Below are 112,677 nucleotides of genomic sequence, written 5' to 3'. Positions count from 1 at the left end.
GACGAACACCGAGGAGAAGGCCATAGCAGCGCCGGCGATCATCGGGTTGAGCAGGCCGGCGGCGGCGAGCGGCAGGGCTGCGACGTTGTAGCCGAAGGCCCAGAAGAGGTTGCCCTTGATGGTGGCGAGGGTCCTTCGGGACAGGCGGATCGCGTCCGCGGCCACCCGCAGGTCGCCGCGTACCAGGGTGAGGTCGCCCGCCTCGATCGCCGCGTCGGTGCCGGAGCCCATGGCCAGTCCGAGGTCGGCGGTGGCGAGGGCAGCCGCGTCGTTGACGCCGTCCCCGACCATCGCGACCGTACGGCCTTCGCTCTGCAGCCGTTTGACGACGGCCACCTTGTCCTCGGGGAGGACCTCTGCGATCACCTGGTCGATGCCGACGGCCCTGGCCACGGACTCGGCGACGAGCTGGTTGTCGCCGGTCAGCAGGACCGGCCTGAGCCCGAGCCGGCGCAGTTCGGCCACTGCTTCGGCGCTGGTCTCCTTGATCGCGTCGGCGACGGTGAGGACACCGCGCGCCTCGCCGTCCCAGGCGACGGTGACCGCCGTACGTCCCTCTGCCTCCGCCGCGGCCTTGGCCTCGGCCAGCGTCGGGGGCAGTTCGATGACCCATTGGGCGAGGAGCGTGTCCCGGCCGACGAGTACGGCGTGGCCGTCGATGACGCCCTGGACGCCGAGGCCGGCGATGTTCTCGAAGCTCTCCGGCACGGGCAGGCTGCCGGTCTGCTGGGCGGCGCCGGTGGCGATGGCCTGGGCTATGGGGTGTTCCGAGGCGTGCTCCAACGCGCCTGCCAGTCGCAGCAGTTCGGTCTTGTCGACGCCGGGTGCGGTGAAGACGTCCTGGAGTTGCATGCGGCCCGTGGTCACGGTGCCGGTCTTGTCGAGGACGACGGTGTCGACGCGGCGGGTGGACTCCAGGACCTCGGGTCCCTTGATGAGGATGCCGAGCTGGGCGCCGCGGCCGGTGCCGACCATGAGGGCGGTGGGGGTGGCCAGGCCGAGGGCGCAGGGGCAGGCGATGATCAGCACGGCCACGGCGGCGGTGAAGGCGGCGGCCGCATCACCCGTGACGTCGAACCAGGTGACGAGCGTGGCCAGGGCGATCAGCAGGACGATGGGGACGAAGATCCCGGAGATGCGGTCGGCGAGCCGCTGCACTTCGGCCTTGCCGTTCTGCGCGTCCTCCACCAGCCTCGCCATCCGCGCGAGCTGCGTGTCCGCGCCCACGCGGGTTGCCTCCACGACCAGCCGGCCGCCGGCGTTCACGGTCGCCCCGGTCACGGTATCGCCGGCAGTGACGTCCACCGGCACCGACTCGCCGGTCAGCATCGAGGCGTCCACCGCCGATGCGCCCTCGACGACGATCCCGTCGGTCGCGATCTTCTCCCCGGGCCGTACGACGAAGTGGTCGCCGACGGCCAACTGTCCGACGGGTATGCGTACTTCCTTGCCGTCCCGCAGCACCGAGACGTCCTTGGCGCCCAGTTCCATCAGCGCGCGCAGCGCCGCTCCCGCCTTGCGCTTGGACTTCGCCTCCAGGTAGCGCCCAGCGAGGATGAACGTGGTCACGCCGGCCGCGGCCTCCAGGTAGATGGAGGAGGAGCCGTCGGTGCGGGAGACGGTGAGCTCGAACGCGTGCCGCATGCCCGGCATGCCGGCGTGCCCGAAGAACAGCGCCCACACCGACCAGCCCAGGGCGGCGAGCGTGCCGATGGACACCAGCGTGTCCATGGTCGCGGCGGCGTGCCGCGCGTTCGTCCAGGCGGCCTTGTGGAAGGGGAAGGCGCCCCATGCGACGACCGGCGCGGCCAGAGTGAGCGACAGCCACTGCCAGTTGTCGAACTGCAGGACCGGGACCATCGCCATCAGGACCACCGGGACCGACAGCGCGAGCGAGACGAACAAGCGCTCTCGCAGGGCGGTCAGCTCGCCGTCCGCGGCAGGGGGAGCCGCGTGCGCCTGGGCCGGGTCGCCGGCCGTGGGAGTGGGGGGAGGCGGCTCCTGGGCGGTGTAGCCGGTCTTCTCGACGGTGGCGATGAGGTCGGCGACGTCGATTCCGTCCGGGTAGGAGATCTTCGCCTTTTCCGTGGCGTAGTTGACGGTCGCCGTGACCCCGTCCATGCGGTTGAGCTTCTTCTCGATCCGGGCCGCGCACGAGGCACAGGTCATGCCGCCGATCGAGAGCTCGACCTCGGGGGCGGGTTCGGGTGCGGGTGCCTTGCCGGGGTGTGTGTTCGCGGGAGCCGTGCTGGTCATGGAGATTCTCCTGGGGAAGACCGGGACGTACGGCGTCCGTATCAGCGGAGCGACACGTCCCGGCGGGAGGACGTTTTGTGGCCCGCAGGCGCCGGTCCGTCCCGACCTGCTGATCCTCGACGACTTCGCCATGCGTCAGATGACTGCCCCGCAGGCCGACGACCTCTATGAACTCATCTCCGAGCGGCAGGGACGGTCCTTGATCATCACCAGCAACCGGGCGCCCAGCGACTGGTATCCGCTCTTCCCCAACCCCGTCGTCGCCGAGTCCCTCTTGGACCGGCTGATCAATGCGAGTCACCAGGTGATCATGAACGGACCCAGCTACCGGCCCAACAAGCGCCCCAAGAACCCCAGCGACAACCCCTGCCGGTCCTGATCCATCGTGCGCAGGAGCGTCGATACGGCTTGCCAGCAGCTTGCTGGCGCTCCTGCCTCGTTGTCCTCGCTGCGTGAGAGGCTGCCCGGCGACACCAGGACATGGATGGAGAGCTGGCGGGATGGGTTTCGAGGGCGAAGTCTGGCGACTGATGCGGCAGGAGTATCTGCTCGGCGAGATCGTGATCGACGAGGCCGACTTTCCATGGCTGAACGGTCGCTTCGTTCCCACGCCGACGTTCGAAGAGGTGAAGCCGTGGTTCGACGAGTCGCTGGCTCTGCTGGAGGCGGAGGAGTACGAGCGGTTCGACGACTCCTACGACCGGATCGCGGACACCTTGTCACTGGTGGCCCCGTCAGGTCCGGTGGCTGAGTTCCTTCTGCACATCAGTGACGCTCGTGCTTGGTTCAGATGGAGTGACGAACCATTCGATGAGGTCTGACCCCGCGGGGCCTTGGGGAATTACGTGACCACAGCCCCTGGGGAATTACGCCGTCGTGGACAAGCCGTAACGGCGTATCCATCCTCGATGCGGCCTCGGGCTGCCTGGACTGCTCTGCTGTGCGAAAGATGTGGCCCTCGGGTCATGCTGGGAAGCTGGGGCAATGTGGGCAGAGGGTTCTGTTGCAGCCAAGTAGGGGTGAGGCAGCGGCCGTCGTGGGCTTCGGCGGGCAATACTGGTTGGCCGCTCGCGTGGTGCTTGCCAAATTCCCGACGCTGGAATGGATCCGAGTGGCGGATCCAGAGGCCGGTGTGGCTGATGATTTCCAATTCAAATCGGGGCTGCGACGCCACACATTGCAGGTGAAGTGGTCGCAGCCTGCCGGGTCGTTCACATGGGCTGACCTGACGAGCGGGGAAGGCGAAAAGCCGGGCTTGCTGACACAACTCGCGGCCGCATGGGAGCGGTTGCGGACGGCCGCACCGGAGCCCCTGACGGTCCATCTTCTGGATCGATGTGCCGACCGCGACCGGGGTCGTCGTGCTCGTGCTGCGGCGGGTGCCGAAGGCTGGGGGGAGGCGGATCGACGCCATGGTTGACCTTGGCTGCGGGCAATTGGGCAAGTCGATGAGCGCGCCGGCCCCGGACGGCACGATGACGTCGACTGCCAGCTCGTCGCTCATGGACAGCGGCCAGTTGACCGGGGCAGTGCTGTACGGGGGTGCTCGCCTGCCGCACCCTGCCTCCGGGGCGTGGGCCAACCGGAGGCCGCCGGTATCCAGGGTCCGTGCCTACATCATGCCGAGTACGGGGTGGGTGACGTACGGCTCTTCCAGCTCTTGGATCTCTTCGTCGGTGAGTTCGACGTCCAGGGCCGCGACCGCGTCCTCAACATGCTGGACGGCTGTCGTGCCGACGATGGGGGCGGTGATGTAGGGCTTGCTCAACATCCAGGCCAGTGACATCTGCGCCATCGGGATGCCGCGCTTCTTCGCGAGCTGTTCGAGGTTGTCGACCACGACCTTGTCCAGGTCGTTGGTGCTGTCCCATACCCACTTCGACACTTCGTCGATCTTGACGCGCGGCGTCACCGTACCCCACGGGTGTGCCAGGCGGCCACCGGCCAGCGGGCTCCACGGAGTGAGCGCCACCTTGCGATCCTCGCACAGAGGAAGCATTTCGCGCTCTTCCTCACGGTAGATCAGGTTGTAGTGGTTCTGCATCGAGACGAACTTGGTCCACCCGTTCTTCTCGGCGATGCTCTGGAGCCTCTCGAATTGCCAGGCGTACATCGTCGAAGCTCCGATATACCTGACCTTTCCGCTCTTCACTACGTCATGGAGTGCTTCCATCATCTCCTCCATCGGCGTCAGCGGGTCGAGCCGGTGGATCGTGTATAGATCGACGTAGTCGAGGCCCAGGCGTGTCAGGCTCTTGTCGATCTCGCTGAGGATCTCCTTCCGTGAAAGTCCGCCGCCGTTGGGCTTTCCGGCGCGCATTTCCATTCGCACTTTGGTGGCGACGACGATGTCGTCGCGATCGAGACCGAAGTCCCGGATCAGGTGACCGGTGACCTCTTCGCTCGTGCCGAGCTGATAGACGTTCGCAGTGTCGAAGTAGTTGATCCCCAGTTCGACGGCCTTGCCGAAGATCGACTTGGCGTCATCGAAGTCGCGGGCCCACGGGAAGAGCCCGTTCTCGGTTCCCGGCTTGCCGAAACTCATCATGCCCAGGCATATGCGGGATACGTCCATGCCGGTGTTGCCGAATTTTGTGTACTTCATCGTGTTCTCCTGATGCAAGGGGTGGGCGGCATTGTATGGCACATTCTTCGCCCAGGATCGGGTTCTTTCTTGATGCCCGAGCCTGGGCTAGTCACTTCAGTCCAACGACCGTTCAGTGAACAGAAGGCTCTTTCCCTCCCTTTATAGCGCGGGTCAACAGAGCCGGGCGCGCTCAATGGGGGGCCCTGTCATACCCCCGAATATCGCTCCCCCTCGGGGCGCCGACGCGTTCCGTCCACCTCGCCCGTACCGGACATGCGGAACGGGGCACCGACCTCTCAGGTCTGAGGGCCGGGTGGCACGGGATGGTTCGTGGCCCGCGCGTCGGCGGCACTCGACGCGGTCACGTTCAGCAGGAGGAGGAGAGGATCGTTGTAGGGCGTGCCGGGCTGGGCGACATACGCCCAACACGCCCTCAACCCCTTCAGGGTTCGTGGTGTCGGCCGCGCGAAGCTCTCAACCGGTGCTCTCCGGCGGGCGGTGCAGCTGGGAGCTGGCGGGCGCGGGTGGCGCGGTGATGGGACAGCCTCGGCGGCCAGCAGCAGGCGCGCCGGCCTCACGTTCCGTACTGAGACCGCGCTCACCAGGTCGAGGCCACGGTGCGCAGCACCGCCCAGGTGTCGCCCTCACGCCGGTAGTCGCTGGCCAGGTCAAGGCGCCAATTGGCGCGGCCTCCGTAGATCCCGGCGTCAGTCAGGGTGCGGAGCACCAGGTGCGCCGTGTCACCGCTGATGTCGAGCGTCGAGGTTTTGGTGTCGATCGAGTGGTACACGAACTGGCCCGCCCGCATCTCCGAGAGCCATTCGGCCTTGGGTTGTACGTAGCCGGTCATGTGGGTCAGGGTGAAGTCGTCGTCGAGGAGCTGGCCGAGTGTCTCGGTGTCGCCCTCCACCATCGCGTCCAGAAAGACCTGTTGAACCTCCAGGATCTCCTCGCGGTCGACGCCGGACTCGTCCGTTGACTGCGGCACGATCCGTCTCCTCTCAGCGTTCGAGCATCCGCTTGCCGGCCTCGGTGTGCGTGTCCCCGGCGGCAGGCGGGAGGCTGCTGAGGCGCTCGATCTGTGCCGCGGTCAGTTCGACGTCGTCGGCGGCGCAGTTCTCCTCGATGCGGCTGACCCGCTTGGTGCCGGGGATGGGCGCGATGTCCTCGCCCTGGGCGAGCAGCCAGGCGATGGCGACCTGGGCCGGGGTGGCGCCGACTTCGCCGGCCACCGCCTCGACCTCGTCGACGATGCGCAGGTTGCGCTGGAAGTTCTCGCCGGTGAAGCGCGGGTTGCCGTGCCGGAAGTCGGACTCGGAGAAGTTGTCGGCCGAGCGGACCTTGCCGGTGAGGAAGCCGTGCCCGAGCGGCGCGAACGGCACCAGGCCGATGCCGAGTTCACGGATCGTGGGCAGGATCTGCTCTTCGATGCTGCGCGTCCACAGCGAGTACTCGGACTGCACGGCCGTGACGGGGTGTACTGCGTGCGCCCGCCGGATTGTGTCCACTCCGGCCTCGGAGAGCCCGATGTGGCGGACCTTGCCCTCGGTGACCAGTTCGGCGAGCGCGCCTACCGTGTCCTCGATCGGCACGTTCGGGTCGACCCGGTGCTGGTAGTACAGGTCGACGTGATCGGTGCCGAGCCGCTGGAGCGAACCCTCCAGCGCGGTACGGATGTTGGCCGGGCTGCTGTCCAGGTTCCACGGGCCGTCGCCCGCGTGGGACACCATCCCGAACTTCGTCGCCACCACCTGATCGCGACGGCCCTTGAGCGCGCGGGCGACCAGCTCCTCATTGACGTACGGGCCGTAGATCTCCGCGGTGTCGATGAGTGTGACGCCGAGTTCCAGGGCCCGGTGGATGGTGCGGATCGACTCCGTCTCGTCCGTGCCGGAGTCGGTGTAGCCGTGCGACATGCCCATCGCACCCAGACCGATGCGGGCTACGTCTAGGTCCCCGAGGTGGACGTGCTTCATGCTGTGGCGCTCCGATTCGTGATGGTGTGGTGGGCGGCGGTCGTGCTACGCATGGTGCGCGGGCGTCATTCGCAAGGCAGGAAGTCGGTGGAAGCCGCCAGGTCGTTCTGGGCGCGGAAGGCGTCCAGGCGCTTCTCCAGGGGGTCGATGATGCTGCCCAGTGCCTGTGAGCCGAGCACCGTCCGCAGGGGAGCTGGGGCCCAGTCGACGCTGGCATCGAGACGTACCGGGAAACAGACGTCGTGTGTCGCGCGACCTGGTCGTTCGGGTGTCGCGAAGCCATAGGGATGCACCGTCACCGCCCTTGAGGCGCGGCGGTCGGGAATCAGACCGTACGGATCTTGCGGACCGCGTCCAGGTCACCGGCCACCCGGGAGGGTTCCTTGTCCAGCGGCATGTTCGCCAGGTCTCCGACGCCGTCCAGTGAACCGCCGGCGTCGGGCTCCAGGGCCTCGAACATCGGGCGCAGGTCGTCGGGAAAGACGCCGGACTCGGCTACGAGCTCCAGGGTGCGGCCCTGAGATTCCTCGCACTCGACGGCGGCGACCAGGACCTTGGCGATGTCCTCGCGGGCGATCACCCCGTCGGAAGGGCTGCCCGAGCGGCGCTTGTCGCCCTGCAGGAAGACCGGCCGGTGCTGATCGGCGTCGTTCAAGCCGAACCAGCCCGGGCGCACGATCGTGTACGGCAGATCGCTGGCACGGACCAGGCGCTCGGAGCGGCGCTTCCAGTCCTGCAGGTCGGCATACCCGGGAAGACGGCCGGTGAGGCCGATGGCGGTCATCAGCGCGATGTGCGGGCTCCGGCCGTCCAGGGCTTTGAGGATGTTGAGGACTCCGGCGTAATCGACGGCCTCTGTGTGGGAGCCGCCGGAAGAGCCCAGGGTCCAGACGATGGCGTCGACGCCGTCCAGGGCCTGGGGAAGCGTGTCCGGGCGCGTCACATCGCCCACGACGATCTCGGCTGCGTCCGGCAGCATGGAGGCCCGGGAAGCGGAGCGGACCAGTGCCCGTACCCGGTGGCCGTTCGCCAGGGCCTCCGCGACGGCATGGCGCCCGATGCTTCCCGTCGCGCCGACCACGAGGACAGTCTTCCGCGCTCCAGCCATGATTCCTCACATTCGCCGCACGAGGGCGGCACACTTACGGCTCCCGGCTCGGCAGGAACAATCTGCGCGTCGGCTTTCCAAACGCGCTTCCTTCAAAACCGTATAGCGGGTTTTCCGGTTCTGCCGCCGCGAAGGGAGGGTGCATCAGGGCCCCCCATTCCGGGATGTGCGGTAGCGGCACACACGTAGAATCCAAGGTCGCAGCGGGTGGGTGGAGAAGCTTTCGTCCCCCCGGTTGCGCCGGGGGCCGTCACCGCCGAGCGCCTGGTGCTCCTGGCCGGCTGGTGCACCGTCGCCAAGCCCGCCGAAGGACCACACCGGTTCGGACGTTCGAGCCGCGAGAGGCACCGCCACGAGTATCCGGGCTCCCGAACCCGGGACGGTCAGGCCGACAGGCCGGACTCGCGAAGCCAGTCGGTGAGGTCTCCTCGCGCTTCGGCCGCCTCCTCGCCACGGACTGCGAGACCTTCGGCGACCGTGGACCTCGGGCACGCCGTCGTGTACTCCTCGACCGTGGCACCCAGTCCGCTGACCGCGTAGGTGGCCAACGGCAGGATCGTCTTGCCGGCCAGGTCCACTCCGTCCAGGAAGGTCCGCATGATCATCGGCGGACGCACGTTCCAGATCGGACCGGCCAGGATCAGTGTGTTGTAGCCGCTCGTCTGGGGAAGTGGGGTCGCGATGTCTGGCCGGGCGTCTCGTTGTTGCTCGCGGACGTTCCGCGCCACGGTGGCGTCGTAGGAGTCCGGGTATGGGTCCGCCGCCTCGATGCGGTACACGTCGACAGGGAGCGCGTCGGCGATCATCCGCGCGACGACCTCGGTGTTGCCGATCTCCAGGTCCTTGCGATCCCCGTAGAAGTAGTTCTCCCCCGGCCGGGAGGAGTAGACCAACAGGACCCGCGCATCAACGGTCGCGCTCGGCGCCGGAGACGGCGTGGCACCGGTGCAGGTTGCTGCCGATGGTCGACTGGCGCGCCCCGTGCAGGCGCTCAACCCGGGCACGACCAGTCCCCCCGCTCCGGCTGCCGCCGCAAACAGGACAGTGCGCCGGTCGGCAGCACGCGGAGCGTGCGCCCGTGCTCCGTGACCGGGCACGTCAGCATCGCTTCCCGCGGTCGTGCGCTTGATCGCGCCGGGGCCGAGCGGGCTGGCCTGTACCCGGTGCGGCCACGGGGACGGCACTTCATGGTGATCGTTTTCCTCCGACGGTGGTTGAGAAACCCCAGGTCCGTGCTGGTGCGGCGGTACGCAGGGACGCGTCGGGCAGGCGGTGCGGCGGCCGACCGCAAGCACCGGCGGGTGCGGAGGCCATGTGCTCCACCCGGAACGGCTCACCCTGCCTGAAGTCAGGGTGCGGGGGCAGCGTGCAGCCGGCGCCCGCCGGTTGTTCCGTCGCTCAGGGCGTGGTGAGCTCGCCGGTGCGTAGGGCGGAGGTGACACCGCCGTCCATGAGGAGGTCGGCGCCGGTGATGAAGCCGGCGCTGCGGCCGAGGAGAAAGGCTGCCGCGTCGGCGACCTCGTCGGGGCCGGCGAACCGGCCGGCCGCCGACACCTTGCGTACGTGCTCGAACCACTCGCCGCGCGGCCCGGACAGTTCGTCCAGGGCGAGCGGCGTGATGATGACGCCGGGGCTGATCGTGTTGACGCGGGCGCCGCGCTTGCCCCATGCGCTGGCGGCCGCCAGGACGCGCAGCGAGTTGGCGCGCTTGGACAGTGCGTAGGCGTGCACGGTGGAACCGATCTGCTCGTCCGTCAGGAACGGCAGCGCGAGCAGCTTTGACGTCTCGGTGGTGGTGAGAGCCTGCTCGATCTCCGGTTCGTACGGGCTTTCGCGGTGCCCGGCCATGCTGGCGATGACCAGGCCGGCGCCGCCGGGGGCGATGACGCGGCCGAAGGCGTCGAGAATCATTGCGGTGCCGAGCAGGTCGACGTGGAGGATGCGCTGGATGGGCGCCTGGGTGGGCGAGACGCCTGCGGCGTGGACGACCTGGGTGACGGAGCCGAGAGCGGCGGCCTCGTCGGCGAGGGCCTCGACCGCGTCGTGGTCGGCGATGTCGCACACGCGGGTGGCGACGTCGTGGCCGTCGCCGCGCAGCTGCTCGGCGGCTGCCTCGACGGCCTGCTCGCTGTGGGCGGCGAGCAGCAGGGTCCGGCCCGCGCCGATGCGGCGGGCGATGGCGAGGCCGATGCTGCCGGGGCCGATGATGACGGCGACTTCCTTGGTCTGCTGGCCCTGCGTGCTCATCTTGCGTACGTCCTTTGCTGGTGGGGTGGTTGTGTGCCGGGTCAGTCGGCGATGAGGACCTTGAGGGCCAGGCGGTCGTCCATGGCCTGGTAGCCGGAGGCGACGTCTTCCAGGGCGATGGTGCGGTCGAAGACGCGGCCGGGGCGGATCGTCCCGTCGAGGATGTGCGGCATTAGTTCCTCGATGTAGGCGCGTGCGGGTGCGACGCCGCCGGTGAGGGTGATGTTGCGCATGAACTCGGGGAACGCGAAGGGGATCGCTGGGTACTGCGGCGCGCCCACGCGGCTGATGGTGCCGCCGTCGCGGACCACACCGGCACTCTGGGTGAGCGCGGCCTCCAGGCCGACGCATTCCAGGACAGTGCGTGTGCCTTCGCCGCCGGTCAGCTCGCGTACCCGGGCCACGCCGTCCTCGCCGCGCTCGGCGACCACGTCGGTGGCACCGAACTCGACACCCAGATCGGTGCGTCGGCGGTGCCGGCCCATCAGGATGATGCGTTCCGCACCGAGCAGCTTGGCGCTGAGTACCGCGGACAGGCCGACGGCGCCGTCCCCGATGACGGTGACCGTGTCGCCCTTCCGTACGCCTGCGGTGTGTGCGGCGTGGTAGCCGGTGCACAGCACGTCGGAGAGGGTGAGCAGGTCGGGCAGGAACTCGGAGTGCTCGTCGACGGGCAGCTTGACCATGGTGCCCTGGGCCTGCGGGACGCGGGCGTACTGCCCTTGCCCGCCGTCCACGCCGTTCACGCCCCATGTTCCGCCGTGTGTGCAGGAGGTCTGCAGGCCGTCGCGGCAGTACGTACAGGTGTTGTCGGAGTAGACGAACGGGACCACGACGACGTCGCCGACTGTGAACTCCCGTACATCGGAGCCCAGTTCCTCGATGACGCCGAGGAACTCGTGGCCCATGTGACGCGGAGTGTCGGTGTAGGTCTGGCTCTTGTACGGCCAGAGGTCGCTGCCGCAGATGCACGAACGGACGATGCGCAGGACGGCGTCGGTCGGGTGCTGGATCTGCGGGTCCGGGACGTCCTCGACGCGGACGTCGCCGGCCTCGTACAGGAGGGTGGCGCGCATGGGGTGGGTGCTCCTTGTCGGTTCGGTTGGTGGCCGTCGTCAGCGGGCGTTGGTGCGGGGGGCGTTGTACTCGCCGTTTTCCACGGCCTCGGCCCACTCGGTCTGCGGCACGGTGTCGCCGTCGCCGTCCATCAGGACGAGATGGGCCATGGACCGGTGGGGGGAGGCGCCGTGCCAGTGGTCCTCACCGGGGCCGATGTGCACCGTGGTGCCTGGGTGCGCTTCGATGACGGTGCCGTCGCGCGTTCCGATGCGGGCGATCCCCTCGACGATGCGCAGGGTCTGGCCGAGCCGGTGCGCGTGCCAGTGGGTCCGTGCGCCGGGCGCGAACCGCACCAGGTGGAGGCTCGCGCCCGCGGGGTCGGCAGTGGCGTAGAGCTGGTCGACCCAGACATCACCGGTGAAGGTCAGCGCGGGGCCCTTGGCTGTGGCGGGCTGCTTGAAGATTTCCACGGGGGTTCCTGGAGGTGGACGGGGACAGCGTCAGCTCGGTTCGAGCGAATGCCCGCGAGCGGCGGGCTATGCCCGGTCCTCGGGTTCCGTGCATGGCCGGGTGGAACGCGCAGACGGGGCTTCGCTCGCGCAGCCCGAGGACAAAGGGAAGAACTGCTCCTCAAGCTATGGGGAGCCTGCCGTCCCCACGCGCCGAGTGGGAGACCGGGTTCTGCGGGGGAACAACGTTCAGGGGTACAACAGGGCCCCTCACCGCGCCTTCTCGCATGTCGAGGGGAGGAGGAGAGGAAGAATCTGTGAACACGCACGGTGAGGGGTGGCGCAGTTGTGGGCGCGGTTTCCATATCCGCGTCAGGAAGCACGGACCGTGCGCCACCGAGGTGCAGGAGACTTATCCCGGCCCGAACGACACAATGGGCACATGGCACGTGGACCACACAACAAAGGCAGCGGGGCGAGCGGTGATGTTGACAGTGGCCTCGGGGCCTATCTGCGGGCCCGGCGGGCCCAGGTCACTCCCGAACAGGTGGGACTGAGCGCCACGGGCCTGCGCCGTACGCCCGGCCTGCGCCGGGAGGAACTGGCCGCCCTCGCCGGCGTCAGCATCGACTACTACACGCGGCTGGAACGGGGCCGGGAGTGCCGCCCCAGCCCCGCGGTGCTCGACGCGCTCGCCCGGGCCCTTCAACTGGACACGTACGGCCGTCAGCATCTGCACGACCTTGCCGTACGGGCCGCGCGGGCCGTACGCGCCGCTCCGCAGGCTCAGGGCGCTCCGGCGGCGCGGGAGATCCGGCGAAGTGTGCTGCTGCTCGTCGAGGAACTGAGGCCGAACCCTGTCTTCGTCCTCGGCCGCACCCTCGACGTCCTCGCCTGTAACCCGAGCGCCCTGGGCCTGTTCGCCGGACTCGACGCGCAGCCCGCTTCCGACCGCAATATCGCCCGCTACGTCTTCCTGCACCCCGATGCCCCCGACGTCCTGGACGACTGGGACGAGCAGGCCCGCGCCTGCGTCGCCCGACTCCGGGTCCTGGCAGGAACCGACCCCGACGCCCGCGACCTGACCGCTCTGGTCGACGCACTCCTGGCGAAAAGCCCGGACTTCGCGGACCTGTGGAGCCGCTACGACGTGAAGCCGCATGTGCAGGGCATCAAGACCTTCCACCACCCCGACGTGGGCGACCTGAGCCTGTGCATCGAGTCGATGCCGCTGGACGAGACCCTGGCCCACCGGTTCGTCGCCTTCTGCGCCGAACCGGGTACCGCCGATCACGACAAGATGGTCCGGCTCGACATCGGCACCGCTGAATCCGCCGCATGCGATCGCGCCGACCACATCACGGCCTGACAGCAGCCCCGCCCGCGTCGCCGCCCCCAGCCTAACAACCTCGCTGACCTGCGCCAATGTGGCGTGAGGGGTCCCAGCATACCCACCTGACGCTGCTCCCCGGCACAGCTCGCCCTGCCACCCGCGACGCTCACACAGCAGGCTGGACAGCGGCTGAAGCATCCGTCCGCTGTCAGGAGTCCGCTCCCCATGACCAGTACTCTCACACCCGTCTCCAGCTCCGCCACCACCGGGAGCGGGAGCCGGGCCACCGGCCCCGGCCGGGCGCTGGGCGCCGCCCTCCTCGGGTTCTTCGTGATCACGCTGGACGCTCTCATCGTCAGCGTCGCGCTGCCCACGATCGGCGACGACCTCGGCGGCGGGATGACCGGACTGCAGTGGGTCGTCGACGGATACACGCTGGTCCTCGCCGCCCTGCTCCTCTCCGCAGGCTCGATATCCGACCGGATCGGGGCGCGTCAGGCGTTCGGCGCCGGACTCGCCCTCTTCCTCGTCGCCTCCGCGGCCTGCGGCTTCGCGCCCACGCTCCCCGTGCTGGGCGTAGCCCGTCTCGTCCAGGGGGCGGGCGCGGCGGTGATGATGCCGGCCACGCTCGCCCTGATCGGGGAGGCGTACCCGGACGCGGCCCGGCGCACCCGCGCCATCGCGATCTGGGCCGTGGGCGGCTCGGTCGGCTCCGCCGCCGGACCGCTTCTCGGCGGCGCGCTCAGCGCGATCAGCTGGCGGTGGATCTTCTTCATCAACCTGCCCGTCGGCGCCATCGCCCTCCTGATGCTGACCAGGGTCGCCCGGTCCCCGCGACGCCCCCTCCCCTTCGACTGGACCGGGCAGATCAGCGCGGTCCTGGCCATGGGCGGACTGACCTACGCCGTGATCGAAGGTGGCGAACACGGCTTCATCGAGCCACTGGTACTGACAGCGCTGGTCGTCGCCGTGCTGTCTTTCATGGTGTTCGTGGCGGCGCAGGCGCGCGGCAGTCACCCGATGCTCCCGCTCACCTTTTTCACCACCCGCTCGGTGAGCCTGTCCTTGCTGGCCGGGTTCGCCCTCAACATCGGCTTCTACGGTCTGACGTTCCTGCTGAGCCTGTACTTCCAGCAGCTACGGGGCCTGTCCGCGCTCGACACCGGCATCGCGTTCCTGCCGATGACCCTGCAGACGGCCGTCGTGGCGTTCCTGTCCGCGCGAGTCGTCCAGCGGTTCGGCGCGAAGGCCGTGATGACGGCCGGGCAGTGGATCATGGCCGCGGGCCTGCTCATCCTCTTCGCGCTGCCCGCCACCGCCGCCACCTGGCTGGTCGCCGTCCTGATGATGCCGGTGGCCTTCGGCGGCGCCCTCGCGGTGCCCGCGATGACCGGCCTGATGCTGGACAGCGTGCCGCAACAGCAGGCGGGCCTCGCCGGCGGCGCGCTGAACACCTTCCGGCAGTTCGGCGGGGCCCTGGCCGTCGCCGTGTTCGGCGCGCTCCTTGCCAACCAGGCCGGCTTCCTGCACGGTCTGCACCTCAGCCTCCTGATCGGCGTGGTCCTCCTCACCGTGACCGCCACGGCGACGGGACTGCTGCTCAAGCCGGCCACCGCCCGGACCTGACCCCGGCTCGTACCTCCCGGCAGGCATGCCTGCCCCACTGCGGACAGAGTGAAGATCATCAAGAAGTACCCGGACCCAGGAGACCGTCATGACGGCATGGACCGACGCACAGCTCGACCGCATCGGCGCGGGCCAGGAGATCACCCTCGAATCCGAGCGCGCCGACGGATCGCTGCGTGACCCCGTCACCATGTGGATGGTGCGCGACGGCGACGTCATCTACGTACGCTCCGTCAAGGGCCGTGAGGGGCCGTGGTTCCGCGGCGCCCAAGGCCACCACCAGGGCCCGCGTCCGCGCAACCGGGGTGAGCAAGGAGAGGGCCTTCGAGGACGCTGATCCCGCCCGTGCACGAGCGCGTCGACGCTGCCTACCGTTCTGCGTACGGCCGCTTCACCGGCATCGTCGAACACGTCCTGTCCCCGCAGTTTCGCGCCGTCACGCTCCAACTCGTCCGCGCTGAGCACCACAGACCACGACAGACAGGAGGTGACCGGTGCACGGCCTTGAATTCGTCGTGATCCTCGGGATCGCGCTCGTGGTGTGCGGCGTCCTCGCCACTCGGCTGCGGATCGCCGCACCGGTCCTGCAGCTCGCCGCGGGCGCGCTGCTCGGCTTCGTACCTTGGCTGCGTGAGACGCAGCTGCCACCGGACGTCCTGCTCCTCGTCTTCCTGCCCGTACTCCTGTACTGGGAGAGCATCACCACGTCGCTACGGGCCATCCGGCGCGACCTGCGCGGCATCGTGCTGAACGGCACGCTCCTGGTCGCCGTCACCGCGTGGGCGGTGGCGGCCCTCGCGCACACGCTCGGCCTGCCCTGGGGACCGGCCTGGGTGCTCGGCGCAGCCGTCGCCCCCACCGACGCCACCGCCGTGGGCGTCGTCTCGCGGCTCCTGCCACGCCGCAACGTCACACTGCTGCGCGCCGAGAGCCTCATCAACGACGGCACCGCGCTCGTCATCTACAGCCTGGCCGTCGGCGCCACCGTCGGCGCCGAACACCTCAGCGTCCCGCACATCGGCGGCCTGCTGCTCCTGTCCTACGGAGGAGGCATCGCGGCCGGGCTCCTGGTGGCGTGGCTCGGCATCCTGGCCCGGCGCCGGATCCGCACCCTGGACGACACACTGATCGGCAACCTCACGATCATCCTGATCCCCTTCACGGCCTACCTGCTGGCCGAGTTGGCCGAGGCGTCCGGGGTGCTCGCCGTCGTGGTCTGCGGTCTCGTGATGAGCCAGGCCGGCCCCAGACTCGGCCAGGCCGACGCCCGCCGCCAGACGGAGGCGTTCTGGTCGCTGGCGATGTACCTGCTCAACGGCTTCCTCTTCGTCATGGTCGGCCTGGAGGCGCAGGCAGCAGTGCGCGGCCTGTCCGGCAACGCCCTCACCGACGCGCTCGTCATGGTCGCCGCGGTCTCCGTGGCACTGGTCGTCGTCCGCTTCACGTTCCTGTTCGTCGCGGCGTACACGATCCGGCTCGTGGACCGGCGCCCACAGCAACGCGAACGCCGCATGGGGCACCGCGCCCGCGTCGTCAGCGCACTCGCGGGCTTCCGCGGCGCGGTCTCGCTGGCCCTGGCGCTCTCCGTGCCCTACACCGTCGACTCCGGCGCACCCTTCCCCGACCGCGACACGATCGTCTTCGTCGCGGCGGGGGTCGTGGTCGTCACCCTGGTGGTCCAGGGGCTCGTCCTGCCGGGGGTGGCGCGCTGGGCCCGGCTGCCCCAGGACACCGACCACGAACGCGAACTCCACCTGGCGCAGACCGCCGCATCGAAGGCGGCCCTGCAGGCTCTGCCCGACGTGGCCGCCGAACTCGGCACCGATCCGGACGTCGCTGACCGACTACTGGCCGAGCACGAGACGCACTTGAGGACCCTGCACGCCATCGACGCAGCCGAAGACACAGAGGACTCCGGCTCCCTGCTGCGCCGCCACCACCAGGAGACCGACCTGCGCCTCGCCCTTCTGGTGCACAAACGCGCCGCGGTCATCGCCCTGCGTGACGAGCGCCGAATCGACGACAGCGTGCTGCTGCGCATGCAGGCTCGACTGGACACCGAAGAGGTACGGCTCGCGCAGCGAGAGGCCGCCGAATGACCGACGAACAGATCCCCACCGGCGAGGCCCGCACGCCCGAAGCGCGAGGCACTGTTCAGGGCGGCCCCGGCTTCATGAGCCGGGTAACGCCCTTCGAGCTGTTCTTCGACCTCGTCTACGTCTTCACACTCACCCAGATCACCTGGTACATGGCACACGAGCACACCGGCACCGGCGTGCTCCACGGCCTGCTGCTGCTCGCCCTCGTGTGGTTCTCCTGGTCCGCCTACGCCTGGCTCGGCAACCAGGCACGCTCCACCGACCGAGGCGTGTTGCGCGCGGGCCTCGCCGTGGCGATGGCCGGGGTCTTCGCGGTGGCCCTCACCGTCCCCGAGGCATGGCACGACGGCCCCGGCGGACTGAACGGCCCCGTCGTCCTCGCCTGCGCCTACCTGTTCGTCCGCTGCGTCCACCTCATCGTCTATGCCGCACTGGCCGGCGACGACCACGGCCTACGGCGGCAGGTGGTGATCTCCGTGGCTCCCGTCCTGGGGGCGGGCGGCTTGCTCATCGCGGGAGCAGGGATCGGCACCACGCAGACCGTGCTGTTCGCGGTGGCGATCGTCGTGGACTGGGGCGGCATCTACACCACGTCACGCCGCGGCAACTGGCGTATCCACAGTGCGAGTTACTTCAGCGAACGCCACGAACTCTTCATCATCATCGCCCTGGGCGAGTCCCTGCTCGCCATGGGAGCGGCCGCCTCCCGACGCCCGATCGACCTGGCGCTCCTGACGGCGGCCGTCCTCGGCGTCGCCGCCACCGCGGGACTGTGGTGGCTGTACTTCGACATCGTGACCCGCATCGTGGAGCACCGCCTTGAGGAGACCCGCGGCGCACAGCGGCTGAGCCTCGCCGTCCACGCCTACGGCTACGCCCATTTCCCCGTCGTCGCGGGCATCGTACTGACCGCCCTCGGCATGGAAGGCGTCGTCGCGGACGCGGGCGGTCGAGAGGGCCTCGGCACGTTCTCCGCCTCAGCTCTGTGCGGCGGCGCGGCCCTCTATCTGGGCGGGCTCACGCTGTTCGGCCGCATCACCGTGGGCGTCTGGGGACCGTTCCGCCTCGGCGCCATGCTCGTACTCCTCGCCTGGTGCCCCGCAGCCAACGCACTCTCGCCGCTCGGTGCCCTCACGGGCGTCGTGGTCATTCTCGCCGCCGTCGCCGGCGTCGAGACCTGGTGGTACAGCGAACTACGGCGCACGGCACGCCGCTGAGGCACCTACGACACAGAAGCCGTCGGCGCTGACAGCAGCGGTACGCGTCCCGCGCGATTCACCGCTCTCGGGCGCTCGCCACTGACCTTTGCGAGTGCGGGGTGCCGGCAGACCCCGGCGCAGTCATGTCCAGCAAAGGACGGCGTCGTGGTCGGGGCTGCCGGGTTCCGCGACGTACGTGCCCAGGCGCTGTCCCGGGGTCCCTTCGAGGGCCATGGAATGGGCGGCGAGGGTGAGCTTGCCGACCTCGGGGTGGTGGAACGTCTTCGTCGTGTGCTTGCGGCCGGTGACGTCGTAGCGCTCCCAGAGCTTGGCGAAATCTGAGCTCTTGAGCAGGAGTTCACCGACGAGATGGGTCAGGTCCGGTGCGTCGGGGCTGGTGCCGGCCAGCGCCCGCAGCCGGGCGACGCATCCGCGGACCTGATTGTCCCAGTCGGGGAACAGGTCGCGGGCCGCAGGGTGCAGGAACAGAGAGCGGGCGAGGTTGCGCTGCTTGACTGGCCAGTTGGCCAGGCCCGCGTACAGTGCGAGCCCGCCGGGGTTCCACGCGAGCAGATCCATGCTGCGGCTGATGACGTAGGCGGGAGCCGGACGCATCGTCTCCAACAGCAGCTTCACGTGCAGGCGTACGGTGCGGCTCGGCGGCGGAGGCGGCTCGGGGGCGTACCGCGCGGCACGGGCGGCCAACTCCCGCAGATGCTGGTGTTCGTCGCATCAAGGAGGAGGGAACGGGCCAGCGCGTTGAGGACCGCCGGGCTGGGCCGGGTTTCCTTGCCGCACTCCAGGCGTACGTAGTAGTCGATGCTGATCCCGGCGAGCGTGGCGAGTTCCTCTACCCGGTGGTCGTGACGGTTGCCTCGGCCGAGGTCCCGCACCGTTCCGACATCGGCGGTGTCGTCCTCGACGTCAGGGACGAGGCCGCCCTGCGCCGCGCGGTCGACGGCATCAGGGACCGGGTGGGTGCGGCCCGACCCGACGCCGTCATCGAGGGCTTCGAAGTGCAGCAGCAGGTCCGACAGCACGGAGGCCATGATTGGGTTCATGTCCGACCCGGGTTTCGGCGCCGTCACCACCGTCGGCACCGGCGGGACGCTCGTGGAACTGTACAAGGACGCGGCATACGCACTGGACCCCGTGGACCCCGTCGAGGCCGGACAGGTGATCGGCCGCAGCCGGCTGGGCGCCGTGCTGGACGGCTACCGCAACCTCCAGCCCAAGACCGACACGGGGCCGTTCGCCGACGCCGTGCACCGGCTCTCCCTGCTGGCAGCCGACTTCGCGGACCTGCTTGCCGAGGGAGACCTCAACCCCGTCTTCGTGCAACACGGTACCGGCCGCGTCCTGATCGTCGACTCCCTCCTGGTGGCCCGCCATGCCTGATGTCAACGCCGCCACCTCCGTCCCCGCACAGGACAGCCGGCTCGCCGACAGCGTGGTGGTCACGTTCGCGGAGATCCCGTCCCTGGCCGGCCGCTCGTTCACCGGAGACTGGTTCGCCGTGGACGCCGACAGGCTCCCGCTGTTCGACCGGGCGAGCTACGTCGATGACAACCCCGACGGATACGACCTCACGGTCTACTCCGAGCAGTTGGTCGACGGTTTCCACCTGCTCAGCCTCCTGGACCACCTCATGACCACGACCCTGCGCCCGGACCCCGGCGAGATCGCCGGCTGGAACTACGTCATGGACCGGGTGCGCTTCGTCTCCCCGGTACGGGCGGGTGAGCGCATGCGGTTGACGTTCGAGGTCCTTGAGGCCGAACCGCGCGGCGACGGCTACCTGCTCCTGTTCGACTGCGTGATCGAGGTCGAGAACAGAACCCGGCCCGGGTTCACCGCCCGGTGGCGAGTCCTGTGGCTTCCGGCCGAGGAGATTGACGACGAGGAGCGTGGCGATGACTGACGACCAGCTGTGCGAGATGTCGGCCATCGAGCTGGCCCGGGCCATCCGGGAACGCGAGGTGTCACCGGTGGAGGCTGTCGAGGCTGTCCTGGCCCGGATCGAGCGGGTCAACCCCCTCGTAAGGCCTCGCGACTGCTCGCATCCAATGGCTGAGGGCGGCTGCCAGTAGCCCCGGCTTGACCTTGACGCGTGCGTCAACTCCTAACGTCGGTGAGTGCCGCACATGGTGTGCGCAGCGGTATCAGTGATCGGTCAGGAGCTCACGCATGTCCCATTCATCCATCCCCGCCACTCATCGCGAGGTGCGTCTTGCCTCCCGTCCCAAAGGCGCTCTCAGCGCGGACAACTTCACCGTCGTCGAAGTCCCCGTACCCGATCCGGGTCCTGGGCAGGTGCTGGTCCGCAATCGGATGATGAGCGTCTCCGCCGCCCTGCGCGCCCTGCTGGAAGAACAGTCCGGGCTGCCCATGCCGTCGTTCCAGCTGGGCCAGGCACTGTCGGGTCCGGCCATCGGCGAGGTGGTGGCGGCTCCCGACGGCGGTGCGCTGCGCCCCGGCGACCTGGTGTCGCACTTTCTGGGTTTCCGTGAGTACGCGGTCGTCGACGGAAGCACCGCGACGCCGGTCGACCTGAAGGCGCTGCCGGACATGGTGGCGCATCTCTCGTTCGGGATGATCGCGTGGCTCGGTGTCGTGCGGGGAGCCGAGGTGCGTGACGGTGACACGGTGTTCGTCTCCGGCGCGGCCGGCGGCCTCGGCAGCCTTGCCGGGCAGTTCGCCCGTCTGCGTGGGGCCGCACGGGTCATCGGAAGCACCAGCTCACAGCGCAAGGCCGACTATCTGGTCAAGGAACTGGGGTACGACGCAGTCGTCCTGCGGGGCGCCGACCCGATCGGGGAGCAGCTGCGCGAGGCGGCCCCCGAGGGTATCGACGCGATCGTCGACACCGTCGGCGGGGAACAGCTTGAGGCCGCCTTGGCCCTCGCCCGCCCGGGAGCGCGGGTGGGGCTGGTCGGAGCGCTCTCCGCGCAGGTGAACGGCGATATCAAGGCGTCCGTCGAGATCGACACCATTGGGCTCATCGCGCGAGGGATCCGCCTCATCGGTATCAACGCCGCCGAGCACATGGACGCCGCGGCGGAATACCCGCAGGTGTTCGCCCGTTACCTCCGCGACGGCACGATCACCCTTGCGCACACGCGCCTGTCCGGAGTGGATCAGGCGCCTCGCGCCCTGATGGAGCTGCTCGAGGGACAGCACATCGGCACCGTGGTGGTGGAGTTGTAATCATCTGGATCTGACTCCTGGAGGACGGATGCGTATCGGTGACGCGGCGGCCGCCGTGGGCGTGACCACCCGCACCCTGCGCTACTACGAGCAGCGCGGCCTGGTCACAGCACGGCGTACCTCGTCGGGACAGCGTGAGTACGCGGAGGAGGACGTACGCCGGCTGCGCGCCGTCCGCGAGCTGTTGGAATCCGGCCTCACCATCGGTGATGTGCGTCTACTCGTCGACACCCTGGATGAGCTGCCGGACCTCCCCGGGGTGTCCCCCCATCGCACGGACACCGGGCCCACCACCTGCGTGTTTCCCCAGGGGGTGGGTCCCGTCTCCCAGCCTCGCGTAGACACCCCGACCACCTGTGTGGTCCCCCAGGTGGCCTACCGGCGGCTGGCCGAGCTCGACGACCGCATCCGCCGGCTGACGGAGCTGCGGGCCCGTCTCGCCGCTCAGCTCGACGCGCCGTTCGCCGCCCTCGTCGGCGAACTCGTCCCCGACTCCACAGATCACAGTGCTCCAGAAGACCGTGACCGCCGTGGTGGTACTGCTGGGGTCTGCCGGCAGGCCGACATCTCCGAGAATCGACGCTCAGGGATGACTGCCGACCGCGCGCTCTCCCGGTAGCCGGGGTACTTCACACGTCACGGTGATGGCAGGCGTCGTACCGTCTGTCGGCGACGACTGAAAGCGGACCAGTCACGGAGGAGTCATATTTCCCGACGCCTCCGACAAGGCGGCCCGCTTCCTCTGGACCTGCAACGCCTACAACATCCCGCTGCTCTTCCTCGTCGACATCGCCGGCTACATGATCGGCTCCGAGGTGGAGCGGCAGGGCATCATCCGGCACGGCGCCAAGATGATCTTCGCCGTCGCCGAGAGCCGGGTGCCGCGGATCGCCGTACTGGTGCGCAAGGCGTACGGCGGCGGCTACCTGGCCGTGTCCGGCGCCGAGCGGCTGCTGCCGGTGATGGCCGGTCCCGCAAGCAGGTCAACCGGCGAGATGGACTGGTTTTTGGCAACGGAGACCGACGTCGGCGTCATCCCTTGACGGCACCGGTGAGGACACCGGTCCTGAAGTGTTTCTGCATGAACGGGTACACCATCAGCAGCGGTATCAGGGTCAGCACGACGACGGCCATCTGCAGCGACAGCGGCGCGGTCTCGGCGTGAGCGTTGCCGAAGCCGCCGTTGACGGATCCGGGCAGGCCGTTGCCGCGGTTGACGTACGTCAGGAGTACGTACTGCAGGGGCCACTTCTGGCTCTCGGTGGGCATGTAGAGCATGACGTTGAAGAACGCGTTCCAGTAGCCGACTGCGTAGAAGAGGGTGATCACCGCGGTGACGGCACGGGAAGTGGGCAGCACCACCGACCACAGGATCCGCCAGTCGCCGGCTCCGTCGATCCGGGCCGCGTCGATCAGTTCCGCCGAGGTGCTGGAGTAGAAGGCCCGTAGGACAAGGATGTTGAAGACCGATACGGCGCTGGGGAGGATCAGTGTCCAGTAGCGTCCGTAGCCGCCCAGGCCGGTGACCACCAGGAAGGCGGGGATCAGGCCACCGCCGACGAACATGGTCACGATCAGCAGCGTCAGGATCAGCCGGTGGGCGAACGAGCGGGAGCGGTCACGACGACGATCCACAGCGGTACCAGCACCGCCGCGACCATCAGGGTGAGAACGGCGCCCCGGCCGGCGTGCCAAGCCGCCGACGGCTGTTCGTCCCAGACCGGGCGGTTGTTGCTGGGGCGCCGCCGCAGGGGGAAAGCGATGCTCATGTGCGGTACAACCCGGCCTCTCCGAAGGCGTGCGCGAGCTTGTTCGCGCCCCAGATCAACAGCAGCGAGATGACGCTCTTGAAGAGGCCCGCCGCCGCTCTGCCGCACTTCTTTTCGTGGGTGCTGACGATCACCGTCTTCCAGCAGATGCTCGGCGGTGCCGGCGTACTCAACCAGTTCCTGCGCCGGCACGACATCGGCACCTGGGACATCATGACCAATTCGGACGCCTTCGCGCTCCTGGTCACGGCCCAGTCGGTGTGGAAGGAAGCGGGCTGGGGGATCATCGTCTTCCTGGCCGCGCTCGCCGCCATCGACGCCCACCTGTACGAAGCCGCCACGGTCGACGGCGCCGGCCGCTGGCGCCGGATGTGGCACATCACCCTGCCCGGGATGCGCGGTGTGATTGTACTGATGCTGGTGCTGCGCCTGGGCAGCACCCTGACGGTGGGCTTCGAGCAGTTCCTACTTCAGCGGCTGGCCGTTGGGCACAGCGGAGGCCTGTTGGGCGATGAGCCAATGCCCTTCCTGATCGCGGATGACCGCCTTGTGGAAGCCTACTCGGGGGAGTGCCTGCAAGCGTGGGCCCAGGTCCGGCTGCCACAGCCGCAGGCCTTCGTCGCGAGTATCGAGAATCAGACGCCAACGCTGATCTCCGTCTGCCAGGACCTGCAGATTCATTACGGGGTGCGCATCCTCGGTGCTGGCAACCTGGAGACCGGACAGCGGATCATAGACTGCCGCGCCACGCACGCCTGCGACGGCGAGGAACACTCGTCCGCTGCGGCCGCGGATCGGGCACATCCCCAACGCCAGCCCGGTGTCGAGGTCGACGAGGTGATGACCTGACGCAACATCCCAGATGTGCACGCTGTGCTTGGTTCCTGCCGCCAGTAGCGTTCTGCCGTCGGCGAGTTCGAGTGGTGCCAGCGTCTTGATGGCTGCTGGCGGCAAGGCCAGCACGTTAGTCGCTGCCTTCCACGAGACGCTTCGGGGCACAGCTGAAGGTCTGGGATTTGGGTCCAGGCGGCGGGCCCGCCCGCGGGCCGACACGTGAAAAGTTGATGCTGCTCGCGCGTGAGCGAGGGTCGACCGAGGGAGTGATGTAGGGCTCGATCAACGCGGCTGCGGCTGCGTACGACTGCGGAGGAACCAAGACCGCGCCCTCTCTCGGCAGCCCCGCCGACGTGGGCCGCGTCGATGTGGTTCTGCTCTCGCACGACGAACACGCCGACAATCTCGACACCTCCGGCCGGGCCCTGCTCGCCGACGTCCCGCTCACCCTCACCACCCCCGGCGGCGGGCAGCGCCTGGGTGCGAAGGCCAAGGGGCTGGCGGACTGGGAATCCACCGAACTGGCCCGTCCCGACGGCGGCACGGTGACCGTGACGGGTGTGCCGGCTCGCGCGGGAAGAGAACTGCCCTGGCCGGCTCGACGCTCTGGTCTTCACCGACCCGACCGGCGACCACGCCGCCCAAGACGACACGGCCGAGGGGGGCGGGGTCAACACCGAGGCCGTGGACGACGACACCACCGAGGACGACGAAGACAACGACGTGGAGTCGGTCCTGGCGGACATCAAGTCCCATCCGGGCAACGTCAGTCTCAACTCGCTGCTGGAGGAGATATCCAAGCTCAAGCGGGTCCGCGCCGTCGGCATCCCGGAGAAGGTGTTCGTCGGCATCGGCGTGCAGGTCGTGGGCGCCTGGCGGGCCAGGGCCTCGGCGTCCTCACCCAGCCACCTGCGGCCCTTCGATACTCCCGTACGGCACGTGCTGCTTGCTGCGCTGCTTTTCCAGCGCCAGCGGGAGATCACCGAGACCCTGGTGGAGCTGCTGAACTCCACCGTGCACCGCATCAACGCGCGGGCGGAGAAAAAGGTGACCGAGGCGTTCGTCGCCGAGTTCACCAAGGTCCGCGGCAAGCCGGGGCTGCTGGGGAAGATCGCCGCCGCCTCGCTCGGCGCCCCGGACGGCTCGGTCCGCTCGGTGGTCTTCCCGGCGGCCGGCGGGGAGAAGACGCTGAAGGATCTGGTCGCCGAGATGAAGGCGACGAACGCGGAGTTCGCCCACAACAAGCGGGAGGTGTTCAAGTCCTCCTACTCCAACCACAACCGCAGCGGGCTGATGAAGCTGCTCGGCGTGCTCGACTTCTGCTCCTCCAGCGACCAGCACAAGCCCGTCATGGAGGCGCTGAAGCTGATCGAGCGGCACAAGGACTCTCCACCACCTACCTGCCGCTCGGCGAGACCATCCCGCTGGACGGCGTCGTCCGCAAGGACTGGATGGAGTTCGTGATCTTCACCCCCGACAAGGGGCCCAAGCGCATCATGCGCACCGTGTACGAGGCGTGCGTCTTCCAGGCCCTGCGCGAGAGGCTGCGCTGCAAGGAGATCTGGGTGACCGGCGCCGACAATTGGCGCAACCCCGACGACGACCTGCCCGACGACTTCGAGGTCAGGCGCGCGGAGTACTACGAGAAGCTCAATAAGCCGCGCGAGGCGCAGGTCTTCACCGCCCAGCTGAAGGCCGAGATGCGCGCCGAGCTCGGCGCGCTGGACACCAAGCTTCCGAAGCTGCACTGGGTCACCATCAGCGGCAAGCACCGCAAGGGGGCAATCAAGTTCACCGACCCCGAGCCGCAGAAAGAGCCCAAGAACCTGCGCAAGCTCAAGAAAGCGATCCGCAAGAAATGGGGCACCGTCGCCCTGATCGACATCCTGAAAGAGGCCGCCCTGCGCACCGGGATGCTCAAGGCGATGGCCCCGGTCGGCACGAGGGAGGCCATCGACGAGGCGAAACTCCTGGAACGCCTGCTCCTGATCGCCTACGCGTACGGCACCAACTCCGGGATCAGCTCCGTCGCCTCCGGCGCACACGGGCACAGCGAGGAGGAGCTGCGCTACATCGCGCGGCGCTATCTGACCGCCGTCGGTCTCAAGGCCGCCGGCGTCGAGATCGCCAACGCCACCTTCGCCGCCCGCTCCGAGACCGTCTGGGGGCAGGGCACCACCACCGTGGCCAGCGATTCCACGCACTTCAAAGCCTGGGACCGCAACATCTTCACCGAGTGGCACTCCCGGTACGGGGGCCGCGGCGTGCTCGTGTACTGGCACATCGAGAAAGGTTCGATGGCCATTCACAGCCAGCTTCTGAACTGCACCGCCTCGGAGGTCGCCGCGGCGATCGAGGGCATGATGCGGCACGCGACCACGATGCAGGCAGAGGGCAACTACGTCGATTCGCACGGCCAGTCGGAAATCGGGTTCGGACTGACCAGGCTCCTGGGCTACGACCTGCTGTCCCGCATCAAACAGATCAACAAGGTCAAGCTCTACCGGCCCGGCCGCGAGGACGAGGACAGCCTGCGGCGCTTCACCCGCACCGCTTCCCACCCCGTCTACCAGGCCATGCTGGAGGTCGGCAAAGCACAGAAGACCATCTTCGTCGCCCGCTACCTGCGCGACCGCGACCTCCAACGCGAGATCCAAGAGGGCGTGAACGTCGTCGAGGGCTGGAACGGCGCCAACGACATCATCTTCTTCGGCAAGAGCGGCGAACTGAGCAGCAACCGCCGTGACCAGCAGGAACTATCCGTCGTTGCCCTCCATCTCCTTCAAACCGCGCTCGTCTTCGTCAATACGCTGATGATCCAAGAGATGCTCGCTGATCCGGAGTGGGCGAACCTCCTGACCGAGGAGGACAAGCGGGCCCTGACTCCTCTGTTCTGGATGCACATTCAGCCCTTCGGCGAGGTGCGGCTGAATATGGGCAGCCGCCTCCAACTCGCCCAGCCCGTTCCCCAGGCGCCGGAGCCCACCCGGCCGCAGCCTGACGCCCGCGACACCACTCGGCCCCTCGCCACGTCCCGGCAAGGGGCCGAAGTCTACTGGCGGGTTACTTGGCACTTGGTTCGCCGCTCGTTAACGGCACGTCCATACCGCAGAGCGCCCCGCCGCCTTGCCTGCACAAGATCCTCAGGCTCGGCGGCGCTGACCACGACCGCCCCCGACCACCACTGCCCGACCTGGGCGCCAAAGGATAGTGCCCGTGTGTGGTCGCCGGGAGCGTATCGGCTCCGCGTTCCTCGCCGGGACTATGACCTCCGCGTGCTTCAGGATGTCCAGCAGGTCGATGGAGCCTTCTCTGAACTACCGCCGAGTTGGTTCTGCGGACCTATTCGGCGTCGTCAGAGTCGGGGTTCAGGCGATCCCAGATCTTGCCAGCGAGCCAGCCCGCACCGGTTGCGTATACCAATGAGTCGCCGCTTGTGGTCTCGGTCAGCAGATCTGTGACCTCGTGATAGGTGAGGGACAGATGCACCGAGAGCAGGAAGACGAGCACGCTGACGTAGACGACGACCAGCGCCAGTGCTTTTCGCCGGTCCATGCCCTTGAGCACGGCCTGGATGATCTGGATCGTCTCTTCCATCTGGGCTTCAGTCTCTGCAGCCAACTCGTCAGGGTCAAGGATGTGTGGGCTAAAGCCGCGGGTCGCGCTTTCAGCGCCGGTGCAACTGCCCCGTCACACTCACTGGCGTCGATATCTTGTAGTCCAGGGTGCCCTGACCCAAAGGTGTCAACGTGATGTCTACCTCCGGGATGCAGTGGGAATTCTTGGTGATCTCTTCGCGTACGACAATTGCGCGGGCTGAAGCCTTGGTAAGGAGCCATTGGCCGCTGCATCCGAGGGTGGGGTAGTTGACGGTGGCTATCTCCTCTCCCTGCTGCCCGCCGGTGTAATGGACATCGATGGTGTAGACCTCCTTTTTGTCTTGCAGCAGTGTTCCGTGCCAGTCACCCGCGTATGGGGAGTCGGAGGGCGCAGGCTGGACAGGGGGTGAGGTTTCCGATGGTGCGATTGAGCTGCGTATCTTGTGTGCCAGCCAGTCGGCAGCACTGGTGGTATAGCCGGTCTTCTTGTAGGCAAGGTGATAGGCGGTTTGGGTGGCGAGGAGCTTTGTGCACAAGGGAGAGGGCGTCGTGCATGCGATTGCTGTGGCGGGGGCCAGATCGCAAACTAGGTCTTTGGGTAGGCACCAGGAGCGCACCTTGTCAGCAAAGGCCTCGGGAAAGACCGGTCTGACGCCACCGTGGTCGGACGGCAGGACGGCAAGAATCGGTATTCCGTGCTTGTGGGCTACGGCTGCTGCAGCTACGTCCTTGGAGTTGTAGCGGGGGTCACCCAAGAGTGCCACAGCATCAATCTGGACGGCGAGATGCCGATCCACAGCCGAGCTGGATTTCCAGAGACTGTTGAGGGTCCCAGCAACCACGTCGGCACCCTGTGAATAGCCTGCAATTCCATAGGTGTTGTTGGCGCATTGATGGTTCTTCAAGTACAGCGCGTTTTCCAGCTGCTCCACTCCCTGATCGTAGCTAGCGTCGTACTTTCCCCAGAGTCTGGGGTCTATCACGTCCACGGCGACGTAGTCGATTGCTTCGAAGCCAGTGAATCCGGAGGCGGTCTGCTGAAGTCGATCTTTTACTGCCCCGATGGTGTCACCGAACCCTGCATGCTCGCCTGACCCGCGGACGCCGATGAAGATGTGTTTCCCAGTGCAGTTGGACTTCGGCTGACTCGCGGGTGCGCTGGTCAAGCAGCCAGCCGTAAGCCCCGCGAGGAGCAGGAATAGCGCGGCGTAATGGGATCTGGCGCTCACAGGCTTCGCCTCTCATTGGCCGGAGGAGGCTGGGCTCGGGGGCGTGGCGGGGGTTGGGCAGGGGATCGCGGCGATGCCGCCCTGCTGGGGACCTGAGGCGGTGACGCGGAAGCCGGTTAGGCCCGGCCAGGCCGGCATTGGGACGCCTCGGCGCTGGCGGTCGGCGCTGGCTGCAGCGGCGATAGCGTTGGCTGCTTGGCGTGGGTCGGTCGCGGAACCGTGCAGGGTCAGGCGCAGGGCAGCTGGGCCGTCGCCGTCCGTCCATGCGAGCGTCAGGCCCGGCTGGGACCAGCCGGGCTGCTGCCAGCCGTGGTAGCTGACCTCGCGCAGCCACTCGTGGCGCAATTGCCCGGTGAGTATCTTGCCGCGTCGGCGGACTGCCGCGGCGAGCATGCTGCCAGCGTTGAACAGCAGCATGGCACCGGGAGTGCCGATCCATCCGCCTCCCTTGTCGAAGTTGCGGCAAGCCAGAACCGTTCGGGCAGTAGTGACGGCGATGTGGATATCCACTCCTTTCAGCGTGGCATTCTGCTCCCACCGGCCTTGTGCCAGGCGGAGCACCTCGACCGTGGTGGCCCTGGTGGAGTACACGAGGCGTTCGTCTTCCCAAAGGACGAACGCACATGGGCCGGTGCCGAGTAGCGGCTGCGGGTAGACGGCTTGGTCCACTGTCTCGGCGTAGGCGACTATTGCCAGAATCGGGTGTCCCATGACGTCACCAGAACCAGATGACGATGCTGCCGCCCCGGTACAGGTACCAGGCATAGCCACCGAACAGCACGGTGCCGAGAAGCATCACGGCACCCGCGCCGGGCAGGGCAACAAGAGTGAGGACAGCCAGTACGGCGTAGAAGACCCAGGCCTTCGAGCGTGGCTTAACCTGTCGCGATTGGTGGTCTTCCAGGGATTCCACCACCGGACTCACCTTCCCTTCCCGAAGCCCGGGCGGCGCGGCCGGAGATTCCGGACGACCGCTGCCCTCGGCTAATCCACCCTCTCGCGGCATCCTGTCGAGGTCAGGAATGGAATCCACTGTTGCGCTCGACGTTCGGCAAAATCGTGCAGCAGCTCGCACCTGTCGGCAAGATCTTGCGGGTCCGGCGCACCCAGCACACTCTGAGACCGTGAACCGACAACAGCTGCGCATCCTGGTGGCCGCGGCGCTGGGCCGGATTGTTGAGCCGATCCTCAACGACGGCATCGAGGGTGCCGAGGTCGTGCTCGCCAACTCCCCGGACGCCCTGCGCCGGGCGGTGGAAGACAGACTGCGCTTCGATGTCGTGCTCGCGGATCTACTCTGGAACGATCGCCGGCTCGAACGAAACTTCGATGGCCTGGATGTCCTCGACACGCTGCGCGAGCTGCAACGCAGTGCACCTGCGATCATGGCCGCCCAGGGCAGCACCATGGAACGCGACCTTCTCGACGAAGCGAGCGTCCGTCCCGACGTCGTGGGCGTCATCCACAAGTCCCGCGGACCCGCGGACCTAGTGGAGGCCATCTGCCTCGCCTCCACCGGACGCAGACTGCCGCCACTGCGGTTTCCCACCGGCGTCGATGGGACAAAGCCCACCCTGCACGACTACTTCGGTTCAGGCCGCCGCGGAGCCACCTGCGCCCGGATGGCCGGCGCCATCGCCGCTGGACAGGCCACCGACTACCGCTCCCTGCACCAGGCTGCGCACGTGCCGCTCAACACGGCGAACAAACTCGTCAGCTACCTCGGCCCGCTCATCCTGGCCCGCGGCGAACACCCTTCCCACCTGCCCATGAACTGCCAGGCCGTTTTCCGCTGGTGTGGCCAGCACGAGCACTACATCCTCAGCTGGTGCAGACGCTACGGCCACCCCGACGTCACCGAGCCAACGAGAGCGACTGGCGAAAGTTGACGACGGTTCACACGCAGGGATCTCGAACTCGGCCATTCAAGGCTTTGATCGACCCGGACCCTTCTGCTTACCGGTACCTCCACGAAGGACCAGACTGACCGTGCGCCGCCGGAGCCCCTGACCTCGCGACCGCGCTGGAGCGTGGGAACGCGGCCGGGCTGACGCATCTGAACTTGGGCGGCACCGTCATCCGCGCCGACCGCGCCCTTGACTTCTCCCGCCCTGCCAGTGAGACATCGAGTGTCCTGCAGCCCATAGGAAGCCGCCAGGCCGGAAAGGAAGGCAGCACGCCTGGACTTGACACAGAATGGGGCTGGGAGAGGCCGACCGTGTACGAGGCATGGATCAGCTTGAACGCCAACCGGTCGCGGTACCAGATCATCGTGCTGGAGCTTAAGGATCCGGTTGTCACCCCGGAGCGGCTGATGGGCGAGGAGCGGCCATGGAAGCCGCCATCTCCCGCGGCAGCGGATCCCGCACCCCCTCAGCAACCTCGCGGCTCAGCCGCTCCTCCCAGATCCGCGGTGTGGCCGTCAGGTACAGCCGCCGGTACGCCGGGATGACGCTCTGGTCGTGGATGTCCGCCCACGCCTTACCCATCGACCCGGAAGTCCTGTGCGCCTCATCCACCACCGTGAGGTCTACCGGATCAAGCTTCTGACCGTAGGCACCCTCGAACCTGTTCGTGCCCCAAGAGTGGGCGGACGATCCGGTCCGCCGACGCAAGACGGGGATCCCTGAGGAGATCGGGCACCGGGAGAAGTGGCGCCTGGCCCTGGACGTCCTCGACGAACTGGCCGGATGGGGTCTCATTCCGCCCGTGCTGGTGGCCGACGCCGCCTACGAGCAAAACGCCGACTTCCGTGACGGGCTGGAGCGTCGGAGCATCGGCTACGTGGTGGCGATCCGCTCGGATGTGACCGTCCACCCGCATGATGCGGTGCCCACGGCCCCCACCTGGTCCGGCGACGGCCGCAAGCCGCAGCCTCGCTACCGCGACAAGCCGTCCCCGGTGGCCGCGCTGGCGGCCGGCCAGGGGCGGCAGGCCTTCACCGAAGTGACCTGGAGGGAAGGCTCCCGCGGGCCGATGCGCTCGCACTTCCTGTCCCTGCGGGTACGGCCGGCCGGGATCAAATCCCGACGCCTGGCCCAGGCCACCGCCACCACCCGGGAAGGCCACCGGAACGGTGTCCTGCCCGACGTCACACTGCTGGTCGAATGGCCCGCGGGCGCCGAGACACCCACCGACCACTGGCTGACCAACCTGCCCGACACCCTCTCCCTCGCCGAACTGGTCCGCCTCGCCAAGATCCGCTGGCGCATCGAGCACGACTACCGGGAACTCAAACACGGCCTCGGCCTGGACCACTTCGAGGGACGCTCCTGGACGGGCTGGCACCACCACGTCACCCTGGTCACCGCCGCCCACGCGTTCCTCACCGAGCAGCGTCTGGCCGCAAAAGCCGATTCAGCGGACTCACCCTCTACCAGATCCTCGACACCATCCAAGACCTGCTGAACTGCTGGACCGGCACCCTGCACCACCTGCCACCGCCCCTTGCCCAGAACAACAACCACCAGCCAGAACCCAAGAGCCAGAGCAACCTAACGGAGTCCTACGAGTGACTTGGATGTCAGTGGGCCCGTGAGCGGAGGGCGACACGCGAAGTCATCGCGTGCGGCCTGCGCCGTCCTCGAGGAGGTGGCCCGCACCGCTGATCATCTGCTGACCGGCCTGGTCGGCGAAGGCTGGGGGTGGCGCCGCCCACGCGTCAGGTCCGTCTGGGGAAGAACCCCAACCGGCCCAGGATCCTTGTCGCCGGCGACGGCGCCTGCCGACTGTGAGAACACCTCCACCAGCGGCGACGGGGAACGTGGATGGGTGTGAGCTTTCGGGGTTGAGGGCGGATAGCAAACGGCAAACGCCATTCGGTTTTCATGGAAAGCCCCAGGCGCGGTACGGTCCGACCGTGACCACCGCACGCAGGCCGAGAGGGCCGTACCGCAAGGGACTTGAGCGTCGGGCGCAGATCATGCGCGCCGCACTGGAGGTGTTCGCCGAGCATGGGGACCGGGGGTCGTCGCTGCGGGAGATCGCCGACCGGGTCGGCATGTCGCAGGCCGGGGTGCTGCACTACTTCGACTCCCGCGAGGAGTTGCTGACGGCGGTCCTCGCCGAGCGCGACACCGCGGACGCGGCGGAGCACACGAGCACGGCGATCAGCCCGGGTGATGCGATGGCCCGAACTGCGGAGCACAACACCCGTTCGCCGGGCCTGGTCAGCCTGTTCGTGAACCTGTCGGCCGATGCAGCCGATCCAGAGCATCCTGCGCACGGCTTCTTCGTCGAGCGTTACACCCGCCTGCGCGAGACCATCGAGGACGGGCTGCGCCAGGGCCAGGCCGACGGGACGGTGCGTACCGACATCCCGGCAGACCAGCTGGCGCAGCTTCTGGTGTCCGTCTCCGACGGTCTGCAACAGCAGTGGCTGCTGGACGAGGGCATCGACATGGTGGCCGCGATCGACGCCTTCAACCGCCTCTGCCGGCCGCCAGGTGCGTGATGTCCGGCGCCGGACATCACGCACCCGTTCGCGCTCAAGCCGTCTCCACGTCCGCTTCGGGCTTGAGACTCGGGATCAGCAGGCCCGCCAGCGTGCCGACGAACACAACACCTGCGGCGAAGTAGAAGGCGTTCTTGTAGCCCTGGTCCAGGTAGAACTGGGTGCCCTGGAGCACCTTGCCGTCCTGGGCCAGGATCACGTACGTGAGTGTGGTGACCAGCGTGGTGACGACGCCGATCGACATCCACTGAATGCCGCTGGCGATGGCCTGCTCCTCCGGTGAGACCGCCCGCATGATCAGGATCGGGATCACCGCGACGATCATGCCGAAGCCGATCGCGAAGAGGTTGCCCCACCAGATGAGCTCGGCGTTGGTGTAGTGGTAGGCCGCCTGAGCCAGGTAGCCGACGGTGGAGATCAGGCCGCCGAGGATCAGCGGTAGGCGCGCGTCGACCTTCCGCAGCAGCGTGCCCGTGCCGAAGCCGAGCGCGAGGATCAGGAAGCTCGCCGGCAGGCCGATCACCGCCGCGTGGGTGGCGGTCATGCCGAGGCCGTCCGAGATGGTGGGAATCTTCGGGTAGAGCACCAGCAGCGAGGCGATGATGCCGGTGCCGAAGAGTGCGCCGCCGGTGAGAGCGGAGGCCAGTATGACGGTCCATACCTTGCGACGGCCCAGCATGGCCAGGTGGACAAGGGGCTGGGCGATGTACCTCTGGGAGACCGCGAACAGGGCGACGGCCACCAGGCCGCCGATGACGCAGCCGAGCGTGCCGGCGGAGGTCCAGCCCCAGTCCGTCCCCTGGCCGATGCCGTAGGTGAGCGCGGTCAGTCCGCCGCCGAGCAGCAGGCCGCCGATCCAGTCCATCCGGGCGGAGGGGTCCCGGTAGTGGGTCTTCGGCACACCGAACAGGATCAGCAGCAGGCCGATGGCGGTGGCCGCGACGATGGACCACAGGACCCCGCGGAAACCGTAGTCGTCCAGGACCCAGCCGGTCAGGAACGGGCCGCCGATGGCGACGAAGGCGACACCACTGCCGACGATGCTGCTGGCCGTGGCGGCTTGCTTCGGCGGGAGGACCTCGCGGACGGTGGCGTAGGTGAGGGCGCCGATCGGCCCGTAGAAGCCGGCGATGCTGCGGCCGATCAGCATCGTGGAGTAGTTGCCCGCGGAGGCGGCGATGATGTCGCCGACCAGACCGGTCAGGGTGATGGCGATCATCACCTGGCGCTTGCCGTAGAGGTCGGCGGCCTTGATCACGAACGGTGTCAGCAGGGTGGAGACCAGCGCCGTGGACAGGATGAACCAGGCGATGTGAGTGGTCTGGAAGTGGACGGCCACGGACGCCTGCGCGTTGCCCGTCAGCATGCCGACGAGGGTGAGCAGTTGGGTGGGCCACAGCAGTGCGAGCGCGATGAGCGCGAACCGCGCGCCCCGGACGGGGTTGGTGGCTTCGGCCTCGGCCGCAGGCGCGGTGGGGGTGAGTGAGGATGTCACGGCGGTGTGCCCTCTCGATGGATGGGCTCCGGTCGACGGAGCAACAGTAGGGCGTTGAACCCATTCAGTCGGCCGACGCCCCACCCCGGAATCCCGGAGGGGGCGGGATCTAGGACGGTCATGGCGCGTTGCGCTGGGTTAACGGAGCAGAAACCTAGCTCTGTTTGGGATTCGGCGCTAGGGTCGCCACCGAGGAATCTCATCCGGGGCATGCCGGTCGCCGCTGGGAATTGAATCGTTCCATTCCTCTGTCGTCGTCGTGATCGCCGCGACAGGCGTATGACGACGTCCGTGCACAGCCCCGACAGCGAGGAACAGACGCCGTGCCTGAAGCCCTTCTCCCCATCCCTGCGGTCGCGCGCCTGCGGTTCGAGCACCACCGCGAGCCGCTCGGCATCGGCGAAGCCCGCCCCCGCCTGTCGTGGACCACCCGGACCGAGCTTCCCGGATGGCGGCAGGCGGCCTATGAGATCCAGCGACTGGCCGCGGAGGGCGACGTGGTCGCCACGGCCGAGGCCGAAGGCGACGAGTCGGTCCTGGTCGCTTGGCCTTTCGACGCCCTCGGTTCGCGGGAGCGCGTGGGCGTGCGGGTGCGTGTGCGGGGCACGGACGGAGTGTGGTCGCGCTGGAGCGAACCGGCCTTCGCCGAGACCGGGCTGCTGCGCCCCGACGACTGGCAGGCCCGTTTCGTGAGTGCCGACTGGGACGAGGACGCGCAGCAGGACCAGCCGGCCACCCACCTGCGCTGCGGCTTCACGATCCGCCCCGGCGTCGCGGCCGCCCGCCTCTACGCGACCGCGCACGGCGTCTACGAGTCGGAGCTCAACGGCTCGCCCCTCGGCGACCACGTCCTCGCCCCCGGCTGGACCACGTACGGCAAGCGCCTGCGCTACCAGACCTACGACGTGACAGCCCTCCTGCGGGTCGGCGAGAACAACCTGACCGCTCTCCTCGCGGACGGCTGGTACCGCGGCCGCCTCGGCTTCACCGGCGACAAGCGCGCCGTCTACGGCGACCGGCTGGCCTGGCTGGCTCAGCTGGAGATCCGCTACACCGACGGCAGCACCGACACCGTGACCACCGACACGGACGGCCGCTGGCAGGCAGCCCAGGGCCCGATCCGCCGCAGCAGCCTCTACGACGGCGAGACCCACGACGCCCGCGTCGAGCCCGCCGACTGGCGGGGCGTGCGCGCCGAGGAACGCGACCCCGCGACGCTCGTCGCCCCCGTGGGCCCGCCCGTGCGCCGGATCGAGGAGCTGGCACCGACCGCCGTCACGATCTCGCCTTCCGGCAAAACGATCGTCGACTTCGGCCAGAACCTCGTGGGCCGTCTGCGTCTGACGGTGACCGGTGAGGCCGGGCAGGAGGTCGTGCTGCGCCACGCCGAGGTGCTGGAGGACGGCGAACTCGCCACCGCACCACTGCGCAGTGCGCAGGCCACCGACCGCTACATCCTGCGCGGCGGCGGTCCGGAGACCTTCGAACCGCGGTTCACCTTCCACGGCTTCCGCTACGCCGAGGTCACCGGCTGGCCCGGCGAACTGAACCCCGATGACCTGCGTGCCGTAGTGATCCACTCCGATCTGGAGCGCACCGGCACCTTCGAAAGCTCCGACGAGCTGCTCAACCGGCTGCACCAGAACGTGGTCTGGGGCATGCGCGGCAACTTCCTCGACGTCCCGACGGACTGCCCGCAGCGCGACGAGCGCCTGGGCTGGACCGGCGACATCCAGGTCTTCGCCCCCACCGCCGCCTACCTGTACGACAGCGCCGGCTTCCTCACCTCCTGGCTCGCCGACCTCGCCGCCGACCAGGGGAAGAACGGCGGGGTCCCCTTCGTCGTACCCAAGTGCGTCGACGGCGCCGACACCCCGACCGCCGCGTGGGGCGACGCCGCCACGATCGTGCCCTGGGTGCTCCACCACGCCTACGGCGACCTCGGCGTGCTCGCGGCCCAGTTCGAGAGCATGCGCGGCTGGGTCGACCACGTCGCCTCGCTGGCCGGGGAGTCACGCCTGTGGGACAGCGGCTTCCAGTTCGGCGACTGGCTGGACCCGAACGCCCCGGCAGGGCGCCCGGATCAGGCGCGTACCCCCGGCGAGATCGTCGCCACCGCCTACTTCGCCCGCTCTGCCGAGATCGTCGCCCAGGCGGCGCAGCTGCTCGGCCGTGAGGCAGACGCCGTCCGCTATGGCGCTCTCGCCGCCGAGGTCCGCCGGGCTTTCGCCTCCGAGTACGTCACCGGCGCGGGCCGGATGATGGCGGACGCCCCGACCGCCTATGCGCTGGCGCTCCAGTTCGCACTGCTGCCCGGCCAGGCGCAGCGGGCGCACGCCGGCAAGCGGCTGGCCGACCTGGTCCGCGGCGGCGGCTACAAGATCAGCACCGGCTTCGTCGGCACGCCGCTGATCTGCGACGCCCTCGCCGAGACCGGCCACCTCGACGCGGCCTACCGACTGCTGCTGCAGACCGAGCAGCCGTCCTGGCTCCACCCCGTCACCCAGGGCGCGACCACCATCTGGGAGCGGTGGGACAGCCTACTGCCCGACGGCAAGGTCAACCCCAGCGGCATGACCTCGTTCAACCACTACGCGCTCGGCGCCGTCGCCGACTGGCTGCACCGCACCGTCGCCGGCCTGGCCCCCGCCGAACCCGGCTACCGGAAACTGCGCCTGGCCCCGCGCCCCGGCGGCGGGCTGGACCGCGCGCAGGCGGCACTGCTCACCCCGTACGGCCGCGCGGAGATCGCCTGGCGTCTGGACGGCGAGGAGCTGCACATCACCGCGCTCGTCCCGCCCAACGCCACCGCGGTGGTCGACCTGCCGGGCCCGGCAGGCGCGCCGTTCGACGTCACCGCCGGTCATCACACCTGGACCGTCCACCTGCCGGCACCGGATCAGCCCAGCGGCCCGGTCACTCTGGACACCACGCTCGGTGAGCTGATGGACCGTCCGGGGGCCATGAAGATCTTCACGGACACCCTGGTCCGCTACTTCCCCGAGGCCGCGGCGTACATCGATCAGTCCGACACCGAGTCCGGCGAGACGACGATCCGCGACGCGGCCGCCATGGTGCCTGGCGGCCCCAAGTTCCTCCTCGACCTCGAGGAGCAGTACGCCGCCTTCAACGCCGCCGGAACGGACGCAAACTGACGGACCGTGGGGCGGATGCCCTTCCCGCCCCATTGGTCTCCTCTCTCTCCGATGACTTGGGGGACCCATGCCCAGCAAGACCCACGAGTGGCTTTCCGGACTGGTCACAGCCGGTCGGGCCGCCACGCACCCCACGCTCGCCCAGGAGCGCGAGAACGCCGTCCGCTTTGCGGCGGCGATCCCGGTACCGGACGGCGTGGTCGAGGACGCGTTCCCCGGCCTGACGGGCGCGCTGCTTTTCAGCCTGCCGGAGCCGCGCGAGGACCTGGTCATCCTTCACATCCACGGCGGCGGCTTCCGCACGGGCACCGCGGCCCAGGCGCGGGCCGCGGCCGGCCTCCTGGCGTTGCGTCTGAACACCCGAATCGTGGCGCCCGAGTACCGACTCGCACCTGAACACCCGTTCCCAGCCGGGCTCGACGACTGCGAGCACGCCTACGAAGCCGTTCGGGCCACCTATCCGGCGGCCCGGATCGTCGTGGCCGGCGAGTCGGCAGGAGCTGGTCTTGCCGCCTCGCTCCTGCTGCGCCGCCGTGACGCAGGCGACGGCGCACCCGTGGCCGGAGTGCTCTGGTCCGGCGTGTTCGACCTGCGCGCGGAAGACCTGGCATCGGGCAGCTGGGCCGCGAACGCCGCCACCGATGCCATGATCACCCCCTGGCTCGGCACGCAGATGGCCGCCGACTACCTCGCCGGACAGAGCCCCGAGGATCCGCAAGCCTGCCCCGCACTCGCCGACCTCACCGGTCTGCCCCCGCTGATGATCCTGGCCTCAGGCTCCGAGGTGCTGCGTGACGACTCGGTCGCCCTGGCCGCACGTGCCGCCGGCTGCGGCGTGGAGACAGTGCTGGAACTCTGGCCGCACATGCACCACGCCTGGCCCGTATTCGGCTCCCTGCTGCCCGAGGCGCTCGAAGCTCTCGACCGCACCGCTGAGTTCATCCGCCGCGTGGACGCAGGCCGCTTCGTGGACGGTTCAGCCCTGACGGACGACCCGGCGATCCTCGCCCTGATGGGGACCTCCCAGGAACAGGGCGGAGGTGTGATACATGAGTGAATCCGCTCGGTTCCCGACGGTCCGCACGAACCACGGGTCAGTGCGAGGAACCCGCTGGGGCGATGCAGGCGGAATTTTCGCCGGTATCCCCTTCGCCGCTCCGCCCATCGGGCGACTGAGACTGCGTCCGCCCGTGCCCGTCGCGGCCTGGACCGGTGTCCGCGACAGTGTCGCCTTCCCCGCGGCCCCGGCACAGCGAAATCCCATGATGGATCCCTCCACTCAAGGAAGCCTCGCCGCCCTGGAGCCGCGTGCACTCGCCATCGCCATGGCGCTCGGCGCGCAAACAGGCCCATCAGCCGAGGACTGCCTCTACCTGAACCTGTGGACCCCCGAGCTGACCGGCCGACGCCCCGTACTCGTCTGGATCTACGGCGGCGGCTTCGAGACCGGCTCCGCGTCACCCCCGGCCTTCGACGGCGCTGCGCTGTCCCGGCTGACCGGCGCCGTGGTCGTGGCCGTCAACTACCGCGTAGGGGCGCTGGGATGGCTGTTTCCTACAGGGCCGGGCAGCGAGGGGTTCGCCGACAGTGCCAACCTCGGGCTCCAGGACCAAGCGGCCGGACTCCGCTGGGTCCGGGACAATGTCGCCGCCTTCGGCGGTGATCCCGACAACCTCACGGTTGCCGGGAACTCGGCCGGGGCATTCAGCATCGGCGCCCTGCTCAGCCTTCCTGCCGCCGCAGGCACCTTCCACAAGGCGATCCTGCACAGCGGCAGCACCGGTCGCGTCTACCGCCGCGAGGCCGCATCCGCAGTGACCCAGGATCTACTTGCCGCCGTCGGCGTCAGGGACTTCGAAAGCCTGGCCCACGTCCCACTCGATCAGATCCTCGACGCGCAGCGCGCCGTCATCCCCTCGGACATCGGCCTGCGCCACCTCCCGGACGGACACGGCTGGGGCATCGTCCACGACGGTCAGGTACTTCCGGACCACCCTCACCAGGCGGTCCTGGCAGGGGTGGCGAAGAACATTCCGCTGCTCATCGGCGCCAACGACGACGAGGTGCGCATGCACGCCTGCTTCGGCGCCGACTCGTTCCGCCCCACCGACGAGGCCGCCCTCATAGGCGAAATGCGCCGGGCAGAACTCGACGACCCCTACGGACTGCTGGACGCCTACCGTGCGCGCGGTCTACCGGCCGCGAACCAGCTCGGTGGGCCCACGGACGATCTCCTGGAGCTGCGCACCCGCTTCCTCAGCGACGCGATCTACCGCGTGCCGTCGGCCCGTCTGGCACGGGCCCAGACCGCGGCGGGCGGTCGCGTCCACACGTACCTGATCTCCGGCGAGCCGTTCGGTCCGGGCAGCAGCGCCTTCCACGGTGTGGAGCTGATCTACCTGGGAGACAAACTGACAGCACTGGACATCGACACCCCGGGCAATCAAACGATCCGCGAGGAACTCGCCACCGCCTGGAGCCGGTTCCTGGCGACGGACGAGCTCGGCTGGCCCGCCTTCGACTCCACCCGGCCTGAGAGCACCCGGCTCATCGGCGGCGCCGTCACCTTCGTGACCGAACCCGCCGACGACATCGCCGGCTACTGGATCCATGACTCCTGAAGTTCCCCCACGCCGACACCCGGTACGTCGACCTGTGGCCGGTCCTCGCCGACCACCGCGGTGGCCTGCGCCGCCCAGTACCTACCCCCACGACGATCTTCACCTGAACGGATTCGGCTACCGCGCCCGGGTCCAGAGCCGGCGGCCGCTCCTGGCGGCCGTCGCGCGTAGAGCAACGAAGGAGAGCTCCCGATGACAACCGCCCCCGACACGATCCCGAACGACGCCGGCCCCCGGAAGACGGAGAGTGAGGCGTGCTACCGCGACGCCGGCTTGCCGGTCGAGGACCGGGTGAGCGATCTGCTGGCCCGCATGACCCTGGAGGAGAAGGCCGGTCAGCTCACCCAGTTCTTCTACATGGGCAGCGGTGAGCCGATCCCGGACGACTTCGACATCGAGTCCCTGCCGCCCGAGCATCGCGCCTTCGTGCAGCAGCCCGACGACGTCGAAGCCGCGGTCTCGTGCGGCGGCGCCGGGTCGCTGTTGTTCGTCAAGGACCCCGCCCTGGGCAACCGACTGCAGCGCCGCGCCGTCGAGGACACCCGGCTGGGCATCCCGCTGCTGTTCGGCAACGACGTGATCCACGGGTTGCGCACGATCTTTCCCGTGCCGATCGCGATGGCCGCGAGCTGGAACCCGGACGCCGCCGAGGCCGCGCAGGTCGTCGCGGCCCGCGAGGCCCGCGCAGCGGGGATCCGCTGGACGTTCGCACCCATGATCGACATCGCCCGCGACCCTCGCTGGGGCCGCATCATCGAGGGGGCCGGGGAGGACCCGGTGCTCGCCGCGGCCATGGCCGCGGCGCAGGTCCGCGGGTTCCAGGGCGACCTCGGGGCCGAGACCGTCCTTGCCGGCGCGAAGCACTTCCTGGGGTACGGCGCCGCTCGCGGCGGACGCGACTACGACGACGCCGACATCTCCGACGCCGAGTTGCGCAACGTCTACCTGCCGCCCTTCCGAGCCGCGATCGAAGCGGGCGCCGCCAACGTCATGAGCGCCTACATGGACCTCAACGGCGTGCCGGCCTCCGCGAACCGGTGGCTGCTGCGCGACCTGCTGCGCGACGAACTGCACTTCGACGGCTGGGTCGTCTCGGACGCCAACGCCGTCCAGTCGCTGGAGACACAGCACTTCGCGAAGGACCAGCAGGACGCCGCCGTACGGGCGCTGAACGCGGGCCTCGACATGGAGATGTGCACCTTCACCCCGGCGTTCGACCACCTCCCGCAGGCGGTACGCGACGGGCTGGTCACCCAGGAAACGCTCGACACCGCCGTGTCACGGGTGCTCGCGGCGAAGTTCCGGCTCGGCCTGTTCGAGAACCCCTACACCGACGAGGACGCGGCACCCGCGGTCCTGAACGCCGCGGCGCACCGTGCTGCCGCCCGGGACGCGGCCGAACGCACCCTCGTCCTCCTCAAGAACGACGCGGCCACGCTGCCACTACGGCCCGAGCAGCTCACCAGCGTCGCCGTCATCGGCCGGCTCGCCGACTCCCGGCGCGACACGCTCGGACCATGGGTGCTCGACCACGACACCTCCGAGACGGTCACGATCCTCGACGGGCTGCGCGCCAGGCTCGGGGACGGCATCCGGGTCGAGTACACGGCCGGGACCGGTGCCCCCGAGCGGCTGCACCCGTCGCCGTTCGACGTATTGGACCCGACCGTCGTCCCGACCCCGGCCGACCTGGACGAGGACGCCAAAATCGAGCGAGCCGTCGCCGCCGCCCGGGACGCCGACGTCGCGATCGTGGTCGTCGGGCAGCCGCAGAACCAGATCGGCGAAAAGGCGTCGACCTCCACGCTCGACCTCCCCGGCCGTCAACTCGAACAGCTGCAGCGCGTCACCGAGACCGGCACCCCCGTGGTCCTGGTCGTGCTGTCGGGCCGTCCGCTGGACCTGCGGTGGGCGGACGAACACGTCCCCGCCATCGTGCAGGCGTGGTACCCGGGGACACGTGGGGGCGAAGCGGTCGCCTCCATGCTGGTGGGTGACGTCTCGCCCGCCGGCCGGTTGCCCTTCACGTGGCCCCGCCACGTCGGACAAGTGCCGCTCGTGTATTCCCACTACCGGACCTTCGCGCCGCAGGAGCAGCACGCCCGGTACTTCCAGGACAACGGGGCGCCCCTGTATCCGTTCGGCCACGGCCTGTCCTACGCCACGTTCGCGTACACGAACCTCCGGATCGACCGGACGTCCATGGCCCGCCGGGACACCGCAACCGTGTCGGTCGACGTCACCAACACGTCCGAGCGCGACGCCGACGAGGTCGTGCAGCTGTACGTCCACCAGCGCTACGGGGCGTCGTCGCGGCCCGTGCGGGAGCTCAAGGGCTTCGAGCGAGTCCTGGTCCCCGCGGGCACCACCACCACGGTGAGCTTCGAGCTCGGCCCCGACCAGCTCCGTTACTGGAGCGCCGCGACCCGCACGTACCAGCTCGACGCCACCGTCCTCGACCTCTGGGTCGGGGGCAGCTCCGCCGCCGAGGTCACGACCACCCTGGAGGTGACCGCGTGACCGGGACCGACGTGCAGCTCGACGCAGACCGCGTCGACCTTCGTGACTGGACCGTGCGTCGCCAGGGCAGTGCCGAGGAGGCCGCCGTACGCCTCCCGCACGACGCGATGATCACCGAGCCCCGGTCGTCCGACGCCTCCGGCAGGTCCGACACCGGATGGTTCCCGGGGGGTCGGTACGTCTATCGCACGCGCTGGTACGCCGACCCCGCGTACCGCGGTCGAGACGTCCAGCTCCGGTTCGACGGCATCCAGGGCGAGTCGGTCGTGACCGTGAACGGCCACCGGGTCGGGATCGTGCGCAGCGGGTACACCGAGTTCGGCTTCCGTATCGACGACGTTCTGAACTGGGACGACGAGAACGAGATCGCTGTCGACGTCGACAACGCCGCACAGCCCGCAGGCCGGTGGTACCCCGGCTCCGGCCTGTTCCGGTCGGTGTCCCTGCGGATTCGCAGTCGTGTGCGCCTGGAGGATGACGGTGTCGGCGTGCGGACGACGCTCCATGGTGTTGACGCGGTCGTCGAGGTCCGGACCGCGGTCGTGAACGACAGCGACAGGCCCGTGCACGTCCGCGTCGTATTGCACTCCGAGGCAGGGGCTGTGGCTCAGGCCGTGGCGGCCGACGACGGGGTCGCGCACCTGCATGTGCCCGCGGTCCGCCTGTGGTCCGCCGAGGACCCGTTCCGCTACCAGCTCGTCACGACGGTTGAACACGACGGTGCCGTCGTCGACACCCGTCGCGAGCTCGTGGGGCTGCGCACCGTGCACGTCGACGCCCGCCACGGCCTGCGGATCAACAAGCAGCAGGTCAACCTGCGCGGCGCGTGCATCCACCACGACAACGGCATCCTGGGCGCCGCCACCCACCGGGCCGCGGAGTTCCGGCGCATCCGGATCCTCAAGGAGAACGGATTCAACGCGGTCCGGTCGGCGCACCATCCGATGTCACGTCACCTGCTCGACGCGTGCGACGAGCTGGGCATGTACGTGATGGACGAACTTGCCGACTACTGGATCCAGTCCAAGTCCACGCACGACTTCGCGCACCGGTTCCTGGACACCTGGCGCGAGGATGCCGACCGCCTGATCGAGAAGGACCGGAACCGGCCCTCCGTCGTCATCTACTCGATCGGCAACGAGATCCCCGAGACCGCGCACCCCGACGGCGTCGCGCTCACCCGTGAGATCACCGCGTACGTCAGGGCGGCAGACCCGGACCGCCCGGTCACGGTGGCCCTCAACATCTTCCTCAATGTCCTGTCGTCGATGAACAGGTCCCCGTACGCGGGTGCTTCCGACGCGCCGGAGGGGGCTCAACCCAGCAAGCAGGGGCCCGGCAGCACGGAAGCCAATCGTCTGGTCAATCAGATCGGGCGCATGATGGACGTCGTCTCGCGACTCCCCATCGCCGATCGTGCGACACGCGACGCGTTCGCCGAGGTGGACATCGCCGGCTACAACTACGGGCTGGCGCGCTACAAGCACGACGTGAAGGCCTACCCCGACCGCGTGATCGTCGGCAGCGAGACCCTGCCCGGAGACATCGCCCGCGCGTGGGACCTCGTCACGGCGTACCCGTCCGTCATCGGCGACTTCATCTGGGTCGGTTGGGAATACCTCGGGGAGTCGGGGGTCGGGGTGTGGGCGCCCGGCCGCAGGACCGGGCTGGTCAAGCCGTATCCCTACCTCATCGCCGGGCCCGGGGTCATCGACCTGACCGGGCAGCCGGACTTCTCGCTGCGCCTCGGGCAGGTGGCATGGGGAACGCACCCCGGGCCGGCGATCGGTGTGCGGCCCCTCGACCGGGCGGGACAGCCGGTCGCGCGGGTCGCGTGGCGCAGCACCGACGCTGTCGAGAGCTGGGCCTGGCGCGGTTGCGCGGGCCGAAAGGCCGAGATCGAGGTCTACTCCGCGGACGACGAGGTGGAGCTGTTCGTCAACGGGCGTTCCGCCGGCCGTCGCAGGGCCGGGAGACGACGTCGCTACACCGCTCGGTTCACCGCCACGTACGCCGCCGGCGAGCTCGTCGCGGTCGGCTACCGAGGAGGGCGCGAGGTGTCCCGGACGGTGCTCCGCTCGGCGGGGGACGACCTCGAGGTCCGTCTGACCGCAGACAGGGCTCGCCTGCGGGCCGACGGCGACGACCTCGCGTTCGTCGAGGTCGAGATCGTCGACGGCGCCGGCACGGTGGAGATGCTCGCGGACGACGACATCGAGCTCAGGATCGAGGGCCCGGCCGAGCTCGTGGGGTACGGCAGCGCCAGACCTGACCCCACCCGCCCGTTCGCCGATCCCACTCAGCGCGCGTACCACGGTCGCGCCCTCGCCGTCCTACGGTCCACAGGGCGGACCGGGAACGTCCACGTCACCGCCACGTCGCACCTGCACGGCGTCTCGCACCTCACCCTCGACGCACGCTGAACGATCATGGGACGTGACTCGCGTAACTGTGACCGCCGAAGGAGCAGGCGAGCTGGATGGCTGCATGGGCAAGCACCTTGGGGCGGCAGGTCAGTGCCGGGTCAGCGGTGCATCATGAGGTCGCGGCTGCGCCGGCGGGCCGACACAAGGTCACCCTCGCGGCGGGCCCACGGACGAACTCCTGGAGCTGCGCACCCGCTTCCTCAGCGACGCGCTCTACCGCGTGCCGTCGGCCAGTCCGGCACGGGCCCAGACCAGGGCGGGCGGTCGCATCCACACATACCTGATCTCCGCCGAGCCGTTCGGTCCGGGCAGCAGCGCCTTCCACGGTGTGGAGCTGATCTACCTGGGCTCCAAACCGACAGCGCTGGACACCGCCACCCCAGGCAACCAAGCGGTCCGCGAGGAACTCACCATCGCCTGGAGCCAGTTCCTGGTGACGGGCGAGCCCGGCCGGCCCGCCTTCGACTCCGCCCAGCCTGAAAGCACCCGGCTCATCGGCACTGCCGACACACCTTCCTGACCAAACCTGCCGACGACATCGCCGGCTACTGGATCCACGGCTCCTGACGTTCCACCACGCCGCGGCCCACCGGCCAGCACGCCAAACGCGTCCGCGCGGGCATCCAACCCAAGGCCACGCCATAACTTCATCGGCCGACCGACCACCAGACTCACTCACCAGAAACAGGAGCACTCCCATGAACCGCTACAACGACCGCCGTGTCCTGATCACCGGAGCAGGCTCCGGGATCGGCCAGGCCACCGTCCTGCGCATACTCGCTGAGGGCGGCCACGTCGTCGCCGCCGACGTCGATACGGCCGGCCTGACCGCCACCCGCAAGCTCGCCGCCGACACCGGTACCAAGGCCCGTCTGCACACCGTCCAGGTGAACATCGCCGACGAGACCTCCGTCCGCGAGGCCGTCGCGGCGGCCCTCGCGGCCCTCGGTGGAGGCCTGGACGTGCTGGTCAACGCGGCCGGCATCCTGCGCTCCTCGCACACCCACGAGACCAGCCTGGAACAGTTCAACCACGTCATCGCGGTCAACCTGACCGGCACCTTCCTGATGATCCGCGAGACGATCCCGGCGCTGCTCCAGGGCGAGAACCCGGCCGTGGTCAACTTCAGCTCCACCTCGGCGAGCTTCTCGCACCCCTACATGGCCGCCTACGCCGCCAGCAAGGGCGGCATCCAGTCCATGACCCATGCGCTCGCCGGCGAGTACAGCAAGCAGGGCATCCGCTTCACCGCCGTCGCGCCGGGCTCGATCTCCTCCGGGATGACCGACGCGAGTGGCACCAGCAAGGAGAACGTCGGCCCGGGCCTGCCCGACGACGCGAACTACGAAGTCATGATGAAGCTGCTCCCGGCCATCGGCCAGGGCTTCGCCGGGCCTGAGACAGTCGCGGGCGTCGTCGCCATGCTCGGCTCGGTGGATGGCGTGTTCATCACCGGCACGGAGATCCGCATAGACGGCGGCACCCATATGTAAGCGGTTGCGGTGTCAGCGGCGGACCAAACTGGAGGCCCCGGACCATCAGTTCGGGCCGGAGCCGGACCTGGTGGTTCTCGTATTTCGCGGTGTCCCTCGCGTGGGTTGACGCCCCCGTCGGTGTCCTCGCCTTCCGCCGCGACCCCGGTTTCTTGTGCGTGGTCAACCTCTCGGACGAGCCGTATCAGCTGTCCGAACACACCATGACCCTGCTGGCCGACGGTCCAACGAGGGCGGACTACTGGAACCGGACCACGCGATCCAAGTCTGACGGTTCCCTCCGGGGGTAACGCCCCCTCCCGATTCGCCAGGGCCTCCCCGGTGTCACTCCCCGCTGACTGGAGAGGCCCTGGCCCGTTGGACAATGGACAGCTGTAAACCCTGTCCATAATTTCGGCTCTCCTGCCCACCCGGGCAGCAGAGCCGGGTCGGATACAGGGGCGGCGAGCATCGGTTGCGGCAGCGTCCACGTCACAAGCCCCATGCCTTTCACCCGGCCTGTCCGTCCGCAAACCGAGTGGCGCGTGCGCACCCGACCACCGGCCCGACCACGGCGTGGGCACGCCGACCAACACCCCGACCACGGCAGGTCAGCGCACTGCTGGCCTGCCGGTCACGACCGACCTGCTACGACCTGCTCTTGGTCAGCTGACTGGCGGTGTTCTCGATCCACAGCAGCGTCCACTCGACTCCGGCCTGCCATCCGGGTTCCGCGCCGGCGCAGCGGCCTTCGGCGTCGGCGCGGATGTTGGCCGCGAGGGTGCGCAGGTCCATCACCACCTCACGGCGGGCCGGGAAGCGCGAAGAGAAGATCCGCGAACAGTCCGGGCGTGCAGAAAACGGTCCGGCCTTCTGGGGCTACATTCGCGAGGCCGCCCCAGCAATGCCGATCGCCGTACAAGCCAGCCACAAGAGCGACGACGGCCGATCCCCACGACCACCAGCACCACTGCCGAACCCCCCAGTCAACGTCCTTCCACCATGTACGGCCTTGGGGAACATCGGTACAGCGGTTATCGGTGAGAACGATCATGGGGCTGACTGGCAGCTTCGGTATCGGCCTCGGCCCTCTACTCCCGGAGCTGCCACGAAGTGGCAAGTAGCTCTCTGTGAAGCTCTGGGCTCCATATCGTCCCGGCAGGCGCCTATGGATCGGCGTCCGCGTGCGAGAGCCTTCGGGGTCAGCTCGTCGGACTTGCGCGCCCTGATGTCCCGCCAGAATGCTGTCGCAGTAAATGCCGGATTTACTGCGGCGGAGCCCCTACCGTGATCACCGCGACCTGCGGCGGGTTCTCCGGCCGCCGCAGGCGAGGTGTACGCATTTACTGCGGCAGGGCCGGAAGGGCGGGGCGAGCGTGGCGATCGAACCGGTGACCGAAATTGGAAGCGGGGGCGCGCTCCGCCTGCCGCGCGCCCGGGTCGTGCCCCTGTCCGCCCCGCCCTCGTCGTACACCGCGGCGGTCGAGCGCTACCTCACCGGCGCGGGCATCGCGAAATCCTCCGCGCGGATCTACCGGATCTCACTGACAACGTGGGGGTGGATGCTCACCGGCGAACCCGCGCCGACCGGACCCGCCCGACGCGGCGCGAAACCGCCCGTCTTCCCCGTCACCGCGATCGACGACCCGGCACTGCCGGAAGTCCTGGCCGAACTGGCGGCGGCGCGGGCCGACGAGATGGACGCCGGCACCGTCAACCGCGAACTGTCCATCGCCCGCAAGGCGATCGGCTGGTGGCAGCGCCAGGGCTGGATCGACGGCGACCCGACGATCGGCATCGAGCGGCGGCCGGCACCGCCCGACCGCACCAAGGCCCTGGCCGAGAACCAGATCGCCGCCCTGTGGCGGCTGGACGTCGCCCTGCGCGAGACGACGTTCTGGAAAATGCTCTACGAATCCGCGGCCCGCGCCGACGAGGTGCTGTGCCTGAACGTGGAAGACCTGTACCCGCAGGACAAACGCGGGAAGATCACCGCCAAGGGCGGGGCCACGGAGTCGATTCACTGGCAGTCCGGCACCGCCCAGCTCCTGCCCCGCCTCATTGCACGCCGTACCCGCGGCCCGCTGTTCCTCACCGACCGCAAGGCCCCGGCAGGGACGCCGACGCTCGACGTGTGCCCGGAGACCGGCCGCGCCCGGCTCTCCTACCGCCGGGCCGAAGAGATCTTCGAGGAGAACACCCGGCTGCTGGCCAACCCGCTCGCCTCACCCGAGGACATCGAGGACCTGGACGGCTGGACACTCCACCGCCTACGCCACAGCGCACTCACACACGACGCCGAAGACGGCACCTCCACCCCGATGCTGCTGGCCGCTCCGCCACGCTTCCGTCCGCTCCCTGGAGCGGTACGCGCGTCCCGGCGTCGACGCCGTCGCCCGTCATGTCGCCGAACGCGATCCCGCCGCACGTCGCCGGACGTGACGCCCCTCGTGGCTCCACACCCCGTGCGGACTGGTTCAGCCGGGCCAGGTGCCGGTCATGCGGCGGGTGGCGGTGGCGCCGGCGCGGTCGACGGCGGCCTTGACCGCGGCGAAGATCGCGCCTTGCAGGGTGGCGGCCAGGACCACTTCGCTCCAGGTGCGTTCCTCGTCGGTGGCGTCGGGGGCGTCCTCGTCGTGGCCGAGCATCTTCCACGACTGTTTGAACAGGGCGCCGGCGACTATGCCGCTGACGGCGCCGAGTGCCAGGCCGACCGGCTTGTAGGCGATCTTCGATGCCTTCATCTCGGTCACTCCTTGCGGCAGCAGGCCAACCACACCAGCACCGCCGCGCCGGCGGCCGCGAGTAGCAGGGCGCGGTGCTCCCGCGCCACCCGGGCGCCCTGTGCGGTGGTGTGCTGTACGGGTTCGGGGGCCTTGTCGTGCCACAGCTGTCCGGCCTGGGCCGCCTTGGCGCGGGCTTGTTCGGCGGTGTGGGCGGCCTTGTCCTTGACCGGGTCGGGCAGCTTGTCCTGCGTCTGGTGGGCCAGGTCGGTGGCCTTGGTCTTCAGTTCGCCGGCCTTGGCCGTGGCCTGGTCCTTGACCGCGGTGGCCTTTTGCTGGGCGCGGGTTTTGACGTCGGTCTTGGCGGCGAGTGCCTCGACGGTCTCGCCGAGCTCGGCGCGGGTCTGCTCGACCTTTTCGCGCAGCTCTTCCGGGCTGGCGGCGGTGGGCTCGTCGTGGGGTGGCTGGGTCATCGCTGTGCGCTCTCCTTGATCTCGGCCACGTCGGCCTTCACGTTCTCGATCGTCTGCTCAGGGGCGGGCGGCGCGGCCTGGCTGACCTGCTTCTTCCCGCCAAGGGCCATCACCGCGGCAACCAGCCCCAGCGCGGCGGTCACGATCAGCGCCGCGGCCCACACGGGCAGCGGCACGGCCAGCGCCGCGATGGCGGTGGCCACCATGGCCTGCAGCATCAGGAAGCCGACCACTCCGGCGCCGCCGAAGAGCCCGCCGCCCTTGCCGTAGCGTTTGCCCTTCTCCTTCATCTCCGCCTGCGCCAGGTGCATTTCCCCGCGCACCAGCTCCGTCAGCTGCTGCGAGGCCCGCTGCACCAGCTCGCTCACCGGCTCCTGGCCGGAGTGGTGCGCGCGGGGATCGGGCCCGGACGCGTACGGCTGCGTGCCCGTCACGACGGTCACCTCCCGCTGTCGTTCCGGCGGGCCGGGCAGTCCGGCCCTCGCTTTAGCGCGCGAGTACCCCGAACGCCCCAGTTCAGGTAACGCAGCCGGGGCGGGAATCGACTGTCAGCGCCTGCCCGGCAGCCCCGCACCACGGCAGGGCCGGGTTACGCCCTGGGATACGGGTTACTCGCACGACGGCCTCCCGGAAGGCCGCGGCGGCGGCTCCGGCCGGCTTGTCCCGGGTGTGTCCGGTGGTGTGGGGCTTGCGGGGCACACAGCGTCGGCCCGCTGAGCAGGTTCCAGCGGGCCGACCCGCGCCCGCGAGGAGACGCCCTGGCACGGTCCGGTCGTCGCCCGCGGCGCCCTTCGCTGCCGATGCGCTCCCTGGCCTACCTGGCCGTCGGGCAGCTCCGCACACCCGCTTCTCGCGTCGGACGGCTCGGTTCTCGGTCTACAGCCAGTGGCGCAGGAACAGCGCCGGGGCATGGCGGGTGAGCCAGGCGCTGGCCAGGCCGATGGCGGCGCCGGCGGCGACGTCGCTGGGATAGTGGGCGCCGGACTGCACCCGCTCGACGGCCACCATGGCGGCCGGCACCGCGCACAGTGCGCCGGCGGCCGGCCAGGCGGGGGCGACGGCGGTGGTGAAGGCGATGGCGGCCGCGGCGTGCCCGGAGGGGAACGAGGAGGAGTCGGGGCGGTCTTCGACCTCGTCGTGCGGGATCCATTCGGCCGGCGGCCTGGGCCGGTCGGCCAGCTGCTTGCACAGGCCGTTGGACGCCAGTTGCGCCACCACCAGGGCCCCCAGTCCCGCGGCCGCCGCCTTGCGGCCCCGCCACCCGCCCAGCCAGACCATCGCGCCGGCCGCAGCGCACCACAGCTTCGTGCTCTCCGCGGACTCCTCCACCGCCGACAGCACCCGGGCCGCGCCCGGCGGGATCCGGGATGCCGCCCGCTGTGTCAGCACCCGATCGGCCTCATGCAGGCCCGTCAGCAACCTCATGAACTGCGGATATCCCCAAACAGGCCGAGGTAAGCGGGCCCGGCCGTCAGGATCGCCACACAACGGTCATGGTTCATCCAGCCGGCGCAGGTCCTCCTCGTCCCACTTGCGGGTGTCGCGCGGCTGCGTGTAGGGCTCCTTCTCCGGCGGCAGGCCGCCAGCGATCGCCCGCTGCCGCACGGTCTCCGCGTCGAACTCCAGGCCCAGCAGGATCGCCAGGTTGCTGATCCACAGCCACAGCAGGAAGACGATGACGCCGGCCATGGTGCCGTAGGTCTTGTTGTAGGAGGCGAAGTTGGCGACGTAGAACGCGAAGGCGGCGGAGGCAATCACCCAGATCAGCAGGGCGAGGAAGCTGCCCGGTGTGATCCACCGAAAGCCCTTCACCCGGGCGTTCGGCGTGGCCCAGTACAAAATCGCGATCATGATCGTGACCAGCACCACCAGGACGGGCCACTTGGCGATCGACCACACCGTCAGCGCGGTGTCCCCGATCCCCAGCGTCTTGCCGGCCTGGCGGGCCAGAGCGCCGGTGAACACCACGATCAGCGCGCTGGCCACGGCCATCACCATCAGCACCACCGTCACCCCTACCCGCACCGGCAGAACCTTCCACACCGGGCGGCCCTCCGGCATGTCGTAGACGGCGTTGGCCGCGCGGATGAACGCGGCGACGTATCCGGAGGCCGACCACACCGCCAGGACGATGCCGACAATGGCCATGATCGAGCCGAGGCCGGCGTTGTTCTGCAGCTGTTGCACGGCCCCTGTGATGATGTCCCGGGCGGAGCCGGGAGTGAACTGCTGGAGATTGTTGAGCACCGTGTCCGTGGCCGACTTGCCGCCCAGGCCGAGTATCGACACCAGCACCAGCAGGGCCGGGAAGAGCGACAGGATCCCGTAGTAGGTCAGCGCCGCGGCCCGGTCGGTCAGCTCGTCGTCCTTGAACTCCCGCAGGGCACCTTTCAGCACCGCCCCCCACGCCGTCTTCGGTAGCTGCGTCGGCGCGTCCGGCGCGCGGCGCTCCACCGCGGGCCCCGGGCCCACCTTCTCGGGCGGAGGGACTTCGCGTTCGGGGGCCTCGTCGCTGCCGTGGTGTTCTTTCCGATGCGGAAGATGCAGCTTCATGGCGCCCGAGTACCCCCGCACACCCGCGCAATCAGGACATTGATCCAGCTGGCATACGCGAGCGTCTGCGCTGCCCTCATCTCCCCCTTGGCCCCGTGCGGGTGTGTCGGTGCGCGTATGGGGCAGGCGCTCGGCATGCGACCTACCGAGCGCCGGGTTCGGCGCGCCCGCGCCGCAGCGACGAACGCGGTCCAGCGCGACGGCGGCCGGTCAGCGCCGAGGGCGGATGAGGACGGCCTGGCACCGGGTGAGGCCGTGAAACTGCTGCGGGAGAAGGAACAGCTAGAACACGCGATGGAGAGCCGGCCGGTCATCGACATGGCCCGCGGCGTACTGATGGCCTCCTTCGCCTGCCAGCCGGAGGAGGCGTGGGAGACCCTGGTGACCGTCTCCCAGCACACCAACATCAAACTGCGAGAGGTTGCCGAGACTGTGACGGCGGCCGCGACCGGAACGCCGATGCCGGCCGAACTGCAGGAGCAGCTGGCGGCCGCCGTGCAGGCGTGGCAAGCCGGGCAGGAGCGCGGATCGCCCGGGTAGCCGCAACGCTGCCCGCCTCAGGGCGCACACGAGGACAAACGCCGCAGCCGCAGAGCCGTCCTTGACGAAGGCGGCGGGCTCACTCCTCCTGGCCGTCCTCGTCGTCGTCGAGTTCCGGCGCCTCCGGGTCGCGCAGCGGGCGCAGGGCGCCGGCGGCCGGGACGGTGGCGGTGAAGCTGTAGCGGCCGAGCACGTTGAGGTTGCGGTGCTTGAGCGGGGAGAGCCGGGCGATGTCCTCGTCGCGGATCTCGTGACCCTCGGCGCGGAGCTGGGCGACGGCGGCGTCGATGTACTTCGTGGTCCACAGCACGACGGCATTGAGGACCAGGCCGAGCGCGCCGAGCTGGTCCTCCATCCCGTCGCGGTACGCCTGGTGGATGGTGCCGCGCTTGCCGTGGCACACGTCCCGGGCGAGCTTGTGGCGGGATTCCTGCACGGTGAGCTGCCGGTTCATCTGCCGCCGGTAGGTGTCGTCGACCGGGTCGACCACGCGCAGCAGATGCTCGGTCTTGGCGATCCGCCCGTACTCGGCGAACGCCTGCCCCAGCGGGTTGGGGCGGCCCTCCCCGCCGAACATCCGCAGCAGGGCGTACGCCCGCACCTGGTTGGTGACCAGGGAGCCGGCCACCTTCAGCATGTCCGGCCACTGCGTGATCACCTTGCTCAGGTTCACGCGGTTGCGGGCGAGGTCCTCCAACACTCCGTACGAGCCCGTCTCGACGCCGGGCATGGTCGCCCGCCAGAACCGCTGGTCGTTCAGGTCCCGGAAGCGCGGGCTGAAGTTGTAGCCGAGGATCTTGAACAGGCCGAACACCATGTCGGAGTACGTGGCGTTGTCGGTCGCGACCATCTCCGGCTTCACCCCACCGTCGAGGTTCAACAGCGCGTCCAGGATGTGCAGCGAGTCGCGCGGGGTGCCGGGCACCACCATCTGCCCGATGCCCGCGACCTGGTCATTCACTGCGTTGAGCCAGGTGATGCCGCGCTTGAAGCCGAAGTACTTCGGCGACGGGGCGGCGTTGATGGTGCGCACGGGGACGGCGAACCGCAGCCCGTCCACGGACGTGAGCAGGCCCTGGCCCCAGTACTGCACGATGGGCACCTGGGACTGGGCCTCGATCAGCGCGGCGTTCGCCGCGGCGATGGTGTCGGCACGCAGGTAGTACTGGTCGACCTGGACGAGCCGGGAGCGGGTCAGCGCCTCGTAGCCGGGGTTGACGACCGGGGTCAGGCCGATGTTGCACGCCTCCGAGACGAGCAGCGCGACCACGGACGTGGTGAGGTCCTTCATGCGGGGGGTGCCGTCGCCCAGGTGCACGAACGCGTCGAGGAAGCCGGTCCAGGAGTGCACCTCGAACAAAAGGTCCGGCAGGTCGACCTTCGGCAGCATCTTCTCGACCCGCTTGCGCAGCCAGGTCAGCGACTTCGGCTCGCCGAGCGCGCCGAGCTTGTCCACGTTCAGCTTCGCCCGGCCGTTGTCCATCACCTCGATGCTGACCTTCGCCGACTCCCCGGCCTCCTCCAGGCGTTCGGCCAGCAGCTTCCACCCCGCATCCAGGCCCCGCACGAGTTCGGCCAGGTGCTCCTCGACGGGCATGTCCAGGCTCAGCCCGGCCAGGACGTCCTCGTGTACGGCGTCCCACTCCTTGCCGTCCAGGAGCCGCGCGCGCGGGTCGGACCAGCGGTGCGAGGGCGAGGCGAACACGTTGCGGCTGTTCAGGGCCCGGTGCAGCTGCTCCAGCACGCACACCACGTACGCGTCCCGGTCGACCGCGCCCTGCAGCAGGTCGGGGTTGGCGTACACCGCCTTGCGCCACGCGGGCGGCACCAGCTTGTCGTCGACCTCGCGCGGCAGCAGCGGCTTGACGCTCACCTTCCGCCGCGCCAGCGCCGGCAGCCGCCGCACCCCCTCCAGGACCCGCGCCCCGCCCGGGGCCGCGGACAGCGCCTTCGACTCGCCCAGCAGCGCGAGGAACGGCCGCACCGTGTTGTACCGGTTGGCGAGCGCGGCCCGCATGGCGACCCCGGCCGAGTCCTCGTCCTCGGGCACCAGCGAGACGACCGTGGCCGCCGCGGACATCACCGCCGAGCGGGGCGCGACCTCCTCGACGGCCGCCCACAGCGCCGCCACATCCAGGTCCGCGTCATGCTCCTCGACCAGCTCCAGTTCCTGTGCGCTTGGGCTCCGCCGCCCGCTCCAGCAGCGGTGCCCCATCCGAGGAGATCCACTGGGTGGGGAGGGGCCGGGATGTACGTGCGACGGGTCGTGGGGTCCGGGGTGCGGCAGGAGACGTACGCAGTCGTGGACGATGAGGGGCGGGTCGTCGAGCCGGTGGACGACTACCTCGCTCTCTGTACCGACCGGGAGCACTCGCCGAACACGCTTCGTGCCCGGGCCTTCGACCTGAAGGCGTGGCTGGACTTCCTGCAGCTGCTGGGCGTCAATTTGTTGGCGGCGTCCCCTGAACAGGTGGATCAGTTCGCCGGGTGGCTGCGGCGCCCGGTCCAGCCCGGACGGCTACGGCTGGCGGACACCGATGACGGGCCTGCCCGCGAGGCGTCGACGGTGAACCGCGCGCTGAACAGCGTCTACATGTTCTACGAGTTCCTCGCCCGCCGCGGCGTCGGCATGGGCGCCCAGCTGCATCGCCGGGCAACCTCGATCGGCGACCACGGCGGCTTCCTGGCCGGCATCGCCGAGCGCCAGGTCACCGGACGGCCGACCCGGCTGAAGCAGGTCAAGCGGCGGCCCGCCACTCTGTCGGATGCCGAAGTGCAGCAGATTTTGGACGCCTGTGAGCGGTTGCGGGACCGGCTGCTGATGGCCTTGATGTTCGAGACCGGCTGCCGGATCGGGCAGGCGCTGGGACTGCGGCACGAGGACATCAACACAGACCGGCGGACCCTGACGCTGCGGCCCCGGGACAACAACGCCAACCGGGCACGCGGCAAGAGCCGGGATCCCAAGGAGGTCCCGGTCCGGCAGACGTTGCTCGACCTCTACACCGACTACCTGTTCGCCGAGTACGGCGAGCTGGACTGCGACTACGTCTTCGTGAACCTGTGGAATGGGACGGTCGGTGCACCGATGAAGTACTGGGCGGCAATGAGCCTGGTCAAGCGGCTGCGACGGCGGGCAGGAGTCGACTTTCATCCGCATCTGTTCCGGCACACTCACGCGACCGCGCTTTTGCGGGCGGGCGTGCGGCTGGAGGTCGCGAGTGAGTTGCTCACGCATGGCTCGGTCCACACCACGGCAGACACCTACGGCCAGCTGGACGCTGACGACCTGGCCGAAGAGCTGGACCGTGTCGGCTTCCGGGGCGCCCGGTGAGCGCCGACAGCCGCATGGCCGCCGTAGTCCCGTTTCCCGGAGACCCGCGAACCACCGCCCTTCTGGGAGTGGTGCGGCCAGAGTTCCGGAGCGAGCAGTTCGTCCCTCCGGCTGGACACTTCCTGGCCCCGGCCCCGTGCGTGATCACCACGTGCTTGAGGAAGAACGCCTCCCGGGGCTTGTGCGCCGATCATGACGTGGCCTGGCGCAAGGCCGGGCGCCCCGAACGCGAGGCATGGATCGCGGACCCGACGAACAGGCCGGCCGGGCTGAGCCTGGAGGTGGCTTCGTGTCTGGTCGCCGAGTGCCCCTATTCCGGGGGCCTGTCGCGCCTGTGTGACCTGCACCTTTCCGGTTGTAACGCTCTGCACTCGCGCGGCCAGAGCATCGGCGTCCGTCAGTACGCGGCTACAGCGGCGGTGCTCTCACGTCCGGCTGCCGGACGGTGCGGCTTCGCGGGCTGCGGTTACGAGATCAGCCGTCATGGTCTGTGCGACGGACACCACTACCGCTGGACGAAGGTCGGACGGCCGCCCCTGTCGGAGTTGCGCGCAGAACTGGAGCGCCGTGCCGCCCCGAGCTTCTCCGTTGCAGGTCTTCCGCCGCTGGTGGCGTTGGAGTTCCAGTACCTGCTCCAGGTCCGCACCGACCAGCGCCGGTCGAAGGTGGTTCCCAGTTCGTGGGTCCGCGCGGTGAACACCGTCATCGCCGAGGGCGTCACTTCGGTGCGCGACCAACCTGCCTGCTACTGGCGCCAGTTGTCGCTCAACCACACCACCGTTCCGCAGCTCTTCACTGACTTGCTGGAAGCCCTTGGTGACCTTGACGGTCCTGCTGAGGAGTGGGACAGAGACGTGTGGCGTCCGGAACGCCTCGGCTACAGCATCGAAGAACGGCAGAAGGTCGCCCCACTGGACTTCACCGGCATCACCCAGCCCTGGCTACGGGAGCGGACCAAGCGCTACATGCGGCTGCGGCTCGCACGGACGGAACTGCGCTCGGTCGCGCGCAACCTCCACGATGTCGTTGTCTTCTCCCGGTTCATCGCCGAAAGCCGCCCGGACCAGCAGAACGACCCGGCAGTCCTGGACCGTGAGTTGCTGGAGTCGTACATCGGCTGGGTCGGCCGCAGGACGGTGGAGAAGAAGGGCCCTCACTACGGGCAGCCAGTGAGCCCCGGCAGCCGCATCCGCCTGCTGTCGGTGATCTCCACCATGCTCGAAACATGGCGCCGCTACGGCTGGCAGCCCATGCTGCCACCCGATGCCCGGATCCACCGGGACGAGTACCCGCGCCAGCGCGGGCTGAAGGCCAACTTCATCGACGAGCACCTGATGGAACAGATCGAGTCCGAGGAAAACCTCGCCCTGCTCGACCCCGAGACCCGCACGCTGGTGCTGATCTGCCGCGACGAGGGCCTCCGCATCGGCGAGGTACTCACGTTGAAGACCGACTGCCTGAAGAAGACCCCGTCGGGCCGCTGGGCCCTGGTCCACTACAAGAGCAAGGACAAGAGCTTCCGCGCCATCCCCGCCTCCGGCGTGGTCGTGGACGCTATCCGCGGGCAGCACGGCCGCGTCCGGGAACGCTTCCGCGACGGCTGCCACTGGCTGTTTCCCAAGGTCAACGGCAACCCGGACGGGAAATATCCGATGCCCTACGGCACGGTCGACACTCGCTTTGATGCCTGGCTGAAGCGCGTCCGGCTCATCGACTCCAACGGCGACGCCGCCATCGTCAACTGGCACCAGTTCCGGCACACCCTGGGCACCAGAATGGCGAACGCGGGCGTGTCCGGACGCACCATCCGCGAAGTCCTCGGTCACACCTCGTGGGAGATGCAGGAGCACTACTCACGCATCGCGGACGACACGCTTCGCCGTGAGTACGAGGAGAAGTACGAGGTCCGCTTCAACCTCAAGGGTGAGGCTGTCAAGGTCCGCCGCGACGCCGACCTGTCCGGCGTCGAGTGGCTCGCCGAGAAGATCGGGCGCCGACTCCACGCGGTGGCCGGCGGCTGGTGCGGACGGCATATCGCGCGTCCCTGCCCCAAGACCGCCGCCGACGGCTGCTACTTCTGCGAAGACTTCCAAACTGATCGGCAGTTCCTGCCGATCCACCGCGACACCCTTGCCCGCACACGCGAACTGCAGATCAACGCCACGGCAGCAGAACGCCCTCGCGTCGCCGCCGTCAACGAGCGACTGGCCACCGCCGTCGAGCATGTCATCGCGAGCATCACCGACCAGGAACACGACGAGCTGTCCCCGCCACCGGACGACCGCGAAGCCATCCACCACGAGACCGAGAGGGCAGCCGATGCGGGCTGACAAATCGGCCCACCTGGCCGAAGCCGCTCAACAACGCCGCCTGGACTGCATCGAACGCGTCCAAGCAGTCCTGAACAGCCTGGAGCGCGACGGCGGCCCGGTCACCGTCGCCGGGGTCGCCTCCCGGGCCGGCGTTTCCCGCACCTTCCTCTACGACGACGCCCAAACGGATCTGCTGACCAGACTGCGGAATCTCGCCAGCGGACAGCCCGCCTCGGGCCGCCCCGCCCTGCCTGACAAAGAGCGCATCACTACCAAGTCCCACGAGGCCGTCGTGCGCACGCTGCGAGGGGCCAACCAGAGACTCCACGAGGAGAACGAGCGGCTCCGCAACGAACTCGCGGTCACACTCGGGCAACTCCGCGACCTCCGACGAGGCATCCCCACGACCGCCGAGACCTCACGTCACTGACACTGTCAGCGACACAAACACCCAGCTCAGCACAATGGTTGAGCTCAAAGAGTCCAGATAACGGCCTGTTCGTCACTCAGAAACTCCACGGGCACGGCCGGACCGTAGCCAATGCCCAGGCCGGACCGGCGGCCTTTCACGGAACCCCGGCGAGCGCCTGGCGCGGTGTGCTAATCAACCATGATCGTTCTCACCGATAACCGCTGTAACGATGTTCCCCAAGGCCGATGTAGGCCTAACACCCACTGAACCGCCACCGTCCAGCCCGGGCTGGCGAACACCCGGTTCGCCAGACGCACCACATCCTCCGCCAGTTTCTGCAAACAGCACCAGGGACTGAAACCAGCCGAATCTGGCTGGCTAGGGCCTGCTGGCGACGCGGGCCCCGAGACTGGCGAATCATCTACTACCCGTGGGGGACTCATGATTCCAGCGACCGTGCCCACCGAAGCCATCTTCGACCGCGGCCACCTGCCTGATGAGTCTCGCCCCGTGCATGCCTGGGACGACGAAGGCGCACCGTTGGTGCTGTGGCGCAATGCACTGCGATCAGCACCGAGCATCGAGGGCTTCAAGGAAGTCCGTGAGCGCCACCAGATCGTGGGTGCCGTCCCGGGCGGGGGCTGGATGACGGAGTGGCAGGACCCCGGCGCAGGAACCTCGTTCGCTGACCCAGTGGTGGCCTGGGTGGTGTATTCTAACGGAGGGGCCCAACCTATCGACACTGACTCTTCCGGCGAGGGTATGCCGCTCGAGCCGAGCGTCAAGGACCGGCGGACCTACCACCCGGATCAGATCTCGGATACGCCGTTGCCTGGCGAGAAGACGTCAGGTGCAGAGGCAGAACACGGGTGAACAACCGCGGGCACCCGCACCGAGTCCGACAGGTCACCTACCCGCAGCTTGCTTCCCTGGGGGGTTTCCCGGACGCGAGGGAAGACGAAGATCTCGACTACAAGGCTCGGCGACCCGCCCAGAAGGGCCTCAACTCGAGGGAAACGAGGCGATCGCGGCCGTGATGCCAGCGTTCGCGCGGTGCGCCGCCGGATCGGTCCGGACAACAACATCCGGCTGCTCGAACTCGACGATCGGGTACGCGTCTACTGGATCGAGCCCGCGCTCCTGGAAGGCCTCAAGCGGGCCTTCGCCCTCGCTGAGGTCCGCCCCGATCTGCTCCGCCAGCAGCCAGCCGACTCCTGAACAGCCGATGTTGGCCGCTGGAGACGGTCCGCGGTCCGGGCGCTCCCGAGGGCGTCCCGGCCTTCACCGCGCTGACCGACGTCCTGTTCGCCGACGCAAGGGTTCGCATGCATGTGCTCTTCGACGGTGATCCCACCCACAACGTCCTCGGTGTGGAGGGGAGCGAGCAGTTCTCCACCGTCGTCCTGGTGCGCGGACACGACTGAGAGAGGACCGAGACCGGCAGCTGGGCGAGGTGCCCCGACCCGGCCACTCCCGGCAGTGACCGGTGTCACATTTCATGCGAGTGGGATTCGCGGGCTCTAAAGAGGCATGACAGACAACAGCGCGCGGCTTCCTGGGCTGCCTGATTCCACTCCCGAACCTGTGGCCAGATCCGCTGAAGAGGAAGAGGTGCCTGGCCGGCCAGTCGTTACAGGGGCGGAAGAAGGCAGTTTGGGACGGAATGAGATTGCGGGCCTGGTGCTGCTCATCAACTCCGTTCTCGGGGGCCTGGGCACCTTCTACGTAACCACCAAGTCGGTTACCGTCACGCTCGGTTCGGCTGTGCTGATCCTGATGATCATCGTCGTGGTTCTCGCCGTGGGGCTCAGGAGCGGACGTGAGGCCCGCCCGGGCCGGAAGGACGATCGGAGTGGACAGTGAGTCCGACGGATATACGGCGTTCTTCCAGCGCCGGTACCCCCGGGTGGTCGCCATGCTGATCGCCTACCGCGGTTTCGCCCCGGAGATCGCGGAGGACGCTTTGGCCGTGGCCATGACGCGCCTTCTCCTTCACTGGCGGAAAGTGTCCATGGCGCAGGCCTGGGTGAGAACCGTCGCGTTACGCCCTCTTGACGGCACTGTACGCGCATGTCGATGACCGTTCGAAGCCCCTGCGGCGGCGGGGCGTTCGCCGCGGCTGACCGATGCCGATGTTCCCGTATCTGGAGATGGCCATACACGTGGGCCTCGTTGAATGTGGCCATGTTCGCGACGATGGGCGGGCGTCCCGTCAAGGTGGACGGTTCCAGACTCGGGGCGGTGCAGGAGGATGGCGACACCGGCGAGGGAGGCGCCTCGGACGACGTGTGTGTGGCGGTCGTATCCGGCGGTGATGGTGTGCAGTGTGAACAGTGATCTCATGTTGCGGCGCGGGCGCCCTTGTCGCGTTGTGACACGGCCAAGTAGCCGACGAATCCGATGATCGCGGCCGTCCAGGCGAGGGTGACCGGCGAGAGACCGAGGCCGAGGCCGCCGCGGGTGTGGCCGAGTGCCATCCAGTCGGCGAGGGAGGCTCCGAGGGGGCGGGTGATGACGTACGCGGTCCAGAAGGCGGTCACCGCGTTCAGGGTGCCGAAGCGGTGGGCCAGGGCGGGCAGGCAGATGGCGGCGGCGAAGAGGGCGACGGAGCCGAGGTAGCCGAAGCCGATGGTGGCGGTGAGGTCGCCCGCGGCGGTGCCGAGGGCGAAGGTGGCGAGGACGGCCGTCCAGTAGAACGCTTCGCGGCGCCGGGTTCGGATGGTGTGGATGGACAGGGTGCGCTCGCTTGCGTACCACAGGGCGAAGACCGCGGCCAGTACGACGAGGAACGCCGGCGCCGACACTGCGTACGGCACGCCGAGGCCGACGTGCAGGACGTCGGCGGCCATCGTCCCGAACACGCTGACCATGACCACGGCCGTCCAGTAGGCCCAGGTGACGTACCGGCGAAGGGTGAACTGCACGGCCAACGACGTCGCCAGGGCGAGGCTGGCGAGCGCGACCGCCGGTACCGGGCCGAGCGTGCGGGCCAGGAGATCGGACGCGGTCTCGCCCATACCCGTGGTCAGCACCTTGATGATCCAGAAGTAGATGGTCACCTCCGGCACCTTGTTCGCCATCTGGCGTATGGGGGCGAGTGGCCGGTCGTCGATGACGTGCTCTGCGGTCATGATCCGCACGATCGCACTTCGAGCATGAACGCAACCTGAACGGTGCGCAGAGCAGCGGCGGCCCGTAGTACCGCGGTACGACCCGGCGAGTGCAGATCACTCCCCGGTACCACCGAATCGAGGTGTTTCGGCTCTTAGCGTTGACGGTGCGGCGTCAGGGGCGCCCGACGGACGCCGGTCTCCGAACAGGAAGCAACGCGAATGATCGACGCACAGCAGCTGACCAAGAGATACGGCGAGAAGACCGCCGTCGACGGGCTGGACTTCGCCGTCCAGCCGGGCACGGTGACCGGCTTCCTCGGGCCGAACGGGGCGGGGAAGTCCACGACCATGCGGATGATTGTCGGGCTCGACGCTCCGACTGGCGGCTCTGTCACCGTCAATGGCTACCACTATGCCCGGCACGAGGCCCCGCTTCAGGAGGTCGGCGCCCTGTTGGAGGCGAAGTCGATCCACCCGGGCCGCTCGGCCTACAACCACCTCAACGCGCTCGCGCTCACGCACGGGATCCCCCGACGCCGGGTCGACGAGGTCATCGATCTCGCGGGACTCGCCAGCGTGGCCAAGAAGCGGGCCGGTGCCTTCTCCCTCGGCATGGGCCAGCGGCTCGGCATCGCGGCGGCCCTGCTCGGCGATCCGCAGACGGTGATGCTGGACGAGCCGGTCAACGGGCTCGACCCGGAGGGCGTGCTCTGGATCCGCAACCTACTCAAGGCGCTCGCCGACGAGGGCCGGACCGTGTTCGTGTCATCCCACCTGATGAGCGAGATGGCTCTGGTGGCAGACCACCTCGTCATCGTCGGGCGGGGGCGGCTGCTGGCAGACACCACCGTGCGCGATCTCGTCCGCGAGGCGGGCGGCGACACGGTGAAGGTGGCCACGCAGGACCCGGCGCGCCTGCGGGAGGCACTGGCCGGCCCCGGCGTCGACATCACCGGCCGCGCCGGTTCCGAGGAGCTTCAGGTGACCGGGCTCAGCGCCCGCGAGATCGGCCTGAAAGCAGCCGAGCACGCGATCGCGCTGTTCGAACTGACCGCCCATGCGGTGTCGTTGGAGGAGGCATTCATGAACCTGACCAGGGACTCCGTGGAGTATCACGGCACAACCGGCATCGACACCACCGTGGCCGAGGGGAGGGCGGCATGAGCACCCTCACCGCAACCGTCGAGGCGCCCCCGGCCGGCCCTGCCCGCCCCGCCTACCGGGTGACCGGACGGCGTGTGCTGTCCTCGGAGTGGGCCAAGCTGTGGTCCCTGCGTTCGACCTGGATCACCCTGGGCCTCGGTCTGCTCTTCCTGGTTGCCTTCGGACTGATCGCCTCCAGCCGCTACAAGTCCGGCATCGACTCCGGCCACCTGGACCATGACTTCGCTCAGTCGACGGCCGTGAGTCTGTCCCTGTTCGGCACCAACTTCGCCCAGCTCGCCCTCGGTGTGCTTGGTGTGCTGGTGACGGCGGGGGAGTACTCGACGGGCATGATCCGCTCGACGCTCGCGGCCGTACCGCGTCGGCTGCCCGTTCTGTGGTCCAAGGCGGCCGTGTTCGGGTTGGTCGCTCTCGTTGTTGCCACTCTGGGCGCGTTCGTCGCCTTCGGGTTCGGCAGCGGCCTCGTCTCTGGCACGCCCGCCGCGATGAGCCTGACGCACGCGGGAGTTCTGCGAAGCCTGCTGGGCGCGGGACTCTACCTCGGCCTGGTCGGCGTGATCGGCACCGCGCTCGGCGCGCTGCTGCGGTCGGTGGCCGGCGGCATCTCGGTGCTCGTCGCCACGCTGATGCTGATTCCTGGCCTGATCTCCCTGCTGCCCAGCTCCTGGCAGGACAACATCAGCCCCTACCTGCCCAGCAACGCGGGTGAGTCGATGTTCGCGCTGACCCACGACAGCACCGCCCTGGCGCCCGCGGCCGGTCTGCTGGTCTTCCTCGGCTGGACGGCACTGGCGCTGACGGGTGCGGCGTACCGACTGGTGCGCAGCGACGTCTGAGCGCCTGCACCATGGGCAGGTGACCACCTTGACGACGACCACGTCCGCCGGCGACTTCAGCGGGATGGGACCGCTTCTGGCCCGGTTCTCCCGGGGCGGCCAGCGGCTGCGGCAGGCCGACCAGGCCCGGCCATGGGTGCTGGACACCGCGGTGGTGGTGCTGGTCTTCCTCATGTTCTGCCTGCCGGACCTGCTGCACGGTGGCGCCGGGGACGGCGACGGGCCACGCCGGTTCCGGCTCGCCTTCACCCGACTTCCCCTGGCGGCCATGCTGCTCCTTCAGGTCGGTCTGGTGCTGCCGCTGCTGTGGCGGCGGCGTCGGCCGATGACAGCCTTCGCAGTCATCACCGCCGTGTTCGTGGTGCAGTGGTCCCTGGGTGCCGCTCTGCGCGCGGACGTCGCCCTGTTCGTCGCTCTGTACAGCCTGGCTCTGCACGGGCGGCTACGGCAGCTGCCGTGGGCCTGCGGGGTGATGGCGGCGGGCATGGTGCTCGTCGCGCTGCGCGTGTCGTCGGCCGTGTCCGTCTGGGACGCGCTGTTCTTCCTGTTCAGCACGGCGATCGCGGCGCTGGCCCTCGGTTTGGTGGTGCGCACCCGGCGGGCCCAGCTCGCGGGGCTGCGGGAGCGGGCGGTGCGTCTGGAGACGGAACGCGACCAGCGCACCAGACTTGCGGCCGCCACCGAACGCGCCCGGGTGGCCCGCGAGATGCACGACATCGTCGGCCACAACCTGTCCGTCATGATCACCCTCGCCGACGCCGGCGCGTACGCCACCGAGACGGCTCCCGAGCGCGGCAAGGAGGCCCTTGAACTCATCGGCGACACCGGCCGGACGGCCCTCGGCGAGCTGCGGCGCGTGCTCGGCGTCCTGCGGGAGGCGTCCGACGCTCCCACCTCGGCGCCCCAACTCAGCCCGCAGCCCGGCGTCGCGGACATCCAGGCACTGTGTGACGGCGTGCGCGCAGCCGGTCTGGAGGTGGTCTACCGGACCGTCGGCGACGTCGACGCCCTGGACCGCGGAATGCAGTTGACGGTCTACCGCATCGTCCAGGAAGCCCTCACGAACACCCTGAAGCACGCCGGAGCCGGCACCCGAGTGAAACTGTCGGTCATCCTCCGGGACGACCGGCTGGTCGTCCGGGTCCGGGACAACGGCCCCGTCGAACGCTCCCGACCATGGAATGAGGAAGGACACGGGCTGGTGGGCATGCGCGAACGAGCGGCGCTCTACGGAGGAGACATCAGCGCCGGACCGGAAGCCGGCTCGGGATGGCTGGTGGAGGCCACCCTCGACCTGAACTCCGAAGGAGGCGCTCGGTGACCACGGTCCTCGTCGTGGACGATCAGCCGCTGCAACGCTACGGCTTCCGGGTGCTGCTTGAGTCCATCCCCGACACGGAGGTGGTCGGCGAGGCAGCGCACGGCGCGGAGGCCGTCCGCAAGACCGCCGAACTGCGCCCCGATGTCGTCCTGATGGATGTCCGCATGCCCGGTATGGACGGCATCGAGGCCACCCGCCGGATCACCGCGGCCGGGGGCCGCTCCCGCGTCCTCGTACTGACCACGTTCGACCTCGACGAATACGTCCACGCCGCCCTGCGCGCCGGAGCCAGCGGCTTCCTCCTCAAGGACGCGCGCCCCGAGGAACTCCTCGCCGGCATTCGCGCGGTCGCCGCGGGTGACGCCGTGATCGCACCAGCCCTTACCCGTCGCATCCTGGACGAGTACGCCGAGCACGCGCCCGCGGGACGGGGTGACGCGGGTGAGGACCCGCGGCTGGCCTCTCTCACCGACCGTGAGCGCGAGATCCTCGTGGCCATCGGCAAGGGCTGGACGAACGGCGAGATCGCTTCCCGCTTCGTCGTGTCGGAGTCCACCGTGAAGACGCATGTCGGCCGTGTCCTGGCCAAGATCGGCGCCCGCGACCGCATCCAGGCCGTGATCTTCGCCTATGACCTCGGGCTCGCTCGTCCCGGTAGGGGGTGAGCGGACGGCGGAGGTCACTCCAGCTGGTCGGCACTAAGCCGTTCGGGCCTCTCGCGTGGGCTGCTGCCCGCGATCCCGTCACCTTGGAGAAGTGAGGAGGCGTCGTCTCACCCGCCTCTAACCGACGAACCGTACTGTGAGATGTCCTCCTACGAGATGTAGGAGGATATGGTTCCGGGGCGTGTGACGACGAGAGGTGCAAGATGGCCGACGGCTGGAACGTCACGATGACCAGTGCCTCTCGCGCCGGCTTCCCACCGCGGAGCGCCCGGCCTCGGCGCCGGTGGGGCGAACCCTGGCTCGCGGCCGTCGCGGGGGCTTTCACACTTGCTCAGCTCGTCCTCGTACGATCGGATCTTGGTCTCGGCTGGGATGAGACGGTCTACGTCAGCCAGGTCAGCGGCCACGTTCCCGCCGCCTTCTTCAGTGCGCCCCGCGCCCGCGGCATCTCTCTGCTCGTCGCGCCGATCGCGTCGTGGTCCGACTCCACCGCCCTTCTGCGGGTCTACCTGGCGGTTCTCTCCGGCCTGGCCCTCTACTTCACCCTGCGCGTCTGGGGAGCTCACGTCATGCCGCGCGTCCTGGCTCTGGCGGGTGCCCTGTTCGCCTCCTTGTGGGTGACGGTGTTCTACGGCCCGCAGGCCATGCCCAACTACTGGGTCGCCGTCGGCGCCCTGGCCTGTGTCGGCTGCTTCGTGCGTGTCCGGGCGAACGCGGGTGACCGGGCAGCCTGGTGGGGTGTGCTCGCGGGCGCGGCGCTGATGGCGTGGATGCGCCCGATGGACGCCGTCTACGTGGTGCTGCCCCTGCTCGTCCTCGCCCTGCGCCGCCCCCGCCTCCTCGCCGTACTGGTCGCCGGCCTGCTGGCCGGCGCCGGTGAGTGGGTGATCGAGGCGTACATGAGCTACGGCGGCCTGGCGCAACGTCTCTCCGACGCCTCCCGCATCCAGCGCGGCCTCGGCTGGCACCTGGCGGTCGTCGACCAGCTGCGCAGTCTCGGCGGGCACACTCTCTGCCGCCCCTGCACCGGATCGGTTTCCAACCCGTTGGTGACTCTGTGGTGGTTCGCGCTGCCGGTCCTCGCCGCGCTCGGCGCGGTGGCCGCCGTCCGTGCCCGGCGTGCCCAGTCCGTCCTGCTCCCGCTGGCCTGCGCGGTCACAGCTGCCGTTCCTTACCTGTTCCTCATCGGCTACGCGGCCCCCCGCTTCCTGCTGCCCGCCTACGCTCTGCTCGCCCTCCCCGTCGCCCACGGTCTTGCTCACCTGGTCAGCGCCCCGGCCCGGGGGACCGGGCGGACCCTTGCCGTGAGCCTGATGGCAGCCGGCCTGGCATGCCATCTGGCCCTGCAGTACGTCGTCCTGGAACGCACCGTGCACAGTTCCGCCGCCAACCGTGACGACTGGTCCCGCACCGCGTCCGCCCTCCACCTGCTCGGCGTACGGCCGCCGTGCCTGCTCAGCGGCTACGAGGCCGTGCCGATCGCCTTCTACACCGGTTGCGGCTCGGCGCAGAGCGAGGGCCACGACACCAGCACCACGGCGGCCGCACTGACCCGGGCCGCCCACCGGGCCCCTGTCGCAGTCCTCGCCCTTCCGGGCGACCGTCCGCCCGCCTACGCGCGCACCTGGCCCGTGGAACGGGCCGGAGTTCTCCACACCTATATCGCTCCCTTCGCCCAGCAGGGGCGGTGACTGCGATGGCTGTGTCCGACCGCGTGCCCGTGACCGCGGGAAGGCGCCCTTATCTCCGGCTGGGGATCACTCTGGCGGGGCTGGCCGCCGCGGGCGGCATGCTCGCCGCGCACCGGGCCACGCTCGACAGCGGGACCGACCAACTGGCGGCCGCCGACGGGGAATGGCTGCTGCTCGCCTGCTTCGCCACCGTCGCCACATGGGTGTGCGCTGCCGTGGCGCAGCAGGGGGCGGTCATCGAGCGGCTGCCGCGGGGACGGCTGGTGGCCGCGCAGTTCGCGGCGTGCGCCGCCAACCACATCCTGCCCGCGGGGGCCGGGGCAAACTTGGTCAATCTTCGGTTCCTGACGCGGTGTGGCTTGTCCACCAGACGCTCGGCGACCGCGCTTGCCGTGAAGGCGGCCGTCGGTGGGATCGTCCGGTGCGTGCTGGGCGTGGTCCTGCTGGTGGCATCGCCGGGCGCTGTCCCGCTGTCGGCGCGGATCCCGCACCTGCTGGTCCTGGCACCCTCGGCGGTGGCAGCCGTCGTACTGGCGGTCGTGGCCAGCGGCCGACTCAGGCGGGCGGCGGCTCGGGCCCTGGCCGACGTACGGGAGGTGCATCGCTCTCCCGGGCGGGCCTGCGCACTGTGGGGCGGCTCGGTCGCCTTCGCGTTGTTGCACGCGGGCGTGGTCGTCGCCGTGGTCCACGCGCTCGGCCTCGCACTGCCTACGAGCCATGTGGTGATGGCCTACCTCGTCGCCAGCGGTGCGGCGGCTCTGCTTCCCACGCCAGGTGGGCTGGGGTCGCTGGACGCCGCGCTTACCCTCGCGCTCACGGCCGCCGGAGCACCGGGGCAGACAGCGATCTCGGCGGTCATCGGCTACCGACTGCTGACCGGGTGGCTGCCCATGGCCCCCGGCCTCCTGGTACTGGGCCTGCTGGCCCGCCGCTCCGCCCTGTGAACGACCTCGAGGTGTCGTCAGCTCGCGAGGTGGCGGGTCGGCTTCTTCGGTCTGCCGGCAGCGTGGCAGTCACCGGGACACGGAGCCGGTGAGCGTGGTGCGCCGGGAGGAGGAGCATTGGACCCCTTCTCACTCCGATGGATCCGATTGCCATTCCAACCGGTACCCGTGCCCCCGCAACGTCGTGATCTCCGGCAATCGGGTCGGTCGCCCGCTCGCCTCTGCGGCCTCGGTCAGCCTGCGCCGCAGGCCCGCCATGGTCACGTCGAGGCTCTTGGTGGGCCCGAATCAGTTCTCGTCCCACACCTCGGCCATCAACGCCTCCCGCGACACCGCCCAGCCGATCCGCTCGGCCAGCATCGCGAGCAGGTCGAACTCCTTGTCCCGCAGCGGGAGTTCGACACCGTGCAGGTTGCAGCGCCCGGGCAGGGACATCGACGACCAGGTCGCCCAACCGCACCGGCTTCCTCCGGGGCCGCCACCGCCTGCCGTCGAGGACGGCCTCGGCATCTCCGGGCCCGCCGCCCGCCGGGCCATCAAGGCCGCCGCCACCGCGCCCCAGTACACCGGCACCGTCATCACCGCACGGCAGGCCCGAAAGATCCTCGCCAATCCTCACTTGGCCGTCTACGACAATCCTCACACGCTGCTGATGTGCGTCTACAAACGCGACAAGGCCCTGTGCCACCGCGGCCTCAAGGACACCCCCAGCCTCGACCAGTGCGTCCCCGGCTGCGCGAACATCGCCCGCACCGACCAGCACGCCACCGGCCTCCGCCTCCGCGCCACCGCGCTTGACCAGCAGGCAGGCCACGTTCCCGGCCCGCTGGGCGAACGGCTACAGAGCAACGCTGCCCGGCTGCGCGACCTCGCCGACACCCACCACCGCACCCGCACCACCCTTCAGGACGGCACCGCATGAGCCCCGCACCCGACGAACGCGACCGTATCTGCGCGGCCATGGACCGCATCCTGCAGGGAACCGCGCAGCACTCCAACGGCGCGCTGACGATCGTCGCCCTGGCCCAGGAAGCCGGCGTACCGCGCAACGCACTCACCCAGCGTCACCCGGACCTCAAGAACGACTTCTACGCGCAGGTCAGGGCGCGCGGACAGACGCCGGACTCCGAGATCCGCCTGCGCCAGCACATCGCCAAACTCAAGGAGCTCCGAGCCAAGGACATAGCGGAGCTGTCCCGGCTGCGGACCGACGTCGATCACCTTGTTCGCGCTGTTCACCAACTGACCGTGGAGAACCGACAACTGCGCGGTGCACTGTCGCAGCCCGCCTCCCCCGTTCGCGTGCTGCCAACCCAACCACACCCCGAACCAAACACTCTGAGTCCCGATACCGGTGACCTACAATTAACTGTCTATGGAAGATAATTCTTTGGAAGATGAGTGATGGCTGGCACTGATCTGAAGCTGCTGTACCGGGAGCTGGTCTCGCTGGAGATCGAGTTGTGGGACGGCATCGAGGGGCGGTTGCGAGCGGAGTATGACCTGGCGCTGACCTCGTTCGAGGTACTGCACCTGCTGTTGCGGCGGCCTGGGCGGCGGATCCAGGACATCGCGGAGGAGTTCTCGATCACGGTGGGCGGGACGAGCAAGGTGGTCGACCGTCTGGAGGCGGCGGGCCTGTGCGGCCGGCGGGCCAATCCGAACGACCGGCGTTCTTCGATCGTCGAGCTCACCCCTGAGGGGCGGAAGCTGGTGGAGGGGGCGCTGAAGGTCTTCGAGGAGGAGCTGGAACTGAGGATCGGGTCGGTGATTCCTGAGGAGTCGGTACGCGAGGTGACGGCGGTCCTCAGTAGGCTGCGGGCGGCCGGGCGTGCTCTGGATGCGGAGCGGAGGGCCGCAGGTCAGACGCCAGTTCCGGCGATGCGGGCGCCGAAGCAGCCCGGCCGTTCGGCCTCGTGAGCCAGGACGTCCCGGGCACGGCAGCGGGGCAAGCAACCGTGCCCGGGACGTTGTCGTTCAGTCGGCGATGCCGTTGAAAGCGATGACTTTGTCGATGTGGGCGCGGACGAGGAGGTTGCCGGGGCCGCCGTTGCGGGCGGCGTACTCCTGGGTGCGGTCTTCGCCCATGTAGCGGGCGCCGAGCAGGCCGCCCCAGTACAGCATCTCGTCGGGGTTCGCGGAGGTGTCGGCGTGTCCTTGGAGGATGACGAACGCGTATGGGGGCTGGTCGTCGTCGACGCAGAGGGCGAAGCGTCCGTCGCGGGCGAGGTTGCGGCCCTTGACGCCGTCCTTCTCGGTGGTGAGCACGATGTCGTCGCCTTCGAGGAGGAACCAGACCGGTGTGACGTGCGGGCTGCCGTCGGCTTTGACGGTCGACAGCTTGCCGGTACGGGTGCCGTGCGTGACGAACGCCCGCCACTGCTCGTCGGTCATCTTCCGCATGCGATGCCTTTCACTGGTGGGGCCGTCGCCGAGCCCCGAGGCCCGGTCGGCCTCGGGGTGCATCGTGGGTGTCAGCGGCCCCAGAAGGCGTCTTCGGCACTCTGGTCGCCGGAGAAGAGCCACATCTCGGTGATCTTGCCGTTCTGGATGCGCAGGAGGTCCACGCCGTCCATGGCCATTGACGTGTTGCCGCGGCGGCCGGTGAAGTGGATGGTGGCGGCGACCAGGTCGCCGTTGCCCATGAGGGAGTGGATTGCGTCGATGGCGAAGGTGCCCTGGCTGGCCTCCATCATGCTGCCAAGCATCTGGAAGACCGCGCCCTGGCCCTTGTGGTCGCCTGAGAACTGGTTGGCGCCAGGCTGGTGCCAGACGATCTGCTCGTCGAGGAGGCCGCCGAGGGCGGCCATGTCTCCGGTCTGCACGGCCTGGAAGTAAGCGCGGGCCAGGTCAAGGTTGGCAGTGGTCATCGTGGTCTCCTTGGGTTCGGTCGGGTCATCGGGCGAAGTCGAGGCGGTCGGCGAGGCCGGCTGCGGTGAAAGCGGCCTGGATCTCGCCGTGGCCTTCCTGGAAGTGGGCCCAGCTGTCGTAGTGCGCGGGGACGACGCGTCGGGCGCCGAGTGCCTTGGCGGCCTCGGCGCCCTGGGCGCTGTCGAGGGTGAGCAGGGCGCCGTCGAAGGCGAAGGGCATGCGGGCGCCGCCGAGGAAGAGGATCGCGGTGTCCACCGGGGCGAACCGCTCGGCGATCTCCTCGACGTGCTCCAGGGCGGCGTTGTCGCCGCTGACGTAGACCGAGGGCAGGTCGTCGGAGGTGAGGATGAAGCCGATGACGTCGCCTGTGATCGGCTCACAGCCCACGGGGCCGTGCCGGGCGGGCACGCCAGTGACGGTCACGGTACCGCCGTCGGGCCGCTTGAGCTCGGCCGTCTGCCAGAAAGCGAGGCCGAGCGCGGTGCCGCCCAGGCGGCCGGCGCCGCTCTCGGTGGTGAAGACGACCGGCACCTCGGACAGGAGGGCACGGCCGGCGCTGTCGAGGTTGTCGTCGTGCTCGTCGTGGGAGAGCAGGACGGCGTCGACGCGGCCGAGGCCGGCGGCGGTGACCGTTGAGGGGGCCGTCTTGATGAGCTTGTGGTCGCCCGGGAGGGGCATGGGGTACTCGCCGGGCGGGTCGAAGGTCGGGTCGGTGACAAGCCTGAGCCCGCCGTACTCGATCAGGGTGGTCGGGCCGCCGTAGACGCGGACGGGGATCTTTTCGCTGGTGGCGCTGGCGCCGGACATCGGAACCTCTCAGTCGGGGGAACGGTGGTACAAGGCCCTGCGGCGTGCTCCGGCGGGGAGACAGGGCGCAAGAGGCACGGGTTACGGGGCCGCCCGCTCCCTGAAAGGGCAGCCGGCAGGGGTGGCCGGCGGCCCAGGGCCGGACTTACGGGGCGGGTACGCAGAACACGCCGAAGTGGTGGCCCGCTGTGTCCTTGAGCCGGGCGAAGGTGAAACCCGCGGAGTCGGAGACCGGCGCCATGAGCACCTCGGCGCCCAGTTTCTCGGCGCGCTCGACGGTCGCGGCGACGTCCTGGACGAAGACGTAGAAGATCGCGTAGTTGGGGAAGCCGCCCTCCGACTCCCATACGCCGCCGGCCGGTTGCTGGGCGCCCGGCGTCATCACCGAGTGATAGGTGACCCCCGGGGTGTTGGTGTTGAGGACGTACTGCCAGTCGAAGAGCTCGCCGTAGAACTCCTTGACCTTCTCCGGCTGGTCGGTACCGAACTCGAACCAGGCGACCGAGTTGAAAGCGGGAACGGTCATGACGCTCACTCCTTACGCCCCGTAAGGGGAGAAATCTCTCTGCGGCAGGCCGAATCCAGGCAGTGAAGGTCACCGCGCGCTGGGGCGACATGCCGGACCGGCAGCGATGAGGGCCCGGAACCGGCTCGGCGTCCAGCAAACCATTTACATTCCATGGAAGCAACTTCCTTCGATTATTATTCCATGGGTACGGGTTCGGTGGTTCTCGGATGACCGGCCCGCAGACAGCGGAGGAACCCGGCGCCTCGTACGCGGACCGCCGGGCCAGCAGGAAGGAAGCGCCATGGAACCGGTCGAGATCGAGGCAAAGACCCTGATCCAGAAGTCGAAGACCCCGTCGAACGACTACGTCATCAACCCCTACACCGGCTGCGTGCTGGGCTGCGCCTACTGCTTCGCCAGCTTCGCCGGGCGCCAGTTCGGCCGGTCCGTCAAGGAGTGGGGCGACTACCTGTACGTGAAGAAGAACGCGGTCGAACTCGCCCGCAAGGAGCTGGCGAAAATGCCGCAGGGCAAGCGGCGGGGCACGATGCTGCTCAGCTCGGTCACCGACCCCTACCAGGGCCACGAGACGAAGTACCGGCTCACCCGCGGCATCCTGCGCGAACTGCAAGCGGTCGAGTACCCGGGCCTGGTCCGAATCCTCACCAAGTCGCCCGTCGTCACCCGCGACATCGACCTACTGACCAGCCTGCCGCGCGCCGAGGTCGGCATGACCGTGACCACCACCGACGACAAGGTCAGCCGCTGGCTGGAGGTCCGCGCCCCGCTCGCCTCCCGCCGCCTGCGCACCCTGGCCGAACTCAACGCGGCCGGCATCCACACCTACGCCTTCGTCGGCCCGCTCCTGCCCCACTTCGCCACCCAGCCCGAGCTTCTGGACGACCTTTTCGGGCAACTCGTCGAGGCGGGAGTCGGTGAGGTGTTCATGGAGCACATCAACCTCAAGAGGTACATCCGCGAGCGCATGGACCAGGTTCTCGCCGACGAGCCCGAGGACGTCCGCGAGGCATACCTCCAGGCGCGGACGAAGGAGCACCGCGAACACCTCGACGCGATCGTGGCGGAGCTGCTGGACAAGCACGGGCTGCGGCTGCGCTTCGAGGAGGTCGTCCACCACGACGACAACGACGCCCTGCGGCAGAGGCTCGCATCCTCAGCGTGACCATGACCATGACCATGACCATGTCCGGGGGCCGGGGGCCGGGGGCCGGGGGCCGGGCCAGAGGTACCTCAGGCGGTGACGCCGGACTCGGGATCCGGCACCCCCATGGCCCACGTCCCCATAGCCTCCAGGACCTCGCGCAGCCCCTCACCCAGAGGGGTCAGCGCGTACTCGACGCGCGGCGGGATCTCCGCATACGTCGTGCGGGTGACGATGCCGTGCCGCTCGAACTGGCGCAGTCGGCTGGTCAGGGTGTGCGGACTGATGCCCGGCAGGGCCTCGCGCAGCTGGTTGAACCGGTGGGAGCCGTGGAGCAGTTCGCGCACGATCAGGGTGGCCCACGGCCCGTTGAGCAGCGTGAGGAACCGGGCGACGCCGCACTCGGGAAGACAGGGATCAGTCACAATTCCGGACCGTACCCCATTAGTGCAGTTGATGTAACTGGTGCACCGCATGCACTAATAGCGTCATGACCTACGTAATACATGGCGCCACCGGCGCCCAAGGCGCCCCTGTTGTCGCCGCTCTCGCCGATGCGGGCAAGTCCGTGACTGCTCTGACCCGCAACCCCGACGCCGTCGTGCCCGGCGCGCAGCGCGTCGTGGCCGCTGGCTACGCCTCCGCCGCCGACCTGACCGACGCCTACCGAGGCGCCGAGGGCGTCTTCGTCCACCTGCCGGTGGCCTCCGAGGAGGACCGCCAGACCTACGCGCACAACATCCTCACTGCTGTCGGCGAGGCCCGGCCGGACCGCATCGTGTTTTCCACCAGCGGTTTCCCCATAGATCCCGCCATCGGCGGTGCCGCCGCGACCCTGGCCGCCGGCCTGGCCGACAGCGGTGTGTCCCACGCGGTCATCGCACCCGAGCTCTACCTCGAGAATCTGCTCATGCCGCACGTCATCGGCTCGGTCCGCGAGCGCGGCGTTCTGCCTTACCCGATCCGGGCCGACTTCCCCGTCTCCTGGGCCTCCCACCTGGACATCGCCGACGCTGCCGTCGCCTCGCTCGACCGCACGGACGTCACCGGCGTGGTCTCCGTCGGCCAGTACCCGGCGATCACGGGGCCGGACCTGGCCGAAGCATTCGGCGCCAGGCTCGGACGGGACGTGGTCTTCGACCAGATCACCGCCGAGGAGTTCCGTACCTCAATGGCTCCCCTGATCGGGGAGAGCGCCGCCGCTGACATCGCAGGGGCGTACCAGGCGATGAGCTCCATGCCTGGCCGCGCGATCGCACCGGAAACCTCCGCCCAGAGGTTGCTGGGAGCCACCCCCCGGACCACATGCCAGTGGCTGGCCGACATCGGCCTCTGACCACAACCTCTGTCAGCTCCGGCCGACTTCGCCAAGGTTTGGCAGGCCGCCGTATTGAGCGGGCGGCCCTGCCAAGCCTTCAAGTACTGCCGACCGCCCGGGCCAGGGCCCGTCCCGACTTCAACACGCTGAACTTGACAGGGAAACCACCTCGTCGTGCTCGGCCATCAGCTTCGCGACCGGTTCGGGGTCGCAGATGTCGCCCTGGACGAAAACGAAGCCCGGGTGGTCGCGCACCTCGTGGAGGTTGGCCGGGTTGCCCGCGTACGTCAGCTTGTCCAGGACAGTGATCGCCACGTCATCCGGGCCCTGCGGGCCGAGGAGGGTACGGACGTAGTGGGAGCCGATGAATCCGGCACCACCAGTTACCAGGATTCTGGTCGTCATGAAGAGATTTGCACCTTGCTGTGGTCGCCGAGGACGAGACGGTGGGCTGCGGGCTTGCGGGGCGCGGGGGTGATTTGGACGTTGCGGCCGATGAGCGATGCCTCGACCCGTCGTACGCCGGTGATGGAGGACTCCCGCAGGACGATGGAGTACTCGACCTCGCTGTCGTCGATCCGGCAGTTCTCGGAGATGGAGGTGAACGGGCCGATGTACGAGTCGCTGATCACCGAACCGGGACCGATGACGGCGGGGCCGACGATGCGCGAGGCACGGACCTCGGCCCCGGCGTCGATCCGCACGCGGCCGATGATCTCGCTGGAGGCGTCGACGGTGCCCTCGGTGCGGGACTCGAGCGTCTCCAGGACGGAGCGGTTGACCTCCAGCATGTCGGCGACGTTCCCGGTGTCCTTCCAGTAGCCGGAGATGGTCGACGAGCGGACGTCCTTGCGCTGGTCGATCAGCCACTGGATGGCATGGGTGATCTCCAGCTCGCCGCGCCAGGAGGGCTCGATGACGCGGACGGCCTCGTGGATGGCGGGGGTGAAGAGGTACACACCCACCAGCGCGAGGTCGCTCTTGGGCTGTTTCGGCTTCTCCTCCAGCCCCTTCACCCGGCCGTTCTCGTCGAGCTCGGCGACACCGAACGACGTCGGGTTGGGGACCGGGGTCAACAGGATCTGCGCGTCAGGGTGTTGCGTGCGGAACTCGTCGACGAGGCCGGTGATGCCGCCGACGATGAAGTTGTCGCCGAGGTACATGACGAAGTCGTCGTCGCCCAGGAACTCGCGCGCGATGAGCACCGCGTGCGCCAGGCCGAGCGGCTTGCCCTGCCGGATGTATGTGACGTCGATTCCGAGCTTCGAGCCGTCACCCACGGCTTCCCGGATCTCTTCGGCGGTGTCGCCGACGATGATCCCGACATCCGTGATGCCGGCGTCGGCGATGGCCTCCAGGCCGTAGAACAGCACGGGCTTGTTGGCCACGGGCACCAGCTGCTTGGCCGATGTGTGGGTGATGGGACGGAGGCGCGTGCCCGAGCCACCGGAGAGAACGAGAGCTTTCATTAGCGGCATATTGGATCCCATCAAGGCACCTTGTCGCATTTCGTCAAGGGTCCAGACGATGCGCGGGCAGCGGCTGTTCAGGCCGCCCGCCGACTAGCGCCGGGAGCTGTTCGACGAGATCCACCAGGTGGTTGTCGGACGCTTCGGGCATCTCTGCGGGGTGGAGCGGACGGCCGTACTCTACAACATGTAGTAGGTTAAGTCGTACGGGATGTAGTAGTTCCGGCGATGGTCACCTCCTCTCGGATTCAACGAGTTGTAGTAGATCCACGCGATCTGGGAGGTCGCACTACACGGGCGTGCTGGAACAGCACCCTGCGGGCTGCGGCGATGCCGATGCGTCCGTGCGGGGCGAGGCGTCCGAGGTGGCCGTCACGAAGTCACTCAGTAGCGGAGGCGGAAAAGACACGTGCCCATCAAGGTGAGCGTGGTGATCCCGGTCCACAACCCGGGCAACTACATCGAGGACTGCATCGCCTCTCTTCTGCGCCAGAGCCTGCCGAGCGACGAGTACGAAGCGATCTTCGTCAACGACGGCTCCACCGACGAGACCCCCGAGCGCTTGGACCAACTTGCCGCCGAGTACCCGCACATGCACGTCATTCATCAGGAGGCGTCGGGCTGGTCGGGCAAGCCGCGCAACGTCGGCATTGCGGCTGCCAAGGGGGAGTTCATTCAGTTTGTGGACAACGACGACTGGCTGGGTGACGAGGCTCTCGAGCGTATGTACAACTTCGGCGTGCAGAACAGCGCCGACGTGATCGTGGGAAAGATGGCCGGCAAGGGGCGTCCGGTGCCGCGGGAGCTGTTCCGCAAGAACCGGCCATACGCGAACGTCGAGAATGCCCCGCTGATCGACAGCCGCACCCCACACAAGATGTTCCGCAAGGATTTCCTTGACCGGCACAACCTCCGCTACATGGAGGGCCGTCGGCGCTTGGAGGACCACGTCTTCGTCACCGAGGCTTACCTGCGGGCCGACAACGTCTCCGTCCTCAGCGACTACATCTGCTACTACCACCTCAAGCGGGACGACGCGTCCAACGCGGGTTTCCAGCGATTCGACCCGGTTGGCTACTTCAAGAATCTCCGCGAGGCCCTGGACGTCGTCGAGGAGCTCACCGAGCCCGGGCCGCTGCGTGACAAGCTCTTCCGCCGCTGGCTGCGCGTTGAGATGGTCGAGCGGACGCGCGGGCTGCGGCTGCTGAAGCTGCCCGCCGACTACCGCCAGGAACTGTTCAACGAGATCCACAAGGTGGTCATCGAACGCTTCGGCCCCGGTGTCGCCGCGGGCATGCAGCCCACGCAACAGATTGTCGCCGGGCTGATCGCGGCCAACCGCCTGGACGACATCGAGAAATTCGCCGAGTGGGAGAAGGGCATCAAAGCCTCCGGCATGCTGGAGAGCCTGAGCTGGGACAACGGAAAGCTGAGCATCGCCTTCACCGCCGAATACACCTCGGGCGGCGCCCCCGTCACCTTCCGTGCCGACGGCGACAAGGACCTGCTCGCCCCGCCGCTGCCGCAGAGCATCCTGGACGTGATCGCGCTGGCGGGCGCGGACACCTCCGCTCCGTTGGGCAAGTCCAAGGTGGACTTGGTCGTACGCGAGCGCGATACGGCGGCAGAATTCTTCCAGCCCGTCGAGCTGACCCGCGAGAAGGCCGCTGTGGAGGGCCGGGATGGCTACTTCCGGCAGCTCCTGCGGGCCACCGCCAAGGTCGACCCGCTCACGGCGGCGAACGGGGCAGAACTGGACGACGGCATCTGGGACGTGCTCATCCGGATCAGCTCCTGCGGCTGGGCCAAGGAGGCCCGCCTGGGCTCCGTGCGCAGCGACGACGCCCGCCAGGGGCGCACCGGCGCCCTGGTCGGCTCCCGACAGCGCCTGGTGCTCCCGTACTGGACCGATCCGCACGGCAACCTCTCGCTGGACATCGGACAGAAGACCAACCGGCTCACGTACGACCTCGCCGCCGTGGCCTCGGCCGAGGCCACGGTCACCGGCGACCTCGCCCGCCTCACTGCAGTCCTGCCGCTGCACGTCCCGGGCAGGGCCGACGTCACGCTCAAGCTGACAGGCCTTCGCGCGAGCCGCACCTCGACCGTGCCAGCTGTGCTGGCGGACCGCCCGGCCGGCGGCGCCGAGTTGTCCGCCGACCTTCCACTGCGCGACCTCGCCGACGGCCAGTGGCGACTGGGGCTGACCCTTCCCGCCGCCGGCAAGGAGAAGTCCGTTGCGCTCGCCCTGGCCCTGCGGGCCGATTGCGGCACTCTCGTCGTCAAACCGGTCGCGGCCGTCGCTGAGCCCCCGGTCCCTGCGCGCAAGTCGACTCTGCGCCGCCTGGCCGGCAAGCTCCGCCGCGCCCTCATGAAGTAGAGGAATACGGACAAGATGCGACCTCTGGGTATCGAAGGCGCGTGGGTGCTGGAGCCGAAGGTCTTCCCCGACGACCGGGGCAGCTTCCACGAGTGGTTCCGGGGCGCCGAGTTCCGCGCGGCGGCCGGCCAGGACCTCAACCTGGCCCAGGCCAACTGCTCGGTCTCGAAAGGGGGCACCCTGCGGGGCATCCACTTCGCTGACGTGCCGCCCAGCCAGGCCAAGTACGTCACGTGCGTGCGCGGTGCGGTCATCGACGTCATCGTCGACATCCGAGTCGGCTCACCGACGTACAAGCGGTGGGAGGTCGTCCGGCTTGACGATGAGACCCACCACGCCGTCTACCTGTCGGAGGGTCTTGGGCACGCGTTCTGCGCGCTGACCGACGAGGCCACTGTGGTCTATCTCTGTTCCGAGGGCTACGCCCCTGAGCGCGAGCACGGCATCCACCCGCTCGACCCCGACCTCGCCATCGAGTGGCCGCCCGGTATCAAGCCGCTGCTGTCCCCCAAGGACGCGCAGGCGCCGACCCTGGCCGAGGCGGAGACGAAGGGACTGCTCCCGGCCTACGAGGACTGTGTGGCCTTCCGCAGGACGCTCCGAGGCGACTGATCCGCCCAGCCGTGCGGTGGGTCCTTCTGTGACATCAGAGAACAAGCACGGCGAACGGGGTTACGCGCAGACGCTGGCCTTCATCACGGCCGCCAAGGCCCCCATGCGCGTCGCCTCGATTCTGCCCGAGAACGGCAGCCACAACTTCCCCACCTGGGTACGGGAGATGCCCGCCGCCCTGAAGTGGATGAACCAGCAGCTGACCTTCCCCCAGGACGTCGTACCGCGGCACCATCCCGCCAAGTTGACTGTGACCGCCCCTCGCCCCAAGCCCGGCCCCAGCTCCCTGCGCGCCCGCGGGCAACGAGCCCACGCCCACCGCAGCGGTGCACAAGTGACCGCTGCCGCTGACTGCTCCTTCCTTGAGGCCAGCAGACCACTGCATCTGAACCAGTAGGACCCTTCCCGAGGCGGTCAAGCGCGGCGGTATCGCAAATCCACGGGCTGCGCAGAGTGGCCGTCGTAGATGCGGGCCACCGGACCGGCTCGATACCGGGACAGTCGAACAGCCGCACTCCGAGCATGACCGGTGCCAGGTGCACGCGGAACTCGTCGATCAGGTCAGGCTTGACGCACTACCGGGCGATGTCCCGGCTGTGCAGCTCCAGGTCCTTGCCCTGCGCTGCAGCCAGCCCGATCTCGACCGCCTCGGCCACGTCGCAGTTGAGGAACGTGATACCGGGATTTGAGACCAGCCCGGTGGCACTCGCCGACGAGGAGGTCCGCGCGCACCTGCGGCTGGTGCGGAGTAAGGGCGGACCGAAGGGGGATGGCTCCTGCTCCGTCCCATGTACACCGCGAGTGGCTTGCCAGCCAGTTTCAAGGTGTCCGAGCACCCCAGAGGCGTCTTCGGCCGACAAGTGCTCGAGCGGCCGCATGACGGCATCCACGCGCCCGGTCAGTGGACGATGCGGTAGCGGTGCTCGGGGCGGCCGGTGGCGCCGTAGCGGAGTTCGAGGCGGACCATGCCCTCCTTGACGAGGTAGGAGAGGTATCGCTGGGCGGTGGCGCGGGACACGCCGGTGAGTTCGGCCGCCTCGGCCGCCGACACGGGACCGTGAGCCTGGCGCAGGGCCTGGTGCAGCAGGGTGAGGGTGGGTGCGGAGTGGCCTTTGGCCGGAATGCGGGGCACGGCAGGCGGCCGGGCGGCGCTGAAGAGGGCGTCCACGTCGGCCTGGTCGGTTTCGGGGGCCGTACCCAGGGCGTCCATACGGTGCTGGAGCTCGCGGTAGGCGGTGAGCCGTTCGGCGAGGTCGGGCGCGCCGAAGGGCTTGACCAGGTAGCCGACAGCGCCGAGCTTCATGGCGACCCGCACCGAGGTGATGTCCCGGTCCGCGGTGATCATGATGGCGTCCGGGCGGTCGCCGCCCTCGTCCCCGCTGAGCTGCCGCAGCACGTCGAGTCCGCTGCCGTCCGGCAGGAAGATGTCGAGCAGCAGCAGGTCCGGGTGGAGGGCGCGCACGGCGTCCAGTGCCTGGGCCACGGTCGCCGTCTGGCCGACCACCTCGAAGTCCTTGACCCGGGACACGTAGTCGCAGTGGATACGGCTCACCCGGAAGTCGTCTTCCACCACCAGAGTCCGGATCATCATCGACCGCCTCCCTCGGCACCGTCCGCTTTGCCGGCCGATACCGGCAAAGCCGTCGTGAACAGTGCGCCTTGCGGGGTGGGGGCGGTGTCGGGCACCGGCAACGTCATGGTGAAGACCGCGCCCGGCCCCTCGCTGACCGTAATCGTGCCGCCGTGCCGCTGCACCAGCCGGTGGACGAGTGCGAGTCCGAGGCCGCGCCGGGCGGTGCCCCTGTCCGGACGGCTCGACCAGCCATCCTCGAAGATCGACTCGGTGGTCCCCGGCGGGATGCCCGGGCCGGTGTCGGCCACCTCCACCCGCACCACGTCGACGGCCTCGATCAACGACAGGCGTACCTCGGGACCGCCCGGCCGAGCCGGGCCGGTCGCGGACGCGTCGATCGCGTTGTCCAGCAGGTTGCCGACGATGGTCAGCAGTCGGCGCAGGTGCGGCGGTTCCTCGCCGAGGGCGGAGTCGTCGCTGAGGACGATGCGCACCCCACGTTCGGCGGCCACCGTGGTCTTGGCGACGACCAGTCCCACGAGCAGCGGGTTGCCGATCCGTTCCCGTACGGATTCGGTCAGCGCCTGCTCGGCGCCGGCCGTCTCGACGGCGAACTCGTAGGCGGCGTCGTGGTCGCCGATGTCCAGCAGCCCGGCCACGGTGTGCATCCGGTTGGTGAACTCGTGCTGCTGGGCGCGCAGCGCGTCGGTCAGCCCGCGCACCGAGTCCAGTTCGCGCAGCAGCCCGATCAGCTCGGTGCGGTCGCGTACGGTGACCACGGCGCCCAGTTCGCGGCCGTGCAGGGCCACCGGCATCCGGTTGACGACCAGGCAGTGGTCGTCGGTGAGCACGCTGATGTCACTGCCGGCCAGGGTGCCGTCGAGGGCGCGGCGCAGCCTCCCGTCCGGCAGTACCTCCTCCAGCCTGCTGCCGAGCGCGGTGCCGAGGCCGAGCAGGTCGCGGGCCTCGTCGTTGACCACCGTGATCCTGCCGTCGGGGTCGAAGGCGATGACTCCCTCGCGGATGCCGTGCAGCATCGCCTCCCGGTCCTGCAACAGCCCGGCGATCTCCTCCAGTTCCAGCCCGAAAGTCGTCCGCTTGAGCCGCCTCGCGAGCAGGAACGCGGCCGTCGAGCCGAGCGCGACGGCGATGGCGCTGTACAGGCCGAAGGTGGGCAGCTCGCGCCATAGTTCGCCCAGCACATAGTGCTCGGGGATGCCCGCGGACACCTCGCCGACCAGCGTGCCGCCGGGCCCGTACAGCGGAGCCTTTCCGTTGGCTGAACGCCCGGTCGCTCCCTGGTCGGTGCCGACGTGCGCCTTGCCGTCCAGCACCGCGATCTGGTCGCCCGTCGGTTCGCCGACCAGGGCCGGGTCGGGGTGGGAGTGGCGGATGCCGTGCAGGTCGAGCACGACCACGTATGACGCGCCCGACGCCTTGCGGATGCGTTCGGCCACGGTCTGCACCACGTCGCCGCCGCCCCCGTACTCCATGGCCCGCCGGATCTGGGGTTCGGCGGCCGTGGTCTGCGCGATGGCCAGCGCCCGCTTCTCGTAGGCACGGTCGATCTCGCCCCGCTGCGCGAAGGCGAACAGCAGGAATCCAATCACCCCGGTCAGTCCCAGGATGATCAACTGGCTGGCCAGGATCCGCGCGGAGAGCCGCCCTTTCCCGCCGCGGCCGATCGGGATACGGATGGGTGTCACGGGTGTCTCTTGCCTGTTGTGCGGCTACCGGGCGCGGCCCCTGCGCCGTACCCGTGGTGGCGTGATTGTGCCCCCGTCACTCCCATTCTGCCCACCCCTGACCGGCTGAGCAGAACGCGCAAAACCATGGGTAACACGGCTAACGCGAGATACGTATGAAACAGCGACGTAATACTCGGCGGCCTCTAGCGTCTGCCTTCCTCGACCTCCGAGGTCAGGAAGGAGACAGCTTCAGATGGCTTCGCGAAACGATGTCGCGGTGAGCCTGGTCGCCGAGAGAGTCGGCCAGGACAGCGCGCGAGTCGAGATTTCCGGACTCACCAAACGATTTCTGACTCCTGCGGGTGAGGTGTTCACGGCGCTGCAGGACGTCTCGTTCACGGTGGAGCCCGGCCAGTTCTGCGCGGTGGTGGGTCCGACCGGATGCGGCAAGTCGACGACACTGAGCCTGGTGTCCGGGCTCGACCGGCCCAGCGAGGGATCGGTCAAGGTCGGCGGCCGTGAGGTGGACGGTGTCACCGACGGCGTCAGCTTCATGTTCCAGGCCGACGCGCTACTGCCCTGGAAGACCGTCCTCGGCAACGTGCTGATGGGCCCCGTCTTCCGCGGTGTGCCCAAGCAGAAGGCCCAGACTTCGGCGCGCGACTGGCTGCGCAGGGTGGGCCTGTCGGGCTTCGAGGACCGTTACCCGCACCAGCTCTCCGGCGGTATGCGCAAACGCGTGGCGATGGCCGCGGCACTGATCAACGAACCCCGGATCCTGATCATGGACGAGCCGTTCGGCGCCCTGGACGTGCAGACCAAGGCGATCATGTCGACGGAGCTGCTCGGCCTGTGGGAGCAGATCCGGCCGTCGGTCATCTTCATCACCCACGACCTCGACGAGGCGGTGGCGCTCGCCGACCGGGTCGTCGTCATGACGTCCGGCCCCGGGTCGGTCAAGGCGGTCTTCGACATCGACCTGCCCCGCCCGCGCGGCTCGGTCCAGGAGATCCGTTTCCAGCCCCGCTTCATCGAACTCCAGCACCAGATCTGGGATTCGCTGCGCGAGGAGGTGGAGCGCGCCTACGCACGCACCGCAGGAGGTAAGGCATGAGCAGCACGATGTCCGCCGTTTCCCCCGCCCCCGTCAAGGGCAGTGCACAGGTCCCGGCCGCGGCCGCCGCCAAGCGCGCCGTCCGGCGCCGCATCGCCCTGGTGTGGGCGGGACGCATCGGCCTCGCGGTGTTCGTCATCGGCGGCTGGCAGGCGTTCACCACCTGGGGGATCGTCGACCCGTTCTTCTTCGGGCAGCCGTCCGGCATAGTCAAGCGGCTGGTGGACCTCTTCCAGCACGGCACCGAGTTCGGGTCCTTCTACTCGAACATCTGGACAACGATCCAGGAGGCGCTCGTCGGCTTCGCTCTCGGGTCCGTCACCGGAGTGGTCTTCGGCGTCGCGCTGGGCCAGAGCCGTTTCCTCGCCGACGTACTCGGCCCCTACATCAAGATGGTCAACGCGATCCCGCGTATCGTCCTCGGCTCGATCTTCATCGTCGCGTTCGGCATCGGTGTCCTGCCGAAGATACTGCTCGCCGCGGTGCTGGTGTTCTTCATCGTCTTCTTCAACGCCTTCCAGGGCGTCCGTGAGGTCGATCGCAACATCCTCGCCAACGCCAAGGTGCTCGGCGCCTCGCAGATGCAGATCATCCGGCACGTCATCGTGCCTTCCGCCCTCACTTGGATCATCGCCAGCCTGCACAGCGCCTTCGGCTTCGCCATCGTCGGCGCGCTGGTCGGCGAGGTGCTCGGCGCACAGAGCGGCCTCGGCCTGGTCATCAAGACCGCGCAGAACAACTTCGACCCCAACGGGGTCTTCGCCACGATGCTCGTCATCTCGGTCATCGTGCTCGGCGCCGAGTGGCTGATCGGCAAGCTCGAACACCGGCTGCTGTCCTGGCGCCCGCCGACCCCGTCCGAGGCGTCGAACGCGCTCTGATCCCGTCTCTCCCCCTCCCTGTCCCCTCCCTTGTTCCATCTCAGAAAAGGAATGTGACCAGCCATGTCCAGACGACCCGTCGCCGTCGCCGCGTCTCTCCTCACCGTCCTCGCTCTCGGCGCGGTCAGCGCCTGTTCCGGCAACTCCAGCGCCAGCACTGCGAGTGGCGGCTCCGGCGGCACGCCGACCGTCAAGCTCATGGCCGGCGGCCTCGACAAGCAGATCTACCTGCCGTACCAGCTCGCCCAGCAGCTGGGCTTCTACAAGAAGTACGGCGTCAACGTCCAGCTCAGTACCGAGCAGGACGGCGGTGTCGGCGCCGAGGAAGCCATGGCCTCGGGGCAGGTGGACATGGCGGGCGCCTGGTACAACCACACGATCGAGTTCCAGGCGAAGGGCAAGGCGGTCGAGGACGTCGTCCAGCTCTCCGGCGCGCCGGGCGAGCGAGAGATGTGCACCAAGAAGTCGGGCGTCACCTCGGGCGCCGACTTCAACGGCAAGACCCTCGGCGTCACCGACCTGGGTTCGGGCACCGACACGCTCACCCAGTTCCTGGCCGCCAAGAAGGGCGTCAAGACCAGCCAGTTCCACCGGATCGCGGTCGGCGCGGGCTCCACCGCCGTCGCCGCGCTGCAGAAGGGCAAGGTCGACTGTGTCATGACGACACAGCCGACGGTCGCCGCGATCCAGAAGAAGGGTGTCGGTACCTCCGCGATCGACCTGGCCACCACGAAGGGCGCCACGGCAGCAATGGGCGGTGCCTATCCCGCGGCCAGTGTGCTCGCCCGCACCGACTGGGTGAACTCGCACAAGGACACGGTGCAGAAGGTCGTCGACGCGCTCGTCGCCACCATGCACTGGGTCAACACCCACAGCGCGACCGACATCGCGAACAAGCTGCCGGCATCGTTCGTGTCGAACCAACTGGTGACCAAGGCCGACTACATCCAGGCCCTGACCGAGGACAAGGGTCAGTTCCTCCCGGACGGCATCATGCCGGCCGGCGGCCCGAAGACCTCCCTGGCGACGGAGCAACTGGTCGGCAACGTGAAGGGGTCGGTGGACCTCAGCAAGACGTTCACCAACGAGTTCGCTCTGCGGGCCAACAAGACTGAGGGATTCAAGACCACCACTACCGCGGCGGGGCCGACAGGCTGAGCCCCTGCCGCACATGGGCCGCCCAGGAGACAGTCACACCTGGGCGGCCCACGCCATTCACGCATGATCGGCGGCCCGTGCGCCCTCGTCCGCGGCGTGGACGTGTCGTGCAGGCGGTACATCGCCTGGACGTCCAATTCCAGCTGGACAGTCGGTCCGACCAGCGCGATCCGCGTGCCGACACGGCGCGCCGGTCAGCGGGCGGTGGTCCACCGCAGCGCGTCACGGGCGATGCGCGTGGAGGCGAACTCGGTTCTGGCCACGAACCGCATCATTGGTCCGAACATCGGGGCGGCGAGCGATCCGGTGAAGTACAGAACGGGAACTGAAGATTCGAAGGTTCCGGTTAGATGGGGGGCCTCGCCTGCTCCCGGCCTACGAGGACTGTGTGACCTTCCGCAGGACGAGAGTGACTGCTTGGGACACAGGGCCGCTTCGGACTTCCCTTCAAAGGAACTGCACCTCTCCCGCTTGGTGTTTTCCGGGCCCGGATAGGGAGGGCTGTAGCAGTGCCTACGGTGGGGCAGGGCAGGGCGGGTGCCGATGACCCGCTGTCCGCGCGACCCGGCTCGCGGCCGTCTTCTGTAGCAGCCCGTAGGCGAGCACCGGCAGCAGCAGGTGCGGCTTGTCGGGCAGTGTGGTGGTGATCAGGACCGCGCTCGCGCTGCTGTTGTTCATGCCGCAGGCGAGCGTCAGTGAGGAGGAGGCGGGGGCGTCCAGGCGCAGGAGCCGCGCGGCGGTCCGGCCCAGTACGAAGGACAGCAGGCAGACGAGCGCCGCCACGACCAGTGCCGCCCCGAACAAGAGCGGGCGCGGGTGCGCGAGGAAGGAGCCCAGGGCACCACTGGCGTTCACGTAGGTCAGCACGAGCGATCCGGCCAGCGCCACGGGCACGATCACGCGCAGGGCCCGGCTGAGCCACGCCGCCGGCAGCGCGAGTCGGAACAGGATGCCGACTGCACAGGGGAGGACCACGGTGACGAGGGCGAAGCCGCCGTGAGCCGTATGGCCGGTCATGGCGAGTGTGTCCGCGTAGCCGTCGTCGAGGAGCGGTACCAAAGTGGTGATGACCAGCGGGATGGTGAGCGGGCTGAGGAGCGTGGAGGCGAGGACGAGTCCCACCATGGTGGGTTGGTCGCCGTCGCCCTTGCCGGTCCATACGGTGGCTCCGGCGGCGACGGGCATGGCCACGATCAGGATCATCGCGGTGATCAGTCCGCTGCCGCCGTCGCTGTCGGGGGTGTGGTGCAGTCCGAATGCGACGACGGGGATGACCAGGAGCGGGATCATCAGATGCAGGACCAGCCCGGCCAGCAGGGCGGTGGGCTTGCGGAGCAGGCGGCCCAGCTCGCGGACGGGTACCTGAAGGCCGGCGGAGAAGAGGACCAGGGACAGCAGCAGCGGGGCGGTGCTGAGCGGCAGCCCGATCCCACCACCGAGCGGCACTGCGTGGTCCTTGCGCAGCCACAGGCCCGGGCCGGGCAGCAGCAGGGCGGCGACGTACGACAGCACGACGGCCCTGCCGAGCCGGCGGCGCAGCCAGCCCGTCGCCCGGTCAGTGGGCGGGCGGGAGACAGTCGGATGGTTCAATGCGGCCTTCTTCCAGGGTGGCGGGCGGGGCGGGGCGGAACGCCGCTATGCAAGAACCTGGATCACGAGTCGTCATGACACTCATGGTGCTCTGGTGGGGCGGATGGGGAAGCCGATGCCGCACGGCAGTCAGGATGCGTTCAGGTATCGCGTGACACCTTCGGGCCTCATGACATATGAGACCTCACAGACCCCTGCGGCCCCTATGGCCGGCGGCCAGGTGGCGCCCTCCGGTCGCCGACTGGGCTGGAACAAGGTGCCCGAAGTCACCGCCTACTTCTGGATCATCAAGGTGCTGTGCACGACGGTCGGCGAGACCGCGGCCGACCTGCTGAGCGAGAAGGCCGGTCTCGGCCTGACCGGCGTGTCGGTGCTGATGAGCGCCCTGCTGGCGGTCGTCCTGGTCGTGCAGTTCCGCACCACCGCGTACCGCGCGGGTGTGTACTGGCTCGCTGTCGCGTTGATCAGCGTCGTCGGCACGCTGGTCAGCGACAACCTCACCGACAACATGGGCGTGCCGCTGGAGACCAGCACCACCGTCTTCGCGATCATCCTCGCGATCGTCTTCGTGGTCTGGTACCGGCGTGAGCGGACCCTGTCCATCCACCACATCGACACCACCAGCCGTGAGTCCTACTACTGGCTCGCCGTCCTGTTCACCTTCGCTCTCGGCACTGCGGCCGGTGACTTGGTTTCCGAGCGCATGGCCCTCGGCTACTGGCTTTCCGTGGTGCTGTTCGGCCTGGCCATCGCCGCGGTCGCGCTCGCGCACTTCAAGCTCGGTCTGGACGCGGTGTGGAGCTTCTGGATCGCCTACATCCTTACCCGTCCGCTCGGCGCGTCCATGGGGGACTACCTCTCCCAGCCCACCGGCGACGGCGGCCTGGGCCTGGGCACCGTCATCACCAGCGCCCTGTTCCTCGCGGTCATCCTCGGCATGGTCGTGTATCTCTCGGTTACCCGCAAGGACGTGGCGCAGCCTCAGCACACCGCCCGACACGCGGCCTGAGCAGGCACACGGCTGGCGTTCAGGATGCGTTCAGGCTGACGCTGCCAAGGTCGAATCCGGCGACCGCCTTCACGGTCGTCTCTTCTCACAGGGCGCTCGTCCCCCATCGCGGGGCGGGCGCCCTGCTGTTCGACCGCATTGGAGCCCCCACCTTGCAGAAACCGGACATGCTCACCGACCTCGATGTCGCGAGCACGACCAAGTTGGTCATGAAGAAGCTCCCCGAGGTCACCCTGGCGTTCTGGATCATGAAGATCGCCGCGACCACTCTCGGCGAGACGGCCGGCGACCTCTTCGCGTAGACCCTGAAGCTCGGCTACTTCCTCACCACGATTGCCCTGTTTGTGCTCTTCGTGGTGACGCGGGTTGTCCAGCTCAGGTCCAACCACTACAACCCGTTCTTCTACTGGACCGTGATCCTGTCGACCAGCATGGCCGGCACCACGATGGCCGACTTCATGAACCGAGACGCCAGTACCAAGTTCCTTTCCGGCGGCGCCACTTCGCTTGGCTGGGGCCCGCAGGGCCTCGGCCTCGGGCTACCCCACTGGTGCCGCGATCCTCATCTCGATCCTGCTGGTCATCTTCGCCGTCTGGAAGGCGACCGGGATGACGTTCGTCATCCGCGACATCGTCACCTTCCGTGGCGAGGCGCTGTTCTGGTCGGCGATCCTCGTCTCCAACACGCTCGGCACCTCCATGGGTGACTTCCTCTCCGACAGCTCCGGTCTCGGCTACGCCGGCGGTGCGCTGCTTGTGACGGGGGCGCTTGCTGTCCTCGTGGCCCTGATGAAGGTGCCGGTGGTGCAGAACGTGCTGCTGTTCTGGATCGCCTTCGTCCTGACCCGCCCCCTGGGCGCCACGGCGGGTGACTTCCTGACCAAGCCGGTCGCCAAGGGCGGCCTCGTCCTCGGTACCGCGGGATCGTCTGCCGTGCTGCTTGCTGTCCTGGCCGGCCTGATGGCTTACGCGCAGGTTCAGGAGCGCAGGACCGCCACCCCGCGAACATCGGAGGGGGAGGCGGTCGCCCAACAGGCTGGCTGACGGCCTGTCAGCCGGACGGCAGGTCAATCAGGAAGTGTGCTCCGGAGGTGTGCCCAGGGTCGTGGGAGACCTCGCCGCCGACGGCGCGGGCCATGCGCCGCGCAAGTGGCAGTCCCAGGCCCGCTCCATCGTGCCCGTCCTCGGGGGCGGCACGGCGGCCGGGCTGGAAGAGGTCGTCGAGGAACGCCTCCGGCACACCGGGACCGTCGTCGGTGATGTCGATGCGGACGCCGCCGGGCCGCTGCCGGGCGGACACGGTCACCGTGGCGCGGGCGTAGCGGACCGCGTTGGCCAGCAGCGGGCTGACGATGCGTTCGAGCAGGGCGGGCGCGACGCCCGCCTCGAGCCGTACGTCCCGAACGTCGACGGCGATCTTCACCTGATCCCGTGCGTCGAGGTTCTCGACCAGCCGGTGCAGGACGGGTACGACGGCGGTGACACCGACGGCCGTGGTGGCGTTCTGCGCGCTCTCGCGGGCGTCGTTCAGCAGCGTGTCGCAGATGGTGCGCATGGACTGGGCGGAGTCGGCTATCACTTCGTGGGTGGCTCGGGTTTCGGCGGTGGAGCGGGGACGGGCGCGCCACCAGTCGAGTTCGATGATGATCCGGGTGAGCGGGGTGCGCAGTTCGTGCGACAGCTCGCCGGTCAGCTGCTGTTCGTGGCGCAGGACGGTGCGGATGCGGTCCAGCAGCGCGTCCAACGAGGCGCCGAGGCGGGAGAGTTCCGCCGGGTGGTCCTCGGCTCCGAAACGCTGGTCGGAGCCGACGGCGCTCCACTGGGTGGCCTGATCGGTCATGGTGCGTACAGGGCGCAGCGCCCGTCCGACGGCCAGGCGTGTCAGCGCGTAGGTGCACGCGAGCATGACGGCGTCCAGGATCAGGGAGCCCAGCAGCAGGGTGTCCGCGGAGTTGCGGTACGGGGCGAGGTCCAGGGCCGTGACGACGATGGCGGTGCTGCGCCGGCCGGACACGGGCCTGGAACACAGGCGGACGAAGCGGGGGTTCTCGGTGTGCACGGTCGTACAGACCCGTTTCCCCTGTGCGGCGAGCCGGTCTGCGGCCCGGGTCAGCATGCTGTCGGACGCGGTGGACGGGGGCTTCTCCAACAGCCGTGTTCCGGCGTAGATCCACACGTTCGCGTCGAGAAGTTGGTCGTTGACGGTTTCCAGGACCCGCACCCGGGGGCCGCTGGTGTCGATGGTCGTGGCCACGGCGGCGGCGCGGTTGCGCAGTTCGTCGCCCGCCTGGTGCTGCAGGTGCCGGTCCATCACGATGTTGAACGCCACGGTCAGGACGGTCATCAGGAGCGCGGCGGTGGTCAGTGCCACGAGGGAGAGCCGGCCGCGCAGAGTGCGGGGCGCCAGGCGGCGCGGAAGACGGTTCATGACAGCCGGTGCCCGATCCCGCGTACCGTCGTGAGACCTAGGCTGCTGCTGGTTTCACGCAGCTTGCGGCGCAGTCGGCTCAGGTACTGGTCGAGGGTGTTGTCGCTGACCTGTGCGCCGTCCGGCCAGGCGGCCCGGACCAGTTCACGGCGGGCTACGAGGGTGCCGCCCGCGGCCACGAGCGTGGCCAGTAGCCGGAACTCCGTCGGGGACAGGTCGACGTAGGCGTCGCCGACTCGCGCCGTGTGCCGGGTTGCGTCCAGGACCACATCTCCGGCCGTGGCCACGGCCGGAGGCCCGGCGCGTTTCAGCGCGGCCCGCAGGCGGGCAATGAGTTCGGCGAGGTGGAACGGCTTGGGCAGATAGTCGTCGGCTCCGGCGGAGAATCCGGACAGCCGGTCGGTGAGGTGGTGGCGGGCCGTCAGGAAGATGATCGGGGCGGCGAATCCGTTGGCGCGCAGCGCCTGGCACACATCCCGGCCGTCCGCGTCGGGCAGCCCGACGTCCAGGACGACCGCGGCGACGTCGTCGGTGGCCAGCCGCAGGGCGGTGGCGCCGTCGGCGGCGGGCACGGGTTCGAACCCCTCGTCCAAAAGGCCACGGCGCAGCACGTCACGCAGGGCGTGATCGTCCTCGACGACCAGGATTTTCCGGCGCATGGTCCTCCGTTGGATCTTCCGGCGCACAGGGAGTGCCCGAGACGAACGATGCGGGCAGCCACCGGGCCCTTGCATACAGCCACACTCCGGACCATCCGATGGCGAACAGCCAGCCCCCGATGACATCGGAGAACCAGTGCACCCCCAGATAGACCCGCGACAGGGCCACCAGCACGCCCCAGCACCCGACGACGACCCGGAGCGAGGTGGCGCCGCGCGGGCCGCGCAGCGAGAGCGCACCGATCAGCAGCCCCGCATTGAGGGCCGCCGTCGTGGTGTGCCCCGAGGGGAACGCCCAGCCGCCCGCCGACGCTGCCCAGTCGGCATGAGCTGGACGCGGCCGCTGGACGAGCGCCATCACCCCGTAGCGCATCGCCTGTCCGATGCCCAGGCAGACAAGGCTCAACGCGGCGGCCCACATCAGTTGACGCATCGTTCGCCCCGCCACCACGCCGGCCAACGCTGCGAGGACATAAGGGACGACGCCGCTGCCGGTATCGGTCACCCCTCGGGCCAGAGACACGGCCACGTCCGGCCGATGACCGAGCGACCAGGACAGGAAACCGTCGTCCGCCCACAGCGGAGCGCCACGCTGGCCGATCACCACCATGGTGAGGATGCTGAACGCCACGTAGGCGCCCAGACCTATGGTGCCCGCCAGGTCGGAGGCATCACGCCGGTTCATGAGGCGGTCAGTAGCGGGCGCAGGCGGCTGGAGCCGATCCACCGGACCACGGATGGCGACCACCGTCGCAGAACGAGCATCGAAACGAGCGCGACGAGTCCACCGATCAGCACGCCGGCCACGACGTCGTGCGGATAGTGCGCGCCGACCCATACCCGGGAGACTGCCATCGCCAGGGCGGCCACGGCCGCGACCGTCCCCAGCCGACGCGAGACGAAGAGCAGGGCGACGGCAGCGGCGGCCGCGATCGCCGCGTGGTTGCTGGGGAAGGACCAGTCGCCGGGCGCCGGACACGTCTCCAAAGTCTTCACCCGCAGGCTCTGGCACGGCCGGTCCTCGCGCACTGCCAGCTTCACCAGGGCATTCACGCCATACGCCACGATCACGACCACCGGTACGGCCAGCGCCCGCACTGTCGCCGCATCCCCAACCCGTCGCGCGAACCACCAGCCCACTACCGCGAGCACGGCGAACGCCGCGAGCCCGTACGTCGACCAGAACGATGCCGCGCTGTCCAGCCAGGCCGGCGCATGCCGGGCCAGACGTACCACGTCCAGGTAGGCGGAGCCGTCGATCGACGATCCGTCGAAAGCCATGATCACCTGCGTCCCCCCTCGGGCCGGGCGTTGCGCCGAGCCCGGTACACCTCGGCAGCAAGGGGGAGCAGCGACACGAAAATGATCAACGCCACCAGCGGTAGCAGGTAGTGGTCGACGTTCGGGATCGACGAGCCCAGCGCATAGCCGGCGAGGGTGAGACCGAGGCTCCACACAAGTCCGCCGATGATCTGCCACAACGTGAACGCGCGTACCGGCACCTCCAGTGCGCCGGCCATCGGATTGAGCACGGTACGCACCACCGGCACGAAGCGGGCCAGCACGATGGCCTTCGCATGTCCGTATCGCTCCAGCAGTTCCTCGGCGCGTTTCGCACCCTCCTGCAGACGCTGTGAGCCGCTACGGGCCAGCAGCGCTCCACCTGCCTTCCGGCCGAGCAGGTAGCCGCACTGGGCCCCGGCCAGGGCGCCTGCCGCCGCCGCGACCAGCAACGGCCCCAGGGACAGGTGTACACCGCCCTCGGCGGAGCCCGTGCACAGCAGTCCGGCCGTGAACAACAGAGAGTCGCCCGGCAGGAAGAAGCCGACCAGCAGTCCCGTCTCGGCGAACATCGCCACCCCGACGCCCAACACGCCGAACGCAGCCAGCAGTGAATGGGCGTCCAGCACGTTCACGGCCAGCTGTGATGCCGGATGGATCGGTGTGGTCATGGCGAGGAGTCCTTCCGGCAGACAAATTCACGCAAACTGCTTACCGACTACAGTCTTGTAGACGCATGGTGGAACTGTAGACGATCGAGTAGGGGGTAACAGTTCCCGTCTCCGCCATGGGTGGGGGATGTGGGGAATCCCGTGCCTGCGATCCGTCCGGACGCGCATCGAGGCCTCGACGGAACCGCACTCGCCGAGCTTACCTCTACGAGATGTAGTAGATGTTCTATGGGTGACCGGATGTAAACGGTCACTCGAACGGAAGTCGAGGCAGAGGAGACGGGCGTCATGGCTGACACCGGCACCGGGACTCGGCGGCGTGCGGCCACGAAACCGACGGCGCCACCCCCGACCCCGGCCCGGGTGTCCGGTGTCGGGGACGCCGGGCCCCAGCAGTTGCATCGCGGAATGACTCTCGTGGCCACGATCAGCCTGTTCATCGGGACACGGGCCGCCTGGACCACCGCGATGGCCTCACGTCCGGCCGTCGCCGGCGTCATCTCCGTCTGCTACGCCTCGATCCTCATCTGCGCCGTTCTCAGCCTTCTCGTGCGGAGCCGCCGCGGGCTGATCAGGGTCGACGCCGTCGTACTGATGACTGCCGTCGCACTGGTGATCTGCGGCTACCTGCTCGATCACGCGGGTAGCGACGAGGGAGCGCTGACCGCGCAGGCCGCGAACGCGATCCTGCACGGCCAGCCGGTCTACGGCCAGCCGTGGCCCTGGCTGTTCGACACGTCGCGCGTCGGGATCACCAAAACCATGTCCGGCAGCGCCGACTACACCTACGGATACCCGCCGCTGACCGCGCTGCTCGCGGCCCCGGTGCACGCCGTCGTCCACTCGACGGCGGCCGCCACTCTGGTCACCACATTCGCGCTCCTCGTCTCCTCGGTCCTGCTGTGGTTGTTGCTGCCGGCACCCTGGAGATCAGCCGCCACCGCGGTCTGTCTCGGCTTCGGTTTTCTGCCGCACTACGCCTACGCCGGTTATCCGGCAATCACCGCTCTCGCCTTGCTTGTCCCTGTGGTGGTCAGCTGGCCCGTCACGGGTGAGGGCGGCCGTCTCGGCTCAGGGGGAGTGTTGCGGGCGGCGTGCCTGGGCGCTGCCTGCGCGGCCCAGCAGCTCGCCTGGTTCCTTGCCCCGTTCCTGCTGGTTGGTCTGTACGCCGTCCGGCGCGGGGAACTCGGCCCGAGGCAGGCTCTGGCGGTGACTTCCCGCTACACGGCCACCGCGTCTCTCGCCTGGGCCGCGGCCAACGCGTACTTCGCCGTTCAGGACTTCTCCGCCTGGCTGCACGGCGTGCTGCTGCCGCTCGGCCAGAAAGCGATCCTGCACGGCCAGGGGCTGATGGGCATCTCCTACTACTTCACCGGCGGCAGCAGCCGCCTCGACTACTACTCCTATGGAAGCCAACTGCTCCTGCTCGGCCTGCTCGCCGCCACCCTGCTGTTCGTCCGGCGGCTCGGCCCCGCGCTCACCGTCCTGCCGTGGGTGGCGTTCTACTTCGCCACCCGTTCCCAGGACGGCTACTTCCTGATGATGACCCCGCTGTGGCTCGCGGCCGCCGCCACCGTCCCGGCTGCCGCATTCGCCACCGCCTGGCAGCCGCGTCTTCCCCACGTGACCGGCCGCCGTGCCAAGGCGGTCGTGGCGGGCGGGTTGCTCGCCCCCGCGCTGGTATGTGTCGCGATCGCCGCGGCGAGCCCGCCGCCCCTGCGCATGAGCCTCTCGCCGCACTTCGCCACGCACCACGCGCGCATGGGTGTCACTGCCATCGACGTGCGGGCCGTCAACACCACCGGTACGGCGCTCACCCCGCACTTCGCGAGCCGCACCGGCCAGGGCGCCTCCAACTGGTGGACCATCACCTCCGGTCCCGCGGTGCTGGCCCCGCACGCCACCGCCGAATACGACGTGAAGCCCGCGGGAGGCTTCCGCGCGATGCCGGCCGGCGTTGGCCCGGGGACCTATCTCATCGCCGTCACCGGCACCCCGATGACGATCACCACGGCTCACGTCCCGCCTGCTCCTGCCGCGATCCAGTAGGGAGGGGACCAGGCGGGCCTACATGCATGGGTGTGCCTGGCAGAGCCGCGGCATCTGCCGGAGAGACGCGTTACCGAGGCCGTACCCCGACTGCTCCGCGTTCGTGCTGGTCAGCCGTGGTCGCGCAGTGGACCGACGCCGTAACCCCGTTGCTGACAGGTGTCGAGGATCCGGGGGCGCGCCCCCAGCGTCGAGCGCCAGGCGCGGAGGTGCAGTCGGAGTCGTGGAGCAGGACCGTGCCGCGCCGTTCAAGTCGGCGGTGACGGTGCGGTGGACGGACTCGGGCGTGGCGCGCTGTCCAATCCTCTCCCCAGCACGTCCAGAGCACGGGGGTGAGGCCGAGGCGGCGGGCCGCGAGGTGGGCCGCGGTCGACATGACGCCGTACGGGGCCCGAAGAGCACGGTCTGCCGCCCGGTGATCGCGGCGACGGTGTCGCTTGCCCGGCTGAAGTCGTCGTAGGTGGCGCGCGGACCGCGCAGCAGCAGGGGGCGGTGCAGCCAGGCGTGAATGCCGATCTCGTGGCCGGCTGCGGCGACCTCGCGGGCCATGCCGGGGGAGCGATGTGCCTCGCTGCCGAGCAGGAAGAACGTGGCCTGCACCCGGCGCTCGGCGAGCAGGCACAGGAATTGCGGGGTGGAGCGAGGGCCTGGGCCGTCGTCGAAGGTCAGGGCGACATGGTCAGGGCGGCCGCGCCCCGCGAGGCGGGGCATGACGCGGTTGCGCAGTGGCCCGAAGGTGGAGACAACGGGTGCGGCGTGGGCCGCGGTGAGGACGGGCAGGGCGGCCAGGGCGGCCGTGCGCAGGGTCCTGGCGGCGTTCACGAGTGGTGGTCTCCCAACCGGGAGGTGGTGCGGTCCGGTGGGAACGCGTCGATATCGCGGCGCGTTGCTGGGGAACAAGTCCGGCGGGCGCGGGTCTGAGGCGCCGTGTTTGCGGCATGGGGCATGAGGCTTCCTCCATGCATGACAGGAGCGACGGAACTCTACGAGTTGTAGCAGTTCGCGGATCGAGCCCGGAGTGTACCTCCTACAACTAGTAGGAGGTTGCGGGGTACTCTGTGCGGGCGAATGGCGAAGGGAGGTTCCGGTGGAGGAGCGAGGGGACGAGGGTGTGTCCGCGGTGTCGGGCCGGCGGGCCCGTGGTGAACTGGAGAGCGATGTCCTTGCCGCGCTCTGGGCCGCCGACGGACCCCTGACGGCACGTCAGGTCCGGGAAGCATTGCCGGGCGACCTGGCCTACACGACCGTCCTGACCATCCTGTCCCGGCTCTACGACAAGGAGATGCTCGCCCGGCACCGTGAGGGCCGCGGCTACGCGTACGAGCCTGTGCGGGACGAGGCGTCGCACACCGCCCAGTGCATGCGGTCGCTGCTGGAAGGCGGTTCCGACCGTGAGGCGGTTCTGGCGCGCTTCGTCTCGGAACTGTCCGAGCAGGACGAGCACGTCTTGCACCAGCTCCTGTCCGGGCACGATGCTCACGCCGAGGGCGATCGCTCCGGAGGGAGGGCGTAAGGCCATGCTGTTCAGCGTCTACGTCCCCTTTGCGGTCACGGCCGTGCTCGCCGTGTTCGCGCCCCGACTGGCGCACGTGGTGCCCCCGCGTCGCGCTGCCTGGGCCCTGGCCTGCGCTGCGCTCGTGACGGCGGTCGGCTGGGCAGGGGCGCTCGCCCTGCTTGCCTTCACCGGCGTGGCGCAGATTCCGGAGGTCGCGGAGGAGGGCCGCTGGTCGGTGGCCGCGCTGCGCGCCGAGGACCCGGTCTACCTCGTCGTTGCGGCCGGCAGCGCCCTGATGCTGGCCGTGGGCGTCCTCTCACTGGGCGTGGCCGCCGTGGGGCAGGCCCGCCACTTCGTCCGGGCGCGACGGGAGTGTGCTCGGCTGTCACAGGAGACTGAGCTGGTCGTGGTGGACGATGAGGTGCCGCTGGCCTTCGCGCTGCCCGGGCCGGCGGGTCGGATCGTGGTCTCCCGGGGAATGCTGCAATGTCTCAGCGACCGCGAGCGCGAGGCCCTGCTCGCGCACGAGCGGGCGCACCTGCGAGGCCGTCACCACCTCTTTCAGAGCCTGTGGCGGCTCACGGCGGCTCTGAACCCGCTGCTGCGTCCGCTGGCCGTTGCCGGCGGCTTCGTCCTGGAACGCTGGGCCGACGAAGAGGCCGCGAAGAGTGTCGGTGACCGCACGGTCGTCGCCCACGCCGTCGGACGCGCAGCGCTGGCATCCGCCGGGGCCTCCCCGCCGGCCGCACTGGCCGCGACCGGCGGAGCAGTGCCGCAGCGGGTGCTGGCCCTGCTTGCACCGCCACCCCCGAGCAGGAGCCTGCCCTTGGTCGCGGGCGGCCTCCTGCTCACCGTGTGCTGCGCGAGCCTCGCCAACGCGGCATCCGACAGCGATCAGATGGTGGACAGCGCGCAGTGCGCGGCGTATACCGCCACCGCAAGCGCACCGTCGGCCGGAGACCACCGGTACCGGCCCGACTCCTGCGGCAGGGAACACGACCGCCCGGAACTTCAGGAGCACCGCCCGTAACCAGGCGGCCGGGCCCTGTCGACTACGCGCGCTCAGGTCGCGAGCAGTCCGCGGCCGAGCCAGCCCTTGCTGTCGCGGACGCCGGGAAGGGCGTAGAAGTAGCCGCCCCCGGCGGGGGAGATGTAGTCGACGAGGGGCTCGTCGATCAGGCGGGTCTGGGTGGCCTCGAACTGCCGCATGACATCCTGCTGGTAGCAGCAGAACACCAGGCCCATATCGAGGTTGCCGACGTCGTCGATCCCGCGGTAATACGCCCGTCCACACCTGCGGGAGCCGGGAGCGGGCGTCGGCCCTGACCAGGGTGGCGACGAGGATGGAGACGATGAGCCCGGCTTCGAGTCCTTCCCGCAGTCCGATCAGGAAGCTCGGAAACGCGTCATCCCACATGTGGCTCTCCCCGGCTGGCCTCCGCCGCTGATCGGATTAGCGTAGGCATGCCTAACTTAGACGCCGACCATCATGATTACAGATCTGTAGTCGACCGGTCACGGAAGTAATTTCGAGGTAAAGCCCTCAGTTGAGGCGGTGGATCCCGGTACGGGATGCGCCGAACCGGTCAGCGGCCTTCTTCGCCCTGCGCAACCTCGATCTCGTGGTACCAGTCGCTGAGTCCGGCGGCTGTGGCACCGGGGAGAGAATCACGCAAGTGGCCAGTAGGAGGGGCATGCCATGGCCCACGCGTGAGGCGCAGCCGGGGGGCGTCAGCAGGGCGGCGGAGCGACCCGCCCTGGCCGCCTTGAGGGAGCGAGCTGCGCCCCCATTGAGGTACTTGCCGGGAGAGGATGGGCCATCCATGACGTTCTGGGTCCGTGGCTGCCGACATGACGAACCGTGCCCGCGTCGCATGTTTGCCGGGCCTCGTCGGCCGGTGAAGATCAAGAAGGAGGGCTATGGCCGTGATTGCGATAGGGGACCTCGTCGGGATGCAGCTGCAGCCTGGCCATTCGCCATGCGGTGTCCGGGGAGATCTCGTGATGTCCGGTTCTGAGGATGCGGCGGGCGAGCAGGCTGGTGCGCGGGGCGAGTAGCCAGCGCAGCAGGTTCAGGCTCACTCCGCTTCCTCGGCGGCGGAGATCTTCTCGGCGAGTTGCTGGTGGCCGAGCGTGGTCATCGCGCTGCGGAGGATTTTCAGGAAGTCGCGTGTGTTGTCTTCGGTGAGTTTGTCGATGAACGTGTGCAGCGTGCGGGCGACGAGCACCCAGCGAGAATCGGGGTGCCATTGATGGATCTGCCGGACAAGCTCTTCGGGATCGCTACCATCGGCTGGCCCGCCCAGCCGGGCAGAGTGCTGGACGAGCGTGTACAGGCGTGCCGCGGACGGGTCCGCGAGGAGCTCGTTGCGGAGGAACTCCACGCGTGCACGAGCCTGACGGCGGTCCATCTCGTCGAGTTCGAACTCATGCCGAGCGCGCTCCATGAGGCGAGCGCCCTCCACTGCGTCGTCGTCGACGCGCAAGGTCATACTGACGCTGAGTAGTTCAACGCCCTCACGGTGGAAGGGCAGTTGGTCGCGTAGCGCCACTGAGAGTTCTTGTTCGGCGGCTGCGACGCGGAGCACCGATTCGCTGGCCAGATGCTTTTCCACTAGGAGCCGTGCAGCGCGGCTTGCTGCATGGCGGGCATCCGGGTTGGTCGGACCGTGTGGTGAGTGACGCCATTCGACACGGAGGGACGCGTCGAATGACAGGCCTGTATCACGGCTCTCCGGCCGGTCGTGGAAGATGGACGTCCACGTCTGACTGGCCGGCTCGGAAGTGTCGTTGCGACGCGTGCGGCGTCGCTTCATGCGGATTCTTCCCCGCTGCCGGCCTGAGCCAGGGTCTGTTGGAAGGTCTCGATGATGCCGTCGTCGAGCAGCTGCGTGAGCTCGGTGTACACGCCGCGGTGGGCCAGCCCGGCGGAGGGGAGTTCTATGCGGCCTGCCGATTGCTCGATCGCGGCGGCCTTGACCCAATCCCGTGCGATTGCCCGAAGCCGGTCGCGCGGACTCTCACCCGGCATTCCTGCCGAATCAGTGCTCCTCACCGCAGCGCTGAAAACTTTCAACACATCCGCACGTATATGCGGATGGCTGAGCGCCGCATCCAGCCACAGACGCACGACCGCCGATGCCGGGCCGTCCTGGTCGAATCCCTCCGTACCTTGAAGGAGGGCTCGCCAGCCGACGATGAGATCGGCGACGGGAGCCGAGAATTCCGCCTCATCGCTGTGGGGCAGGAGGGCTGGGAGCGTAGGAGCATCGGAGTGGGCCGATCCGGCAAGCGCCTTGAAGGCTTCCTGTCCGGCTTCCAGCCGGGGGCCGCCAACTCGGCACCAGTCGATGACGTAGCCGAAGAGAATCCGGCGGGCGCTGGGGTCGCTCCACAGGCCGTGGACGGCCTTTTGGATGGCTTGGCGCACTTCCGGATCTTCTGAGCCGGCCGCATGGACCAGCCGCCGCAGCGCCTTGCCGGTGTAGAGGACGCCGAACTCCCCGGCGCACACCTCCACGGTGGCCAATTGTTGGGCGGCGTTGTCGGTCTTGGCCCACCGCAGCAGCATTTCGTGGATGTACGAGGCGCTGGCGGTCTGCAGGCAGGCTGATGTGAGGAGTTGCACGGCCGTCGTCCAGAACGGGGTTTTGTGCCAGCGCTGGACCAACTCGCGCAGGGGTTCTTGCCGACGGTGATGTACCGCCCACCGCAGTGCGAAGCTTCCGATGCGCTCAGCCATCGCCTGCCGTTCTGCGGCAGGGAGCTTTTCCAGCGCGGCCTTGGGCTTCTTCAAGGGGGCGTAGGCCAGCCACTCCAGGAATTTCACCCGTGACAGGGGTCTGTCGACCCAGAAGTACTCCAGTGCCGCGTCGTCACATTCGGGCCGGTTGAAATTGACGGTGTCGTCGGCCCGCAGTTCGGCTTCGATAGAGTCGATCATCTCAATGACGCCAGGGTCCTGCTGTCCCTCCAGGGACGGATCGCTGTCCCCGAGTACGGATGCCAAGTCGGCCGTGCTGGCGTAGACGTGTGCGACGGACGCTCCGCGCAAGGTGGCGCAGGCCAGCAGGAAGTTGCGCTGGAAGCTGGTACGACCCGACTCCTTGTGCCAAGCCAGCAGCTGCGGACGCCAGTTGTTCCGCGCCGCGATGACGCTCAGGACCTGTCGGTCGAACGGCGTCTCACTGCCCCTCTTCCGCTTACGCGCCAGCGCTTCCAGGTTGGGTAAGTTGCTGTCGCTGGCACGGTGCGCGTCCAGAATGAGACTGACGATCTCCAGAGCCTCCACCGGTGGCTGCCCGTCCAGCAAGGCGATGATGTCGTCATCGGTCAACCACGCATCGACAGACAGATCGGGTGCCTCAGCTCCCAACCACTTGCGGGCGATTTCCAGCGGCGAGGGAACCCCCCAGGACGGGTCTGATTCCCTCGGGAGCTCCGGTGCCTACTCGACGCCACTGCTCCGGGGTGGTCAGTACCACGAGCCGGGCGCGGCGGCGCTTCAGGGTGTACTGCAAACGCTCGATCGTCGCACCGAACGTGTCGATGATTTCGAATCCCTCTTCATCGGGCGGGAGTTCGAGCAGGTAGCCGCGGTTCTCCACCTGCGGCAGGCGGCGCAAGGGGAACTCTAGACCGCCGCCATAGCCGAGCGGCCCCACCCGTACATCCGGGAATTCATGACGAAGCTCTGCGAGGAGCGCACTCGCGGTGGTTGTGCGCCCAGTTCCCGGTCTCTGTGCGAGGACCACCACAGAACCGGGGTTTTTCCACCACTGATAAGTCTCAGTAAACGAATCTCCTCCTTCGGGGTGCACGTACACAGAGCGAAGTGCGTCAAGGTAGGTGTCCGAGAACTCGCTGTGGTCAAGCGGATTTTCGAAACTCGCGTTGACCTTGAGGGCGTTCATCTCGCCCAAATTGAGAAGGGCCATCTGCCGAAGGCGGGTGACTGCCTCGATATCCAGAAGGGGCAAGAAGTGCTTCTGCAACTCCTCATCCAGCGGCACGCCCGCGCCCGAGGGATCCGTGTCGGTTGTATGTGATGCATCCGCGGAGTTCGCATCGCCGATCCCGCCCCAGCTGCGTTCCTCGGAGCGATGGCCATTTTCGTGAGGGAGCCTCAGCCCGTAATCCTGCTGATCATTCACCCGTACCCCCGTGGTGTGCCGCCCGGAATCCCACTCGGACTCCGATAACTATCCGAGCGTGCCGTCGATTTCGAGTGCAGTGACTTCGCCGCCCCGGCGTATGACCTTGGCCCGCTGTTCGATGTCGGCTGACACCTCGGCGGTCACCCGTCCAGCCCTGACTGCCCGGGCCACCCCGTCTGCCTCGATCTCGTCAACGCTCTGCCTCACCGTCACGCCCGGCATAGAACGCCGTTCGCCCATGAAGGACAGGGGCTGCCCGTAGATTGCCTCCAGGTCGTCGCGCAGTTCACTCATCGCTTGCAGCAGGTGCTCGTCATCGAGTCGAATCAGGGCGGGGTTGCGGTGGTAGACGGCCAATTCCCGGGCCACTGCTTCCAGTCGGCGAATCCGCTGCTCAGTCAGTTCTTTGTCGTGGATGACCAGATGAGCTTCGGGTTCTACCAGGACTGGGCAGGTCGTCGGCTCGGGCGCGGCCGTGGTGACGTTTCCGCTACGGCGGTCGAGCACAGCGCCGAGGCGGCCGAAGAGAAACGTGAATATCTGTGGCATGGCCGACGTGGCCACGGTCGCTAGCGACAGCTGATCTCCCATTGAATCCCCCGAACGGTGAACTTAAGTCACGGCAAGACCGCAAGATCCCATCAAGGCTATGAGTGTCCAGGAGTCGGAGACAGAGACGCATTCCCGCCAAACGTGCAGCCGTCATATTCAGTCAGATAACTCGGTGCTCCCGGAGGCGGCGTCAAATTCGTACGAGCGTTCCCGATTTGTGGTGAGAGTCAAGTGCTGTGTCGCATGAGGTTGAAACCCCTCGACGGTGACACGCCTTGTGGGTGCACTTCGAGAATCGAAACATGGCCACAACGGCGCAAGCAGGTCGGAATGAATGGCGCAAAGGTGCGTCGTAGCCGCCGACTTGCAGGACGCCGGTCATGGGCAAGAGGGTTCGGGTGGGTATCCCTTGGCGTGGAGCCAGGTGTCGAGGGCGAGGGCGACGATGTCGCCGTGGGGTATGTCGGTGTCGGCGTGGTAGCGGCGGATGCGTCGCTGTAGCTGGAGGACTTCGGGGACGGCGTAGTTGAGTTGTCCGCGTTTGGTGTGCCGGTTGCTGATGACGTCCAGCGTGGCCGGGTGCGGCGTGAGGGCATCGTCGGTTGGCTGGAACTCGGTGTCGAGTGCGTTGGCGATTTCACGCAGTAGGCGCGCGTGGCGGGAGTGATCAGGCACGAGAGCCGCTCCGGTTGGTCTTTCTAGGCGGATAGCTACCCGCCTATTGGGCTATTGGAATAGTCGGCAGGAGGGGCGGCCGCGCCCTGGCGTGGGTGCGGCCGCCTTGTGTGCTGCGGTCGTGTTCAGAAGCCGCGGGCGGTGAGCCACTCGTCCAGTGCGACTGAGACGATGTCGCCGATGGGTAGGTGATCGATTTCGTTGTCCAGTGCGAAGCGTTTGATCCGCTTCTTCAGCTTCAGTGCAGCGGGGACCGATGAGTCGAGGCTCTCGCGGGCGATGATGCGTTGGTTGAGAACGGCGGCGACCTCGGGAATGTCCTTGGGACGGCCGGGGCCACGTGCGTACGGTGTCCCCTCGCTGGGCGCCTCGTGCGATCGTGTGTCCTTTTCCTGGTGAGCCCCCGGACCCTCGGTCCGCACCGGGAACGCCGCACCGCCTGCCATCGGGGGAATGGCCGGGCGAATCGCCACCTCGGCGGCCGGATCCCCGCCAGCAGCCGCGGATGTCACAGGTGACGGCCCGTGCTGGGCAACAGGTTCGGCCGACTGCGTGCGCTGGACCGCAGGTGCTGCGCGCTCGGCAGCCGCGACCACTGGCGGCACCTGCCCATCGGATTCCAGCTGCACAACGTGCGTGACCACGGCTGGACCAGATGCCTGATGGGCGGTCGGCTCTTGCACCGGGGCGCTCGGCGGAGCCTGGGCGGTGTCGTCACCTAGGTCACCAGCCGAAATCCATCTGGATGGGGATGCCGTCTGTGACCTCGGTTTCGGCAGAGGGTGTGACCTCGATCGGCACGCCGAGCTGGGTGGCGATGGGGGTGTACAGGTCGGTGCTGATGTCCGGAGTTTTGAGGGAGATCAGGAGGGCGTAGCTGACGGGGAGCCCGATGCGGTCGGCGCGTTTGTTTGCTTTCCACCAGCCGCCCACCGGGTAGACGGCCAGCGTTCCGCACTCGGCGAGGTCTGCTGCCGATCCGCGCCAGATGTCTGCGTGCAGGGACCCGAGGTTCCGGGATCTGGGGCCTACCAGCCAGTGGGAGTGGGACTCGAACGCCCTGGGGTGGCCGGCATCGTCTGTCTCGTGCTCGGCTTGTTCTGCCAGTCGGTTCTGGAAGGCGTCATTGGACTCGGTGGGGCCCTTGATGGCGAAGCGCAGTCCGTGTGAGGCGTAGCTGTAGCGTCCGAGCATGCCGCGCCGACCGGGGTTGGGCTCGATCATGTAGGCGAGAGTGACCCGCAGGTCCACGGTTGTCTCAGCCAGTTCGCGGAGTTGTTCCAGAGGCCACGGAAGCTGGTGAAGTTTGAGTTCGGACAGCCTGACCTGGCCGCCCTTGATCCTTCTCAGCGGCACCAGGGTGTTCTCGATGATCATTGTGACGGCGTTGGAGGCGCTGCTCTGGATCCGTTCTGCGGTGGGTACGCCCCACCCGTAGCGGCGGATCACCTGCCGCATCAATGCGCCCTTGGCCAGCTTGGGGGTGCCGGTCTTCTTGAACAGGCCCTGGTCGATCATGGCGGGCGTCCACTGGGCTTCGTGGACGAGCAGGGCGCGTACTGTTTCCGGGCGCAGTCCGGGGTAGGTGCGCATTGCCAGCGCGGCGAGCGCGGCTGCCTGGGCGGTGGCGGCGCTTGTGGCGTTCGTCCAGGTCAGCTGGCGAGCCGGGTCGCGGTGGGTGGTCGTCACGCTCAGCAGGTCGTGTTCGTCCAGGACACTCTCGTCCGGTGCGACAAGCATGTTGCCGCCTTCCAGCACGATGTCGGGCTTGGTCACGGCCGCGCTGGTCAGCGCCACGGATGTGCGGCTGAACGGCGACAGGCCGCCCGGCGCGGCCAGGGGCCGGAATCCCTGGAACAGGCTGCCTTCGGGGACGGTGTCCAACTGGGTATAGGCGCCGACGGTCAGTACGTTGTGCGCGTGTGCGGGCTCCTCGATGCGGGAAAGATCGGACAGCTGGAGGGGATCAAGCTCGCCGCTTTCGAAGCGCATCTGCTCGGGAATCGCGCCACGGATGTTGCCGGCACTCACGATGATCAGTCGCGATGCCTCAGGATCCGGGGCACCGATCAGATCGATTCGGTCCTCGCGCACGGTCACGTCGGTGCCCGCTGCCAGGGCATCCAGCGTGGCCGACCACAGCGTCGCCGTACCGTCGGTGCCGTTTTCTCCGTCACCCGAACGTCGCGTCACGGCCATCGAGAAGATCCGTGCGGACGGTGCAGGGCCTCCGTTGCCGATCTCAGCCATCGCCACGGCATTCGCGGTCGTTTCGGCGTAGGTACGCGGATGCGCGGCCGCCGCGTGGCCGTCGTTGAGGATCTTCACGGACTCCAGGCCGTGGCCGAGCACTACCGTCCCCTGAGACTCCAGGGCCGAGGCTAGGTCACCGAAGAGGGCGAGTCCGGCCATCTGGGTGCCGTGCCCGCTCAGGTCGGCCGGTGAGGCCTCGGGCAGCGCACTGTAGGCGCGCTCGTGCAACGACGGCTTGAGGAGAAGATGCTCCTGAGCGATGCCCGTGTCCAGAATGCAGACCGCCGGTGCCTGCGGCTCGGCCGGCTCGATGCGCTGTGCGAGATCCTCGACGAGACCGGCACGGAACGCCCGGTCGACGCCGTAGAGTTCTTCGGCGAACGTGGGCGTACGGATCTCGGTGGGGCAGGCATTCGTGGCCAGCAGGGCGGTCAGCTGCTGCCCGGTCGCTGCGACATGCGCGACAAGACGTTCACCCACCTGGATCGCCCGCCCGCTGACCCGCCACTGCCGCTCCTGGGCCACGGCCCGCAAAGTGATGAGCGGATCTGTCGGTGAGATCCGCGGGTCGAACCACAGCTCCCACCACCGCTCCTCATCCAGCGACGGGAACTCCTGCTGCTCCTGCCACAGGTTCTCCAGCACCGCCCGGTGGATCTGCTCCATGTTGGCGACCAGCGCGGCCTGCTGGGGATTGCCCCCATCTGTGTCCTCGGTGAAGGCGGCAATCCGCTCCGTGAACGAGGCAACCTTGTCGAAGGGCACCCATACCAACGCATCCTGCGGCTCGTCTTCCGTCTGCGGGTGGCTGCTCATCAGCGTCAGACCCGACCCGTCGAGACGTTCGAGCATCAGCGGGTGATCACGCGCGGCCTCGATCCGCACGGCGAAACCATCGGGCTGGAGGTCCGCGGCTGTCTCCTGGACGAGCTGCGCCGCCTCCTGCTCAGCCGTTTCCAGTCCGGTCACCAGAGCGGTTGAGTGGCCGAGCCGGTCCTCACGGTCCACGAGTTCTGATCCGCCTCCGCCCGGGGGCTCGGGCCGTGGGATCAGCGTTTCGGCCCGCCACGGGACCACCAGGTGGGGAGTCGACCTCCCGGGTACGGATCTGTCAGGCATGGTGGGACGCGTGCCGCTCGGTCAGCGCTTCCAACAGCAGCTCTTCGTCGACCGCGTCGCGCTCGGTCAGAATGGCTTGCTTGGCTGCTGCTTCCGCCGCTTTGACCAGCTCGGCGTGGCTCAATCCGGATGCACTATCTGTCACGGTGTCCCACCGTACTGTGCTGGTGTCCATCCCAGCTAGCCGTCTGCGCATGACCTGAACGGCCTGGTCCGGAGTGGGAGGACCGTATGTGGCGATCATGTCGAAGCGGCGGAACAGCGCACGGTCCAGGAGCTGATGGTGGTTGGTGCCGGCCACGACCAAGCTCTCCGAAGGGGCTTCGTCCAAGAACAGCAGGAACGAATTCAAGATCCTTCGAGCCTCGCCGACATCGTTACCCGTCGCCCGCTCGGCCCCCAGCGCATCGAACTCGTCGAACAGGTAGACCGCTCTCGTCTGAGCCACGGCATCGAAGACCAAGCGGAGCTTCGCAGCCGTCTCGCCCATGAAGCGGCTGATCAGACCGTCCAGGCGGATGGTGAACAACGGCAGTTTCAGTTCCCCCGCCAACGCGGCGGCCGTCATGCTCTTGCCCGTGCCGGGAGGTCCCGACAACAAGATGCGATGCACCGGAGTGAAGCCGAACCGTTCCAGGCGGGCGCGCTGACGCTGCTCGTGAAGCACCCGGTCGAGCGATGCCCTCAACCCTGCGTCCAGCGTCATGTCGTCCAGCTGGGTATCGGGATATCCGGCGGTCAGCAGACTCGACAGCTCACCGCGAGGTTGCACTACCGGCGTCGCAGCCCGCTGGCCCCCGGTGGAGCCCTGCTTGTGCCGTACGGTCTCGACCAGTTCCCGCAGCTCTAGAGCGAACTTTCCCTGCCCCTGCCGGGCAGACTTCGCGGCCACCTGCAGAGCTACGCTGTAAAAGCGATCGTCATCGGCTTCGGAGTGCGCGCGAACCAGGGCTTTCAGGTGCTCGGCGTTCGCTGTCATACGCCTTTCACCCTTCCGATGCCCGCTTGGCAGTACTTAGATCTGCCCAATCTCTGACTGGGAGCCTCCATGAGCACCCTGCCGGTGCATCGTACGGCTCTCCGCAGTGTGCTGCCGCCCGTACGGCATCACTTCAGCCCTCTTTGTCTGAGTACTGGCGGGTAACCCTGGGCTCGCAGAAAGACGTCGAGGGCCAGTGCGACGATGTCTCCGTGTTGGAGGCCGCTGTCTGCGTTGTAGCGGCGGATGCGGCGTTGCAACTGCAGGTCCTCGGGAACGGCGTAGTTGAGCTGGCCGCGCGTTGTGTGGCGGTTGCTGATGATGTTCAGGGTGTCGGGGTGAGGGGTGAAGGGATCGCCGGCCGGGCGGGATTGGGCTTCGAGTGCGTCGGCCAGATCCCGTAGTTGGCGGACATGGTGGGAGTGGTCGGGCATCGGCTGCTCCGGTTGGTTCCACTAGTCGGCTAGTGAGCCGCCTATCGGGCTATTGGAATAGTGGGTACGAGGGGCGGCCGCACTCCGGCTTGCAGGGACGGCCGCCCCGTGTACTGCGGGCGGGTTCAGAACCCGCGGGTGGTGAGCCACTCGTCCAGGGCGACGGAGACGATGTCGCCGATGGGCAGGTGGTCGAGTTCGTTGTCCAGCGCGAAGCGCTTGATTCGCCGCTTCAGCTTCAGCGCGGCGGGGACCGATGAGTCGAGGCTCTCGCGGGCGATGATGCGCTGGTTGAGCACGACGGCCGTGTCGGGAATGTCCTTGGGACGGCCGGATCCCTGAGCCCAGGGTGTTCCCTCGCTGGGTGCTGCCTGCGAGGGTGCGTCCTGTTCCTGGCGAGCCCCTGGAGCATCGGTCCTCACCGGGAATGTCGTACCGCTTGCGACCGGCGGAGCCGTCTGGCGAATCGCCACCTCGGTGACCTGGCGAGCCCTCGGAGCGTCAGGCGAGACGTGGGACGGCTCGTGCTGCGCAACGTGTTCGACTGGCTGCGTGGGCTGAGCGGCAGGCTCTGCAGCCGTGATCACAGGTGCCACTGGCCGCTCTACGGGTTCCTCAGTAGATTCCCTCCGCACCTCAGAGGCGACGACGGCTGGGTGAGCCAGGTGGCTGGCGGGCTGCTCCTGCGCAGGGCTGCTCGACGCGACCTCAACGACTGGTTGGGCGGAGGCCTGCGGCACCCCGGGCACCGTTTCGGTCTCGACCTGCGCTGCCCCCTCGACGGGAACTGTGGACGGTGCGGGCTGAACCTGCGGCTCGCTGGTAGCGGGACGGCCTTCACTGTGGGCGGCGGCCTGTTCAGCAGCGAACTGCTCGGGGGTGAGCTCAGCGGCCGGTGGCGGGGGAGGAGCCGCCTTCTTGGCCGCGCCCAGGGTGCGACCGGTGCGGCGGGCTGGGGGCTTCATACGCTCGCTCATGCCGTCAGCTCCTTCATCAGCTCGGCGTACTCGCTCAGCTCGGTCGGGATCTCGCCGAAGGCCTCCATGTAGTGCACCCAGGAGTGGATGACGGTCTCGGCGAGCGGGAACGGCTCATCGCGGTCCGGGCCAATGCCTTCACCCTCGGCGGGATCGAGCAGCTTGTCCTTCGCGTTGCGGGGCAGGCTGGTGCGGTCGTCGGCCTTGACCATCACGACGTGCGCGGTGACGCCGTGCTCGTTGCGGGCGGCGGCGCGTTCGGCCTCGTCGAAGGTGGCCACGAGCTTGCGGCGCTCGATCTTGGTGGGGGCGACCGGCACGAGCAGCAGGTTCGCCTCGGTGACAGCCTCGTGGAACAGCTTGGCGCTGCCGCCGCCGGCGTCGACCACGATCGCGCCGAACTCGGCGCGCTTGTCACGGATGTACTCGGCGATGTCGTCGAACGGGTACCGCTCGATGACCAGGTTGTCAGGGATCTCGAAACCTTCGGCCTTGGCGACCTTGAACCAGTCGTAGGCGGACTGGCTGGTCGCATCCGCGTCCAGCAGCAGCGTCGGCAGCCCGAGGACGACTGCGTAGTACAGGGCGATGAACCAGGCGGAGGTGGTCTTGCCGGTGCCGCCCTTGAGCATGCCGACAACGATCACGAAGGCGTCCCAGGCGCGGTCGGTGGCCGCTGCCAGGGTCTTGCGACGGGTGTTCTCATTCACGTGTGTTCGATCTCCAAGAAGCAGATGGATGTTGTCCGGTGCGGTCGGAGGCGGCGCACATGCGCAGCGGACTGGTGGCGGGCCGCGTGCCGTGAGGCTGTGCCGGGGATGGCTTCGCTGGGGAGCCGGCAGCTGACCAGTACCGGCACGACGAGAGGGGGCAAGGTCTGGGCCGGTCATGACCGCTTTCCCGGCGCGCGAGCGGGGCCATGGCGATGCTGCGGCCGCATGCGGGTGTGGGCTTGGCGCAGGAGCCGGTAGACGGTGGCGACGGAGTAGTTGCAGTCTCTGGCCAGCTCCGGGACCGTGGCGCCGGCCTCGTAGCGTGCCCGCAGCGATGCCGCGAGCTGCTTGCGAGCCGCGGTATGGGCTGCGGAGCGGATGCGGAGTGTCTGCTGGGTGGTGCGCGGCCTGCCCCCGTCCTCGATCAGCAGGCGCCGCGCGGCACGCCGCGTCACCGACCCAGCCGCGGCCAGCTCGGTGAGCGTCGCGCCTTCCTGCTCGTAGAGGCGGCGCAGGCGGGCCGCGAGATTGCGGCGGGCCTGCCCGTCGCGCATCCTGCGGGTCTGCCACGAGGTGCGCATTATGGTTCCGGCGTCGCGCAGTCGGTTGAGGACCGTGCCGTACGACAGCCCACTGGTGGTGACGAGTTCGGCGACCGAGGCGCCGGACTCGTACTGCTCGCGCAGCACCTGAGCAAAAGCCGTTTCGCTTTCGGAGTCTGCCGTTGGCGGTTGCGGGTTCACGCGGAGGAGCTCCATTCCCTGAGGGCTTCGGTATGGGCAGCAGTCAGTTCGTCGTAAGTGCGCTGGTCGGCCGGGGTGATGAGGATCAGTCGGCCGTCGGTGGCGATGCGCCAGTCAGCGGCAGGGCGGCCGGTGGCTGGGTCGAGGACGCCTCCGCCCGGGGTCTGCCACGCAGGCGGGATCTCGTCGGGCCGGGGCGCCGGGACCAGGACCTGGCGTCCGTCGCGGACGATCACCACCGTCTTGCTGGGGTGTTCCGCGCGCCGCTCCAGCGCCTTGCGGTACGCCGCCCGCTCCGATGCGTGCAGCATCTTGCGCCGGTCCGCAACGCCCGTTGTGCCGTAGCACTGGGCGATGCCGTCCCAACCCTGCGCCGGCCGTGTGTCCTGGGCCGTTGCGGCATCCAGAGGGCTGGTGCTGAAGTCGTCCAGCGCGCGGGGAGCGAGGGTCCAGGTCTCGCCGTCGCGGTGAACGAGGCCGTGGTCGGCCAGGCGTTGCAGGGTCCGGTAGGCGGTGGCACGGGACACGGAGGCTGTGCCGACTAGATCGGTGGCGGTCTGGGCCGGATGGATGTTCAGCGCTGCGATGATCATGAGGGCGGAGCTGCCGAGGCCGTGGTGGGCGAAGGCGTCGTGGCCCATCAGGCGGGCGATGACGGTGGAGTCGATGTCGGCAGTCGCGCCTGTCTCGGGGGTGGTCCACTCCTCAAGTGCCAGGTCGGGGGGGTACTGAGTGGTCCAGAAACGAGACAGCGAAGCGCAGCCACGGAGGCCACCGACGCTGCCGCGGTCGAGGTACCAGGTGGAGCCCTCCCGGCCGTGACCGGCTCGCAGGCGGCGCAGCCAGCCCTCGGGCTTGAGGACGGTCTCGTAGACCACGCGCAGCGTCGTCCGCGACACCCCTGCCTCCTCCGCGGTCTGCCGCTCACTGGCGTGGTGCAGGAGCCCGCCCGCGATCTCGGCGAAGTTCAGATGCGCCCGCAGTACGCGCAGCGCGGTCCGTCCCCGCTCCCCGCGCCAGGCGGTGGTCTCGATCCGGTCGCGAAGGGCGGCGAGGACCTCGTACGCGTCGTGCCGGGAGCTAAGCGCGATGGTGGTGCTGACCGTCTTGGAGCCGCTGTTCCAGACTCGGCGGATGTAGTCCAGGGCGCGTGTCTGCCCGGAGCGCAGGGCGATGTTGCGGGTGTGCCGTCCGCCTTCGTGCTCGGGGTGCAGCAGGAGATGGGTGAGCTGCTCGATGCTGCCGCCGGCCCGGGCCACGTGGCAGGCGATGGCCGCGGTGATCCGGTGCCCGTGCTCGGCCGCCCCCTGCCGGTCCCCGCGCGGGATCACGGTCCGGCCGTCGAAGGCGAGTCGGCTGTAACTGCCGGTGGCGTAGCGGCCGGTGAGGTCGCCGAGCAGGATCAGATCGGCGGCAGCCGACGGCAACCGGGAAAGGCCCAGTGGGTCGCGGAGGTGGGTGAGGTGTCGTTGGGGGAGTGGCTGGTGGTTGCTTTCTGGCACGGTGGGGTCGTCTCGCAAAGACGTGGACGCCACCCAGGCCCGCTAAAACCA

At 68.7% G+C, this 112,677-nt stretch carries 104 protein-coding genes and 15 pseudogenes (1 of these 119 only partly in view); 58 read left to right on the top strand and 61 right to left on the bottom strand.

The window, feature by feature from the left end:
- Positions 1-2,256, bottom strand: the 5' portion of a protein-coding gene (locus ABZS97_RS02635; RefSeq protein WP_356132679.1) for a heavy metal translocating P-type ATPase. It extends 36 nt beyond the left edge of the window; only the first 2,256 of its 2,292 coding nucleotides appear in the window; the start codon lies at positions 2,254-2,256; its stop codon lies beyond the left edge, outside the window.
- Between ABZS97_RS02635 and ABZS97_RS02630 the strand changes: the two genes are divergently transcribed.
- On the top strand, positions 2,255-2,635 hold the full coding sequence (locus ABZS97_RS02630; RefSeq protein ID WP_356132677.1) for an ATP-binding protein: 381 nt from the start codon (positions 2,255-2,257) through the stop codon (positions 2,633-2,635). The two genes, ABZS97_RS02635 and ABZS97_RS02630, sit on opposite strands and share 2 nt — an antisense overlap.
- A 121-nt stretch (positions 2,636-2,756) precedes the next feature.
- A complete protein-coding gene (locus ABZS97_RS02625; protein ID WP_356132675.1) occupies positions 2,757-3,077 on the top strand; it encodes a hypothetical protein in 321 nt (106 codons plus the stop codon).
- A 791-nt stretch (positions 3,078-3,868) separates the two neighbouring features.
- Here ABZS97_RS02625 and ABZS97_RS02620 read toward each other — a convergent pair.
- The 8 genes from ABZS97_RS02620 to ABZS97_RS02585 all read right to left on the bottom strand — a co-directional run bounded on the left by ABZS97_RS02620 (position 3,869) and on the right by ABZS97_RS02585 (position 11,703).
- Positions 3,869-4,861 carry an aldo/keto reductase gene (locus ABZS97_RS02620; RefSeq protein WP_356132769.1) on the bottom strand — a complete coding sequence of 331 codons (993 nt, stop codon included), beginning with the start codon at positions 4,859-4,861 and terminating at the stop codon, positions 3,869-3,871.
- Positions 4,862-5,441: 580 nt separating this feature from the next.
- Positions 5,442-5,831 carry a nuclear transport factor 2 family protein gene (locus tag ABZS97_RS02615; protein WP_356132673.1) on the bottom strand — a complete coding sequence of 130 codons (390 nt, stop codon included), beginning with the start codon at positions 5,829-5,831 and terminating at the stop codon, positions 5,442-5,444.
- A gap of 13 nt (positions 5,832-5,844) precedes the next feature.
- On the bottom strand, positions 5,845-6,819 hold the full coding sequence (locus ABZS97_RS02610; RefSeq protein WP_356132671.1) for an aldo/keto reductase: 975 nt from the start codon (positions 6,817-6,819) through the stop codon (positions 5,845-5,847).
- A gap of 325 nt (positions 6,820-7,144) precedes the next feature.
- The gene (locus tag ABZS97_RS02605) at positions 7,145-7,927 is read right to left on the bottom strand and encodes an SDR family oxidoreductase (RefSeq protein WP_356132669.1); all 783 of its coding nucleotides are present in this window, start codon (positions 7,925-7,927) and stop codon (positions 7,145-7,147) included.
- A gap of 383 nt (positions 7,928-8,310) precedes the next feature.
- Positions 8,311-8,820, bottom strand: a complete 510-nt coding sequence (locus ABZS97_RS02600) for a flavodoxin (protein WP_356132667.1) — start codon at positions 8,818-8,820, stop codon at positions 8,311-8,313.
- Positions 8,821-9,325: 505 nt separating this feature from the next.
- Positions 9,326-10,174 (bottom strand): SDR family oxidoreductase, encoded by an 849-nt coding sequence (locus tag ABZS97_RS02595; RefSeq protein ID WP_356132665.1) that lies wholly within the window; start codon positions 10,172-10,174, stop codon positions 9,326-9,328.
- A 41-nt stretch (positions 10,175-10,215) separates the two neighbouring features.
- On the bottom strand, positions 10,216-11,250 hold the full coding sequence (locus tag ABZS97_RS02590) for an alcohol dehydrogenase catalytic domain-containing protein (RefSeq protein WP_356132663.1): 1,035 nt from the start codon (positions 11,248-11,250) through the stop codon (positions 10,216-10,218).
- A 39-nt stretch (positions 11,251-11,289) separates the two neighbouring features.
- Positions 11,290-11,703 (bottom strand): cupin domain-containing protein, encoded by a 414-nt coding sequence (locus ABZS97_RS02585; RefSeq protein WP_356132661.1) that lies wholly within the window; start codon positions 11,701-11,703, stop codon positions 11,290-11,292.
- Between the two features lie 421 nt (positions 11,704-12,124).
- On the opposite strand from ABZS97_RS02585, the gene ABZS97_RS02580 reads away from it, so the two are divergent.
- The 5 genes from ABZS97_RS02580 (at position 12,125) to ABZS97_RS02560 (ending at position 17,957) form a co-directional block, all read left to right on the top strand.
- The gene (locus ABZS97_RS02580; RefSeq protein ID WP_356132659.1) at positions 12,125-13,051 is read left to right on the top strand and encodes a helix-turn-helix transcriptional regulator; all 927 of its coding nucleotides are present in this window, start codon (positions 12,125-12,127) and stop codon (positions 13,049-13,051) included.
- Positions 13,052-13,240: 189 nt separating this feature from the next.
- A complete protein-coding gene (locus ABZS97_RS02575; protein ID WP_356132657.1) occupies positions 13,241-14,641 on the top strand; it encodes an MFS transporter in 1,401 nt (466 codons plus the stop codon).
- A gap of 88 nt (positions 14,642-14,729) precedes the next feature.
- The gene (locus tag ABZS97_RS02570; protein WP_356132655.1) at positions 14,730-14,978 is read left to right on the top strand and encodes a DUF2255 family protein; all 249 of its coding nucleotides are present in this window, start codon (positions 14,730-14,732) and stop codon (positions 14,976-14,978) included.
- Between the two features lie 157 nt (positions 14,979-15,135).
- Positions 15,136-16,740, top strand: a complete 1,605-nt coding sequence (locus tag ABZS97_RS02565) for a Na+/H+ antiporter (protein WP_356132653.1) — start codon at positions 15,136-15,138, stop codon at positions 16,738-16,740.
- A complete protein-coding gene (locus ABZS97_RS02560; protein ID WP_356132651.1) occupies positions 16,737-17,957 on the top strand; it encodes a low temperature requirement protein A in 1,221 nt (406 codons plus the stop codon). Before ABZS97_RS02565 ends, ABZS97_RS02560 begins: the two co-directional genes overlap by 4 nt.
- A 123-nt stretch (positions 17,958-18,080) precedes the next feature.
- Here the strand turns inward: ABZS97_RS02560 and ABZS97_RS02555 are convergent.
- Positions 18,081-18,790: pseudogene (locus ABZS97_RS02555) on the bottom strand (helix-turn-helix transcriptional regulator); the annotation flags it as partial.
- A gap of 6 nt (positions 18,791-18,796) precedes the next feature.
- On the opposite strand from ABZS97_RS02555, the pseudogene ABZS97_RS02550 reads away from it, so the two are divergent.
- From ABZS97_RS02550 to ABZS97_RS02525, 6 genes and pseudogenes are all read left to right on the top strand, one after another.
- A pseudogene (locus ABZS97_RS02550) lies at positions 18,797-19,337 on the top strand (acetate--CoA ligase family protein).
- Positions 19,330-19,860, top strand: a complete 531-nt coding sequence (locus tag ABZS97_RS02545; protein WP_356132650.1) for a hypothetical protein — start codon at positions 19,330-19,332, stop codon at positions 19,858-19,860. The pseudogene ABZS97_RS02550 and the gene ABZS97_RS02545 overlap by 8 nt, the downstream one beginning before the upstream one ends.
- Complete coding sequence (locus tag ABZS97_RS02540) at positions 19,853-20,029, top strand: hypothetical protein (protein WP_356132649.1); 177 nt, start codon at positions 19,853-19,855, stop codon at positions 20,027-20,029. The genes ABZS97_RS02545 and ABZS97_RS02540 overlap by 8 nt, the downstream gene beginning before the upstream one ends.
- Before the next feature lie 97 nt (positions 20,030-20,126).
- Entirely contained in the window at positions 20,127-21,146 is a 1,020-nt protein-coding gene (locus ABZS97_RS02535; protein WP_356132648.1) for an NADP-dependent oxidoreductase, read from the top strand.
- Between the two features lie 28 nt (positions 21,147-21,174).
- Entirely contained in the window at positions 21,175-21,765 is a 591-nt protein-coding gene (locus ABZS97_RS02530; RefSeq protein ID WP_356132646.1) for a MerR family transcriptional regulator, read from the top strand.
- Positions 21,766-21,847: 82 nt separating this feature from the next.
- Positions 21,848-22,189 (top strand): annotated as a pseudogene (locus ABZS97_RS02525) (carboxyl transferase domain-containing protein); the annotation flags it as partial.
- Here the strand turns inward: ABZS97_RS02525 and ABZS97_RS02520 are convergent.
- Together ABZS97_RS02520 and ABZS97_RS02515 are read right to left on the bottom strand one after the other, a co-directional pair.
- Positions 22,179-22,781: an ABC transporter permease subunit gene (locus ABZS97_RS02520; RefSeq protein ID WP_356132644.1), complete on the bottom strand. Its 603-nt coding sequence runs from the start codon at positions 22,779-22,781 to the stop codon at positions 22,179-22,181. The pseudogene ABZS97_RS02525 and the gene ABZS97_RS02520 sit on opposite strands and share 11 nt — an antisense overlap.
- Complete coding sequence (locus ABZS97_RS02515; protein WP_356132642.1) at positions 22,736-22,915, bottom strand: hypothetical protein; 180 nt, start codon at positions 22,913-22,915, stop codon at positions 22,736-22,738. Before ABZS97_RS02515 ends, ABZS97_RS02520 begins: the two co-directional genes overlap by 46 nt.
- Positions 22,916-23,014: 99 nt before the next feature.
- Here ABZS97_RS02515 and ABZS97_RS02510 point away from each other — a divergent pair.
- The 4 genes and pseudogenes from ABZS97_RS02510 to ABZS97_RS02495 all read left to right on the top strand — a co-directional run.
- Positions 23,015-23,404 (top strand): annotated as a pseudogene (locus ABZS97_RS02510) (ABC transporter permease subunit); the annotation flags it as partial.
- Positions 23,405-24,066: 662 nt separating this feature from the next.
- A pseudogene (locus ABZS97_RS02505) lies at positions 24,067-24,318 on the top strand (MBL fold metallo-hydrolase); the annotation flags it as partial.
- On the top strand, positions 24,308-25,213 hold the full coding sequence (locus ABZS97_RS02500) for a hypothetical protein (protein ID WP_356132640.1): 906 nt from the start codon (positions 24,308-24,310) through the stop codon (positions 25,211-25,213). The pseudogene ABZS97_RS02505 and the gene ABZS97_RS02500, both read left to right, overlap by 11 nt.
- Entirely contained in the window at positions 25,201-27,210 is a 2,010-nt protein-coding gene (locus tag ABZS97_RS02495; RefSeq protein ID WP_356132638.1) for a Tn3 family transposase, read from the top strand. Before ABZS97_RS02500 ends, ABZS97_RS02495 begins: the two co-directional genes overlap by 13 nt.
- A 206-nt stretch (positions 27,211-27,416) precedes the next feature.
- On the opposite strand, the gene ABZS97_RS02490 is transcribed toward ABZS97_RS02495, so the two are convergent.
- From ABZS97_RS02490 to ABZS97_RS02480, 3 genes are read right to left on the bottom strand one after another with little or no spacing between them, the layout of a single operon-like run.
- Entirely contained in the window at positions 27,417-28,577 is a 1,161-nt protein-coding gene (locus tag ABZS97_RS02490) for a cutinase family protein (RefSeq protein ID WP_356132636.1), read from the bottom strand.
- A 12-nt stretch (positions 28,578-28,589) separates the two neighbouring features.
- Positions 28,590-29,288, bottom strand: coding sequence for a hypothetical protein (locus ABZS97_RS02485; protein WP_356132634.1), 699 nt, complete (start codon positions 29,286-29,288; stop codon positions 28,590-28,592).
- A gap of 4 nt (positions 29,289-29,292) precedes the next feature.
- Positions 29,293-29,493, bottom strand: coding sequence for a hypothetical protein (locus ABZS97_RS02480; protein WP_356132632.1), 201 nt, complete (start codon positions 29,491-29,493; stop codon positions 29,293-29,295).
- Positions 29,494-29,701: 208 nt separating this feature from the next.
- Here ABZS97_RS02480 and ABZS97_RS02475 point away from each other — a divergent pair, with 208 nt between their 5' ends.
- Together ABZS97_RS02475 and ABZS97_RS02470 are read left to right on the top strand one after the other, a co-directional pair.
- Positions 29,702-30,466 (top strand): hypothetical protein, encoded by a 765-nt coding sequence (locus ABZS97_RS02475; protein WP_356132630.1) that lies wholly within the window; start codon positions 29,702-29,704, stop codon positions 30,464-30,466.
- A 62-nt stretch (positions 30,467-30,528) separates the two neighbouring features.
- A pseudogene (locus ABZS97_RS02470) lies at positions 30,529-30,669 on the top strand (IS5/IS1182 family transposase); the annotation flags it as partial.
- Positions 30,670-30,907: 238 nt separating this feature from the next.
- Here the strand turns inward: ABZS97_RS02470 and ABZS97_RS02465 are convergent.
- Positions 30,908-31,144: pseudogene (locus ABZS97_RS02465) on the bottom strand (DEAD/DEAH box helicase family protein); the annotation flags it as partial.
- Position 31,145: 1 nt separating this feature from the next.
- Between ABZS97_RS02465 and ABZS97_RS02460 the strand changes: the two are divergent.
- Positions 31,146-31,985, top strand: a pseudogene (locus tag ABZS97_RS02460) (IS701 family transposase); the annotation flags it as partial.
- Between the two features lie 451 nt (positions 31,986-32,436).
- A complete protein-coding gene (locus ABZS97_RS02455) occupies positions 32,437-33,030 on the top strand; it encodes a helix-turn-helix domain-containing protein (protein WP_356132628.1) in 594 nt (197 codons plus the stop codon).
- Positions 33,031-33,064: 34 nt separating this feature from the next.
- Here the strand turns inward: ABZS97_RS02455 and ABZS97_RS02450 are convergent, their stop codons facing one another.
- Complete coding sequence (locus ABZS97_RS02450) at positions 33,065-34,525, bottom strand: MFS transporter (protein ID WP_356132626.1); 1,461 nt, start codon at positions 34,523-34,525, stop codon at positions 33,065-33,067.
- A 323-nt stretch (positions 34,526-34,848) separates the two neighbouring features.
- Between ABZS97_RS02450 and ABZS97_RS02445 the strand changes: the two genes are divergently transcribed.
- The 7 genes from ABZS97_RS02445 (at position 34,849) to ABZS97_RS02415 (ending at position 46,740) form a co-directional block, all read left to right on the top strand.
- Entirely contained in the window at positions 34,849-37,680 is a 2,832-nt protein-coding gene (locus ABZS97_RS02445) for a family 78 glycoside hydrolase catalytic domain (RefSeq protein WP_356132624.1), read from the top strand.
- A gap of 67 nt (positions 37,681-37,747) precedes the next feature.
- On the top strand, positions 37,748-38,737 hold the full coding sequence (locus ABZS97_RS02440) for an alpha/beta hydrolase fold domain-containing protein (protein WP_356132622.1): 990 nt from the start codon (positions 37,748-37,750) through the stop codon (positions 38,735-38,737).
- A complete protein-coding gene (locus tag ABZS97_RS02435) occupies positions 38,730-40,301 on the top strand; it encodes a carboxylesterase family protein (protein ID WP_356132620.1) in 1,572 nt (523 codons plus the stop codon). The genes ABZS97_RS02440 and ABZS97_RS02435 overlap by 8 nt, the downstream gene beginning before the upstream one ends.
- A gap of 192 nt (positions 40,302-40,493) precedes the next feature.
- Positions 40,494-42,821: a glycoside hydrolase family 3 N-terminal domain-containing protein gene (locus tag ABZS97_RS02430; protein WP_356132618.1), complete on the top strand. Its 2,328-nt coding sequence runs from the start codon at positions 40,494-40,496 to the stop codon at positions 42,819-42,821.
- Positions 42,818-45,244, top strand: coding sequence for a glycoside hydrolase family 2 TIM barrel-domain containing protein (locus tag ABZS97_RS02425; protein ID WP_356132616.1), 2,427 nt, complete (start codon positions 42,818-42,820; stop codon positions 45,242-45,244). The genes ABZS97_RS02430 and ABZS97_RS02425 overlap by 4 nt, the downstream gene beginning before the upstream one ends.
- A 223-nt stretch (positions 45,245-45,467) precedes the next feature.
- Entirely contained in the window at positions 45,468-45,767 is a 300-nt protein-coding gene (locus tag ABZS97_RS02420; RefSeq protein WP_356132614.1) for a hypothetical protein, read from the top strand.
- A gap of 178 nt (positions 45,768-45,945) precedes the next feature.
- Entirely contained in the window at positions 45,946-46,740 is a 795-nt protein-coding gene (locus ABZS97_RS02415; RefSeq protein ID WP_356132612.1) for an SDR family NAD(P)-dependent oxidoreductase, read from the top strand.
- Positions 46,741-47,367: 627 nt separating this feature from the next.
- Here ABZS97_RS02415 and ABZS97_RS02410 read toward each other — a convergent pair.
- From ABZS97_RS02410 to ABZS97_RS02380, 7 genes are all read right to left on the bottom strand, one after another.
- Positions 47,368-47,514, bottom strand: coding sequence for a hypothetical protein (locus ABZS97_RS02410; protein ID WP_356132610.1), 147 nt, complete (start codon positions 47,512-47,514; stop codon positions 47,368-47,370).
- A 746-nt stretch (positions 47,515-48,260) separates the two neighbouring features.
- The gene (locus tag ABZS97_RS02405) at positions 48,261-48,743 is read right to left on the bottom strand and encodes a hypothetical protein (protein WP_356132608.1); all 483 of its coding nucleotides are present in this window, start codon (positions 48,741-48,743) and stop codon (positions 48,261-48,263) included.
- Between the two features lie 453 nt (positions 48,744-49,196).
- Positions 49,197-49,463, bottom strand: coding sequence for a DUF4235 domain-containing protein (locus ABZS97_RS02400; protein ID WP_356132606.1), 267 nt, complete (start codon positions 49,461-49,463; stop codon positions 49,197-49,199).
- 5 nt (positions 49,464-49,468) lie between these two features.
- The gene (locus ABZS97_RS02395) at positions 49,469-49,915 is read right to left on the bottom strand and encodes a DUF3618 domain-containing protein (protein WP_356132604.1); all 447 of its coding nucleotides are present in this window, start codon (positions 49,913-49,915) and stop codon (positions 49,469-49,471) included.
- Positions 49,912-50,283, bottom strand: a complete 372-nt coding sequence (locus ABZS97_RS02390; RefSeq protein ID WP_356132767.1) for a phage holin family protein — start codon at positions 50,281-50,283, stop codon at positions 49,912-49,914. The genes ABZS97_RS02395 and ABZS97_RS02390 overlap by 4 nt, the downstream gene beginning before the upstream one ends.
- Positions 50,284-50,791: 508 nt before the next feature.
- Positions 50,792-51,340 (bottom strand): phosphatase PAP2 family protein, encoded by a 549-nt coding sequence (locus ABZS97_RS02385; RefSeq protein ID WP_356132602.1) that lies wholly within the window; start codon positions 51,338-51,340, stop codon positions 50,792-50,794.
- 66 nt (positions 51,341-51,406) lie between these two features.
- Complete coding sequence (locus ABZS97_RS02380) at positions 51,407-52,468, bottom strand: YihY/virulence factor BrkB family protein (RefSeq protein WP_356132600.1); 1,062 nt, start codon at positions 52,466-52,468, stop codon at positions 51,407-51,409.
- 135 nt (positions 52,469-52,603) lie between these two features.
- Here ABZS97_RS02380 and ABZS97_RS02375 point away from each other — a divergent pair, with 135 nt between their 5' ends.
- Positions 52,604-53,008: an ANTAR domain-containing protein gene (locus ABZS97_RS02375; protein WP_356132598.1), complete on the top strand. Its 405-nt coding sequence runs from the start codon at positions 52,604-52,606 to the stop codon at positions 53,006-53,008.
- A gap of 79 nt (positions 53,009-53,087) precedes the next feature.
- Here ABZS97_RS02375 and ABZS97_RS02370 read toward each other — a convergent pair.
- Positions 53,088-55,181: pseudogene (locus ABZS97_RS02370) on the bottom strand (Tn3 family transposase); the annotation flags it as partial.
- 75 nt (positions 55,182-55,256) lie between these two features.
- Here ABZS97_RS02370 and ABZS97_RS02365 point away from each other — a divergent pair.
- The 6 genes from ABZS97_RS02365 to ABZS97_RS02340 all read left to right on the top strand — a co-directional run bounded on the left by ABZS97_RS02365 (position 55,257) and on the right by ABZS97_RS02340 (position 60,929).
- Positions 55,257-56,342, top strand: coding sequence for a tyrosine-type recombinase/integrase (locus tag ABZS97_RS02365; protein ID WP_356132596.1), 1,086 nt, complete (start codon positions 55,257-55,259; stop codon positions 56,340-56,342).
- A 197-nt stretch (positions 56,343-56,539) separates the two neighbouring features.
- The gene (locus ABZS97_RS02360; protein WP_356132594.1) at positions 56,540-58,672 is read left to right on the top strand and encodes a tyrosine-type recombinase/integrase; all 2,133 of its coding nucleotides are present in this window, start codon (positions 56,540-56,542) and stop codon (positions 58,670-58,672) included.
- On the top strand, positions 58,662-59,084 hold the full coding sequence (locus tag ABZS97_RS02355) for a DUF6262 family protein (protein ID WP_356132591.1): 423 nt from the start codon (positions 58,662-58,664) through the stop codon (positions 59,082-59,084). The genes ABZS97_RS02360 and ABZS97_RS02355 overlap by 11 nt, the downstream gene beginning before the upstream one ends.
- Before the next feature lie 438 nt (positions 59,085-59,522).
- Positions 59,523-59,939, top strand: a complete 417-nt coding sequence (locus ABZS97_RS02350) for a hypothetical protein (RefSeq protein ID WP_356132589.1) — start codon at positions 59,523-59,525, stop codon at positions 59,937-59,939.
- 180 nt (positions 59,940-60,119) lie between these two features.
- Positions 60,120-60,284, top strand: a complete 165-nt coding sequence (locus ABZS97_RS02345) for a hypothetical protein (RefSeq protein ID WP_356132587.1) — start codon at positions 60,120-60,122, stop codon at positions 60,282-60,284.
- 312 nt (positions 60,285-60,596) lie between these two features.
- Positions 60,597-60,929 (top strand): hypothetical protein, encoded by a 333-nt coding sequence (locus ABZS97_RS02340; protein WP_356132585.1) that lies wholly within the window; start codon positions 60,597-60,599, stop codon positions 60,927-60,929.
- A gap of 339 nt (positions 60,930-61,268) precedes the next feature.
- Here ABZS97_RS02340 and ABZS97_RS02335 read toward each other — a convergent pair.
- Together ABZS97_RS02335 and ABZS97_RS02330 are read right to left on the bottom strand one after the other, a co-directional pair.
- Positions 61,269-61,409 (bottom strand): annotated as a pseudogene (locus tag ABZS97_RS02335) (ABC transporter ATP-binding protein); the annotation flags it as partial.
- Positions 61,406-62,197, bottom strand: coding sequence for a hypothetical protein (locus ABZS97_RS02330; protein ID WP_356132583.1), 792 nt, complete (start codon positions 62,195-62,197; stop codon positions 61,406-61,408). The pseudogene ABZS97_RS02335 and the gene ABZS97_RS02330, both read right to left, overlap by 4 nt.
- Before the next feature lie 201 nt (positions 62,198-62,398).
- On the opposite strand from ABZS97_RS02330, the gene ABZS97_RS02325 reads away from it, so the two are divergent.
- The 6 genes from ABZS97_RS02325 to ABZS97_RS02300 all read left to right on the top strand — a co-directional run bounded on the left by ABZS97_RS02325 (position 62,399) and on the right by ABZS97_RS02300 (position 68,800).
- The gene (locus ABZS97_RS02325; protein ID WP_356132581.1) at positions 62,399-63,343 is read left to right on the top strand and encodes an ATP-binding cassette domain-containing protein; all 945 of its coding nucleotides are present in this window, start codon (positions 62,399-62,401) and stop codon (positions 63,341-63,343) included.
- Entirely contained in the window at positions 63,340-64,179 is an 840-nt protein-coding gene (locus ABZS97_RS02320) for an ABC transporter permease (RefSeq protein ID WP_356132579.1), read from the top strand. The genes ABZS97_RS02325 and ABZS97_RS02320 overlap by 4 nt, the downstream gene beginning before the upstream one ends.
- A gap of 64 nt (positions 64,180-64,243) precedes the next feature.
- Positions 64,244-65,500 carry a sensor histidine kinase gene (locus ABZS97_RS02315; protein ID WP_356132765.1) on the top strand — a complete coding sequence of 419 codons (1,257 nt, stop codon included), beginning with the start codon at positions 64,244-64,246 and terminating at the stop codon, positions 65,498-65,500.
- On the top strand, positions 65,497-66,165 hold the full coding sequence (locus ABZS97_RS02310) for a response regulator transcription factor (RefSeq protein ID WP_356132577.1): 669 nt from the start codon (positions 65,497-65,499) through the stop codon (positions 66,163-66,165). The genes ABZS97_RS02315 and ABZS97_RS02310 overlap by 4 nt, the downstream gene beginning before the upstream one ends.
- Before the next feature lie 203 nt (positions 66,166-66,368).
- On the top strand, positions 66,369-67,856 hold the full coding sequence (locus tag ABZS97_RS02305; protein WP_356132575.1) for a hypothetical protein: 1,488 nt from the start codon (positions 66,369-66,371) through the stop codon (positions 67,854-67,856).
- Between the two features lie 5 nt (positions 67,857-67,861).
- On the top strand, positions 67,862-68,800 hold the full coding sequence (locus tag ABZS97_RS02300) for a YbhN family protein (RefSeq protein WP_356132573.1): 939 nt from the start codon (positions 67,862-67,864) through the stop codon (positions 68,798-68,800).
- 288 nt (positions 68,801-69,088) lie between these two features.
- On the opposite strand, the gene ABZS97_RS02295 is transcribed toward ABZS97_RS02300, so the two are convergent.
- Positions 69,089-69,235 (bottom strand): helix-turn-helix domain-containing protein, encoded by a 147-nt coding sequence (locus ABZS97_RS02295; RefSeq protein WP_356132571.1) that lies wholly within the window; start codon positions 69,233-69,235, stop codon positions 69,089-69,091.
- Here ABZS97_RS02295 and ABZS97_RS02290 point away from each other — a divergent pair.
- The 3 genes from ABZS97_RS02290 to ABZS97_RS02280 are packed head-to-tail and all read left to right on the top strand — an operon-like array spanning position 69,213 to position 70,720.
- Positions 69,213-69,722: a hypothetical protein gene (locus tag ABZS97_RS02290; RefSeq protein WP_356132569.1), complete on the top strand. Its 510-nt coding sequence runs from the start codon at positions 69,213-69,215 to the stop codon at positions 69,720-69,722. The two genes, ABZS97_RS02295 and ABZS97_RS02290, sit on opposite strands and share 23 nt — an antisense overlap.
- Complete coding sequence (locus ABZS97_RS02285; RefSeq protein ID WP_356132567.1) at positions 69,719-70,186, top strand: hypothetical protein; 468 nt, start codon at positions 69,719-69,721, stop codon at positions 70,184-70,186. Before ABZS97_RS02290 ends, ABZS97_RS02285 begins: the two co-directional genes overlap by 4 nt.
- Before the next feature lie 18 nt (positions 70,187-70,204).
- Positions 70,205-70,720, top strand: coding sequence for a MarR family transcriptional regulator (locus tag ABZS97_RS02280; protein WP_356132565.1), 516 nt, complete (start codon positions 70,205-70,207; stop codon positions 70,718-70,720).
- 57 nt (positions 70,721-70,777) lie between these two features.
- On the opposite strand, the gene ABZS97_RS02275 is transcribed toward ABZS97_RS02280, so the two are convergent.
- The 4 genes from ABZS97_RS02275 to ABZS97_RS02260 all read right to left on the bottom strand — a co-directional run bounded on the left by ABZS97_RS02275 (position 70,778) and on the right by ABZS97_RS02260 (position 73,004).
- Positions 70,778-71,203, bottom strand: a complete 426-nt coding sequence (locus ABZS97_RS02275) for a PPOX class F420-dependent oxidoreductase (protein ID WP_356132563.1) — start codon at positions 71,201-71,203, stop codon at positions 70,778-70,780.
- A gap of 71 nt (positions 71,204-71,274) precedes the next feature.
- A complete protein-coding gene (locus ABZS97_RS02270) occupies positions 71,275-71,670 on the bottom strand; it encodes a nuclear transport factor 2 family protein (RefSeq protein ID WP_356132561.1) in 396 nt (131 codons plus the stop codon).
- Between the two features lie 25 nt (positions 71,671-71,695).
- Positions 71,696-72,478, bottom strand: coding sequence for an MBL fold metallo-hydrolase (locus ABZS97_RS02265; RefSeq protein ID WP_356132559.1), 783 nt, complete (start codon positions 72,476-72,478; stop codon positions 71,696-71,698).
- A 145-nt stretch (positions 72,479-72,623) separates the two neighbouring features.
- Entirely contained in the window at positions 72,624-73,004 is a 381-nt protein-coding gene (locus ABZS97_RS02260) for a VOC family protein (RefSeq protein WP_356132557.1), read from the bottom strand.
- A 283-nt stretch (positions 73,005-73,287) separates the two neighbouring features.
- Between ABZS97_RS02260 and ABZS97_RS02255 the strand changes: the two genes are divergently transcribed.
- Positions 73,288-74,169, top strand: a complete 882-nt coding sequence (locus ABZS97_RS02255; RefSeq protein WP_356132555.1) for a radical SAM protein — start codon at positions 73,288-73,290, stop codon at positions 74,167-74,169.
- Between the two features lie 68 nt (positions 74,170-74,237).
- On the opposite strand, the gene ABZS97_RS02250 is transcribed toward ABZS97_RS02255, so the two are convergent.
- Entirely contained in the window at positions 74,238-74,573 is a 336-nt protein-coding gene (locus ABZS97_RS02250; protein WP_356132553.1) for a helix-turn-helix domain-containing protein, read from the bottom strand.
- Between the two features lie 65 nt (positions 74,574-74,638).
- On the opposite strand from ABZS97_RS02250, the gene ABZS97_RS02245 reads away from it, so the two are divergent.
- On the top strand, positions 74,639-75,484 hold the full coding sequence (locus ABZS97_RS02245; protein ID WP_356132551.1) for an NmrA family NAD(P)-binding protein: 846 nt from the start codon (positions 74,639-74,641) through the stop codon (positions 75,482-75,484).
- A 144-nt stretch (positions 75,485-75,628) separates the two neighbouring features.
- Here ABZS97_RS02245 and ABZS97_RS02240 read toward each other — a convergent pair.
- A pseudogene (locus tag ABZS97_RS02240) lies at positions 75,629-75,871 on the bottom strand (GDP-mannose 4,6-dehydratase); the annotation flags it as partial.
- Complete coding sequence (locus ABZS97_RS02235) at positions 75,868-76,935, bottom strand: glucose-1-phosphate thymidylyltransferase (protein ID WP_356132549.1); 1,068 nt, start codon at positions 76,933-76,935, stop codon at positions 75,868-75,870. The gene ABZS97_RS02235 and the pseudogene ABZS97_RS02240, both read right to left, overlap by 4 nt.
- 409 nt (positions 76,936-77,344) lie before the next feature.
- On the opposite strand from ABZS97_RS02235, the gene ABZS97_RS02230 reads away from it, so the two are divergent.
- From ABZS97_RS02230 to ABZS97_RS02220, 3 genes and pseudogenes are all read left to right on the top strand, one after another.
- Positions 77,345-79,315, top strand: coding sequence for a glycosyltransferase (locus tag ABZS97_RS02230; protein WP_356132547.1), 1,971 nt, complete (start codon positions 77,345-77,347; stop codon positions 79,313-79,315).
- A 15-nt stretch (positions 79,316-79,330) separates the two neighbouring features.
- Positions 79,331-79,927 (top strand): dTDP-4-dehydrorhamnose 3,5-epimerase, encoded by a 597-nt coding sequence (gene rfbC / locus ABZS97_RS02225; RefSeq protein ID WP_356132546.1) that lies wholly within the window; start codon positions 79,331-79,333, stop codon positions 79,925-79,927.
- A 28-nt stretch (positions 79,928-79,955) separates the two neighbouring features.
- A pseudogene (locus tag ABZS97_RS02220) lies at positions 79,956-80,265 on the top strand (esterase); the annotation flags it as partial.
- Between the two features lie 560 nt (positions 80,266-80,825).
- Here ABZS97_RS02220 and ABZS97_RS02215 read toward each other — a convergent pair.
- Positions 80,826-81,518, bottom strand: a complete 693-nt coding sequence (locus tag ABZS97_RS02215; protein WP_356132544.1) for a response regulator — start codon at positions 81,516-81,518, stop codon at positions 80,826-80,828.
- A complete protein-coding gene (locus tag ABZS97_RS02210; RefSeq protein ID WP_356132542.1) occupies positions 81,515-83,206 on the bottom strand; it encodes a sensor histidine kinase in 1,692 nt (563 codons plus the stop codon). The genes ABZS97_RS02215 and ABZS97_RS02210 overlap by 4 nt, the downstream gene beginning before the upstream one ends.
- 235 nt (positions 83,207-83,441) lie before the next feature.
- Between ABZS97_RS02210 and ABZS97_RS02205 the strand changes: the two genes are divergently transcribed.
- The 3 genes from ABZS97_RS02205 (at position 83,442) to ABZS97_RS02195 (ending at position 86,341) form a co-directional block, all read left to right on the top strand.
- Entirely contained in the window at positions 83,442-84,302 is an 861-nt protein-coding gene (locus ABZS97_RS02205) for an ABC transporter ATP-binding protein (protein WP_356132540.1), read from the top strand.
- Positions 84,299-85,183, top strand: a complete 885-nt coding sequence (locus tag ABZS97_RS02200) for an ABC transporter permease (protein ID WP_356132538.1) — start codon at positions 84,299-84,301, stop codon at positions 85,181-85,183. The genes ABZS97_RS02205 and ABZS97_RS02200 overlap by 4 nt, the downstream gene beginning before the upstream one ends.
- Before the next feature lie 63 nt (positions 85,184-85,246).
- Positions 85,247-86,341 carry an ABC transporter substrate-binding protein gene (locus tag ABZS97_RS02195; protein WP_356132536.1) on the top strand — a complete coding sequence of 365 codons (1,095 nt, stop codon included), beginning with the start codon at positions 85,247-85,249 and terminating at the stop codon, positions 86,339-86,341.
- Between the two features lie 194 nt (positions 86,342-86,535).
- Here the strand turns inward: ABZS97_RS02195 and ABZS97_RS02190 are convergent.
- Both ABZS97_RS02190 and ABZS97_RS02185 read right to left on the bottom strand, forming a co-directional pair.
- Positions 86,536-86,703: pseudogene (locus ABZS97_RS02190) on the bottom strand (NAD(P)/FAD-dependent oxidoreductase); the annotation flags it as partial.
- A gap of 151 nt (positions 86,704-86,854) precedes the next feature.
- Positions 86,855-87,931, bottom strand: coding sequence for a sodium-dependent transporter (locus ABZS97_RS02185; protein WP_356132534.1), 1,077 nt, complete (start codon positions 87,929-87,931; stop codon positions 86,855-86,857).
- A gap of 169 nt (positions 87,932-88,100) precedes the next feature.
- Here ABZS97_RS02185 and ABZS97_RS02180 point away from each other — a divergent pair, with 169 nt between their 5' ends.
- The 3 genes from ABZS97_RS02180 (at position 88,101) to ABZS97_RS02170 (ending at position 89,984) form a co-directional block, all read left to right on the top strand.
- Positions 88,101-88,940 carry a hypothetical protein gene (locus tag ABZS97_RS02180; RefSeq protein WP_356132532.1) on the top strand — a complete coding sequence of 280 codons (840 nt, stop codon included), beginning with the start codon at positions 88,101-88,103 and terminating at the stop codon, positions 88,938-88,940.
- 152 nt (positions 88,941-89,092) lie between these two features.
- Complete coding sequence (locus ABZS97_RS02175; protein WP_356132530.1) at positions 89,093-89,242, top strand: hypothetical protein; 150 nt, start codon at positions 89,093-89,095, stop codon at positions 89,240-89,242.
- Between the two features lie 205 nt (positions 89,243-89,447).
- Positions 89,448-89,984: a hypothetical protein gene (locus ABZS97_RS02170; protein ID WP_356132528.1), complete on the top strand. Its 537-nt coding sequence runs from the start codon at positions 89,448-89,450 to the stop codon at positions 89,982-89,984.
- A gap of 7 nt (positions 89,985-89,991) precedes the next feature.
- Here the strand turns inward: ABZS97_RS02170 and ABZS97_RS02165 are convergent, their stop codons facing one another.
- Genes ABZS97_RS02165 through ABZS97_RS02145 form a run of 5 tightly spaced genes read right to left on the bottom strand, consistent with a single transcriptional unit; the run spans position 89,992 to position 93,979 of the window.
- A complete protein-coding gene (locus ABZS97_RS02165; RefSeq protein WP_356132526.1) occupies positions 89,992-91,368 on the bottom strand; it encodes a HAMP domain-containing sensor histidine kinase in 1,377 nt (458 codons plus the stop codon).
- Positions 91,365-92,027 (bottom strand): response regulator transcription factor, encoded by a 663-nt coding sequence (locus ABZS97_RS02160; RefSeq protein WP_356132524.1) that lies wholly within the window; start codon positions 92,025-92,027, stop codon positions 91,365-91,367. The genes ABZS97_RS02165 and ABZS97_RS02160 overlap by 4 nt, the downstream gene beginning before the upstream one ends.
- Positions 91,981-92,712, bottom strand: coding sequence for a phosphatase PAP2 family protein (locus ABZS97_RS02155; RefSeq protein ID WP_356132522.1), 732 nt, complete (start codon positions 92,710-92,712; stop codon positions 91,981-91,983). Before ABZS97_RS02155 ends, ABZS97_RS02160 begins: the two co-directional genes overlap by 47 nt.
- Entirely contained in the window at positions 92,709-93,314 is a 606-nt protein-coding gene (locus ABZS97_RS02150; RefSeq protein WP_356132520.1) for a phosphatase PAP2 family protein, read from the bottom strand. Before ABZS97_RS02150 ends, ABZS97_RS02155 begins: the two co-directional genes overlap by 4 nt.
- A complete protein-coding gene (locus ABZS97_RS02145) occupies positions 93,311-93,979 on the bottom strand; it encodes a DedA family protein (protein WP_356132518.1) in 669 nt (222 codons plus the stop codon). The genes ABZS97_RS02150 and ABZS97_RS02145 overlap by 4 nt, the downstream gene beginning before the upstream one ends.
- Positions 93,980-94,387: 408 nt before the next feature.
- Here ABZS97_RS02145 and ABZS97_RS02140 point away from each other — a divergent pair, with 408 nt between their 5' ends.
- Positions 94,388-96,028 (top strand): hypothetical protein, encoded by a 1,641-nt coding sequence (locus tag ABZS97_RS02140; RefSeq protein ID WP_356132516.1) that lies wholly within the window; start codon positions 94,388-94,390, stop codon positions 96,026-96,028.
- 18 nt (positions 96,029-96,046) lie between these two features.
- Here ABZS97_RS02140 and ABZS97_RS02135 read toward each other — a convergent pair whose 3' ends face one another.
- Positions 96,047-96,850 carry a polysaccharide deacetylase family protein gene (locus tag ABZS97_RS02135; protein ID WP_356132514.1) on the bottom strand — a complete coding sequence of 268 codons (804 nt, stop codon included), beginning with the start codon at positions 96,848-96,850 and terminating at the stop codon, positions 96,047-96,049.
- Positions 96,851-97,115: 265 nt separating this feature from the next.
- On the opposite strand from ABZS97_RS02135, the gene ABZS97_RS02130 reads away from it, so the two are divergent.
- Complete coding sequence (locus ABZS97_RS02130; protein ID WP_356132512.1) at positions 97,116-97,541, top strand: BlaI/MecI/CopY family transcriptional regulator; 426 nt, start codon at positions 97,116-97,118, stop codon at positions 97,539-97,541.
- A 4-nt stretch (positions 97,542-97,545) separates the two neighbouring features.
- Positions 97,546-98,553 carry a M56 family metallopeptidase gene (locus ABZS97_RS02125; protein WP_356132510.1) on the top strand — a complete coding sequence of 336 codons (1,008 nt, stop codon included), beginning with the start codon at positions 97,546-97,548 and terminating at the stop codon, positions 98,551-98,553.
- Positions 98,554-98,585: 32 nt separating this feature from the next.
- Here the strand turns inward: ABZS97_RS02125 and ABZS97_RS02120 are convergent.
- From ABZS97_RS02120 to ABZS97_RS02045, 16 genes and pseudogenes are all read right to left on the bottom strand, one after another.
- Positions 98,586-98,798 (bottom strand): annotated as a pseudogene (locus tag ABZS97_RS02120) (deferrochelatase/peroxidase EfeB); the annotation flags it as partial.
- 1 nt (position 98,799) lies between these two features.
- Positions 98,800-98,940, bottom strand: a pseudogene (locus ABZS97_RS02115) (FTR1 family protein); the annotation flags it as partial.
- Positions 98,941-99,428: 488 nt separating this feature from the next.
- Positions 99,429-99,605, bottom strand: coding sequence for a hypothetical protein (locus ABZS97_RS02110; RefSeq protein ID WP_356132508.1), 177 nt, complete (start codon positions 99,603-99,605; stop codon positions 99,429-99,431).
- Positions 99,602-100,339: a hypothetical protein gene (locus tag ABZS97_RS02105; RefSeq protein WP_356132506.1), complete on the bottom strand. Its 738-nt coding sequence runs from the start codon at positions 100,337-100,339 to the stop codon at positions 99,602-99,604. The genes ABZS97_RS02110 and ABZS97_RS02105 overlap by 4 nt, the downstream gene beginning before the upstream one ends.
- Positions 100,336-101,859: a hypothetical protein gene (locus ABZS97_RS02100; RefSeq protein ID WP_356132504.1), complete on the bottom strand. Its 1,524-nt coding sequence runs from the start codon at positions 101,857-101,859 to the stop codon at positions 100,336-100,338. The genes ABZS97_RS02105 and ABZS97_RS02100 overlap by 4 nt, the downstream gene beginning before the upstream one ends.
- A 28-nt stretch (positions 101,860-101,887) precedes the next feature.
- A complete protein-coding gene (locus tag ABZS97_RS02095; protein WP_356132502.1) occupies positions 101,888-102,676 on the bottom strand; it encodes a hypothetical protein in 789 nt (262 codons plus the stop codon).
- 48 nt (positions 102,677-102,724) lie between these two features.
- A complete protein-coding gene (locus ABZS97_RS02090) occupies positions 102,725-103,228 on the bottom strand; it encodes a hypothetical protein (RefSeq protein WP_356132500.1) in 504 nt (167 codons plus the stop codon).
- Positions 103,229-103,609: 381 nt separating this feature from the next.
- Positions 103,610-103,906: a hypothetical protein gene (locus ABZS97_RS02085; protein ID WP_356132498.1), complete on the bottom strand. Its 297-nt coding sequence runs from the start codon at positions 103,904-103,906 to the stop codon at positions 103,610-103,612.
- Positions 103,907-104,031: 125 nt separating this feature from the next.
- A complete protein-coding gene (locus ABZS97_RS02080; RefSeq protein WP_356132496.1) occupies positions 104,032-104,550 on the bottom strand; it encodes a hypothetical protein in 519 nt (172 codons plus the stop codon).
- 79 nt (positions 104,551-104,629) lie between these two features.
- Positions 104,630-107,167, bottom strand: a complete 2,538-nt coding sequence (locus ABZS97_RS02075; protein ID WP_356132494.1) for a S8 family peptidase — start codon at positions 107,165-107,167, stop codon at positions 104,630-104,632.
- Positions 107,168-107,270: 103 nt separating this feature from the next.
- Complete coding sequence (locus ABZS97_RS02070) at positions 107,271-108,257, bottom strand: AAA family ATPase (RefSeq protein WP_356132492.1); 987 nt, start codon at positions 108,255-108,257, stop codon at positions 107,271-107,273.
- Between the two features lie 128 nt (positions 108,258-108,385).
- Positions 108,386-108,691 (bottom strand): hypothetical protein, encoded by a 306-nt coding sequence (locus ABZS97_RS02065; RefSeq protein ID WP_356132490.1) that lies wholly within the window; start codon positions 108,689-108,691, stop codon positions 108,386-108,388.
- 125 nt (positions 108,692-108,816) lie between these two features.
- Positions 108,817-109,113, bottom strand: coding sequence for a hypothetical protein (locus tag ABZS97_RS02060; RefSeq protein WP_356132488.1), 297 nt, complete (start codon positions 109,111-109,113; stop codon positions 108,817-108,819).
- Positions 109,114-109,664: 551 nt separating this feature from the next.
- The gene (locus tag ABZS97_RS02055; RefSeq protein WP_356132486.1) at positions 109,665-110,378 is read right to left on the bottom strand and encodes a ParA family protein; all 714 of its coding nucleotides are present in this window, start codon (positions 110,376-110,378) and stop codon (positions 109,665-109,667) included.
- Positions 110,379-110,554: 176 nt separating this feature from the next.
- On the bottom strand, positions 110,555-111,070 hold the full coding sequence (locus ABZS97_RS02050; protein WP_356132484.1) for a helix-turn-helix domain containing protein: 516 nt from the start codon (positions 111,068-111,070) through the stop codon (positions 110,555-110,557).
- 50 nt (positions 111,071-111,120) lie between these two features.
- Entirely contained in the window at positions 111,121-112,626 is a 1,506-nt protein-coding gene (locus ABZS97_RS02045; RefSeq protein WP_356132482.1) for a MarR family winged helix-turn-helix transcriptional regulator, read from the bottom strand.
- Positions 112,627-112,677 lie beyond the last annotated feature (51 nt).

It is taken from the genome of Streptomyces sp. NPDC005485, assembly GCF_040606085.1.
In the GTDB taxonomy this organism is placed as follows: Bacteria; Actinomycetota; Actinomycetes; order Streptomycetales; family Streptomycetaceae; genus Streptomyces.
Note: the sequence above shows the minus strand (reverse complement) of the source record. Positions and strands in the feature narration are given on the sequence as shown.

What these genes read in the sequence shown, in the direction of transcription:
- ABZS97_RS02630 (WP_356132677.1), top strand. Translation starts at nt 2,255, where the DNA reads ATGGAGATTCTCCTGGGGAAGACCGGGACGTACGGCGTCCGTATCAGC.
- ABZS97_RS02625 (WP_356132675.1), top strand. Translation starts at nt 2,757, where the DNA reads ATGGGTTTCGAGGGCGAAGTCTGGCGACTGATGCGGCAGGAGTATCTG.
- ABZS97_RS02620 (WP_356132769.1), bottom strand. Translation starts at nt 4,861, where the DNA reads ATGAAGTACACAAAATTCGGCAACACCGGCATGGACGTATCCCGCATA.
- ABZS97_RS02610 (WP_356132671.1), bottom strand. Translation starts at nt 6,819, where the DNA reads ATGAAGCACGTCCACCTCGGGGACCTAGACGTAGCCCGCATCGGTCTG.
- ABZS97_RS02605 (WP_356132669.1), bottom strand. Translation starts at nt 7,927, where the DNA reads ATGGCTGGAGCGCGGAAGACTGTCCTCGTGGTCGGCGCGACGGGAAGC.
- ABZS97_RS02595 (WP_356132665.1), bottom strand. Translation starts at nt 10,174, where the DNA reads ATGAGCACGCAGGGCCAGCAGACCAAGGAAGTCGCCGTCATCATCGGC.
- ABZS97_RS02590 (WP_356132663.1), bottom strand. Translation starts at nt 11,250, where the DNA reads ATGCGCGCCACCCTCCTGTACGAGGCCGGCGACGTCCGCGTCGAGGAC.
- ABZS97_RS02580 (WP_356132659.1), top strand. Translation starts at nt 12,125, where the DNA reads ATGGCACGTGGACCACACAACAAAGGCAGCGGGGCGAGCGGTGATGTT.
- ABZS97_RS02575 (WP_356132657.1), top strand. Translation starts at nt 13,241, where the DNA reads ATGACCAGTACTCTCACACCCGTCTCCAGCTCCGCCACCACCGGGAGC.
- ABZS97_RS02570 (WP_356132655.1), top strand. Translation starts at nt 14,730, where the DNA reads ATGACGGCATGGACCGACGCACAGCTCGACCGCATCGGCGCGGGCCAG.
- ABZS97_RS02560 (WP_356132651.1), top strand. Translation starts at nt 16,737, where the DNA reads ATGACCGACGAACAGATCCCCACCGGCGAGGCCCGCACGCCCGAAGCG.
- ABZS97_RS02545 (WP_356132650.1), top strand. Translation starts at nt 19,330, where the DNA reads ATGCCTGATGTCAACGCCGCCACCTCCGTCCCCGCACAGGACAGCCGG.
- ABZS97_RS02540 (WP_356132649.1), top strand. Translation starts at nt 19,853, where the DNA reads ATGACTGACGACCAGCTGTGCGAGATGTCGGCCATCGAGCTGGCCCGG.
- ABZS97_RS02535 (WP_356132648.1), top strand. Translation starts at nt 20,127, where the DNA reads ATGTCCCATTCATCCATCCCCGCCACTCATCGCGAGGTGCGTCTTGCC.
- ABZS97_RS02530 (WP_356132646.1), top strand. Translation starts at nt 21,175, where the DNA reads ATGCGTATCGGTGACGCGGCGGCCGCCGTGGGCGTGACCACCCGCACC.
- ABZS97_RS02515 (WP_356132642.1), bottom strand. Translation starts at nt 22,915, where the DNA reads ATGAGCATCGCTTTCCCCCTGCGGCGGCGCCCCAGCAACAACCGCCCG.
- ABZS97_RS02495 (WP_356132638.1), top strand. Translation starts at nt 25,201, where the DNA reads ATGGAGTTCGTGATCTTCACCCCCGACAAGGGGCCCAAGCGCATCATG.
- ABZS97_RS02485 (WP_356132634.1), bottom strand. Translation starts at nt 29,288, where the DNA reads ATGGGACACCCGATTCTGGCAATAGTCGCCTACGCCGAGACAGTGGAC.
- ABZS97_RS02440 (WP_356132622.1), top strand. Translation starts at nt 37,748, where the DNA reads ATGCCCAGCAAGACCCACGAGTGGCTTTCCGGACTGGTCACAGCCGGT.
- ABZS97_RS02435 (WP_356132620.1), top strand. Translation starts at nt 38,730, where the DNA reads ATGAGTGAATCCGCTCGGTTCCCGACGGTCCGCACGAACCACGGGTCA.
- ABZS97_RS02430 (WP_356132618.1), top strand. Translation starts at nt 40,494, where the DNA reads ATGACAACCGCCCCCGACACGATCCCGAACGACGCCGGCCCCCGGAAG.
- ABZS97_RS02415 (WP_356132612.1), top strand. Translation starts at nt 45,946, where the DNA reads ATGAACCGCTACAACGACCGCCGTGTCCTGATCACCGGAGCAGGCTCC.
- ABZS97_RS02410 (WP_356132610.1), bottom strand. Translation starts at nt 47,514, where the DNA reads ATGGACCTGCGCACCCTCGCGGCCAACATCCGCGCCGACGCCGAAGGC.
- ABZS97_RS02400 (WP_356132606.1), bottom strand. Translation starts at nt 49,463, where the DNA reads ATGAAGGCATCGAAGATCGCCTACAAGCCGGTCGGCCTGGCACTCGGC.
- ABZS97_RS02395 (WP_356132604.1), bottom strand. Translation starts at nt 49,915, where the DNA reads ATGACCCAGCCACCCCACGACGAGCCCACCGCCGCCAGCCCGGAAGAG.
- ABZS97_RS02385 (WP_356132602.1), bottom strand. Translation starts at nt 51,340, where the DNA reads ATGAGGTTGCTGACGGGCCTGCATGAGGCCGATCGGGTGCTGACACAG.
- ABZS97_RS02380 (WP_356132600.1), bottom strand. Translation starts at nt 52,468, where the DNA reads ATGAAGCTGCATCTTCCGCATCGGAAAGAACACCACGGCAGCGACGAG.
- ABZS97_RS02375 (WP_356132598.1), top strand. Translation starts at nt 52,604, where the DNA reads ATGCGACCTACCGAGCGCCGGGTTCGGCGCGCCCGCGCCGCAGCGACG.
- ABZS97_RS02365 (WP_356132596.1), top strand. Translation starts at nt 55,257, where the DNA reads ATGTACGTGCGACGGGTCGTGGGGTCCGGGGTGCGGCAGGAGACGTAC.
- ABZS97_RS02355 (WP_356132591.1), top strand. Translation starts at nt 58,662, where the DNA reads ATGCGGGCTGACAAATCGGCCCACCTGGCCGAAGCCGCTCAACAACGC.
- ABZS97_RS02340 (WP_356132585.1), top strand. Translation starts at nt 60,597, where the DNA reads ATGACAGACAACAGCGCGCGGCTTCCTGGGCTGCCTGATTCCACTCCC.
- ABZS97_RS02330 (WP_356132583.1), bottom strand. Translation starts at nt 62,197, where the DNA reads ATGACCGCAGAGCACGTCATCGACGACCGGCCACTCGCCCCCATACGC.
- ABZS97_RS02325 (WP_356132581.1), top strand. Translation starts at nt 62,399, where the DNA reads ATGATCGACGCACAGCAGCTGACCAAGAGATACGGCGAGAAGACCGCC.
- ABZS97_RS02320 (WP_356132579.1), top strand. Translation starts at nt 63,340, where the DNA reads ATGAGCACCCTCACCGCAACCGTCGAGGCGCCCCCGGCCGGCCCTGCC.
- ABZS97_RS02315 (WP_356132765.1), top strand. Translation starts at nt 64,244, where the DNA reads ATGGGACCGCTTCTGGCCCGGTTCTCCCGGGGCGGCCAGCGGCTGCGG.
- ABZS97_RS02305 (WP_356132575.1), top strand. Translation starts at nt 66,369, where the DNA reads ATGGCCGACGGCTGGAACGTCACGATGACCAGTGCCTCTCGCGCCGGC.
- ABZS97_RS02300 (WP_356132573.1), top strand. Translation starts at nt 67,862, where the DNA reads ATGGCTGTGTCCGACCGCGTGCCCGTGACCGCGGGAAGGCGCCCTTAT.
- ABZS97_RS02295 (WP_356132571.1), bottom strand. Translation starts at nt 69,235, where the DNA reads ATGTCCCTGCCCGGGCGCTGCAACCTGCACGGTGTCGAACTCCCGCTG.
- ABZS97_RS02285 (WP_356132567.1), top strand. Translation starts at nt 69,719, where the DNA reads ATGAGCCCCGCACCCGACGAACGCGACCGTATCTGCGCGGCCATGGAC.
- ABZS97_RS02280 (WP_356132565.1), top strand. Translation starts at nt 70,205, where the DNA reads ATGGCTGGCACTGATCTGAAGCTGCTGTACCGGGAGCTGGTCTCGCTG.
- ABZS97_RS02275 (WP_356132563.1), bottom strand. Translation starts at nt 71,203, where the DNA reads ATGCGGAAGATGACCGACGAGCAGTGGCGGGCGTTCGTCACGCACGGC.
- ABZS97_RS02270 (WP_356132561.1), bottom strand. Translation starts at nt 71,670, where the DNA reads ATGACCACTGCCAACCTTGACCTGGCCCGCGCTTACTTCCAGGCCGTG.
- ABZS97_RS02265 (WP_356132559.1), bottom strand. Translation starts at nt 72,478, where the DNA reads ATGTCCGGCGCCAGCGCCACCAGCGAAAAGATCCCCGTCCGCGTCTAC.
- ABZS97_RS02260 (WP_356132557.1), bottom strand. Translation starts at nt 73,004, where the DNA reads ATGACCGTTCCCGCTTTCAACTCGGTCGCCTGGTTCGAGTTCGGTACC.
- ABZS97_RS02255 (WP_356132555.1), top strand. Translation starts at nt 73,288, where the DNA reads ATGGAACCGGTCGAGATCGAGGCAAAGACCCTGATCCAGAAGTCGAAG.
- ABZS97_RS02245 (WP_356132551.1), top strand. Translation starts at nt 74,639, where the DNA reads ATGACCTACGTAATACATGGCGCCACCGGCGCCCAAGGCGCCCCTGTT.
- ABZS97_RS02235 (WP_356132549.1), bottom strand. Translation starts at nt 76,935, where the DNA reads ATGAAAGCTCTCGTTCTCTCCGGTGGCTCGGGCACGCGCCTCCGTCCC.
- rfbC (WP_356132546.1), top strand. Translation starts at nt 79,331, where the DNA reads ATGCGACCTCTGGGTATCGAAGGCGCGTGGGTGCTGGAGCCGAAGGTC.
- ABZS97_RS02215 (WP_356132544.1), bottom strand. Translation starts at nt 81,518, where the DNA reads ATGATGATCCGGACTCTGGTGGTGGAAGACGACTTCCGGGTGAGCCGT.
- ABZS97_RS02205 (WP_356132540.1), top strand. Translation starts at nt 83,442, where the DNA reads ATGGCTTCGCGAAACGATGTCGCGGTGAGCCTGGTCGCCGAGAGAGTC.
- ABZS97_RS02200 (WP_356132538.1), top strand. Translation starts at nt 84,299, where the DNA reads ATGAGCAGCACGATGTCCGCCGTTTCCCCCGCCCCCGTCAAGGGCAGT.
- ABZS97_RS02195 (WP_356132536.1), top strand. Translation starts at nt 85,247, where the DNA reads ATGTCCAGACGACCCGTCGCCGTCGCCGCGTCTCTCCTCACCGTCCTC.
- ABZS97_RS02180 (WP_356132532.1), top strand. Translation starts at nt 88,101, where the DNA reads ATGACATATGAGACCTCACAGACCCCTGCGGCCCCTATGGCCGGCGGC.
- ABZS97_RS02165 (WP_356132526.1), bottom strand. Translation starts at nt 91,368, where the DNA reads ATGAACCGTCTTCCGCGCCGCCTGGCGCCCCGCACTCTGCGCGGCCGG.
- ABZS97_RS02160 (WP_356132524.1), bottom strand. Translation starts at nt 92,027, where the DNA reads ATGCGCCGGAAAATCCTGGTCGTCGAGGACGATCACGCCCTGCGTGAC.
- ABZS97_RS02155 (WP_356132522.1), bottom strand. Translation starts at nt 92,712, where the DNA reads ATGAACCGGCGTGATGCCTCCGACCTGGCGGGCACCATAGGTCTGGGC.
- ABZS97_RS02145 (WP_356132518.1), bottom strand. Translation starts at nt 93,979, where the DNA reads ATGACCACACCGATCCATCCGGCATCACAGCTGGCCGTGAACGTGCTG.
- ABZS97_RS02140 (WP_356132516.1), top strand. Translation starts at nt 94,388, where the DNA reads ATGACTCTCGTGGCCACGATCAGCCTGTTCATCGGGACACGGGCCGCC.
- ABZS97_RS02125 (WP_356132510.1), top strand. Translation starts at nt 97,546, where the DNA reads ATGCTGTTCAGCGTCTACGTCCCCTTTGCGGTCACGGCCGTGCTCGCC.
- ABZS97_RS02105 (WP_356132506.1), bottom strand. Translation starts at nt 100,339, where the DNA reads ATGAAGCGACGCCGCACGCGTCGCAACGACACTTCCGAGCCGGCCAGT.
- ABZS97_RS02090 (WP_356132500.1), bottom strand. Translation starts at nt 103,228, where the DNA reads ATGCCACAGATATTCACGTTTCTCTTCGGCCGCCTCGGCGCTGTGCTC.
- ABZS97_RS02070 (WP_356132492.1), bottom strand. Translation starts at nt 108,257, where the DNA reads ATGACAGCGAACGCCGAGCACCTGAAAGCCCTGGTTCGCGCGCACTCC.
- ABZS97_RS02065 (WP_356132490.1), bottom strand. Translation starts at nt 108,691, where the DNA reads ATGCCCGACCACTCCCACCATGTCCGCCAACTACGGGATCTGGCCGAC.